Below are 115,343 nucleotides of genomic sequence, written 5' to 3' on the forward strand. Positions count from 1 at the left end.
AACAGTGTTTTGAGCTGACTTCGTCAGTTCTATCTGCAACCTCAAAACAGTGTTTTGAGCAACCTGCGGCTAGTTTCCTAGTTTGCTCTTTGATTTTCATTGAGTATAAGGTCATTACATTGTTTATAAGTTTAAAAATAAAAAAAGGAGTTTTTGTCATGAAAAACTGGAAAAAATATGCTTTTGCATCTGCTAGTGTAGTCGCTTTGGCTGCTGGTCTCGCTGCTTGTGGAAACCTTTCAGGTAACAAAAAAGCTGCTGACTCAGCTTCAGGTGATAAGACTGTTATCAAAATGTACCAAATCGGTGACAAACCAGATAACTTGGATGAATTGTTAGAAAATGCTAACAAAATCATCGGTGAAAAAGTTGGTGCTAAATTGGATATCCAATATCTTGGATGGGGTGACTATGATAAGAAAATGTCAGTTATCACATCATCTGGTGAAAACTACGATATCGCATTTGCATCTAACTATGTTGTAAATGCTCAAAAAGGTGCTTATGCTGACTTGACAGAATTGTACAAAAAAGAAGGTAAAGACCTTTACAAAGCACTTGACCCAGCTTACATCAAAGGTAACAGCATTAACGGTAAAATTTACGCAGTTCCAGTTGCAGCCAACGTTGCATCATCTCAAAACTTCGCCTTCAACGGAACTCTTCTTGCTAAATATGGTATCGATATTTCAGGTGTCACTTCATACGAAACACTTGAACCAGTCTTGAAACAAATCAAAGAAAAAGCTCCAGATGTAGTGCCATTTGCGGTTACTAAGAACTTCATTCCATCTGATAACTTTGACTACCCAGTTCCAAATGGACTTCCATTTGTTATCGACCTTGAAGGGGACACTACTAAGATCGTAAACCGTTACGAAGTACCTCGTTTCAAAGAACACTTGAAGACTCTTCACAAATTCTATGAAGCTGGATACATTCCAAAAGACGTAGCAACAAGCGATACTTCATTTGACCTTCAACAAGATACTTGGTTCGTTCGTGAAGAAACAGTAGGACCAGCTGACTACGGTAACAGCTTGCTTTCACGTGTTGCGAACAAAGATATCCAAATCAAACCAATTACTAACTTCATCAAGAAAAACCAAACAACACAAGTTGCTAACTTTGTCATCTCAAACAACTCTAAGAACAAAGAAAAATCAATGGAAGTGTTGAACCTCTTGAACACTAACCCAGAACTCTTGAACGGTCTTGTTTACGGTCCAGAAGGCAAGAACTGGGAAAAAATTGAAGGTAAAGAAAACCGTGTTAAAGTCCTTGATGGCTACAAAGGAAATACTCACATGGGTGGATGGAACACTGGTAACAACTGGATTCTTTACATCAATGAAAACGTCACAGACCAACAAATCGAAGATTCTAAAAAACAATTGGCTGAAGCTAAAGAATCTCCAGCGCTTGGATTCATCTTTAACACTGACAATGTGAAATCTGAAATCTCAGCTATCTCTAACACAATGCAACAATTCGATACAGCTATCAACACTGGTACTGTAGACCCAGACAAAGCTATTCCAGAATTGATGGAAAAATTGAAATCTGAAGGTGCCTACGATAAAGTATTGAATGAAATGCAAAAACAATACGATGAATTCTTGAAAAACAAAAAATCATAAGATCAATTGATTTCGTGTATTCATTCCTAATTCCTAAAAATTAAATCACTGTTTTCCTCAGGCTTATCTGGGGAAGGCAGTGATTTTTAATTTTCAAAGAACAGTATTTGTGTAGTTAATGGACTGATTTAGGTTGCTATGGCTAATCTGATTGATTACGTAAAAGTGGTTTTTTAAAGATATAGTATATTGAATCTAGAATAGTATGCCGCGATTGCTAAAACATTTCTAGGCATTAATTTGACTTTCCTAATCGATTTGTTCATATCTTATTTCAATTTGTTATAAATGCCATCTAAATATGAGTGAATTTCTTGTCGTATAGATTGTAAAGAATAATTTCTAGTTGTATCAACGACACCGAATATTCTGTAATGACTACGGAAAAGTTTATCATAATCAATATCACTCCCTATGATGATAATGTGGGCAAATTCAGAATGGAGTCGTATATCTTCGATATAAGAATACATTGTATCTGAAGATAAAAACATTGATTTTATGATAAAATAGGTAGTAGTGTTATAGAAATAGATGATACGCCTAGAGGCTATAATTCTAGTTTTTGTTGATATGTTTTCTTTAATATAAGAATTGATATCATTTGTGATGATGTATCCTAATAATGAAAAATGTAGAATTTGAATTGTATCCATATTTCTCCTCTTGCTATATCATATCAAAAACATCCGATAGAAGATATCGAAATCTTAGATTGTATAAATTTTAGCATGAAATGTTGAAAAATAACCATTTATGATAACTCAGATACCTTTTAAGATTTTTTCAATCATAGGATACTAGTTTTGATATGATATAGGAGAGTAAGGAGGAAAAATATGCAAGAATATATTTTAAGCCAAGGTAGAGCAGTTGTTAAAGTGCCTCATTCTAAGGTTTACTATGTGACAACACATCCTACGAAGGCACATGCTGTTATTTTTATTACAGCTGATGGAGTATTTGAGAAGTATATGAGCCTAGCTAAAGTTGAGGAAATGAGTCTGGGTAAATTGTTTAGGTGTCATAGAAAGTTTCTTGTGAACTTATCCAAAGTAATAGGATTGAAGTATGAAACGAAGACCATTTTATTTATGGATGAAAGAGTATCAGATATTATCTGCTCTAGAAGGTATTTTAAAACTGTAAAAGAAAGATGGTTAAATACAAAAGGAGACGAGAAATGAATATCTTTATATTAGAGGATGATTTTGTACAGCAAACTAGGATGGAAAATCTGGTGCATGATATTTTAGAGAAGAATAATTGGGAAATAAAGCACTGTGGTGTTTATGGTAAACCGAATCAATTGTTAGAAGATATGATTGAACGTGGAGGTCATCAACTTTTCTTTTTAGATATTGAAATTAAAAACGATGTTAGAAAAGGGTTAGATATTGCTTTGGAAATCAGAGATAGGGATCCAAATGCAGTCATTGTCTTTGTAACAACTCATTCAGAATTTATGCCTGTTAGTTTTCAATATCAAGTATCAGCTTTAGATTTTATTGATAAGGAATTACCTGAAAGTGCTTTTAGGGAACGTGTGGAAAAGGCAATCGCTTATGTTCACAAGAATAAACATCAACTAATGGCTGAAGATTCTTTTGTGTTTACAAATTCTAAAGCACTCGTTCAGGTTCCGTTTTCGGATTTGCTTTATATAGAAACGTCAATGATTCCTCATAAGCTAGTTCTTTATACTATGAGAGAAAGAATAGAGTTTTACGGTAAAATTTCTGATATATTGAGGCAAGAACCAAGATTGGTTCAGTGTCATCGTTCTTTTATTGTGAATCCTTATAATATCTCCTCAATAGATAAGGAAGAAAAACTAGTCTATTTGAAGAACGGGTCAAGTTGCCTAGTATCTAGGTTAAAAATGAGGGCATTGCTGAATATAGTTAAAGATTTACATGATAGTAAGGAGTAGTAAATGTCTTTTGTGTTAGTATCTTTGAATTTTTACATACTTTTATTTCTTCATGCAAAAATTTATGGCTATCAATTGACTATAAAGAGATCTTTAGAGTTATTGCTTTTCTATTTTTTATTAGAGTTTTTACTTTTCATCTTGATTAAGGTGTTCTATATCTCTGTTGTTATTACAGTACTAGATTATCCCATCTTTTTTATTATCTACACATTGTTGTTGGATAAAAAGAAATATAGTCTGATATCGACACTTTTTTATGCTCTGTTTCCTATCACATTTTGGTCGATTATCTATGATTTTTTTGTTGATTTTATTATTCCTAATTTTGCTAGTTTAACAGAAATATATGTTTATTACGATGCTACAATTTTCTCAATTTTAGCAAGTCTCCTATCTTTGCTTATAATAAAAGTTTTTCAGTATGATTTTAGCTATTTAAGAAGTAAAGTGTTGGATAAACATCTAGATCAAATAATGAGGCTTACTAATGCTGCAATGTTGGGGTATTTTCTCCTTATTCCTTTTATTGGTTACATTAAAAATAGTCTGAATTTATCTGTAAATCATTATCAAGGAGCTATAACTGCAATCTATTTCTTTTTATTTATCTATTTTGTCAATATACTGGACAGAAATGTACGTGAGGAATTGCAAAAAGATTTAGTACTTCAAAAAGAGATTCAACTTCAAAATCTTAATAGCTATAGTAAACAAGTAGAAGGGCTTTATCAAGAGGTTAGAAGCTTTAGGCATGATTATGCAAATATTTTAACAAGTTTAAAGATAGGGATAGATCGCAAAGATATTGATTTAGTTGCTCAAATTTATGACAGTGTCCTGAAAGATTCGGGGAAAAATTTAAAAGATACAAAATTTGATGTAGTGAGATTGAGAAACATAGAGGATTTATCCTTGAAGAGTTTATTAATCTCAAAATTATCCGAGGCTCAGAGTTTACTAGTGCCAGTTTCTTTGGAAATAGAAAAACCAATTGCTATCAAAAAGATTGAGGGAATTGATTTTTTAACAGTTGTTTCTATATTGTTAGATAACGCGATAGAGGCCGCTACAAGCGCCGCTATCGAGGAACCTCTAAGTGTTTGTTTTTTTGAAGATATGAGAAATAATAAGCAAGTTTTGATTATCCAAAATCCTACTCTAGATAGAGAGATTGATGTTACAAAAATATTTGAGAGAGGAATGTCATCTAAAGGGCAGAATAGAGGAGTTGGTTTGTCTAATGTTAATAGTATTTTAACGAAATACCCAAATATCATTCTAAAAACTACAAGTTCTAATTTTAGATTTAAACAAGTCTTAGAGATAGAAGTATAGGTTGGGATGGGTGACTTGTATCTTCTATAATCTTTTCATGCTAAAACGCATAGTATCAGTTCATTCTGAAATCTGATATTATGCGTTTTTATAATTCTATAGATTTTTATGGTTTGAAAGTAGTCCGTAATTTTAATGGTGTTATTATAGTTTCATATAGTTCTTCCCACAATCCTCCACCTGTAATTTGGTTGAGTTCGGTAGTTGTTAGTTCTTGAAATGAAGTTAGGTTTTGTTTCTTATCCATGTTACAATTCTCCTTTTTGATAAGATAATAAATAGTTATAGAGTGTTATCTGAAAATTAATCAGAATGGGTTAAAATTTTATCTTTGAAATAATCAAAATATGTTTTCTTTGCAGTTACACTAGTGACGCGACCTTGTAAGCCGTATTGGATGAGTTTACTATCCTCATTAGATAGTTTTGCAAGAGCGGTTAATTTAAAGAGATTACCTTGCTCTGTTCTGGTAGGAGTTTGATCAATTGTTTGAAGTTGACCGATGATGGTAATGCCGTGATTTCCAATCTTCTCCAGTTTTAATCTTACAGTTTGTCCTTTATCTAGTAGAGGTAGATAGTCAGAAGATACGTAGTAAGTGATTAGTACTTCTCTTGTATCTGTGATGACAGGGAATATTTGAGCAATTTCTGTACCAGTTGGAATTCTATTTTTACCTTCAAATTCGCTGTTCAGATGAACGATACCTTTACTTGGAGCGGTTAAAGTATTGTTTTCTAAGCGCTGTGTCGCTTGATCTAGTTGTACTTTTAATTCTGTTAATTGATTCTCCACGGTTAGTTGTTGCTGAGAAGCTGTCTGTAAAAACTGAGTGCGGAGTACTTCAATTTTAGTTTCTAAACTATTGTCATAAGTTGCTACACTTCCGATACCAGCTTGCTGAATTTTGAGGCTTGCGATAGATGATTCAAGACCTGCAATACTTTGATTAATTTGAGATAAAAATGGCTCCTCTGCAGTTCCTTGTGTTTGTCCTTGTGAGGCTACAAGATAACGATTCAAAATTGACTGGTGTGGATTGCTAGTTGGTAAGCGAGCCCTTTTATTTATGATAGCATCTCTCAACTCTTGATATTCTCCAATTTGTTGTTGAACTTTTGTAATTTCTTGTTCAATAGCTGATGAACTGCTATTGGCAAGATTGGCTTGATTTGAAACCTCAGTGTTAGTCTTTGTGATACCCAGTTCAATATCATGGGATTGTTTAGTAAAATTCCTAAAGGTATTATGGTAGCCAAATTCATCCTCGCCAGAAAAAAGATCAGTCGCTTTTTCTAAGCTTTGTTTCAAAATTCCAAGTCCTTCTTTTTGCTTCTCAAGTCTTTGTAATTGAGTTTCTAAGGCAGTTTTCTGACTTTCTTCCATTGTTTCAGAGTATTTGATGAGTAAGTCCCCTTTTTCAACTACTTGATTTGCCACTAAATGATTAGCAAGGATAGGATTATCACTTGTTGACTGAATAGATGCAATGACACTTGTAGGGGCGATTTCTCCTTGGGAAGTGACAGTAATTTCTTTTGTGGCAACAAGGGAGAAAATCAAGATGAAAGTAAGTAGTAATGAAAGAGGTATAATTAACACTGTCGCATAGTTATGGTAACGTCTCTGATAAAACTCGACGCTTCTAAAAAGATTAGGATTCATGACATTCTCCTTATTTATTGAACAGATGATGGTAGAAACCTTGCGCCTGCATTAACTCTTGGTGGCTACCAACTTCAATGATTTTCCCCTGGTCAAGAACAATGACACGGTTGGTTCGTTCGGCTATACTGAGACGATGGGCTACAAAGAGAATGGTTTTATCAGTTAGGGACATAAGATTATCTATAACTTTTTTCTCAGTCAAGACATCAAGACCGCTAGTAGCTTCATCTAGTATTAGAACAGGAGCTTTAGTTAAAAGAGCACGAGCGAGAGCGATTCGTTGCTTTTGTCCTCCTGATAGACCGGCTCCATCAGAGAGCTGAGTTTGATAGCCCATAGGCATTCTTTCAATGTCTTGACGGATTTCAGCTAATTCACAAGCTCTTAGAATATCTTCTTGGCTAATCATATGATTACCACCCAAGGTTAAGTTTTCCAAAATAGAGCCATTAAAGATATAGGCTTGTTGGGGTAGGTAATTAATATGACGGCGCAAGACTTTTTTATCAATGTTTTTAATATCCTGATGATTGATGGAAATATGTCCTTTGTAGGGTTCAAAGAAATTGACAATCATTTTGGCTAAAGTTGTTTTACCAGAACCACTAACTCCAACTAGGCTAACCTTATCTCCTTGTTTAATCGTGAGATTAATATCTGTTAAGGTATCTCGTCCAAAACCATACTTATAAGAAAGATCATCAAATTCAATATCGCCCATCAAAAAATGTGAATGAACAGGGTTTTCTTGAACTTGAAATTCAGATTCGACTAGATAGACTTCGTTCAAACGGTTATTAGCGACCTTCGCAGATTGGAGTTTGGTTTGGAGGTTGATAATATTTTCCATAGGAGTTGTAAAGTAAGAAAGAAGTGTGTTAAAGGTAATCAGCTGACCGATAGAAATTTTACTTGACATGACTAATTGAGCGCCAAACCATAGGATAAGGATATTCAGAACTAATTTTGTTCCCTGCTTTAAACTCGTTTGTAAAATAGAATATTTACTGAGCTTAAAGGATTTTTCCAAATAATCTACAAATTCGCTGTCTATATTTTGATAGCGATTTTCTTCACTCGTGAGCGACTTTATAGTTTCAATCCCGTTGATATCTTCAATGATGGCAGAGCTAACCATAGAATTACTTTGCATGACATCATGGTTCATTTTTTCGAAAGGCTTCATAAAAGAAAAGATGATGAACATGTATATAGGAATAGAAATAAGAGAAAGAAGGAAGAGATTAGAGTTTTGTGCCAGTAAGACGCCTCCTACAAGAATCAGAATAGAAACATCCAGAAAAAGAGAAAGAATGGTAGAAGCCAAGGCATCTATAATAGAGTTAGCATCTGTGAACCGTGAAATGATTTCTCCTGTACGACGTGTCGCAAAGAAAGACATAGGAAGTTCAAAAATATGGCGGATATAGGATAAAATCACATCAATGCTTAATCTCTGACTCAGAATAGTTAGGAGATAATCTCGGGAGAAACTCATGACTTGCTGGAGGATATAGGTTATAACCAGACCAACTGAGATGATTCCTAAAGTTGATTTCATCTGATTTGGAATGTATTCATCCAAGATTCCTTGGAGATAATAAGAACCACCGATATTGATAATAGTGACCAATAAGCTTGAGAGAACAATGTAAGCAATGAGAGATTTTTGTTTGAAAATCAGAGGAAGGAAGCTTAGTAGACCATTCTTTTTATCTTTATGGGGTTGATAGCTGGGTTTGGGAGCTATAAAAATAGCTACTCCAGTCCATTCAGAGAAAAAGCGTTCTTTTGACATTTTGGTGATTTTTACAGAAGGGTCAGGATCACCAATAACCAGATAGTCTTTCTTTGTTTGATAGACAACATAGTAATGTTGGAGTTTTCCTTCTTTGTTAACGTGAACGATAAATGGATAGGGGACATCACTCATGTCAAAGAGCGTTTTATCTGCTTGAACAGGTCTTGTTTCAAAGCCCATTTCATCAGCGGCTTTTACAATGCCAAGAGCAGTTGTCCCTTCCTTATTGGTCTTTGCAAGTTCTCTCAAGTGAGCTAGAGAAAAATCTGAACCATAGAATTTAGCAATCGAGGCTAAGGCAGCGACACCGCAGTCTCTAGCATCTATTTGAGGAACAAATGTACGTTTATAAGAAGTCATTGGCAATTCCTTTCATATAGTGGATAGGTCTATTATGCCAAACTTTACTAAAAAACTTCTTGCTAAATCGTAAATGGTATTTATATTGTCATGAACAGTAATTTTTATTAAGTAAGATTAAGCATTGCTTTTTATAGTTGATGATAGTATATATTAGTTTTAGGCTTTGATAAAATTTATTAAAAACATTTCGTGATGAAAAAAAGACATTTTATGATTTTAAAAAATGATATTAGTTAATTATGATATATTGATGTTGTCAAGGTTGCAACAAGACAAAAATAAAAAAAGGAGGTATTCATCATGAATACTCTAGTATTTGATACTTCAACATTTATGACACTTAGTCAAGAAGAGTTAATGGAAATTGAAGCAGGAGCCAATTGGGATCGTGTTTTTGGAGGCACCTCAGTTTATTTAGGGGCTACAATGGCTGTATTAATGACAAGTACTCCAATTGGTTGGGGGGCAGCAGCAGCTTATCTTGCTACATGTGCAGCATCAGGAGCTTATGTAGGCTACGGATTGGCAACATGATACTACCATAAAATATAGAATTCGAGGTGAAAACAGTGCGAAATAAGAGTTATTTTATCATTTGCTCTGCAATCGTGATACTCACTAATGTTCTAATGTTTTCTTTATTTAATAACGGCGAAGAGATTGGTTCAAATTTGTTTGTCATAGCAGTTACATTGATTTTATTACCATCGTTCTTATATTCAGTTGAAAAGCAAGGAACTTATTTTATCAGATTGGAATCATCAGGACTACTCTTAATGACTGCTTTATCTTTAATTCGTTTTGTTAATCGAATTGATAGAACACCTACTATCTTAAATTCTTTAATAGTTGTTCTAGCTTTGGGCTGTGGTATTGTCTTGATTAGTGCTTATATTGCAAGAATATATTTAAGCAAGAAGAAGTAAGAATAATTTCAGTTGTCTGTTACATTTATTATCTTTTTGTTTCTAGATTTCATTTTGTCAAGTTCCCTTAGGGCAAGTATGTTTTTCATGCTTGCTTTTTAAATTTTCTAACAATTCAAGATGTTTTGATGCCAATTAAATATTTTGATGAAAGAATAAAAAAATAGTGCTATACCAACAGTGAAAAGGTTGCAACAGGACAAAAATTAAAAATAAAAAGGATACAAAAATGATGGAGCAATTTGAAATTATGGATACTGAAATGCTTGATCATATAGAGGGTGGAGATGTATCTGATATTTATAGAGGGTATGCTTATCAGGGAAGTCCATTTGGTTCTTACCCTTCTATATTAAAAAATTCAGGTCCTTTTCCAGTAAGTGGATACTGTCCGCGTGGTTATCGTGACCTTGGTTATTAGGAGCAGGTTTTCATTTATGTGGAATATAGGCTGAAATATAAGAAATGAGGAAGAATTTCTATGAAAAAGTATCAACTTCTACTCAAAATAAGTGCAGTCTTCTCTTACTTATTTTTCGTATTTGGTCTTTCTCAGTTGACGCTTATTGTCCAAAATTATTGGCAATTTCGTCTGGATTCAAAATCTCTTGAGTTTGCTATTTAGCGGAGTCATGATTTGGATTCTGGTTAAGACAGGGTACGGCTATCTTTTTCGCATTCCAAGAAAAAAATGGCTTTGGTATTCGATTTTGACAATATTAGTGGTAGTGTTCCAGATTTCTTTTAACGTTCAGACAGCTAAACATGTTCAGTCAACTGCTGAAGGTTGGGCTGTATTGATCGGTTATAGTGGGACCAACTTTGCCGAGCTAGGTATCTATATAACTTTGTTCTTTCTGACTCCGCTTATGGAAGAGCTGATTTATAGAGGATTACTGCAACACGCCTTTTTTAAGCATTCGAGATTTGGCCTTGATTTGCTCCTTCCTTCCATTTTATTTGCTCTTCCTCATTTTTCAAGCCTGCCTAGTTTGTTAGATATCTTCGTCTTTGCAACATCTGGCATCATCTTTGCTAGTTTGACCCGCTATACCAAGAGCATTTATCCTTCCTATGCGGTGCATGTGATTAATAATATTGTAGCGACCTTGCCATTTTTGCTGACTTTTTTACACAGGATATTTGGGTAAAATGTTGGTACGAGAGTTAGGAATGATAGTTTATCAAATTTATAAGTGAGTTTCAGGAGGAAAATGAGAATGACACCATTAAAATGGTTTGCTGGAGGCAGAGAAAGGCGTTGTGAAGCCATGACTATCATAGATCACCTACTGGAAGGTATAAACAATACGCCTCAACTTGCTCCTTTGGAAAATCAGTTAGTGATTTATAAAAGACGATTAAAGGACGATGGAACCTCTGTTCCATTTATTCTAAGTCAAATGAATGTCGACATCTCACGTGTGTTGATTGACAATAAGCTGACTTTGTCAAAAAGTCAAGCTGAGCAGATTAAAAAATTGAGAGAATTATCAGCTATTCGCTATGGTTACTGATGAAGTGTAGGGACAGGACACCTTCTACAATTTCCAGTCAAATAAATTGCATTCGCTTTCTCAAGCAGGTATACTAGTATAGTTAGATGAAAAATTCTGAAAATTTAAGAATAGAAAAGAGAACAAATCTTATGGCAAAAGATATTCGTGTCTTACTTTACTACCTTTACACTCCAATTGAAAATGCAGAGCAATTTGCTGCAGACCACTTGGCTTTCTGTAAATCAATCGGCCTTAAAGGTCGTATCCTAGTCGCTGACGAAGGAATTAACGGAACAGTTTCAGGTAACTACGAAACAACTCAAAAATACATGGACTACGTTCACAGCCTCCCAGGCATGGAAGACCTCTGGTTCAAGATTGACGAAGAGAATGAACAAGCCTTCAAGAAGATGTTTGTTCGCTACAAGAAAGAAATTGTCCACCTTGGTTTGGAAGACAACGACTTTGACAACGACATCAACCCACTTGAAACAACAGGTGCTTACTTGTCTCCAAAAGAGTTCAAAGAAGCTCTTCTTGACGAAGATACAGTTGTCCTTGACACTCGTAACGATTACGAGTACGACCTAGGACATTTCCGTGGGGCTATCCGCCCAGATATCCGCAACTTCCGTGAGTTGCCACAATGGGTCCGTGACAACAAGGAAAAATTCATGGACAAGCGCGTCGTAGTTTACTGTACAGGTGGAGTTCGCTGTGAGAAATTCTCAGGCTGGATGGTTCGTGAAGGCTACAAAGATGTCGGCCAATTGCACGGAGGAATTGCAACTTACGGTAAAGACCCAGAAGTCCAAGGCGAGCTTTGGGATGGGAAAATGTACGTCTTTGACGAGCGTATTGCCGTAGATGTCAACCATGTCAACCCAACTATCGTAGGAAAAGACTGGTTTGACGGAACACCATGTGAACGTTATGTCAACTGTGGAAATCCATTCTGTAACCGTCGTATCTTGACATCAGAAGAAAATGAAGACAAGTACCTTCGTGGATGCTCACACGAGTGCCGTGTTCACCCACGTAACCGCTATGTTTCAGAAAATGAATTGACACAAGCTGAAGTTGTCGAGCGCCTAGCCACTATCGGTGAAAGCTTGGATCAAGCAGCTACTGTATAAGATTAAACAGTCCTTAGGGGCTGTTTTTCTATGCTTTTTACTCAAAAATCTAAAGTTTGTTTCTGTATCTTTCAGGAAAATAGGGTATACTATATGTAAACGATTTCAAAGGAGTTCAGTTATGACGAAAACATTTTTTATTCCAAATAAACAGAGCATTTTAGGAGAACAGGAAATTTTGACTGCCAAGTCTATCTTGGCCTTGGTGGATGGTTTGGAGTCACATAGCTATGATGCGGTTTATCTCCGTCAGCCTCTTAGCCGTCTTGAGTATATTGAGTGTGCGATAGTGGGACAATCACAATTTCTTTTTAAAGTCAGTTATGCTGATGATCAAAAGGCTTACCGTATTGATCTTCCTGACCTACTAACGAAGATAGACTGGCAGATCATCAAGTCATTTTTAGAAGCCCTACTTGCTTATACAGGAACTGAGATTGAAGGACTAGATGGTTTTGATTTTGAAGCTTATTTCCAAGCAAGTATTCAAGTTCATCTGGCAGACACTACAGCCCGTTTTACTATTTGCCAAGGAATTTTTAATCCTGTTTTCTTTAGTCCTGAGGACTTGAAAAGCTTTTTAGAGGAAGAGGGCTTGGCACAGTTTGAAGCGCGTGTGCGTGCGCTTCAAGAGACGGATGCTTACTTTGCAAGAGTTTCCTTCTATCAGGATGGAGAAGGTCAAGTGCACGGTGTTTACCATCTGGCTCAAGGGGTCAAGACCGTTTTACCGAGAGAACCATTTGTTCCTGCAGCCTATATGGAGCAATTGGTGGATAAGGAAGTGCAGTGGGAGATTGACTTGGTTCAAATCACAGGAGACGGCTCTAAACCAGAAGACTATGAAGCTATCGCTCGCTTGGACTATGAAAGATTCTTAGAGTCACTACCATCAGAATCTTACCACCAACTAGATGCCAATCAACTAGAAGTACAACCCATCTTAGACAAAGATTTTAAAACATTAGCACAAGAAAAGTAAAGCAGAAGCAGGTCAATCGACTTGCTTTTTTGACATAGAAAAAATCCTGCCATGAAAGACAGGATTGCTACTCAATGAAAATCAAAGAGCAAACTAGGAAGCTAGCCGCAGGCTGCTCAAAACACTGTTTTGAGGTTGTAGATAAGACTGACAAAGTCAGGAATATATATCTACGGTAAGGCGAAGCTGACGTGGTTTGAAGAGATTTTCGAAGAGTATGAAGTTTAAAGAAAGGCCAAGATACGAAGATAATCCCCAATCAGTGCCACTTCAGCTACAAAGAAGAGGAGGATAATAACTCCGTTTACAAGGACAGACAAGAATAACTGATAGAAGGAGTCGGTTTCACTTGCTTGACTTGGCCTTGTAATGATATGGAGACTAGCGAGCAGAATGATTCCAATGCTAATCACACACAAGAGGGCTGTAAATCGTAGGCTATCAAAGAAGGCAAAGAAACTAGCAATAGCAGTGAGGAAGATTGGAATTGCCAAGAGTTGACTATATTGTTGGAGAACCTTTTCTAGCGTCCAGTCCTTTTCTTGGTAGATAAATCGTCTCACGACGAAACTACCCAAGAGGAATGAAAAGAAGAAGAGTGTTGTTGCTACTAGGATAGAGATAATCGAAAAGAGATTTAATGAAGCAAATTGTTCAGGGAAGTGGCTGTTTATAGTTGCTATATGTCCATAGTAAGCATGTTTGATGTGGTAGATACTAAAGAAAAAGGAAGATGCAGAACACAGAATGAGCAAGAGAAAGGCTGTGTAGCTGTGTGTGCTACTTGTTTCAAGCTTGCTTGTAGGAGATTTGAGAGCCTCCACTAGCCAAGACCAAAAATCAAGCGCTTGCTCTTTCCATCTATCCGTAGATTTTGGAGCTTGGTCGGGGATATAGGGACTTTCTAAGGATTGACTGATAAGAAGGGGCTCTTTCGTGGTTGGTTTTTGCTGAGGAAGTGCTTCTTGACTCTCTTCAGCTATAGTGACTTTTTCTGTTGCTTTAGAAAGGTCTTGCTCTTCCTCAGTAGAGTCTAATGCTTTCTTTTCTTCTATTTCTGTTCTCGCTTCACTGTCTTCAGGAGCTTCGATTTTCTCTTCTTGCTGGCTTTCCAGTTCGACTTTAGCTTGAGAGACTTCCTCCTCTGACTGAGTATTTTTTTCAATTGCTGTATCGAGATCGGCTATCGTTTCTTCAGCCTTGTCTACAACATCTTGGGCTTGTTCATCAGGCTTGTTCTTGCTTGTTGTTTTTACAAAATCATTACTTTCAAACCATTCTTGTTTCATGGTAGAACCTCCTTTTTAGTGGGTTATGTGTCATAGTGGTCGATATAAATAGGTTTATTAAGGTCTGTTAGCTGTAGTTTCAAGACTAATATAATCATCAGCCTTAGCGATGAGTTGACCTTTTGCATCAGTTTTTTCAGTTTTGTAAGGGTTGCTTAATTCGTTGGGGTGGCGTTGACTCTCATCTCTCGATAACTGATAAATAGGACCATGGTGACTCGAGAGGTCTAAGTTAATTTCTTGGCTTTCTTTTTGAGTTAGCATGATACTGAGCGCATTTTTAGAAGATAGTTCTACTTTACCATATACTTTAATATTTTCAGCGTGGAAGTGCTTATCTGTTGACTCTAGCTGACTATCTGTAAGGTCTGTATCAAAGATATTAATGATATTAGGGGTTGTGAGTTTACTATTTTTGATACGACTTCCTTCAATTCGGAGGAGATAGCCATTATTGGTATTGAGGGTCGCATTTTCAAGACTAGCATTGATGATGGTAGTTTGACCGCGATTGGCTGAGATGTTGATTCCTTTTAGACTTCTCCCTTTTGGCAATTGGAGAATAACTTCTTCAAAACGACGAGAGTAGCTACTTGCGATATGGAGAATCCCGCCAATTCCAGAAGAGAGAAACGGACTTTCAGACAGTTTCTTATCAGTGAGGCTCAGCGTTTTATCGTTTTGATTTGTGACAAGATCATGGTGAGCAGAAAGAGATGGATGGTAAGAAATGTGGATTTGATCATCGAAAGAGTCTGTGATGGTCAGTGCGTGTTGATGGAGAGTAATCTCTAGGTTTTCGACTTCCTTGCCAAAGGTCAGCTCTTCCATCCGACTATCATAGACAGGCTCCTTGGACATGGCAAGTAGGCTCTTAATCCCGTCAGATTGGATGCCTACAAAAAGCAAGATAAAGCCGATAACGGTAGTCACCACACCAAAAATGAGAAATCCTTTTGTCAATTTACGCATGCTGGTCACCTCTCTTTCCTTTTTTAAGAACAAATTGCACCAGGCGAACAATGAGTAAGCCGAAGAAGCGAGCTACATAGGAAATACCTAGTAAAACCAGCGAAGAAGCACCGATAGCCAGTAAACCAGAACCAAAAATCAAGATAAAGGCTGATTTAGCTTGGGCTAAGACAGTGAAACTTTCAACTAAAAATAGGAATCCGCCGATGATACCTAGTATGGAAACCGCAAAGAAAGCCAGAATAACAGTCAAAGCAGCCACAAGGATTCCGAACAGAGCCACGAGGATGGCGATTCCCAGAGGAATGCCGATGGGTGCTGCAAGGAGAGCTAACAAGGCGATATGCAAAATTTGTCGGTTATTCTTTTGAGCGGGTGCTTCATTGATTTTTTTATCGAGAAGATTGGAGAGAACTTCGTGGGCCGCTTCTTTGGGAGTTCCCAAGCTAGCGATGAGTTCTTCTTCTCCTTCGACTCCAGCATCGTCAAAGAGTTCCCTGAAATAGTCCATGGCTTCAATTTGGTCAGCCTGAGGCAGTTTTTTGAGATAAAGTTCTAGCTGAGTCAGGTATTCAGTTCTTGTCATGGCGGATACTCCCTTCTATGATGCCATTGATGGTGTCTGTATAAAGTGCCCATTCATCTTTTAGGGTCACGAGCTGTTCTATACCACCATTTGTCAAGGAGTAGTATTTGCGCATGCGACCTTGGAACTCTCTAGAATAGGTTGTCAGAAAGCTATTGCCCTCCAATTTTTTGAGAATGGGATAGAGTGTAGATTCTTTGATATTAGCGATCAGCTTAATGGTTTGGCTAATCTCATAACCATAAGAATCATCCTGCTCCAGTACGGCCAAGATGAGAAATTCAATCAAGGCAGAGGATGTTGGAAAGTACATGGGGAACCTCCTTTTCTAATGTGTAAGATTTTTATATATAATTTTTCTACACATACATTGTACATCTAAATGAAAGCCCTGTCAAGAAAAATGTGTAAAATTTTTATATATAAAAAACTTCTAGGCAAAACTAGAAGTTTAGAGGATTTTATCAGCTCTGTCCACTGTAAAGAGGGCCACAGTCATCAGGATATCGACGAGTAAGAGGGCAGCTACAGCTGGTACCCAAGAGTGAAAAAGATTAAAACTGTAACCAAAGAGAGTCGGCCCAAAGGCTGCTAGGATATAGCCTCCTGTTTGAGATAGGCCGGACAATTGGGCTGTCTTTTCAGGAGCGCTTGTCTTGAGTGAAAAGTTGACCATGAGATAAGGGAAAAGGGCGCTGGTTGCGGTTCCGATGAGGAGATGGATGGCAAGCCAGTAAAAGAAATGACCGATTGGGAAAAAGAGCATGGAAATGCCGACAACACCAGCTAGTGAAACCAGAGTGAGCATGAGCTGACGGTTGCGAGTTGACAAGCTGGTTGTCAGGCTTGGGATGGTCATTGAAAAAGGGATGCTAATCAGAGAGAAGATAGAGGTCAGCAAGCCAGCTTCGTGACTGGATAGGCCTGCATGGATAGCCATGGTAGGTAGCCAGGTCATAGCTGTGTAAAAGAGCAAGGATTGAAAACCGGCAAAGACAATCACTGCCCAGACCTGTTTATTATGCATGACCTTTGTTTTGCTTTTTTGTTTGGTTTGCGGAGCCAGTTTGTGATTGTAGCGGTGATTTGGGAGCCATACTAAAAAAGTTGCTAGACAGAGCAGGGTGAGGAGGATGATAAGTCCTTTCCAAGAACTGGCTTGTGTAATAGGCACAGCCAGATAGGAAGCCAGAGCCGTCGCAATCCCCATAGAGGTTACATATAAGGTGGTCAGAAAACCAATTTTCTTTGGTTGATTGGCTTGGATAAGACTAGGAAGCAGAACATTGATGACTGCGATACTTGCCCCAACCATCAAGGTTCCTAGATAGAGCAGGGGCAGATTGATTAGTCGAATCAGAGAACCGATGGTCAAGAAGAAAAGGCTGTAGGTGAAGAGATGCTCCAAGCCGATTTTCTGAGCCAGTCGGGTAGAAAAGAGCGAGAAGAGGGTAAACATGAGGAGAGGAAGGCTGGTCAAGACACCAAGCGAACTAACTTCTACTCCCAGCCCTTGCGAAATATCTCCCAAAATAATGGGTAAAACAGTAAAAGGAGTCCGCAAGGAAACACCAATCAGGATAATACCTGGAACAAAAAAGAGTGATTGCTTTTTCATATAATACCTCTTCTAGCTGATTTTAATAACAGCTTATTTTAAGGCTTTTTCCCTATAATGTCAAGTAAGGTTTTGGGCTTTCAAGATAAAAATGGGAAAGTCTTGAAAATTATGATAAAATAGTGGAAGGAAATCTATACATTGGAGAAAAACTGTGTCTGAAAAGCAAAAAATCAGCGTATTGATGTCGGTCTATATCAAGGAAAATCCGACATTTTTAAAGGATGCTATTGAGAGTGTTCAAAATCAGACCCTGAAACCGAGCGAATTGGTTCTGGTTGAGGATGGGCCTTTGACACCTGAGCTCTATCAAGTATTAGACCAGCTTGAAGCTGAGTCTGATATTCCAGTGAAACGCTATCCTCTTGAGCAGAATCAAGGTTTGGGTCTGGCTCTTCGACAGGGTGTTTTGCAGTGTCAGTACGATATCATCGCTCGTATGGATACAGATGATATAGCTGTTCCAGACCGTTTTGAGAAACAGGTTCAGCTAATGGAGAAGGACAAGCTCGACCTATTAGGTGGACATATTGCAGAGTTTATTGACAATCCTGATGAGATTGTTTCTTACCGTCGTGTTCCAACCCAGCATGCAGATATTGTAGCTTATCAAAGAATGAGAAGTGCCTTTAACCATATGACAGTCATGTTCAAGAAGGACATAGTTCTCAAGGCAGGCAACTATGAGGATGGCCTTTATATGGAGGATGACCTCCTCTGGCTCAATATGATTGCTGCAGGAGCCAAGACTGGAAATCTGGATCAAATCTTGTGTCAGGTTCGTGTCGGAGCAGGAATGTTTGAGCGTCGTGGGGGACTGCGTTACCTCAAACTCTATCGTCAAGCTCGTCAGCGCATGCTGAAGAGAGGGCAAATTTCTTACAGAGAGTACGCCAAGAGTGTTGCGATTCAGATGGTTGTTGCCCTTTGTCCAGGATTTGTCAGGCAGTTTATTTTTATGAAGCTGTTACGAAAAAGCAATTAAAAGATTGTAGCAAATCGTAAACTTTAGAAAAAGTGTTATAATAACAATATAATGCTCTTCGAAAATCAAATTCAAACCGCGTCAACGTCGCCTTGCCGTATGTGTAGGATACTGACTACGTCAGTTCCATCTACAACCTCAAAACAGTGTTTTGAGCAACCTGCGGCTAGTTTCCTAGTTTGCTCTTTGATTTTCATTGAGTATGAAACTAAATCTCAAACACTTAGTCCTTTTATTATACTGCAAGAAGATATAGTTTTCAATTATACTTTTTCTCTAACTAGCTATAGTCTATTTTTATATCCTAATGTAGAGAAAACAGCCCTAGGGACTGTTTTTGATTAATAATGCATAAGAACCTTGTAATCGTAGTCACCGATTTTTTCACGGCCGTTCAATTCATCCAATTCAACAAGGAAGGCACAACCTGCTACAACACCACCAAGTTTTTCAATCATTTCGATAGTTGCCTTAACAGTTCCACCTGTTGCCAAGAGGTCATCTACGATAAGAACACGTTGACCTGGCTTGATGGCATCAGCATGCATAGTCAAGGTATCAACACCGTACTCTTTTTCATAGTCAGCAGAAATGACTTCACGTGGCAATTTACCTGGTTTACGAACAGGTGCAAAACCAATTCCCAACTCAAAGGCAACTGGACAGCCCACGATAAAACCACGAGCCTCAGGACCTACAATCATGTCGATTTTCTTGTCAGTAGCATACTGAACAATTTCACGAACAGCGTAGCTATAAGCATTCCCATCAGCCATCAAAGGACTAATATCACGGAAGGTAATCCCTTCCTTTGGATAATTTTCAATTGTTGCAATGTAATCTTTTAAATTCATCTTTTTCTTTCTTTCAAAGTTTTTACTCTCTATTATAGCATATTTTTTAAGAAAGAAAAAAGGAAAAGTTAACTTCAATGATTATCTAACGATTTGACGATTTATGACTAGCCATAGCAATAAAACCCAATTTCTGTTTATTCTTATTAAACATTTTATACATAGTTAAAAACTGCTTTCTATTCTCCTTTTTACAAGCATTTACACAAATTTTCAAGGTTCCTAGCCAACCCTCGTCATAAATCATACCCGATAATTTCATTAATGTCATTTCACCAGTCAATACTTTCACATCACGATAACCTGATTCTATCATCACCTGTTCCCAACCATCTTGAGTTAAAGGACCTACATTTACATGAATTGCTTGTGACAATTCCTGTCTGACAGACTCTTTAGCTTCCTTAAGAAGCACATCATGTGTCAATAAAAGACCTCCAGGTTTTAAAACCCTTAGATATTCCATTACACATTTTTTCTTAGCTTGATCGGCTTGCATAGTCAGCATAGCTTCGTTTATAACAATATCAAAACTAGCATCTTCATAAGGAAGTTTCATTGCATTTGCTCTTTCAAAACTGATCAAATGACCTACACCTGCCGTTTCAGCAGATTTTTTAGCCACTTCTAAGGCTTGAGCATCCATATCAACAGCAGTTATCTTACAACCAAAACGCTGTGCCAACTCAATTGCTGTAGTTCCCCTATTACACGCAACCTCTAGTATTCTCTTTTCTTTTGAAAATCCTCCTTCTGCAATTAACCAATCTGTAGCACGTTTTCCACCTGGACGTAAGCGTTTTTTCCCCAGTTTTGCTAAAAACTTATGACCTGCTTCTGACATTTGAACACCTCTGTTTTTTCTTCATTATAACATAAAATGATATTATCTGACAATTCTAATCTATTATTTGATAGACTAGAATCAAAAGCATACAAACCACCATGACTATAGCATAAATTTATTATTACCTCTCTAGTTCGAATTCAACTCCTCCCATCATTTACACATTCAGGTTACGATTATTTTTGTACTTTGGAATTACTCTCATCTTCATCCGCTCTACGAACCTCCACCTTTCTGTTCGTAGAGCTATGATTTCGCTATCCCTTCCTCTGCCGATTCTTATTTCCAGCGTCAGACTTGAGAATCGCTAACAGGTTCACTAATAGATGGCCCCAAAAGAGGAGTTGTACCTCAGATGAACGGAATGGACGTCGTACCTAAAAAAACGAGCACTTTCGTACTCGTTTTCTCTGTATAAACTACTGATTAAAGTGAGTTTACGTCAACTTTGATACCAACACCTTGAGTAGTTGTGATAGTCAAGTTTGTTACGTAAGTTCCTTTAGCTGTAGCTGGTTTTGCTTTTTGGATTGTTTCGTTGAAAGCTTTGAAGTTTTCAACCAATTTTTCAGCTTCAAATGATACTTTACCGATGATTGCTTGAACGTTACCTGCACGGTCAGCACGGTAAGTGATTTTACCACCTTTAGACTCTTCAACTGCTTTAGCAACATCCATAGTTACAGTACCAGTTTTAGGGTTTGGCATCAAGTTACGTGGTCCAAGGACACGTCCAAGACGTCCAACAAGAGCCATCATGTCAGGTGTTGCGATAACTACGTCGAAGTCCAACCAACCGTCGTTGATTTTAGCAACAAGGTCATCTTCACCAACAAAGTCTGCACCAGCAGCTTTTGCTTCTTCAGCTTTTGCACCACGTGCGAAAACAAGAACGCGTGAAGTTTTACCAGTACCGTTTGGCAATACCATTGCTCCACGGATTTGTTGGTCAGCTTTTTTAACGTCGATGTTCAAGTTGTAAGCAACTTCTACAGTTGCGTCAAATTTTGCAAAGTTTGTTTCTTTTGCAAGTGCTACAGCTTCTTCTACGCTGTATGCTTTTGTGCTGTCGATTTTCTCAAGAGCAGCACGAAGTTGTTTGCTTTTTTTAGCCATTTTCTATTCTCCTTGTAAGTGGTTCAATCGATTTTCATCTCCCACGTCACTCCTCGAAATGATGAAGTCTTGCGGGTTATATTGGGGGTGTTATTGATTAGTCAACAACAGTGAATCCCATAGAACGAGCAGTACCTTCGATCATACGCATTGCAGACTCTACGTTTGCTGCGTTCAAATCTGGCATCTTAGTTTCTGCAATTTCTTGTACTTGTGCACGAGTAACTGTAGCAACTTTAGTTTTGTTAGGTGTACCTGATCCTTTTTCAACACCTGCAGCTTTTTTCAAAAGAACAGCAGCTGGTGGTGTTTTAGTGATGAAAGTAAATGATTTATCTTCGTAAACTGAGATAACAACTGGAATGATCATACCAGCTTGGTCAGCTGTACGAGCGTTGAACTCTTTTGTGAATCCCATGATGTTGATACCAGCTTGACCAAGAGCAGGTCCAACCGGTGGAGCTGGTGTAGCTTTACCAGCAGGGATTTGCAATTTTACAAGTTTTTCGACTTTTTTAGCCATTTTTAAATCCTCCTTTGTGGTTTTGGCGGTAATTAGAGATTTTTACCTCCCACAAGTATGCTTTTCACATACCCATCTATTATACACTATTTATCTAGAATTGCAAGAGAAAAGTTTATTTTTTATACTCAATGAAAATCAAAGAGTAAACTAGGAAGCTAGCCGCAGGCTACTCAAAGTACAGCTTTGAGGTTGCAGATAAAACTGACGAAGTCAGTAACATACGCACGATAAGGCGACGCTGATATGGTTTGAAGAGATTTTCGAAGAGTATTAATCGACGTAATCTCCACCTTCAAATCCATAGTATTCTTCCAAACTGAGACCACTCTCAGCAATTTCTTTTGCTTCTTTTCCGACATAACGAAGGTGCCATTCCTCAGCCATATAGCCTGTTTCCTTTTCCTTGCCTTTGAGATAACGGACAACAAAACCATAATCAGCCGCATGATCCAAGAGCCATTGGGCCGCTTTTTCTTCTGTCACCAAACCACCATTTGTCCCAATCACATCAAAAGCCAAGCCTGTCTGGTGCTCGCTATAGCCAGGTCGAGCAGAATAACGGTCGGCAGCTTCTTTCCCATCTTGATTGACATAATCTTGATAGAGCTTGGTCTGAGTTTCATAACTTCTAAAACCACTGTAATGGTCGCTAATGGGGAAACCTGCCTCTTGCATAGCTTTGATGAGCTTGACCAACTCAGCCTTGGCTGTTGGATTTTCCCCTGGATTGTAGTCTTTCGACAATGGATAGTGTTTATTGGCTACGATGATTTCATCGTATTTCCCTTGAATGCTGTAATAGTCTCCTTTGTTAACCACTTCTGCTTTTTTCTGGGTAGCTCCTTGAGATTTACTGCCGACTGTTCCATCAGCTTTGGCTGTTTGTTCTGTCTTAGCTGCTCCATCTTCATTTTTTGATTTTTCTTGTGAACAAGCTGCTAGACTCAAGGCTAGCAAGGCTGTCAAGACAAGGTATCTTTTTTTCATTTCTACTCCTTTATTTCTAATAGTTTATCTACTTCTGACGATAAACATTTGACTAATCTCTTGATCTCATCCGGTTTTGCTTGGCAGGTTTCTGAGGTCATTTCTTCAAAGGGAATCCACCAGACTGGACCACATCCATTGAGACCGTGACCATTCATATCACCTGTTCGTCTAGGAAACAGATGCCAATGAAGATGGGCATCGCCATTTCCTAGCAGTTCGATATTCATTTTCTCAGCAGCAAAGGCCTTAGCAACTGCCTCTTGGACCACACTCAGTTCTTCTAGAAAACGGAGTCTTGTCTCCTTTTTCAAATGGTGCAATTCGCTGACATGTTCCTTGGCTAGAAAGAGACTATAGCCTGCAAAATACTGGTGGTCTCCAACCACAAGATAGCCTGTTTCCAACTCTTTGACAAAATAGGGATTTTCTCTAGCTTTGATGAGGTCAATTCGTTGGCAGATGAGGCACATATTAGTCTACCAATGCACTCTTAAGATAAGCATCGACCATACGCTCTGTTGCGACAACCGAGTCAATATGAGTACGCTCATAAGAATGGCTAGACTCGATACCCGCGCCCAGGAGGGCGTGTTTGACCTCTGCCCCAGCAGACATGGCTGCTGAAGCGTCCGATCCATAAAATGGATAGATATCCAGCTTAAATGGAATATCTTGTTCTTTCGCCAAGGCAACTAAGTGTTGACGGAAGTCATAGTGATAAGGGCCTGAAGCATCCTTGACACAGATAGATACTGTGTACTCATCTGTCTGCTGGTCATCGCCCATGGCTCCCATGTCCACAGCCAGATATTCAACTACTTGAGCAGGAATGCTAGAGTTTGCACCGTGTCCCACTTCTTCAAAGACTGAAAAAGCAAAATGAGTTGTTACGGGCAATTCAATCTTCTCTTCCTTATAAATACGAAGCAGGTTAAGCAAAATCGCTGCGCTGACCTTGTCATCCAAATGACGAGACTTGATAAAACCTGTCTCTGTCACGACAGTTCGTGGGTCAAAGCTGATAAAATCACCAACCTCAATCCCCAAGGCACGAGTTTCTTTTTCATTAGTTACTTTGGCGTCCAAACGCACTTCCATATTGTCTTGCGTGCGTTCTGCAGTTCCTGCATCCTTGTAAACATGGCAAGAAGTTTGGTGGATGAGGATGGTTCCTGATACTTTTTCACCTGTGCTAGCTACGTGAACGGTACAGTTTTCTCCTTCAATCATGTTCCAAGGAAAACCACCGATACGATCCAGTTTGAGACGACCGTCTGGTTTGACAGCACGGACAATGGCCCCCAGCGTATCCACATGGGCAGTCACATAGCGATGCTCTTCATCATTTTGACCTTTGATGGTCACATTGACACCACCCTTAGCTGTGCGAACCGGCTGGTAACCAAAACCTTCTAGAGTCTTGACTAAATAGTCCGAAATCTCACGAGTGAAGCCTGTTGGCGATGCGATAGCTGTCAGTTCTTTGATATATTCTACTGTTTGATTCATTTCTTCACCTCTTTTGCTACCTATTATAACACATTTATCATCGGATAAAAGAGAAAATCACTCCTGTAGACTTGGCTACAAAAGTGATTTTAATGATTATTCCATTTCAAAAACATCGCTTTCTTGCTTGTTTGGTAGAACCAAAGAGAGCAAGATTCCGACAACAGCTGGTACTAACCATGGGAGAGATGCCTTGGCAAAAGGAAGAGTGTTGACAAGGTTTGCAAGAAACTCTACTGTTTGATTCATTTCTTCACCTCTTTTGCTACCTATTATAACACATTTATCATCGGATAAAAAAAGAAAATCACTCCTGTAGACTTGGCTACAAAAGTGATTTTAATGATTATTCCATTTCAAAAACATCGCTTTCTTGCTTGTTTGGTAGAACCAAAGAGAGCAAGATTCCGACAACGGCTGGTACTAACCATGGGAGTGATGCCTTGGCAAAAGGAAGAGCGTTGACAAGATTCGCAAGAAACTCAACCTTAAACGAGCTTCCTAGTACGCTTGCAATAGCAATAGCTGTAACAACAGCAATTGTCAACTGCATACCTGGTTTTGAAAGGGCAACAAATTTGTTGACAATGACAATCATAACGATAGCAATCGTGATTGGGTACAAGATAACCAGTACAGGGATTGAGTACTTGATGATCGCATCAAGACCCAAATTAGCAATGGCAAATCCAATCAAGGTAAAGGCTGTCGCATAAACCTTATAACTGATTTGTGGGAAACGCTCATTAAAGAACTCAGCTGTTGACACAATCAAACCAACTGTTGTTGTGAAGCAGGTTACGGTAACCATAGCTGCAAGGAAGAGTTGGGCTGTTGAGCCAAAGATTTCTTGAGTGGCTTGTGACAAGATGTAAACACCTGGTGTTCCACCCTTCATCGCTTCAGCTGGTACTGGGAAATGATTTCCAAGGAAACCTAAACCGATGTAAAGAGCACTGAAGGCAAGGGCAACAACGATACCAACCACCCAAATAGTTGAAATGTATTCTTTCTTACTTGAGAAGCCAAGTTGTTTCAAGGTTTGAACTGCGATTACACTGAAGGCAACTGAGGCAAGAGCATCCAAGGTATTATATCCTTCTAGGAAACCTGTACCAAAGGCAGAAGCTTGATAAGCAGCTGAAGCAGCTTGAGGACTTGTTCCACCGTATTTGAAAGCTCCCAGAACAACCAAGATAACAATCAAAATCGCAAAGACTGGCGTTAAAATACGGCCGATACGGTCTAAGATTTTTGATGGATTGAGCGAAATTAGATACGCTGCTGCAAAGTAAAGAACCGTAAAGACAATCAAGCCAAGTCCTTTATTTGCATCCGACAAAAGAGGGCTAATCCCTACTTCGTAAGCTGTTGTAGCTGTACGTGGGATAGCAAAGAATGGACCGATTGACAAGTAAAGAACTGAGAGGTAAAGAGTCGCAAACCAAGGCGCTATCTTTGTTGAAATCTCGTAAATATATCCTTTAGGATTTAGCGTTCCAATAATAAGGGTCAAGACGGCGATACCGACGCCTGAAAATACAAAACCTGCGATGGCAGGAAGAAAATGTTCTCCAGATAGAGCACCTAGAGAAGGCGGAAAAATCAAGTTCCCCGCACCAAAAAATATTCCAAACAGGAGCAAACCTGTTAAGGCACCTTTTTTAGCCATGAAAATCTCCTTCATATTTATAAAATACTGACCTAGTATATCATGAATAGGAGTATGAAAAAAGCTTCACGAAGTAAATATTGAATGTTTTCAAGATTCTTAAAAATGAGAATTGTCTAAAAATAAAATCCCCTACCCAGTCCATGCCAAGTAGGAGAAAATTCTAATGTTTATACTCTTCGAAAATCAAATTCAAACCACGTCAGCTTCACCTTGCCGTACTCAAGTACAGCCTGCGGCTAGTTTCCTAGTTTGCTCTTTGATTTTCATTGAGTATTAAAGTTCTTCAAAGGCCATCATGCCACCTTGTACATTGATAACCTCATAACCTTGTTCTGATAAGAATTGGCAAGCGCGCGCCGATCTCATCCCAGATTTACAAATAATATAATGCAAGCGATCTTTGTCCAACTGATCATAGGTATCAGCCAATTGACTAAGTGGCAGGTTGTGAGCGCCTTCTAAATGAAGAGCTTCATACTCATCTACTTCTCTCACGTCCACTAGAGAAAGTTGGTCGTTTTGGTAAAGCTGGTAAAATGCGTCAAAGGCTATTTCTTTCATTCTTTTTCTCCTAATACTCTTCGAAAATCTCTTCAAACCACGTCAGCGTCGCCTTACCGTGCGTATGGTTACTGACTTCGTCAGTTCTATCCACAACCTCAAAACTGTGTTTTGAGCTGACTTCGTCAGTTCTATCCACAACCTCAAAACAGTGTTTTGAGCAGCCTGCGGCTAGCTTCCTAGTTTGCTCTTTGATTTTCATTGACTATAAAATGGTTTTAATTCTTTTTTTCAAATCTGGCACCACTTCTGACTCAAACCAAGAATTTTTGGCCATCCAGATTTGATTTCGCGGTGAGGGGTGAACTAATGGAAAATAGGTTGGCAAGTAGTTCTGGTAATGTTTTACCCGTTCTGTCACCTTGCCACTGACTTTCTCCTGCAAATAATAGGCTTGGGCATATTGGCCAATCAAGAGGGTCAATTGAATATCTGGTAATTCTTGCAAGAGCTGTGGATGCCATTTTTCTGCAAAGCCAGTTCTCGGTGGCAGATCACCTGATTTTCCATGCCCTGGAAAGTAGAAATCCATAGGCAGAACAGCAAAATAACCTGAATTGTAAAAGGTATCTTCATCCACACCTAGCCAGTCCCGCAAGCGGTCACCACTCTTATCCTTCCAGTAAAGGCCTGCCTCCTGCGTTTTAAGTCCAGGTGCCTGACCGATGATATTGATGCGAGCAGTTTTTGGCGCTGCAAAGAGAGGCTCAATGCCACGCTCTGTATAGCTGACATTCTGCGGATCCGCCATGATAGCCTGTTTGATTCTTTCGATTTGAGACATCTACTTTCCCTCCAAAAAGAAGTCCAAGCATAAGATCTCAGACTTCTATCGTTTTATTTGATCAATTCGTAAATAGCTTCGGCATAGATTGCTGCTGCTCGGAAGAGATCGTCCAAGGCGATAAATTCATTGGCTTGGTGCATGGTGTCAATAGAGTCTGGGAACATGGCACCGTAGGCAACACCTCGTTCTAGCAAGCGACCAAAGGTTCCACCACCAATGACTTGCTCATGACCTTTAAGACCAGTTTGTTTTTCATAAACATTCAACAAGGTTTGCACAAGTGGATCTTCCATTGGCACATAGTGAGGGGTATGACCGTGCTCAGAAAGGCTAACAGAAGCAACTGGCAAGTTTTCAAGGATTGACTTGATTTGTTCTGGACTTGTTCCTTTTGGATAGCGGATATTAAGGGCAATGGTATTATCAGCACTTGTTTCATCAAATCGGAAGACACCAGCATTCATAGAAAGGGCACCCATCTTTTCATCCACATGAGCAATCTTGAGACTTTCACCTTCATGGTCGTTCAAGAGAATCTTACCAGCGATGTCAAGGTAATCTCTTGCAGGTCCTGCAAAGTCAAACTGGCTAAGGAAGAGGGCTAGGTAAGTCGCACCATTGACACCTGAAGCAGGCATAGCACCGTGGGCTGATTTACCAATGATCGTCACCTTGTATTGGCCAGCTTCTTCTTGTAGTTCTCCTCTAAGTTTGTGTTCTGCAACAAAGGCATCTAGTTTCCCTTGCAAGTCAGTCAAATCACCTGAAACAACCGCTGTTGCTGATTCAGGCACCATGTTTTCACGTAAACCACCTGTGAAGCTGTGAAGACGGGCAGCACCTACATTTTCACCTGCAAAGTGAAGGTATTCCGTGATATTTCCTTTTTCACCATTGATGATAGGGAATTCAGCATCTGGAGAGAAACCGAAGTCTGGTTTCGCAAGTCCTACGTGCTCGAAATAGTAGTCCATGTCTGCCCAACCTGATTCTTCATCTGTTCCAACGATGAAACGAACTTTCTTAGAAGTTGGAAGGCCCAATTCTTTGATGATTTTCAAGCCATAGTAACAAGCTGTTGTAGGTCCCTTATCATCAGAAGCTCCACGCGCATAAAGGCGACCGTCTTTGATAGTCGGTGTGTAAGGATCTGTGTCCCAACCGCTACCAGCAGGCACCACGTCCATGTGGGCAAAGATTCCGAGAACTTCTTCTCCATCACCAAACTCAAAATGTCCTGCATAGTTATCGACATTCTTAGTTGGATAGCCATCACGATCTGCGATTTCAAGGAATTTTTCCAAGGCTTTTACCGGCCCAGGTCCAAATGGATGTTCAGCATCAACCTTGCTGTCATCACGTTCTGAGTTGATTTCCAAAAGGCTAAACAAGTCAGCCAAGAGGTCTTCTTTGCGTTTTTCTACTTCTGCTGTAAAATCAATTGCTGTCATTTTTTTCTTCTTTCTATCTTTTCTCGATGATTTCATCTACTGGCAAGCGATAGCTTGGTTCCAATTTCTCGTCTGTGTAACCTACTGTAATCAAGAGTTCTGGGCGGAAACGGTCTTCGATTTCTAAAACCTCATTGACTTTTGATTTGTCAAATCCAAGGATCAGATTTGATCCGATTCCTTGGTCTGTAAGAGCCAGAACCAAGTTCATAGCAACCAAACCTGCATTGAGTGCTAAGTAGTCACTTACTTGTTGTTCATTGTAACGGGCAAATTCCGCAGGTTAATTCTTCATGAAATATTGAAGTTGTTCTTCTGAGAAATTGTTAGCACCGCCAACTCGGGCAATCTTACGAGCACGTTTAGCCAGGTCTGTATCTGTAAACAAGGCAATGGTTACAGGCGCTGATGATACCTGTTCAAAGTTGGAACCGTAAGCCAATTTTGCCAGTTCGGCATTTTTCTCACGTACCACCACAAATTTCCAAGGCTGGCTGTTGTGGGCACTTGGTGCCAAGGTTGCGATTTCGATAGCCGTACGAACATCTTTAGGATCAACAGGTTTATCAGTGAACTGCTTGGTCGCATGACGTTTTTTATTTAATTCAAGAAATTTCATAATCGATTTCCTTTTCTAATTCTACTGCTTCCATTTTACCATATTTTGAAAGAGCTTGCAGGGATTTTTCATGATTAAGATTTTTTATTACAGCCATAAAAAATATATATTGGTTCATCAGGAACGTTTCTGATAAACTAGCAGATAACTTTACATTTGAATGGAGACATTATGAAAAAATTTAGCCTATTACTAGCTATCCTACCATTTTTGGTTGCCTGTGGAAATCAAGCTACACCTAAAGAGACCAGCTCTCAAAAGACAATCATCGTTGCTACAGCTGGTGATGTGCCACCATTTGACTATGAAGACAAGGGCAATCTGACAGGCTTCGATATCGAAGTTCTAAAAGCAGTGGATGAAAAACTCAGCGACTACAAGATTCAATTCCAAAGAACTGCCTGGGAGAGTATCTTCCCAGGACTTGATTCTGGTCACTATCAAGCAGCAGCTAATAACTTGAGTTACACAAAAGAGCGTGCTGAAAAATACCTTTACTCACTTCCAATTTCGAATAATCCTCTCGTCCTCGTCAGCAACAAGAAAAATCCTCTGACTTCACTTGACCAAATAGCTGGCAAAACAACACAAGAGGATACTGGAACTTCTAACGCTCAATTTATCAATAACTGGAATCAAAAACACACCGACAATCCCGCTACAATTGATTTTTCTGGAGAAGATATCGGTAAACGAATCCTAGACCTCTCTAACGGAGAGTTTGATTTCCTAGTTTTTGACAAGGTATCCGTTCAAAAGATTATCAAGGACCGTGGCTTAGACCTCTCAGTCGTTGATTTACCTTCTGCCGATAGCCCCAACAACTATATCGTTTTCTCAAGCGACCAAAAAGAGTTTAAAGAGAAATTTGATAAAGCTATCAAAGAACTCTACCAAGATGGAACCCTTGAAAAACTCAGCAATACTTATCTAGGTGGTTCTTATCTCCCAGATAAATCTCAGTTACAATAAGATAGACTAAAAACGATTGGACCAGCCAATCGCTTTTTTAGTTTGCATTGGTTATTTTAGAAAATTCTTACAAAAAATCAAAAAAATTCTTCACATCCTCTACATACCCATGCTTTTCTATTAAGCTTGCTAATAGTTCTAGATTGTGCCCCTGATAGTTATCTTCTCTTCGTAGCTCTTCATACATTTCGATAAAGGGAAGTCCCTTGGATTTTGCCAATTCTAACTCCGCTTCATAGTCATAAGCGACTTTACGAAATAGGATATTTACCAATTCCCCATCTTCAACCTCTATCACGACATACTGGGCACGGTGATTTTTTAACGCCTCCCAGTTAAAATAGGGCATGCCAATCGACCCTGGATTGATGATTTGTTGCCCTTGACTGCCATAACGAAGCAACTGCTTGTGAACATGACCATAGACTGCCACGTCAACTTCATCATCTAGGAGTTGGTCAAATTTCTCTGTATCATTCTCAACTAGCAAGTCACCACCATAGTTCTTATTTGGCAAATTATGAGAGATAGAAAAGCGCAATCCGTCAATTTCTTTCTTTTCCAGCAAAGGCAAGCTTCGTAGCCAGACAATCGTTGCAGGATCCATTCGCTCCATCAAAAACTGGGTCATTCGCATTGACTGGATTTCTTGTGGATGTTCCAAACCATATTCACCATCCAAGGCCTCAAGGACACAATCATCCCAATTGCCTCGAACACTGGTTGTGATAGGAAGGTCCTTTAGCAGGGCGACTAAGTCATTTGCGCCTGGACCAGGAAGAAAAATATCTCCCAGAAGCCAGTATTCACTGACTCCTTGATTTTTAGCATCTGCAATCACTGCTTCTAAGGCTGTCGCATTGCCATGAATATCTGATAAAATTGCGATTTTATGGTTCATGATGGTCTCCTTCTGTTTGATAATCTGCTCTTTCTTCCGCAACTTGAGCCAACTCAACTTCTCCCTGCGGGTTCAACTTCCTCTGCACAGCCTCTGCAACGGCTCTAGGTACTCCAACTTCGACAATCTCATCCACACTGGCTTCCTTGATTTTTGTCAGAGACTTGAAATGCTTCATGAGATTTTGCTTGCGTTTAGGCCCCAGCCCTTCAATTCCATCCAGTTGTGATGAAAAGGAATTTTTGGAGCGCAGTTGACGGTGGAAAGTAATGGCAAAGCGGTGCACCTCATCTTGGATGCGTTGGAGGAGGAAAAATTCCTGAGAATTGCGAGACAACTCCACCACCTCAAGTGGATCTCCAAAGAGCAATTCATGGGTTTGGTGCTTGTCATTCTTTTGCAGACCTGCAATGGGGATATCCAAGCCCAGTTCTTCTTGGATGACTTGCTTGGCAATATTGACTTGACCTTGTCCCCCATCAATGACAATCAAATCTGGAGGAGTCAAACCGTCACTCTGTACTCGACCATAGCGTCTGCGAATGACCTCTCGCATACTAGCATAGTCGTCTGGCCCGACTACGGTCTTGATTTTATACTTACGGTAATCTTTTTTACTTGGTTTGCCGTTAACAAAGACCACCATAGCCGAAACAGGGCTAGTTCCCATGATGTTGGAGTTATCGAAGGACTCGATGCGAACTGGAGTCGGAATTTGGAGCAAGCGTCCTAGATTTTCAATAGCTCCTTGGGTCTTTTCGACAGATTTTTCTAGCAGATTGAACTTCTGCTCTAGGCTGACTCGAGCATTCTTTATAGCCAAATTGACCAGTTGTTTTTTCTCACCACGCTGGGGTTTGACAATCTTGGCATCCACCAAGGCCCTGACCGTTTCTTCATCAATATCCTGCGGAATCAGCACCTCATTAGGAACTAGGTGAGATTTTTCTTGATAGAATTGTCCTACATAGGTTAGAAAGTCCTCATCCGGATCGTTGTAGTAGGGAAAAAGATTGACATCCCGCTCAATAAGCTTGCCCTGACGAACAAAGAAAACCTGAACACACATCCATCCCTTGTCCACATAGTAGCCAAAGACATCCCGATTTTGGAGATCCTTAGCCATGACCCGTTGCTTGGTTCGAAGTGTTCCAATAGCCTGAATCAGGTCACGGTATTCCGCCGCACGTTCAAACTCCATATTTTGTGCTGCAGCTGACATTTTACTCTTTAGGTCATCGATGATTTTGTCATCCTGCCCTTTTAGGAAATCAGAAACCTCCTGAGCCATAGACCTGAAATAAGCCTCATCCTTCTTACAGATGGTGTGGGCCATACATTGGCCAATATGGTAGTAAAAACAAACCTTAGACGGTGGATTAGTACACTTACGAAAAGGGAAAATCCGATCCAAAAGTCGCTTGATTTCATTGGCTGCGCCCACATCTGGATAGGGACCAAAATAGAGACCTCCGTCCTTTTTGACCTGACGGGTAATAATCAAACGAGGATAGCGCTCATTAGTGATTTTAATGAAGGGATAGGACTTGTCATCCTTGAGCATGATATTGTATTTAGGCTTATTTTCCTTGATCAGGTTGATTTCTAGGAGAAGTGCCTCAATATTGGACTCAGTAACGATAAATTCAAAATCTACAATTTCAGAAACCAAAGCCTCTGTTTTGGTATCATGACTTCCACGGAAATAAGACCTCACGCGGTTACGCAGATTTTTAGCCTTTCCTACATAGATAATGGTGCCGTTTTTATCCTTGTGAATGTAACAACCAGGGCTGGTCGGCAAGAGCTCTAGTTTTGATTTAATCAAGTTGTTCATAGTTCCATTATAGCAAAAAAGTAGGGAAAGATAGTCCCCTACTCATTGGTCTCATATATTTTTCGAAGGTTTGCAACATCCTCTTCCTGAATACCATAAAAGGAACCTGCCGGTTGCATCACAGACTTCTCATCTGTATGATCCAAACCAATCGCATGACCCAACTCATGTTCTGCCGTATGGACAATACGCTCAAAGGAATAGCCATAGTTAGGATTGGACAAATAATAATGATTCAGGCGCACCGTTACAGACAAGAATTGCCCTGTTAAGAGATTGGTCTGACTTTCCGCCTCTCCTGCCACAGGAGTGTTTCCGTTGTTCATCTCAGTAGCCAAGATATCCGCCGTGCTGGACTCAGTCACAATTTCAAAGTTAAAAGCACCAGTTTGATTCCAGTTCTGAATCGCTTCTAAGTAAGCTTTTTGAAAGCGTGAATCCATTTGCGGATCCAGGTAAATACGAGCAGAAGCCTGTGGCCATCTTCCTTCAGAGTGTTGATGGCTATCTGTCTGGTTCAACTTAGGCAGTTGCCCTGTTTTTTCCCATTGGTCGATACTTTGTTGACCAATTTTTACTGACCGTTCTGCTTGCTTCAGCGCTCCTTGAAAATCCCCGTTCAGATACCAAAGAAATCCAAAAGCAAGAGTGCATAAAAGCACAACTATCCAAACCAGGCGCCAAAACAAACGCCACACAAAAGAAAAGAAAGCCCCTATCAAACGAAAAAGCCAGCGCATATTTCTCCACCTTTCTAGCAAATAAAAATTATTTTACTAAAACAAGCTGAAAGAAAGCTAAATACTGACTTTTTCATCTTAACGTCCTACTATTTTTTTGAATAACTGAATAGCTTTGTATTTTAAAGGTGATGGATGATAACGGAAAGTTCCTGCTTTGCGTACAATATAGCCATTAAAATTCTGTTTAAAACGCAAAACACCATCACTACCATCAAAAATCCCTTGAATGCCTAGGAAGTTGTATTTAGGTATTCCACGTTTTATGCTTTCCAACATAACATATTTTTGAAGCAGTGCAGGGGCATAGAACTTATTAAACTCAGTGTAAGAACCACTAAAGAGGTAAGTCGTTTCCTGAGGCATATAAACAAATAAACTCCCGGCTAAAACAATATCTTCTTCTCCATATTTTTCAATCAAGTCTCGCGCTTCTGCTTTTCGAACTTCAAAAGTTTCAAATTGACTAGAATATTCTCTCAGTTGATTTTGTTTTTTCTCAGAATGAGGATTTTTACTCAAATCAAGTCGCAACTTGTCCAAGATTTCTTCTAGTTTACTTTGTTCACCTTGCAATTTGCTCATATACTCCGAAAAATTTAAGCTTGCTATGAGAAACTCCGCTTGTTCTCCAAATGAATCATAAAAGTGCTCATAATATTCTAAACTTTTATCACTATATTCTCTACGTTCAGAGGTTTCTTTTGTTATGTTCTTAAAAATTGATAGCTCTTCACGTTTTAACTTTTTCAACCGAATGCCAAACGTTTCAGCCTTTTTCACCAAGGGTTTACCCTTTTTGCTAAAACTTTTAAGCAAATTCTTTTCAGTTAATTCAGTCAAATCTTTATAGTATAACCAATCTGGTTCTCCACCTGGATAACCTCTTGTCAATCCATCAAACTGATAGCCTAAATCAGTCAAATCTTGAATAATACTTTTTTTCTCAGTATCTATTGGATTACCTTGGCTATCAAAAGTTTGATAAGTTTCATAAGGTTTTACAAGCAACTCTAATACACCATTTTGCTTGGCATATTCTTTTAACTCCGCATAAAAAACTGGAAGAGCATCTTGTTGGGTATAAATCGGCCCCGAATTGATCTCCATATGCAGACCACCCAGCATGGGCAAGCTATAAACCAGAGCTGCAACTTGAATCTCTCCTTCTTGTTTCAAAGCAAGATAAACAATTCGAGCCCCTCTTTTTTCTAACAAGTCCCCCATCTGAACAGATTGCATAAAGGAACGAGAAGAAACCTGATCAGAATAAGCCTGAAACTCTTCTTTCGTGAGTGTAATTAGTGCCATATACTTACTTTCTATGTTTTTTTCTTAATGTTTTACGGAAATCAAGAGCAAGTCTTAACAGAGGATAGAGAGGATGGGTAGGCATTGTAAATTCACCCAAATATTCTTCAATCGTTGGATTAAATTTTTCCTTAAAATGATAAAGTCCACCATTGAGAGAGTTTTCAACACCACCTAAATTTTGCCACAATATACCTCGCTCAAAGGCATAGCGAGCCGTTTCATACCAAGTTAAAATTGGTGCATTGTAACGTTTAAAAGCATCATCCATACCAGCATATAGATTGACAGAAGTTTGTCCGAATTCTAAAGTCAAGGTAGCCGCTAAAGGAACTCTTGCTTGACCTGCATCCATATATTCCTGCAGGAAAGTCAATTCCTCTAACAAACGTTCTTTTTCCTTCTTCTGCGCTTCTACTTTTGAAGTTCGAGTCGACTCAGTAAAGGTCTCTTCCAAGGCTCTGTTTTTCGCTAACTGTTCTTCTAATTCTTGCGAACGTTTAGAGACATCCAAGGTTGCCAAGGTGATATAAGCCTCGTCCTTAAAATTATCTAACAATTTTTTATAATAGACTTCATTCCTCAAATGAATATCTTTTCGTTTCTCGGTTTTTTTCATCAACTCCGAAAACGAATCTAATAGTTCCAGTCCACCATATTGAACCTCAAGCCCTTTGTTTCGAGCTGTTCGGATAGCTTGCCTCGTTGATTTAGAAAGTTTATCTTCTTCAAAATTTTCCTTATATATTTTCGCCTGAATACGAGGTTGAATAGTATCATCCATCTCGGCTGTCTGCCCAGACCATTTCACTCCTAGTTGCCCTAAAGTCTCAACAAGAGCAAGATTTTCAGGATATTCTCTTTTATCTTGATTGACCAAATGTTGAGATAAACAAATACTTGGATCAAAAGTCACAAAAATAGCTCTCTTACTGCGAGCATAAGACTTAATAGATTGAATGACAAAACTCAAGAGTTCTGTATCCCCATAATCCAATATAGGTCCTCTTGGGATGTAAAACATTTTATACCCAAAAGGTAGAGACTTTATGAGAATACTAGCCACAGCCAGTAATTTTTCCCCTTCATAAACCCCAAGTCTCTCATGATTCCAATCAGATTTCACTTTTTCCCAAGCACTACTTTGTAATACATTGGCTAATTCATGCTCTTTGACAAACTGATCATATTCTAATGTGGGAATGCCAATTTGATAACGGTACATTTCCTACTCTCTCCTCCAGTATTTTTTTACTATTCTACTACTTTCGTTTGAAAAGTCTAGTGAAAACATATTTTATTTTAGTCCTACTACCCTACGCTAAAGTTCAAACTAAGTTAGTCTCTCTTCTAATTTGAAATCAATTGGTAGGGTTGCTAAAAAGATTTCCAATTGTTTTTCCCAATAATACCACTCATGCGTTCCAGCGCTATGGCTATAGGTCATATCAAAGCCTGATTTTTTAAGATTTTTCACTGCTAGATTATTAGCTTCGTACAAGAAATCCTGCTCGCCACACCAAGCCCACAGCTTGGTCTTTTTATCTGATTTTTTAGCCAAACTTTCAAGAGAATAGGGACTAGCTGTCCAATCTTTAATCTCTCCAAACACACCTCTCCAATAAGCTGGTGTTCCCAGATTTTGGCTTTCAGGAGAAAACTCTTGAAAACTAAGGGCGCCTGAAAAGCTAGCTGCACGAGAGAAACGATTTGTAGCAAGAGCCAGTTTAAAACAGCCGTAACCTCCCATAGAGAGGCCAGCGATAAAGGTCTTTTCACGCTTGCTAGTTATATTAGGGAAGAAGCGTTTCAGAATCTTTGGCAATTCCTCTGCTAGAGCCGTGTAGTAGTCAAAACCATATTGGGTATCGGTGTACCAACCGTTGCTGGTATTGGGCATGACAACGATAAGATTAGTGCCTCGAAGCAAGCGTTCTACATTGGTTCGCTTGAGCCAACTATTATGATTGCCAGACATCCCGTGCAAGAGGTACAAGACTGGAATGTCTTTACAATCTGGTTCTTCTACTCGATTGGCATCAGGGTAAAGAACATTCACTCCCCACTCCATATCCAAAACTTGTGAGTAATACTCGATTTTCATTACTGCCATAATTTTTTCCTCTATTTTTCTATAAGAAAAAGCCGAAACTCGACTTTCTCTCTGTTTATTTCAACGATTATTTTGCTTCCATGACTACTGGTAAAATAGCTGGACGACGTTTGGTTTGGTCAAAGAGATACTTGGTAAGATTATCACGAACCTTCCCTTTGAGATCTGCCCAGTCAAAGTCATCTCCTTGAAGATACTCTTCCACCGTTTGGTTAATCAATTCTGAACTTTCACGGAGAATATCGCGACTCTTCTTGAGATAAACAAATCCACGCGTGTGAACACGAGCCTTGGCCACAATTTTCTTCTCACGACGGTTAACGGTAATTGCGACGATGAAAATACCGTCCTCTGACAAGACCTTACGGTCACGAAGAACCACATTACCAACATCACCAATGGCATTCCCGTCAATCAAGACATCTCCTGCTGAAACCGCGCCAGCTGGAACAAAGTCCCCATTCTCATAAGCCATGCTGGTTCCCTTTTTAGGGATGAAAATGCGTTCTGGCAGCATCCCGACCGCCATAGCAGCCTTAGCATGGGCATCCAACTCACGGTATTCCCCTTGAATTGGGAAGAGATACTTGGGTTGCAAGAGATTAATCATCAATTGCAAATCACGCGCATTTCCATGTCCTGACACACGCAAGCTTTGGGTGATCAATTTGACAACCCCGCCAGCTTGGTAAATCATGTTTTCCACACGCGCCATAACTGCTTCTTTAGCGATAGACGGAGTGGTTACGATATAGACCAAATCACCGTCCTTGATTTCCACATAACGGTGGCGACCAATCGACATCTTGCGAAGACCGTTGATAGGCTCACCCATACGGCCTGTCTCAAGGATAATCAACTCATGGTCTTCAAAGCGAGACATATCTTTTGGCTTAATCAAAAGACTCTCGTTAGCTAGAGACAATTTCTTAAGGCGAATAGCAGTGCGGACGATATTTTCAATATCAAATCCTGTCAAGACCACACGGCGACCTGTTGCATCCGCAGCGTCAAACACCTGCTGGATACGAGATAGGTTGCTGGCTACTGCTGCGACGATAATACGTCCATCCCAATCAGAAATGGTTTGAGTGATTTCATCCCCAACTTCACTTTCGCTAGCCACTTGGATATTACTGTCCGCATTGGCTGAATCGCTAAGAAGAGCCAGAACTCCATCACGACCGATTTCTGCCAAACGAGCGAAGTCTGTCGCATAGGATTCACTAGCTGTCTGGTCAAATTTGAAGTCACCTGTATAAACGATGCTACCTTCAGCTGTCTTCAAGACAACACCCAGACTTTCTGGGATAGAGTGGGTCGTACGGAAGAAGGAAACCACAGTCCCTCCAAAATCAATCTCCGTATTCTCATCAATGACATGGAAATCATTGAATTTCTTAACTGTGTCATTTCCTTTGACAAAGAGTTTGGCCAACTCAATGGTCAACTCGGAGCCAAATACAGGTACCTTGGCTTCAGCCAAGAGATAAGGAAGAGCACCAATGGCATCCGCATGTCCGTGGGTCAAGAAAACCCCTGCGATACGGTCGCTATTTTCAAAAAGGTAGTCCATATTTGGAATAACGACGTCCACCCCTAGTTGTTCATTTTCAGGATATTTCAGACCTGCATCCAAAACGAAAATAGACCCATCGATTTCAGCGATATACATATTTTTCCCATTTTCACGTACACCACCAAGTGTTGTTAAACTGATATTACTCATTTTTCCTCCGAAAGCTTTGTTTATCTTGATTATAGGGTTGCTTGCCCTTTTATTCTAAAAGCACTACTTTTAGCCGAATCTTTTCCTACTATTATACCATTTTTTTGATGATTTTCAAAATGAAGATTTGTTTTCAAAAAAGAGCTGGTTTCCCAACTCTTTCCTATCTGCTATTCTTTTCCATTAAAAAGTCATAAATTTCTTGCACGGTACCCAGCGCCATCATTTCTTGGTCTTTGACGGTTTGTTTGAGATTTTGGTAAATCTGACTTTCTCCGATTTCCCGCTTTGGTGCCTCTTTATTGACTGTCATGACCCCATCTTTGATGGTCACAAAGCTTAGTTCTTCAAACACTTGAATCATCTTGACCAGCAAGATTTGCTGGATATTGAGATAAGTAGCCAAATCCTTGAGCTTATAGCGAATATCAAACTCTGGAAACTGGTAGATGGTTTTATACAATTTGGCAAACTGCTCTCTAGTCCCATAACCTGTCAGATAGTAGGCCTTGTCAATGTCATTTTTGAAATAGACAGCGGAAAAATTCTGTTTCTGAAAAATGGTCTTCAACTGAGTAATATCCTCAGGAATGGTTTTTACGACAACAGCTTCACTAGTCGCTAAATCTGGCAGTTCTCCAGCAAAATCCAAGACTGGAACCCCTTCTGGCAAGACTGCATTCTTCCCACGGATGTTAAAAAGTTGAACACCCTCCACACGCGCATCCACCATCATCAACTGCAGGGCAGTTTGGCCATTCCATTGGTTGACAGACAATTTGACTGCCATCTCTAGATTCTTGGTTTGAGAAAACTCTGTTGCCCATCTACCTTGTCCAAAGGCTACCACTTCAAAACTCGCCTCACCCTTGGAAATTTTCAGCTTGAGATGGACGTTGCCTGCTCCCATAGTACGAGCACTTTCGACCTGAAAATCCTTGATATAAAAGACAGGTTTCTGATTGTCCATGCCAAAAGGTGCCAAACGTTCAAAACTTTTGACCGTTTCCAAGCTAAGTGTCTCCAAATCCAGTTCTTCATCTAGATTTAACTTGTTCTTGCCAGCAGCATCTGCGCCTTTTTCACGGACATAATCTTCCAAGACCTGAGATAAATCTGAGAGTTTCTCAACTTCCAGCGTCATGCCAGCCGCACCAGCATGACCGCCAAAGGCGATGAAGAGGTCTCGATGAGGATCCAGAGCCTCAAAAATATCGACCGCTTCCACACTACGAGCACTGCCCTTGGCACGACCGTCCTCTATATTAAGAACGATGACTGTCTGTCCTAGTTCTTCCAACAAACGACCAGCCACGATCCCTAGAACCCCAGGATTCCAGCTTTCCTTGGCCAAGACTTGAACCTTCTTCTCAGGATCCACCATGGTCTTAGCTTCTTCGTAGATTGACTGAACGATTTCCTTGCGCTCTTCGTTTTTCTGATGAATCATAAGGGCAATCTCGTGAGCTTCCTCGTCGTCAAATCCAGTCAACAAATCAATGGCAGGATTGGGATCATCCAAGCGTCCCAAGGCATTTAAACGAGGGGCAATCTGGAAACCAACTGTCTCTTCTGTCACTTCGTTGGCAGCAATCCCAGCCATGTCCAACATTTCTTGTAGACCAATACGCTGAGTGTGGCCCAACATCTCCAGACCATACTGAACCAAGATACGGTTCTCATCTGTCAAACTAACCATATCAGCAATGGTACCAATAGCGACCAAATCAAGCAATTCCGCTTGTACTTCTTCTAACAGGGCACAAGCCAACTTGAAGGCCACTCCGCAACCAGCCAAATATTTGAAAGGATAGTTCGCATCCGGATGTTCAGGATGGACAATAGCATAGGCATCTGGCAGGGTTTCAGGCATGGAATGGTGATCAGTCACAATGACATCTACCCCCATAGACTGGGCCAATTCAATAGCCTCATGACCTGCAACTCCATTATCCACTGTCACAATCAAGGAAATTCCTTCTTGCTCGATAAAGTATTTGTAGACACTGGCATTAGGTCCATAGCCATCAGTAAAACGATTGGGCAAGTAAACACGGCACTCCGCACCAAGCTGTTCCAAACTTTCCTTAACAATAGAAGCCGAAGTCATGCCATCCGCATCGTAGTCTCCGTATATGAGGATATTTTCCCCTTCTTCAATGGCCTGCCGAATCCGTTCCACTGCCTTGTCCATATCATGGAGCAGATAAGGGTCATGCAAGTCCTCCAAGGAAGGTTCTAAAAACCTCTTCAGACTTTCTTGGTCCTGAATCCCTCTTTCAAATAATAACCGAGCGACCTCAGGACCCAGTCCAGCCTTCTTGGCTATCTTTGTAAAATCCGCATCTTCTACCTGCGGGGCAAACTGCCATTCATAAGTAGGTGTTATCAAAAAGACATCCACTCTTTCTAAGAATTCTATTGCTTCATTATAACATGATTTAGGCTTTTTCTCTATCCAGATTGCTTTTTTATAAAATTTTAGTGAATTTTTTCAGATATGATTTGACAAGGTAATTCTTTTGGTGTAAAATCATGTTATAAAATCTAACACAAAGGAGATTCCTTATGGCTTTAGTAGAATTTGAACACGTCGAAAAATATTACGGAGACTACCATGCACTCCGCGACATCAATCTCCGTTTTGAAAAAGGACAAGTCGTTGTCCTACTCGGACCATCTGGTTCCGGGAAATCCACTCTGATTCGTACCATCAATGGTTTGGAGGCTGTTGACAAAGGAAGTCTTCTAGTCAATGGCCACCAAGTTGCTGGTGCCAGCCAGAAAGATTTAGTTCCTCTTCGCAAGGAAGTCGGCATGGTTTTCCAGCATTTTAACCTCTACCCTCACAAAACAGTGTTAGAAAACGTAACACTTGCGCCTATAAAAGTTCTAGGAATTGATAAAAAAGAAGCTGAAAAAACAGCTCAAAAATATCTAGAATTTGTAAATATGTGGGACAAGAAAGATTCTTATCCAGCCATGCTTTCTGGTGGACAAAAGCAACGGATTGCCATTGCACGTGGACTCGCTATGCATCCGGAACTCCTCCTCTTCGATGAACCAACATCTGCCCTTGATCCTGAAACCATCGGTGATGTTCTGGCAGTCATGCAAAAATTGGCCCACGATGGTATGAATATGATTGTCGTGACCCATGAAATGGGCTTTGCCCGTGAAGTTGCGGACCGCATCATCTTTATGGCTGACGGAGAAGTTTTGGTGGATACGACAGATGTTGATGACTTTTTCGACAATCCAAGCGAACCTCGTGCCCAACAATTCCTCAGCAAAATCATCAACCACGAAAGTGACAAAGTCAAATAAGGAGGCGCCTATGAAAAAGAAATTCTTTTTATCAGCAATATTGATTAGCCTTTTCGGCCTTGCTGCTGCAAAACCGGTTCAGGCTGATACCAGTGTCGCAGACATTCAAAAGAGAGGCGAGCTGGTTGTCGGTGTGAAACAAGACGTTCCCAATTTCGGCTACAAGGATCCCAAGACAGGGACCTATTCTGGTATCGAAACTGACTTGGCCAGGATGGTAGCTGATGAGCTCAAGGTCAAGGTTCGTTATGTGCCGGTTACCGCACAAACCCGTGGACCGCTCCTAGACAATGAACAGGTCGATATGGATATCGCGACCTTTACCATCACAGATGAACGCAAAAAACTCTATAACTTCACCAGTCCCTACTACACGGACGCTTCTGGCTTTTTGGTCAATAAGTCTGCCAAAATCAAAAGTATTGAGGACCTAAACGGCAAAACCATCGGAGTCGCCCAAGGTTCCATCACCCAACGCCTGATTACTGAACTGGGTAAAAAGAAAGGTCTGAAGTTTAAATTCGTCGAACTTGGTTCCTACCCAGAATTGATTACTTCTCTCCATGCTCACCGTATTGATGCTTTTTCCGTTGACCGCTCGATTCTATCTGGCTACATCAGCAAACGCACAGTACTACTAGATGATAGTTTCAAGCCATCTGACTACGGTATCGTTACCAAGAAATCAAATACCGAGCTCAACGACTATCTCGATAACTTGGTTACTAAATGGAGCAAGGATGGTAGTTTGCAGAAACTTTATGACCGTTACAAGCTCAAACCATCTAGCCATACCGCAGATTAAGGAGGACACCCCATGACAGATTTATCATCTTGGACAGCCTATTTTCAGGATTTTGGACAATTTTTCAATGGCTTCCTCTTTACCCTTGCCCTAGCGATCGGATCCTTTATCCTAGCCATGGTCTTGGGTATATTCTTCGGAGCTATGTCAACCAGCAAACGTCCAATTTTGCGCATTTTAGCTCGTATCTTTGTCGAGTTTTATCAAAATACTCCCCTATTGGTACAGTTTGTTATCGTTTTTTATGGTTTGCCCCTTATTAGTAACCATATCATCATGATTCCGATTTATTGGACAGCTGTTCTCTGCGTAGGGCTCTATCACGGTGCCTATATCGCCGAGGTGATTCGCTCAGGAATTCAGTCTATTCCTAGCGGTCAGATGGAGGCCGCCTTATCGCAAGGTTTTACCTATATCAGTGCCATGCGCTTGATTATCTTGCCTCAGGCCTTCCGTATCATTCTCCCTCCTTTGACCAACCAAATCGTCAACCTCATCAAGAATACCTCTACAGTCGCTATCATTTCTGGTGTAGACTTGATGTTTGTGACTAAGTCTTGGTCGGCTCTTAACGGAAACTACATTCCAGCCTTTCTAGGCGCTGCCCTTCTCTACTTTTCTCTATGCTTTCCTGTTGCCCAGTTTGGTCGCAAGATGGAGCAAGCAAACAAAAAAGCCTATTCGCTTTAGGAGGTTACTATGGAATCCATTTTAGAAGTTTTGACCCCAGATAACCTAGTCTTTATCTTTAAAGGATTTGGCTTGACCCTCTATATTTCTCTAATTGCCATCGTCCTCTCTACCCTCATCGGTACGGTGCTAGCCGTCATGAGAAATGGCAAAAATCCTATCTTGCGCATCATCTCCAGCATTTACATCGAGTTTGTGCGTAACGTTCCCAACCTTCTCTGGATTTTCACTATCTTTTTAGTTTTCAAGATGAAATCCACACCAGCAGGAATCACTGCCTTCACCCTCTTTACCTCAGCAGCCTTGGCTGAGATTATTCGAGGCGGTCTCAATGCCGTAGACAAGGGACAATACGAAGCAGGAATGTCACAAGGCTTCACCTCAGTCCAAATCCTCTACCACATCATTCTTCCACAAGCTATTCGCAAAATGCTGCCAGCCATCATTTCTCAGTTTGTAACCGTGATTAAGGATACCAGTCTTCTCTACTCTGTCATCGCCCTACAAGAACTCTTTGGAGCTAGCCAAATTCTCATGGGTCGTTATTTCGAACCAGAGCAGGTCTTCAGTCTTTATATCCTGATTGCCCTCATCTACTTCAGCTTTAACCTAGCCATTTCTAGCCTATCTCATATGCTAGCAAAACGTTGGCAACAAGCAGCAGAATAAACAGCTACTCTCCAGTTAAATTGGAGAGTTTTTTGATGATAGTAGCTATTTATAGACCTCAATTTGACACCATACTTTTTCTATGATAAAATGTAACAAATTTATTTACAACTAATCAAATCTAAATGAAATGGTATTTTCTATGAAATCAATCAAAGGACTACTCTTTATCATAGCTAGTTTTATCTTGACTATTTTGACTTGGATGAACACTTCTCCCCAATTCATGATTCCAGGACTAGCTTTAACAAGCCTATCTCTGACTTTTATCCTAGCAACTCGTCTCCCACTACTAGAAAGCTGGTTTCACGGTTTGGAGAAGGTCTACACCGTCCACAAATTCACAGCCTTTCTCTCCATCATCCTACTCATCTTTCATAACTTTAGTATGGGCGGTTTGTGGGGCTCTCGTTTAGCTGCTCAGTTTGGCAATCTTGCCATCTATATCTTTATCAGTATCATCCTTGTCGCCTATTTAGGCAAATACATCCAATACGAAGCTTGGCGATGGATTCACCGTCTGGTTTACCTAGCCTATATTTTCGGACTCTTTCATGTCTACATGATGATGGGCAATCGTTTCCCTACATTTAATCTTCTAAGTTTTCTTGTTGGTAGCTATGCCCTTTTAGGCTTACTAGCTGGTTTTTATATCATTTTTCTATATCAAAAGATCGGCTTCCCCTATCTAGGGAAAATTACCAATCTCAAACGCTTAAATCACGATACTAGAGAAATTCAAATCCATCTTAGCAGACCTTTCAACTATCAATCAGGACAATTTGCCTTTCTAAAGATTTTCCAAGAAGGCTTTGAAAGTGCTCCACATCCCTTTTCTATCTCAGGAGGTCATGGTCAAACTCTTTACTTTACTGTTAAAAATTCAGGTGACCATACCAAGAATATCTATGACAATCTTCAAGTCGGCAGCAAAGTAACACTAGACAGAGCTTATGGGCACATGATTATAGAAGAAGGACGAGAAAATCAGGTTTGGATTGCTGGAGGCATTGGGATTACCCCCTTCATCTCTTACATCCGTGAACATCCTATTTTAGATAAACAGGTTCACTTCTACTATAGCTTCCGTGGAGAGGAAAATGCAGTCTACCTAGATTTACTCCGTAACTATGCTCAGAAAAATCCTAATTTTGAACTCCATCTAGTCGACAGTAGGAGAGACGGCTATCTTAATTTTGAACAAGAAGAAGTGCCTGAACATACAAGCGTCTATATGTGTGGTCCTATTTCCATGATGAAGTCACTTGCCAAACAGATTAAGAAACAAAATCCAAAAACAGAGCTTATTTACGAAGGATTCAAGTTCAAATAATCAATCACATTCTCCTGGAATTTCCCAGGAGTTTTTTCTACACAAATACTTAAAAACACTGCCAGATTTCTAGCAGTGCTTTGAATTTCATTTATCTTAGTAAATTGTTCTTTCAGTTTCTACATCGAAGAAATGTGCTTTGTTCAAGTCAAATCCAAGTTCAACCGTTGCACCTGTTTGCAAGTAGTCACGAGCATCAACTTTAGCAACAAATTCATCTTTACCAACTTGGCAGTAAAGGTGAGATTCTGAACCAAGCAATTCTGATACAGAGATAGTTGCTTTGACAACTGATTCTGGGAATGTTTCAAGGAAAGCAGGTTCTGCATTCACGTCTTCTGGACGGATACCGAAGATTAATTCTTTACCTTCGTAACCTTTTTCACGAAGAACTTTCAAAGCTCCTTCTGGTACTTTCAAGCGGAAACCGTCAGAAACAATTTCGCTACCAACCAATTTCACGTTGATAAAGTTCATAGCTGGGCTTCCGATGAATCCTGCTACGAATTTGTTAACTGGGTTTTTGTAAACTTCTTGAGGAGTACCGATTTGTTCTACACGTCCGATAGTACCTGTACCAGCAGGGTTCTTAGTTGCTGACATGATAACGATACGGTCTGCAAGTGTCATCGCTTCTGTTTGGTCGTGAGTTACGTAGATAGTTGTAGCTCCGATACGACGGTGGATTTTAGCGATTTCAGCACGCATTGATACACGAAGTTTGGCATCCAAGTTTGACAAAGGCTCGTCCATCAAGAATACTTTTGCATCACGGACAATCGCACGACCCATGGCAACACGTTGACGTTGACCACCTGAAAGGTCAGCTGGTTTACGTTCCAAGAATTCTTTCAATCCAAGGATTTCAGCTGCTTCTTGCACACGTTTGTCGATGTCTTCCTTGCTGTATTTACGCAATTTCAAACCGAAAGCCATGTTATCATAAACAGTCATGTGTGGGTAAAGAGCGTAGTTTTGGAATACCATGGCGATGTCACGGTCTTTTGGAGCTACGTCGTTGACAACCACGCCATCGATAGATGCAGTACCTTCTGTGATGTCTTCAAGACCAGCAATCATACGAAGAGTTGTTGATTTACCACATCCTGAAGGACCTACGAAAACGATAAACTCTTTGTCTTTGATGTCCAAGTTGAAGTCTTCAACTGAGTAGTGTTCGCTGTTTGGATATTTTTTGTAAATATTTTTAAGATTTAATTCTACCATGAGGTGAACTCCTTTTGTCTTTTGATAGTTTTATTATAGATGAAAACGCTTTACATTTCTATGGCAAGGTGACCAAAAAAATAAAAAAGTTCTGTGCAACTTGCACAAAACTTTAGAGAATATCTGGTAAAATCAATTGATAACACAGGGTCAGGTCGGTCAATTCTTTCAACTGAAGACCGGTCAATTCTTCCCATTTATCAATCTTGTATTGGAGAGAATTGCGGTGCAGATAGAGTTGCTGGGCTGTTTTAGTGAGAACAGCACTATTTTCCCAAAGAGAGAGAATGATTTCCTGAATCTGATCTTGATCCAAAATCATCTGGTGCAGGCATTCTTTAATGACTCTCAGGTCCACGAGTCTTTCTCCCATACTCCAAAGATAGAGCTGAGAAAAAGTATGAACACTTTGGTGACCCTGACGCCACCAAGTCTTAAACAAATCCCGCTCTGCTTTGATCAAGTCTGATAGGGCTTGATGTCCCGTCTGAGACCAAACCTGACCCAACATGATTGACAGACGAAGTCCAAAGTCATACTCAACCGCTTCAATCGTATCGCTTAAAATAGCTCGTACAGAGGTGTATTTATCTTGTTGAAGTACGAAAACATAATCCTGAGCTCCGACCTGTAACACTGTCTGACAGTTAGGAAAAAGAGTCCGCATCATATCCAGCCAAGAAGCTAGATTTTCCTGCTGAAAATAGGAAAGATGGCAATAAACCAACTGAATCTTTTTAAAAGTTTGTGGTGCCTGTCCCTTCCCCTCAATCAGATAAGAATACCAAGGATTGAGCGAACGAGCCTGCTCCTGTTGAGTCAAAAGGGCAACCAACTGCTTTTCACGCTCGCTGAGCCCAGCTTCCTCCAGCAAAATCCACTGCTGAGAAGCTAAAGGGAGAGTGAGATAGCCCTCTTTCTCTACTGGTTGGTCTGAAATCTGAGCTTCAGGAAACCAGTCTTGTAGTTCTTTTGCAATCATCTCTAGCCCTCCACTTTTTGGATGCACCACGAAATCAAGCTCTCAAGACGTTCCAGATTTTCAGTCATATGGAGATAGCCCATCACTGCTTCAAAACCTGTGGACATACGGTAAGTCACTACATCAGCATTTTTGGCCTTGGTGTGACTATTGGTATTGCGACCACGTTTATAGATTTCTTCTTCTTTTTCTGTTAAGACCTGCTCCTCTAACATAAGGGAAATCAAGTGTGCCTGAGCTTTGGCTGATACATACTTGGTCGCTTCTTGATGGAGTTTATTGGGTTTGGTCATACCTTTGAGTATGAGGTGACGACGTATATACATAGAATACACCGCATCCCCCTCAAAAGCTAACGCAATCCCGTTAATGAGATTGACATCAATCACGAGTCCACCTCACTCCATCCTTGGTGTCAAGGAGCTTAATTCCTTGAGCAGCCAATTGGTCACGGATTTGGTCTGCTGTCGCAAAGTCACGATTGGCACGCGCTTCTTGGCGTTTTTTGATCAGGTCTTCAATCTCTGCATCCAAAACTTCCTCAATAAAGACAATTCCAAAGACTTCCAACATAGCCGCAAGAGCTTCCTTAACACTTGCATCATAGTTACCTGAGTTAATCCATTTGGCCATTTCAAAGACTACTGTAATACCGTTGGCAGAGTTGAAATCCTCGTCCATAGCTGCTACAAACTTATCTTTAAAGGCCTGTAATTCTTGAGCATCAACACTTTCAGTAAAAGGTTGCTCGTAAGTATTCTTCAGATACTTGAGATTAGTCTCTGCATCGCGCACCGCTTTTTCCGTAAAGTTGATAGGCTTGCGATAATGTTGAGTCGCAAAGAAGAAACGAAGCACTTGCCCATCAAGAGTTTTAAGGGCATCGTGTACGGTGATAAAGTTCCCCAAAGACTTGGACATCTTGACATTGTCAATATTGACAAAGCCATTGTGCATCCAGTAGTTAGCAAAAGTCTTGCCTGTTTTAGCTTCAGACTGGGCAATTTCATTGGTATGATGAGGAAACTCTAGGTCGGCTCCACCACCGTGAATATCAATGGTATCACCTAAAATCTCTGTCGACATGACTGAACACTCGATGTGCCAGCCCGGACGACCAGGTCCCCAAGGACTGTCCCAAGAAATCTCGCCTGATTTGGCAGCTTTCCAAAGGGCAAAGTCTATAGGATTTTCCTTACGAGCCGTTTCTTCATCGGTACGACCTGAAGCACCTAACTCCAAATCTTCCAAGGTTTTATTGGCCAACTTGGCATAGTTATGGGATTTTTCCACACGGAAGTAAACATCCCCTTGACTCTCGTAGGCAAAGCCTTTTCCAATCAAGTCTTCCACAAAGCGGATAATGTCAGCCATAAACTCCACCACACGCGGATGGCGGGTCGCAGGTTTGACGCCCAAGGCCGTCACATCCTCACGAAAGGCAGCGATATACTTGTCCGCAACTTCCTGAGGCGTGATACCTTCTTCCTTGGCACGATTGATAATCTTATCATCTACATCCGTAAAATTGGAAATATAGGCAACCTCATAACCATGATACTCAAAATAACGACGAATGGTATCAAAAGCCACCGTTGAACGAGCATTCCCTACATGAATATAGTTGTACACGGTTGGCCCACAAACATACATCTTAACCTTACCGTCCTCAATCGGGACAAATTCTCGCAAATCACGAGACATGGTGTCATAGATTTTAATCATAAATCATAATCAGGAAAGCTAAAATCCAAGAACAGTTAGTCTCATCACTGAGAGTTCAATTGAATTTCAGTCCGAATGTCTCTAAACTTCGGAATCCCTTGCTCCTTTCTCATTCAGATAAACCACCTGAGTCTGTTTGACAAAGCCGATTTTTTCATACAAGCGCTTGGCACCTACATTACTATCCTCTACAGCAATCTGAAATTCCTTATCATTTTGCTCAATCAATTGGTTGACTAGAGATTTTGCTAAGTAACTTCCATAGCCTTTCCCACGTTCAGGTTCCGATATTGCTAAACCGTAGAAGTAATTCGTATTAGTCGATAAATCTATCGTGCAAGTTCCAATAACCTGACCGTCTTTTAACAAAATATATAAGCGACTTTCTGGATCCTTCAGAGCTTCAGCGACATATCTATCCACAATCTCTCTAGACTCATGTTCCTCTGAAAATGCCTGAAATTTTAACTGACTGATTTGCTCCTGATACGAACTATCTGCTAACAAAACTTCAAGATTAGAAACCTTTGCTAACGGATAAGGTCTTCTATCCTTACCTAACCAGGTTTCTGTCGCTTCATCCTCAACCAATCCCCAGTTGCTGACAAAATCAGGATGGTGGTCTAGAAAAACACGCTCTGTCTGAAAAGTAACTGAACGAATAGAGAAAGAAGCTGTTTCTCTCTCAAAACTAGTAAACAGTGCACGCGCAATCCCCTGACGGCGATGATTTGGATGAACCAGTATCGTCACTTCCACATCTTGATCATCTGCATAGACAGTTAATAAACCAACAAGTTCGCCTTTTTCATAATAAAGGAAAAAGGCGGGCATGTTTGGGTCAAAATTAAGCATGTTAGAAAGATAGGGATCACGATAGGTACCGTCATAGTTTTGGCAACAGTTAATTAGTTTTTTAGCCTCAGATTGCTCCTCTTGGCTTAACTTGTTTCTTGCTTGAATCATATAGGTATCCTCTACAACCCAGACGATCTGTGACTGGCTTCTTTAGACTGCTCGAGTTTATTGACGTAGTACTCTCGTTTTTCTTCGACTTCGTGAATCGTCGGTTCATCCTTCTGTCCATGAACACGGACAATCTTAGCAGGAATACCGACAACCGTCACATCACTAGGTACGTCTGCCACAACAACTGCTGCTGCACCAACCTTGGCATTTTTACCGATTTCCACCGGTCCGATAACTTGGGCATGAGCTGATATGAGGGCTCCCTTTCGAACCGTCGGATGACGTTTACCTACATCCTTACCAGTCCCTCCAAGAGTCACTCCGTGATAGAGAAGAACGCCTTTTTCAACAATCGCCGTCTCCCCAATCACCAGACCAGAACCGTGGTCAATAAAGACACCTGAATCGATCTGGGCTCCTGGATGAATCTCAATCTGAGTCCAAAAGCGCCAGAACTGACTGTGCATACGAGCTAAGAGCTTAAAGCCATGCTTCCAAAGAAAATGCGAGAGACGGTGGGCCGCCAAGGCCTTGACACCTGGATAGGTCAGCAAAACCTCCAAAGTGGTGCGGGCCGCTGGATCATTTTCTTTTACGATATCAATGGTTTCGCGCCACCATCCCATACATTTCTCCTTTTCTTATTCTGAATCTTTTGGTGTTTCTGTAAATTCTTTCTTAGGTTTGTGGTCCTTGTGATGACGTGGGCGATGAGGACGCTCTGATTTTTCACCTTTTTCATCACGTTCAGGTTTTGGCGGACGAGGTAGAAGAGCCTTCATAGAAGCATCCACACGTCCTTTTTCATCAATCTTGATAACCTTAACATCAACTTCATCCCCGATTGCTACCAAGTCTTCGACATTATTGGTACGCGTCCAAGCCATTTCAGAAATGTGCACAAGTGCATCTGTCTTGTCAAAGAGGTTGACAAAGGCACCAAATTTCTCGATACGAACGACTTTAGCACGGTAAACTTCACCCACCTTAGCCTCACGGACCAAACCAGCAATAATTTCTTTAGCACGGTTAATAGCATCTTGGTCGCTAGAGTAGATAGACACATTTCCTTCTTCGTCGATATCAATCTTAACGCCTGTTTCAGCGATAATCTTGTCGATGGTTTCTCCACCCTTACCGATGACAATCTTGATTTTATCCACATCAATCTTGATGGTATCAATTTTCGGAGCAGTTGGAGCCAATTCTGGACGAACTTCTGGAATGGTTGCTTCAATGACATCAAGGATTTCAAAACGCGCTTTCTTGGCTTGAGCAAGAGCCTCAGTCAAGATTTCTGCAGTGATTCCTTGAATCTTGATATCCATTTGAAGGGCTGTAATCCCGTCACGAGTACCTGCAACCTTGAAGTCCATGTCTCCAAAGTGGTCTTCCAAACCTTGGATATCTGTCAATACTGTGTAGTTATTTCCATCTGAGATGAGACCCATGGCAATACCAGCTACTGGCGCCTTGATTGGCACACCACCAGCCATAAGGGCAAGAGTTCCTGCACAGATAGAAGCCTGAGATGAAGAACCGTTTGATTCCAAGACCTCAGCTACCAAGCGGATAGCATATGGGAATTCTTCCAAACTTGGCAAGACTTGAGCAAGAGCACGCTCACCAAGAGCACCGTGACCGATTTCACGACGACCTGGCGCACCATAACGACCTGTTTCCCCTACAGAGTATTGTGGGAAGTTATAGTGGTGCATAAAGCGTTTCTTGTACTCTGGGTCCAAACCATCAATGATTTGAGTTTCCCCCATCGGAGCCAAGGTCAAGACTGAAAGAGCTTGAGTTTGCCCACGAGTGAAGAGACCTGAACCGTGCACACGAGGAAGGAAGTCAACAACCGCATCCAAAGGACGGATTTCATCGACCTTACGACCGTCAGGACGTACCTTATCTTCTGTGATCAAACGGCGCACTTCAGCGTGTTCCATTTGTTCCAAAATTTCAGCCACATCACGAATGATACGGTCAAATTCTTCGTGGTCCGCATATTTTTCTTCGTAAACAGCAGTCACTTGGTCTTTAACTGCTTGAGTTGCAGCTTCACGGGCCAATTTTTCTTCTACTTGAACCGCTTTTTGGAGGTCGCTGTTATAGGCTGCGATGATTTCAGCCTGCAATTCAGCATCCACATGAAGCAATTCTACTTCTGCTTTTTCCTTACCGACAGCAGCAACGATTTCTTCTTGGAAAGCAATCAATTCTTTGACCGCTTCGTGCCCTTTAAGGAGCGCTTCCAGCATGATTTCTTCTGACAATTCTTTAGCACCAGATTCTACCATGTTGATGGCGTGTTTGGTACCAGCTACTGTCAATTCAAGGAGAGATTGCTCTGCTTGTTCTTGCGTAGGGTTGATGATGATTTGACCATCCACATAACCCACTTGGACACCAGCGATTGGTCCGTCAAACGGAATATCTGAGATAGAAAGCGCCAAGGATGAACCAAACATAGCAGCCATTGGTGCAGAGGCATTTTCATCATAAGAAAGCACAGTGTTAATCACTTGTACTTCATTACGGAAACCTTCCGCAAACATTGGTCGGATTGGACGGTCAATCAAACGCGCTGTCAAAGTCGCATCCGTTGAAGGACGTCCTTCACGTTTCATAAAGCCACCAGGAAACTTCCCAGCCGCATACATTTTTTCTTCGTAGTTGACTTGGAGAGGGAAGAAATCCCCAGTTGCCATCTTCTTAGACATAACAGCTGCAGTCAAGACAGTTGACTCACCGTAACGCACGACAACTGCGCCATTTGCTTGCTTAGCAACCTGACCAGTCTCTACAATTAACTCACGACCCGCAAAAGTCGTTTGAAACACTTGTTTTGTCATTTTAATCCCCTTTGGATTGATGAAATTATACGCCTTGCCTACAAAGATCAAGATACTAAGGACGTCAAAAGCAAAGTAAAAATAGGAAACTGACGAAGTCTTCGATGAAGACAAGACAGTTTATCTTTTTTACACAGCTTTTCGGCCGGGTTCAATTACACAAGATATTTTGGACGGTTCGGCTTGCCGAATATTTCTGTAGAAAAATAGGACGGTGACGCCGCACTCGATGAGTGCTAGGAAGCTTATCTTTTTTCCTAAGAAATGAGGCCAAAATTCAATTAAGTATCTTTTTGATATTTCCCTAAAATAGTGCGAACGGGAGGTAAAATTATCCAGTGGATGATTTTAGAGATCCAATGGAATTTCAATGGTAATTTTTAATTACTTCGCCTTTTCATTTCTATGCTCAAGCTAAAATAGTTTCCCGAACTATTTTACTCTCAAAAATTCCGTCCTAGAAAATAACAGAGTTATTCTCTAGGATACCACGATAGCGTGAAATATCTTTTAAATACTCACTCCGTTCGTGTTTTTTGAGACACACATTATCAGATTTTGTTTAAAAAATAATCAACTTTAAACAAACTTCTACAACCTAAATACCCTCATCTTTGTATCAAGTACGTACAGAGTCTATTTTATCATATTTTTCTTAAAAAGTGCGGTCTTTACCATTAAAAAGGAACCATTCCCCTCACTTGAGAAGAATGGTTTGCTTTTTATTATCCTAGAGACTGATGATTAAACAAGGCATGAGTTGCTTGGTGGATGTATTTTGCTGTATCCGCATTGTTCATGGTGTAAAGATGCACACCTGCAACATCTTGAGTTACCAAGTCCACGATTTGGTCCACTGCATAGGCAAGTCCTGCTGCTCTGAGCGACTCAGGGTCATGCTCATACTTGTCTAAGATGGCTTTAAATTTGCGTGGAAGATGGATATTCTCACAAGTCTTCAAGAGACGGATAGCCTGATTTCGATTCAGAATTGGCATAATCCCTGCATGAATAGGAACATCAATCCCAGCCAAGATACACTTGTCTTGGAAATCATAGAAACGCTCATTGTCAAAGAAAAGCTGAGTCACAAGGCTCGAACAACCTGCATCTACTTTCTTCTTAAGATTTTGAATATCTGAAATCTGATTTGGTGAATCTGGATGCCCTTCTGGATAACAAGCACCAACAATATCAAAGTGAGGAGCTTGTTCCTTGATGAACTCAATTAAGTCAGTTGCATAGCGGAAATCCTTTTGCGGCTCCACATCTGGAATAATATCCCCACGAAGAGCCAAGATTTTCTGCACCCCAACCTTGTCCAAGTCTGCAATAGTTTCAGCAACCTTGTCCTTGTTCAAATAGATGGCTGGCAAGTGAGCAATAGTCGGAATCGCCAAGTCATTTTGGATAAAGTCAGCCAAACGAACCGTCGTTTCCTTGATATTAAATTTATTATTGCTGGCAGTTACACTGATAAAGTGGGGAGCCAACTCCTGCATATCTTGAAGAGCAGAAATAATTTTATCATTACCCACGGCTGGGTTTGGAGGGAACACTTCAAATGAGAGTGACGGTGTTTGGCGTGACATAGTCATTATCCTTTTCTAGTTGATTTTTTCGTTAGCTGGATTCCTAAAATCCAAGTGAAACAGGCAGATTGACCAAACAGCGCTTCTTGAGAAATCCTATCTTACAATTTCTCACGCGCAGCTTTAGCTGCTTCAACAAGGCGGATCAAGCTTTCTTTTGTTTCTGGAATACCACGTGTTTTCAAACCACAGTCAGGGTTGATCCAAACTTTCTTGCTTGGCACTTTGGCAAGAATGGCTTCGATTGTGTTGTCGATTTCGCCTTCATTTGGCACACGAGGTGAGTGGATATCGTAAACCCCAGGTCCCACTTCTGTTTGGAAGTTTTTCGCTTTGAGTTCGTCCAAGATTTCAAGGTTTGAACGGCTTGCTTCAAAGGAAATAACGTCCGCATCCAAGTTGTCGATAGCTGGAATGATATCTGTAAATTCTGAGTAACACATGTGAGTGTGGATTTGTGTATCTGGCGCTACTGTTGAGTGTACCAAGCGGAAGGCAGGAATTGCCCAGTCAAGGTAGTCTTCGTACCAGTCGCTACGACGGAGTGGCAATTTCTCACGAAGAGCAGCCTCATCGATTTGGATGATTTTCACACCAGCAGCTTCAAGGTCAAGTACTTCATCCTTGATAGCAAGGGCGATTTGAAGAGTAGAATCCTTGATAGAGATGTCTTCACGTGGGAATGACCAGTTGAGGATGGTAACAGGTCCAGTCAACATACCTTTAACAGGTTTGTTTGTACGGCTTTGTGCATAGCTAGACCATTTAACAGTGATAGGGTTAAGACGAGTTACATCACCCCAGATGATTGGTGGTTTAACTCCACGCATACCGTATGATTGTACCCAACCATTTTTAGAGAAGAGGTAACCTGACAAGTTTTGACCGAAGTACTCAACCATGTCGTTACGCTCAAATTCACCGTGAACAAGGACATCAAAGTCGATATCTTCTTGCCATTTGATCCATTCGTCAATTGTTTCAGCAAGGAAAGCATCGTACTCTTCTTGAGACAATTCACCTTTACGGTAAGCCAAACGTTTAGCACGAACTTCCTTAGTTTGAGGGAATGAACCGATAGTTGTTGTTGGAAGAGCTGGAAGTTTGAAAGCTTCTTCTTGGATAGCTTCACGTTCTGCAAAGGCTGGCAAACGAGTGTAGTCTGCGTCTGTCAAGCCAGCGATACGCGCACGAAGTTCCGCATTTTCACCAACACGCTCAGTCGCAAAGAGTTCTTTGTTAGCTGCAAGTGCTGCTTCACCTTGACCATTGCGGATAGCATCCAAATCACGAATCTCATCCAATTTTTCAACTGCAAAGGCAAAGTGGTTCAAGATTGCTGGTTCAAATTCTTCATTAGCAGTTGTAAATGGCACATGAAGAAGTGAGCATGAGCTTGTCAATACGATGTTTTCAGCTGGGATTTGCTCAAGAACAGCCAAGCTCTTTTCGTAGTTGTTGCGCCAGATGTTTTTACCATTGACAATACCTGCATAGAGAGTCTTGTCAGCTGGGAAACCACCTTTAACCAATTCAAGAGTTTTCTTACCTTCAACAAAATCAAGACCGATAGCATCTACTGGCAAGTTTACAAGGTCAGCGTAAACGTCACGAACGTCTCCGAAGTAAGTTTGAAGCAAGACTTCAAGACCTTTTTTGTCAGCCAAGAGTTTGTTGTAGAGGTTCAAGAAGAGAGCTTTTTCTTCAGCTGTCAAATCTTTGACAAGAGCAGCTTCATCCAATTGGATACGAGTCGCACCAAGTTCTGCCAATTTAGCAAAAACTTCTTGGTAAGCAGCCACTAAGCTATCTACGAAGTCTTCTGCTTTCACGCCTTCTGCAAAGTCTGACAATTGAAGGAAAGTGAATGGACCTACAAGGACAGGACGAGTGTTCAATCCAAGTTCTTTTGCTTCTTGGAACTCATCAAAGATCTTGTGACCTGCCAATTTTACTTGAGTGTCTTTTTCAAATTTAGGCACAATGTAGTGGTAGTTGGTGTTAAACCATTTCTTCATTGGAAGGGCGCGAACATCCCCTTTTTCTCCTTGGTAACCACGACCCAAAGCGAAGTAGCGCTCAAGGTCAGACAAGTCCAAGTTTTGAACGGATGCAGGTACCACGTTGAAAAGGAAGGCTGCATCTAGGAAGTTGTCATAGTGAGAAAAGTCATTTGATGGAATTTCAGTGATGCCTTTTTCTTTGACAATGTTCCAGTGTTTAGCACGCAAGTCTTTTGCTGCTGCCAAGAGTTCTTCTTCTGAGATTTCTTTTCTAAAGTATTTTTCAGTTGTAAATTTTAATTCGCGGAATTCGCCCAAACGAGGGAAACCGATGATTGTAGTTGACATGATGTGTCCTCCAAAATTTGTTGTTGAAACTATCTTAACAGAAAAGAAATCATCTGTATAATTGTAAAAAATTAGGCTTTGATATAGTTTGAAACTATATCTCTGTTTTAAACAAAAGAAAAAGACCTGAGAAAATGCCTCAAATCCTTTGTGTAGCTTGTTTTATATCTTTATTTCAGTTAGGCGGTTCAAACACGTTATTAGTAATTCTTATAAGTGACTATGAATTGTTATTAGAAAAGACTATAGCTTAATCCCCTTCTCTCTGAGATTAGCCAGACACTCCCCATAGTAGGTCGCGTCATGTTCGCTGTATATAGGACTACTCAACTTCTCCTCTGCTAAATCTTGATAAGGAGGGCAGGTCTTGCCACGGTAGTTTTTATCCAACCACTCTGGACTGACCTTAAAGCCTCGTTTAACCATCTCCTCCATGATCAAGTCATGATAGGCATAGAGACGATAGGGCGAGTGGGTAAAGACATAGTCAACCGTCGCATGCTTTCTGTCCCAGCCATTGCCACGGAGGGCACAGCACTCTCGATGCTGTCCCAAGAGTTGAGGACGGGGAAGTTGTGAAATCAAAGCCTCATGCCAAAGTCTCATGGGAGTCTCCTTTCAGTAAAGTCGAATGTTGCAAGTAGGTATTTGGATAGCGATCAAGCAAGTCTCGAGTCTTAACAATAACATCTTCCTTGGAAACTTGACCAAAGCAGTAGCGATCCAACAAGAGCATAAAGTCCTTGCGCTCGGCATCTGTCGCTTTCTTTTTAAAATAGCCCCAAATATGCTGAAAAGCATTGCAAACCTGACCCCTGTGTTCTGGAATCTGGCAGGCACGGTCAATCATCTCTTGAACCTGACTTACCTCCACCTCTTCATTCTTCAAATATTGGCGAATTTCATTGTAAATATTGCTGGAATGGCTCAACACGAGGTATTTGTTTCTCGCCCAGAGTTTCTGGCAAAGGGCACGTTGGTTGTTATTTTCCATATTTCTCCTTACTTTCTACTAGTTCCCCGGAAATATGGAAACAAAGTTATATCTTAAAAATGAGCGGAATATGAGCTAATAAAGAGTATCTTTTGTAGAGCCGGATTTTTTTAATAAGTCTTAATCGACAATTCTTAAATACCTGAATAAGTCTCTACTAACAACTGAATCTTACGTAAAACTTCTTGCTTTTTCCGTTCACGTACTCCCTGTCTACGAGAAGTTGGTGGAATAATCGAATCCAAATCAGTCCCACTATTTTCAGTATAACCTCGTTGAATTGATTTATCGATGAATAATTGGTAATCAGCCACAAGTTTCTCAGACTCAGCTAGATCATGGATTGCGATTTTCTTGCGCTCCTTGCCATATTCGTAGAAAGCATTGATAATCCCATCATAGTCTTTCAATTTTTGCAAATCAGTATCATTGATAAATCCGATAACCAACTCTTCTTTGACACAAATATCGATACTAGAACGAATCACACGACTAACTTCTTCTTTCATTACTTCTTTAGACTCAGAATTCTTCGATTTTTCAACAATCAATGCCAGAATATAGTCCAGATTGATCTCATCTGTTTTTAAGAATTCAAAAATTCATCTCGATTTTCCACATAAAGTAAATGAGGTAATTGTTTTCCCACGCTTTATGAATGCCACTTCCCCCAACTCTTTCCACTCAACAGGACAGTTTCGGATTTCTTCTAGAATGTTCATATCATACTCCCTCATTTCTTTAGTACTTCTTCCCACTCCTCCACAAATCCAATATGATGCAGATGAATCACTGCTTGATAGCGTTTAATGAGTGCTGACAATTCACATAAAAATCCTTCATTCCATTTTTCCTTATCAGGATAGAGGCTTTTAACTGCATAAAGTTGTGCCATTAGTCTATTTTTCAATTTACTATTTTCGTTCATGAAAGTAGGGAGTTGACCAGGTATCTTTGTGAAGCTTGTAAAATATAATCGATTATAGTGGGCACAGTAATTTCTTAGAACCACTGCAACTTCTAGATAGGTTCTAACTTGAGTGGACTTGATACCAACATTTTTAGCAATATCTTGCTGGATATCTATCGGAGAATCTGCAAAAAATTTCGAAGTCATTCCAAAAGTAAAAAATTCTACTAAAACCCAAATAGGAAATTCTCCATCATATTTTCGCTGATGATGCTTATAAATCGGGCTTTTCTTCCTATGCTCCAATTCCTTTTCAACATTTCCTAAAAATTCATTATGTTTATGAAATTTATTAAAAGCAGTCGCTTCTTTATAAGCTAAAGCTCCGTATTTATTTCCATGATGATAGGCAACCTGAGTCCTAAAATACAACTCAATGTCCTCTAAATATTTGAAAATAATCAAACGTAACTCTGCATCAAAACAAGCAATTCCATAAATTTTCTCCAAGGAAACCTTGCTGGAATCATACTTCTGCGTCTCTTTATCACGAAAAGGTAAAAAATAAGCAGTTAGCCGATAATAATTAACCTTTTGTAAAATATCAATCGCATACTCATTTGATTTGATATCTTTACATCCGTGCTCAATTAATTTGGCCACCTGCTCATCCCAAGTTTTAAATTCTTTAATTTTCATAGTAACTTCCGTATAAAAAAATGTCCGCCTTGTCACATCAAAGAGAGGTGGGCGGTCCTATTAACTCTATTATACCGTTTTTAACAGATAATTCAAGGATTTTTTACTTTTTCAATTATTTTTAAAATTTGGGTAAATTATCTCCATCACCCTTCAAACTCTTTCAAAAACTCTTTAAGCTCGGCATCGGCTTCTGGTGTGGTTCCGTGTAGTTGACCGAGCATTTCGAGTAGGGAAGCGGTTTGCTTTTCAATCTCATCATTGGTCTTGTTAATTTTGCAAACAATATCTGTCAGTGGCTCGACTTCTTCTTCCTAAAAGGTATCTACATAGCGAGGGATATTGAGGTTATAGTCATTTTCGACGATTTCTTCATAACTTGCTAGATGGGCAAATTTGTCAATCTCCTCACGTGACTTGTAGGCTTCCAGAATCTTCTCGATATGAGCATCCGTCATGATATTCTGATTTTTCCCCTTATCAAACTCCTTAGAGGCATCGATAAAGTAAACATCACGGCTGGTACGGTTCTTTTTGAGAATGATAACCGTGGTCGGAATGCTGGTATTAAAGAAGATATTGGCTGGAAGACCGATAACCGTGTCAATAGCTCCTTCTTCTAACAAGGCCTTGCGAATGGTTCCTTCCGCATTTCCACGGAAAAGAACACCGTGGGGAAGGACGATAGCCATGACTCCATTATCCTGCTTGAGATGGTAGTAACCATGCAAGAGAAAGGCAAAGTCAGCCTTGGACTGGGGTGCCAGTTTCCCAAATGGAGAGAAACGAGGATCCGCCATAAAGCCAGAGCTAGCAGACCACTTGGCAGAGTAGGGAGGGTTCATCAGAACACCATCAAAGTTAGTCGGTTCTTGAGTCGGCCAGTCTTCATCTAGTGTATCGGCATTGTGGAGAAATTGATTTTCAACAGGAACACCATGTAGAATCATGTTCATCCGAGCCAAGTTATAAGTCGAAGTATTGAGCTCCTGCCCAAAGTAGACCACTGTCTGCGGTTTATGAGAGTATTTCTTGGCATTGAGCAAGAGAGAGCCAGAACCCATAGTCGCATCATAGATGGTAAAACCTAGCTGATTCTCACGACCCAAAAAGGCAATCTGTGTCATAAGCTTGGCAACAGGCTGAGGTGTATAGAACTCACCAGCCTTCTTACCCGAGTCAGTCGCAAACTGACCAATCAGATACTCATAAGCATCCCCAAGCATATCACCAGCATGACCAGCAACATCTAGCACAGCCAACTCTTTCATGACTGCCGCCACCGTTTGATTTTGCTTTTGCGGAGTCGCCCCTAGCTTTTTGGAATAGAGGTCAATATCTTCAAAGAGGTTTTCATAGAGTTCATCACTCTGCTCGATATCACGAAAACCTTGAGCCAAGTCTTCCAACTGGAAAGTTCCCTCATTGACACGTGCTACAAGAGCCGTAAAAGTCAACTCAGGCTTGATACTATAGTTGAGTTCGTCCTTCATCACTGCAAGAAGATCCTCGTGGGTGTCCGCATCCTCATAGTAGTTACGATAGACTTCAAGGGCAGCCTCTAGACTCTCACTCCCCTCCTCCATAGTCTCCGCCACAAAAAAGAGCATCTTATCTGATAGATACTTATAAAAGACCATACCCAAAAGATAGGACTTGTAGTCATTAGCATCCATCTTAGAGCGGAGAACATCCGCTGAGTTCCATAGGGCTTGGTAAAGCGACTGGGACGTTTGTGTTGTTTCCATAATTTTCTTTCTTTTTATTAATTCAAAAATCTAACTATCTGTCCAGTAGTTTCTTTTCTAATTCTTCAAAATATTTATGACGTAGCTCTTTCTGTAAATCATTATCCAATGCAATACTACTTAAAGCTTTTTCTTTAAAGTTAGAAACTATTTCTTTAATTTCTTTGGAAGAAATTATTTCATTTTTCAAGTTACAAATCTTTAAAATTCTTGAAAAATCTGACGAAGCTATGCTATCTTCCACAATTTTAGTTATATTTTCTAATGTTACAGTTATATCAAATTTTTCTGATAAATTTTCTAAAAATGTCCGTGCTTCATCCTCGGTTGGTTCTCTTGTTTCTATCAAATGCCCTTCCATAAATTCATCAAGTTTCTTTTTCAAGGCAATTCGTATTATCTTATCTTTATTTGTTGTACACGAACTAATAACAGCGTCTTTTAGTTTATTACATTTTTGCGTTTTATCCTGTTCATCATCCCCTAGAACAAACTTCACTATTTCTTCATCTATCAAAAGCATCTCTATCTCATTAAAAGGAAGCACAAAAATATTTTTCTTTTTATAGTTTTCAATTCTTGCCTCATCCATCCAGTCATAATCAATAATGCCGTAAGCTATATTACCATATAATTCCTTTAATTTATTATAAGCTTTTGTGTATTGAATAACTTGTTTATGTCCCTGGACTGGTTTTACAAAACAAAAATCGCTAAATAATTTGGAATAAATCTGATAGTCTATACTAGTTTTAGTTCCTTCACAAAATAAAATCGGCTTCTTTGTACCAGATACTTCGGTTAATAATGAGAAAGGCATTTCCTGTGATTCTTCCAATATCTGATAATCTAAATTATAAGGTATTTCAAATTTCTTGCACCACATGTAACTTGCATTTGTTCTTGATTGAACAAAGTCCATATTATGTGAAGCAAAAATAAATTGACAATCAGGTCGTTCTGATATCAGTAAATCCCATAATTCATTATAGATAGCAGCATTTAAAAATGTTTCTGGTTCATCAACAATGATGTAACTATCTTCCGGAGCAAGAAGTACATTACCTATATAAAATAATATACAACGTTCCCCATCACTAAGCCCATTTATACTATATTTAGAGCCGTTTTTTTCAACTTCAACAACTCGATTATCAGGTTCAAGATGAAATGATATTTCAGGAAAAATTTTATTCCATATTTGTTCTACTCTATCCCATAAAGCTATAGATAACCCGTCCACCCCTCTCGATTTATCAGTCGCTATCTTAGCATAATTCTTTATCAAAAATGTTATTAGTTTAGTAAAAGTATTTGAAAAATCCTTTTCAATTTGTAAGGTTTGTAAATCAATTGTATCATATTTAATATCTACTTCTTTTAAATCTTGAATATATTTTTCTTTAGTAATTTCATTACGATTATGAATAGTGGAAACAAAATATAATAATTTTTGAGCAGGCAAAATAAATATCTCATTTATATTATTTTTCCTCAATTCATTAATAAGACTTGATTTCCCTGAACCATTAGCTCCAATAATTATAGTCGTTGATTTTACTCTCGAAATAAAAGAGAAAAGTTTAATTATTTTAAAATTCTCTATAATTTGCGGTAACTGTGATTCATAATAATAATTGTCACTACCAAAACAATAGTATATGCTTTCTAACCAATTATCACGAAGTCTTTTATACTTTTCTGTTACATCATCAGATAAAAAAACATCATTTAATTCTCTTTTAATCAAATCAATGAGTAATAAAAAGTAAATATCTACAGTATTATATGAAGTCTTTTTCCCTTCTTTTTCATAATCAGGCAATCTGTAAAAATCATCTTTAAGTCTGACCCTTTCAGATTCTATCCTTTTAATTAATTCATTAATAGGGCTATTCATGATTCCTCCTTAAATAAACATATCCTGCAATAGTTTCTTTTTGAGTGTTTCCAATTGAGAAATTTTTTCTTGGTAATAGTTGATGAGGTTATCGAGGTCTGAGAAATAGAGGCCAATAGCGCATTGTTCCTCATAAGATGGAAATTTTGAAACCACTTTTTCAATAGTTTTTTTAGACAAACTTGGAACACCTGTAGATTCGTCAAATTTCTTCCAACGAATTTTTTGAAAAATTAAGAAAAGATAATTCAAGTCATATCCTACTTTACATATAACATAAAATAAAGTATCTACTGTCCAAAAAGGTGCTGATAATAAATATGGTTTATCTATAGTTCCTTTTCTTCCAATACCTATAGCGTCCTCATCAGATAATTTTTCATTTACAGAAAGCATGTAACCACCAGTTCCATATACAGGAATGTCCCCATTCTTTAAATGTTTATAGTCTCTACCAGAATTAATAGTACAAACCTCTGATAAACTCTTCCTTTCCCAGTCCTCTTCAAATCCATTCAAACGAATCTCAGGAACTGTCTGTCCAGCTTTGGGAAACATCTTGGAAAGCATGGTCGCCTTGAGAGCTTGGTAGTTGGTGAGATTATCCTTGTAGCTAGACAGAAGGTCGTCGAGGGTACGGAAAAGGGAACCAATGGCGGATTGTTCGTCAAATGTAGGGAAATAGTCTTTAATATCTGATAAAGTAGGAAATTGTACTCTCTGTCGCTCAATTAAAGAACCAGTTGAATAAATTTTGTATAGTCTAATCGCTTTAGGACAACTCAACCATGCCGAGAAAAATTTATTAGAAAACTTCGATTTCATTTTCATCGTCACATAATATCCAGAGACAGCAACCTTTTTACCAGCATTATTGAATCCTACAGCTCCAATAGTAATATTCATCGGATTATAAACAATTTCCTCTGGATATAACTTTTTAAATTTATCACTCTTTTTTACTAAAAATTCTCTGTTGTATCTCTCCTCTTTTGGTGTTAGTCCACTTTCAACAGTCACGCTCCATAATTCTAAATTTTGTTCATAAGGATCGACATATTCAACAGTTTGTTCAAATACTTCTCCTAACTTATGTTGTTTCCATTCATCACGGTAGGTGTGAAATCTTATTATAGGAAATTGTTCTTTATGATTTTTCATTCATTCTCCCATCTAATGCTATAAATGAATTAATCTTAACTGGTTTCATTTGCCTTCAAATTTCACTTGTGGAGTAACTGTAATATCTTTTTCATCCTCTCCATCAACAGCTACTTCAACAGGGATAGGATATAACTCACCTACTATAAATGCTGTTCCAGTCGGTAAATAAGAAAACCTTGTTAACTGATTTTTATTTATATAAGGAATAGTTTTTAAAAGATATTCTAAGTCAACATTATTTTTAATTCGATGAATTAAATAATTATTACATTGAGAAAGAACAGTTGACGATAACTCACTAGGACGCTGGCTAGATAACATCAAGAAACAACCAAATTTCCTACCCTCACGAGCTATCTTTTTAAAGACTTCAACTTCACCAAATAGACTATTTTCGTTTAATTTTGATATATATCTGTGTGCTTCTTCAAAAATAAATAAATTGACATTCCTATCGTTTATCTTTTTTTCAGAACTCTTTTTGAACTCTTTTTTTAACATATAAGTGGTAAAAAACAACAATAAATCATCATCTAAGCCAGAAACATTATATACCGTGATTTTTGATTGTTTCTCCTCTTCATCGCTCTCATCTATTTTTGCTTTAAATAAGCTACCATATCTTAATTGAATATGTTTAATTCTAGTTTCAAGGGTTCCTGAATACCCTCTTGCTTGAGTATTTCCCTGACACTCTTCTAAGAGAAATACAAAATTTAAAGCTTCAAACAAGTCTGCAAAACTATTTATTGTATATCTAGCATTCTCAATTTCTTTAGTTATTTTCGAATGACTTCCATACATTTTACTCTGTAAATTAGATTTGAATGTTGTTTCACCAGTACTGCCATTAAAGTTACCAAATCGAGCATCATACATTGTAGTATCAATACTTGTATTCTGTAGGATTCCAATAATTTTAGTTCGTTTAGCTACAGCATCAGATTGTTGATTATGATATAAGTTATAGGCTATAAAACAACTTAATTTTTCTCTATCTAATTTATTTTCTGTTAGACAATTAGCCAATTTCAATGCTGTTTGAACTACAGGCAACTGCACAAGTTCTGATGGTTTTATCAAATTCAACCAATCTTGTAGTTCTAATGATTCTATTTTTATCGAAAAATCTTCCAATACATCAATATTATTTACACCGTCTATCTGCGAGTACTCATTGTGAATATCAAAAATATTTAAATATAAATTACTAGTTTCTTTAGTTGATATTTCTTTAATGATTTTTCTGACTGTGGTAGATTTTCCTGAACCAGTATTACCTAAAATAGCAGAATGATGAGTAATTAATTTATTTAGATTTATTTGTGCATCATATTTATCTTGGATAGTTCCTAATAAAATTGATGTTTCTCTTTTCTCAATAGAAAACACCTTCTGCAAATCCTCATCACTTGATAAATAGACTCTATCTTGTAAAAAGGGATATTTCTTTAGATTAAAGTTAATTTTGTCGTTTTCTAATATTCCTACAGGAACACATTCAAATCTTCCTACATAGTCAAACTTTGATTTTTCATCATTAACAATTTTAATTTCCTTGTCTTCCACTTTAACAACTTGGTAAACAAATTTATCTCCAAATTGACTTTTTATTGTGACATAATCTATAACTCCTTGCGCGATATAAATTTCCCCTTTAAAATTATAAATTAATTTTTCAAAGTCACTTACTTCAAAAACCAATCTGTCATATGAAACTAACACTACTCGCCCAATACTATTCATGAGAATCTTCTCCCTTTTGTCCTGATTCATCCTTTGGAACATAATTTATGATTTCATCAACAATATAGTTAAAGTAGTGGGCTTTTACTCCATCACAAGACGTATCCCCTCCAATTAAATGAAATCCATCTTGAGTCTTAAATTCATCAAAAAATTTCTTCATATTATCTTCTGATGTATCACCAAAAACAATCAAAGTAAAATCTTGATGTTTTAGATTTTGAGAAATGATGTTATTAATATGCTCGTCAGGAAAACCATATCCCATAACAATAAGGACTGTATTTGGAACTTGAAGTACATTTGCAAACTCTCTAAATAGTTCTGAATATGGAGCTTGTGCAGTTTGTCTATGCTTTAACATTGTTGGATAAATAATAATTTCTTCATCGCTCTGTTTAAAAAGATCCTTTTGGATTAATTTCCCACTTTCATCAGAAGTCCAATTGATTGAACCATGTATTTTTAATAAATTAGCTTCTTTAGAAGTGGGCTGCCATACATCCTTATATCTATTTGTATCGTCTACTAACCTTTGCTTAAATGAATTCACATTAAAATTTCTGTATAAACTATTTTCAAAACCTGTTGAATAAACAATGCGGTTGCTTTCTAATGAATATTCATTAAACAAATCGTAGTTCGTTGTCACTATGTTGATTTTATTACTCAACTCAGTTCTATATTTAAAAACAGATTGATAAAATTTATGATAAGTATTTATTGTTTCACTATCTTTATATTTATCATCATCCAGAGCTGGTATAGTTTTTAAAAACTCACTTTTCAAGATACTAATTACTGATTTTAAATCATCATTACTTGGTTGAAAACTTAAACCACTCTGTAACCAGTTGAGTAAACTTTCAATATCGGAGAAACTTTTATAAAAGTGTTTATCTATCGAATTCAGTTGTTCCTCGGACAGAGCACTTACAAACGAACCTATATTATTATAATTCCCTTCTGCTTTTTCCAATATATCATTAATTATTTTAATTTCAATTTCATTGTCTTTTTTATTTTTCTCTAGCCACTTTTTACATAATTCCAAATTTCTAATAAGATAACTCAAATCTTTAATATTTAAAAACTCTTTAACTTTTTCATAAACATTTTTATTATTCTCTAAAATATCACTCATCGTTTTTGACATAAGTGGAATTGCACCCGATGAACATCCTGAACCTATGAATATGACAAGATTTTTAGATACAAAATATTTATTGACAAATTCTTTTAGTTTAATAATTTGTTGATTTTCATCTAACCCTTTAAAAATGTTCTTATTATTTTCATAATGATAGATTCTCCCATTTACACTATTGTTACTCATTATTTAGCTCCATATTCTTTATTTTCAACACTTTTTCACAATAAGCATCAAAATGATTATTAATAATATCAACTAAATCATTTTTTAAATCACTTGATCTCTTATCAATATCAGATTTCTTAAAATTATTTCTTCTAAAAACTTCATTAATGTAAAACTTTGACTCATCTTCTTCATGTAAGACTTTCTTTTTTTCTTCAAAATTTTCGTTTGAAATTTTTACATTTAAATCTCCATGTAATAAAGTTAAATTCCCTAAATTATTCTTGTTAGAATCTCCTGGTTCAAATTTACTTTGAGGTATAATATGTTCTAATTGCCAAATCAATTTACCTTTATGATCTAACTCTGTAAAATCGATTGTTCTATCATTATTTTTAAATTTCTCAATGCTAACAAGCAGAAAACGAGTGAAATGAACATGGTTCCCACTATAATAGTTAGTTCGAAAGAACTGTTCATCCTCAATAAATTTCTGAATTACTTTTTGATAGTCATCCAATTGTAAATATTTATGTTTCTTGTCTTGTTCCATAAAATATTCCAGCAATCTATTACCAAACACATTTTGCAAACTATCTAACAATTTATCCATAATTTATCCCCTTATCTCCCAACCCTCAATGGCTCAATGACTTCCTCCACCAGTTGGGTATAGGCTTCCTTGATTTGTTTTTTATAGAGGAGAGGATTGAGGGCATCCGCCACCTCTAGCTTATAGTCCTGATAGCGCTGGCTCTTGGTCAGCTGGCTTTCTCCTAGTTGTTTTTTAGCTCCCTTACGGTAGTGCTCGACATAGTATCGGAGTTCATCCTCGCCGACATACCAGCGCTTGCTAAAGACTTGGATATGTTGTTGGATGACCGCCTCGATCATCTGATCCAAGATATTTGCGATAGACTGACCACGATAGCTTTCTGGATGTTCTTGTACCTCTCTCCACAGTTCAGTGATGATCTGGGCAAGATTGGGATTGGTCTTCTCAAGACTCTGAATATAGTTATCCACGGCTTCCCTATCTTGAGTGCTTAGGTTCTTTTCTTGACTCTGGCCTTGCTCGATCAGACTTTGGATCAAGGTCAAGATATAGGCATAGTTGATTTCGTCTACTTGGATAGACTCCAGTTCATAGTGAATATCAAGTGGCTCTCCATCGTCATCATCCTCTACTCGGCTTTTTAATTCTGCAAGGACATTTCGATAAAGACCCAGATACCTTTCCAACTTTTCTCCATCAAGTCCTGTCTGACTGTAAACTTCTTCCTCATCATACTCTTTATACACTCGGATAGAGGCTAGGTATTTATCAAAGGCTTGATAGGTTTTAGCTAGTTTCCTCAACTCAGGCGTAGAGACTTGCTCGAAATCTAGACCATTCACATAGTCATCAGTAGCAAGATTTTTGAAATCACTGCAACTCCGTAAAAAGTTCCTCTTTTCCTCTTCCCAGCTTGGGGCTAGGACCTCGTTTTCACCACCATTTGAGTAGAGCTTGAGGGCATTATCTACTGCTTCCTTAAAAGCTAGAGGCTTTTGGAAGGTGATGATATGACCGTAAGTCTTACTAGAGTCAAAGATACGGTTGGTTCGGCTAAAAGCCTGAATCAAGTCCTGTGGTTGCATGGGTTTGCGATCAATAAAGAGAGTTGATAGACAAGGGGCATCAAAGCCTGTTAAGAGACGATTGACCACGATGACTAAGTCCAACTGCTCCTTGCGATAGAGGTATTTATCCTGCTTTCGAGCTAGACGGTTATTGACATCCGTATTAAAGCCACGCAGATCCGCCATGGTAAAGTGGGTATCAAACTCTTGGTTGTAGTCCTCTAAGACTTGCTTCATGTGGTCTTGATTGGCTCTTGAGTCTTCTTCGTTTTCTGTGACCGAGTAGGTGATAGTCGCCTTTGGAAAGTCAGGAAGGACCTGCTTGACCCTCTCCAATACCTTGACTCTCGTCTCCCCAGCCTTGACCCGTTTGAGGAGGTCATAGTAGGCTTGGGCTTGAGGGATTGACTTGACGGTCAGGATAGCATTATAGGTCTTACCAACTCCCTTTTGGAAGCCTAGCTGTTGACGGGATTTATTGATAATGGCATCCAAGACTTCCAGCATATGCTCTTCATCTTCGTAGACAGTATCTGGTATGTCATTTTCGGATTTATCCGTGATGAGGGTATTGCGATAATCCACCTTAAAGCCTAAAACTGCTCCGTCATGGATAGCTTCCTTGACTGTATACTCATGGAGACGGTCACCGTACTGTTGCTGGGTGGTTTGAGCTAGATCGCCGACTTGCTGGCGTTTATTTTCCTTAAAAATAGGTGTGCCTGTAAAACCATACCAGAGAGACTGTGGGAAAAAGGCCTTAATGTCTTTTTGTGTTTGAGGTGTTACGGCACGGTGGCATTCATCCACGACAAAGGCCACTCGAAGACCCTTGATTTTGTCCGCATCTCGTTGGTAAAGACCTTGTTCAAACTTACGTATCATGGTGATGATTTTCTGGATGGTCGTTACCACCACACGCTTATCGTTACTTCCTAGTCGCTTGATCAAATCATGTGTATTATCCGTCTCATCAATATCAATGACATCATTGGTCGCATAAGAGAGAAAGGACGAAGTAGTCTGTTGGTCCAAGTCCCTTCGGTCAACGACAAAAATCGTCTTTTGGATGGAAGGAATCTGGAGGAGATTCCGAGCTACCTTATAAGAAGTCAGGGTCTTACCTGAACCTGTCGTGTGCCAGACATATCCTGATGCTTGCTGGCGAGAAGCTTCCTGAACAGCCTCAATAGCATGAATCTGGTAGGGACGCAAGAGAATGAGAGCTTTCTTGCTATCATCAAGGACAGAATACTGCATGACCATCTGATGGGCACGAGGGATAGAAAGGACTTCGTGAGCAAAGCTGGTCAAGCTCGTTACGGGTTGATTATCCTTATCCACCCACTTGGTTAGAAATTGCTTGTTGAGTTTATTCTCTCTGGCTGCAGCGATATAGCGCGTGTCTACCTTATTGGTCACAACAAACATCTGTAAGCTAGAGTAAATACCACGGAACTTGCCTTCCCTATCATACTTCTTGATTTGATGAAAGGCATCTAAAAAAGCAACCCGGGGACTTTTAAGCTCGATCTGAATCATTGGAAGGCCATTGATCAAGAGGGTCACATCTAGCCTGCGGTCTTGATCCTGAGGATTTATCTTATCTCTCTCGACTTGGTTGACAACCTCATAACTAGACTTACCAGCTGCGATATTGTCTCGCCAAATGACAGATAAACGGATAGTCCCCAAACTAGCATCTTCTCTCTGAACCTCAACCTTGGCAATGCCATTTTCGCCGACCAACCACTTGGCCGCATCATAGTAGCTAACAAAGTTCAGTTGATTCTTTATCTGGCGTTTTTCCTGTTCTGTCAGGGGATGATCTGCCAATAGAGCCACATTGTTCTGGGCTAGCTTTTCAAAGAAGTTTTCCCATAATTGCTCTTCTGTTTTAAGGTCATCTCTGTAAGTCCATTGACTTTCCCCAGTTACCAGTTGGTTGATCAGTTGTTTTTCTATCTCCAGTTCTGGTTTTACCTGTATCATACTCTCTCCTTTGCTACTTGCCTGCTCCCTTTATTATAGCATGTTTAGCCTCAAAATCCATCACTCTTCCCATTGCAAAAGCAATCTTCCCCTTTCTCCTCCAAAATATGGTATAGTAGAGTTATACTATCTATGAGGAGTTTACATGTCACAGGATACACAAATGAAAGCTGTTTCTCCCCTTCTGCAGCAAGTTATCAATATCTCATCGATTGTCGGTGGGGTTGGGAGTTTGATTTTCTGTATTTGGGCTTATCAGGCTGGGATTTTACAGTCTAAGGAAACCCTCTCTGCCTTTATCCAGCAGGCAGGCATCTGGGGGCCACCTCTCTTTATCTTTTTACAGATTTTACAGACTGTCGTCCCTATCATTCCAGGAGCCTTGACCTCGGTGGCTGGCGTCTTTATCTACGGGCACATCATCGGGACTATCTACAACTATATCGGCATCGTGATTGGCTGTGCTATTATCTTTTATCTAGTGCGCCTCTATGGGGCTGCCTTTGTTCAGTCTGTCGTCAGCAAGCGCACCTATGACAAGTATATCGGTTGGTTGGATAAGGGCAATCGTTTTGACCGTTTCTTTATCTTTATGATGATTTGGCCCATTAGTCCAGCTGACTTTCTCTGTATGCTGGCTGCCCTGACCAAGATGAGTTTCAAGCGCTATATGACCATCATCATTCTGACCAAGCCCTTTACCCTCGTGGTTTATACCTACGGTCTGACCTATATTATCGACTTCTTCTGGCAAATGTTTTGACATGTAAAAAATCCGTTTGGTTTCCCAAGCGGATTTTTAGAACGTAGATTGACTATAGCTTGATACTAAATATACTTTGGTATGAAAATCATACCTATTTTTCGATAGTGAGGCGAGGACTTACCTAGCCTTTCCGCCGTGATAGAAACACCTGAAATCTAATGGTTTCAGGTGTTCGGAAACTTTGAGACATTAGGCTCAAAGTTTAGGTATGGAATTTCGAAGAAAGTCGCTACCGTCCGTAATCACTTAAGGAAAAGCTCAAAAATATTGTTTTCAACTACAAAATCCGTTTGGTTTCCCAAGCGGATTTTGTGCTTTATTTTGAAACTTCTTTTGCAAGGACAAAGTTTCCAAGAGTAGCAGAACCATTTCCTGCGACTGCTGGTGTCACGATGTATTCACGCACATCAGGTACTGGTAGGTAACCATTGAGAAGAGATGTAAATTTCTCACGGACACGTTCCAGCATGTGTTGTTGAGCCATGACTCCTCCACCAAAGACAATCACGTCTGGGCGGAAAGTCACTGTCGCATTAACCGCAGCTTGAGCTATATAGTAGGCTTGAACATCCCAAACAGGATTGTTAAGTTCAATGTTTTCCCCACGAACACCTGTACGAGCTTCCAAACTTGGACCAGCTGCATAGCCTTCCAAACATCCCTTATGGAAAGGACAAACACCCTTAAACTCTTTTTCAATATCCATTGGGTGTCTAGCCACATAGTAGTGACCCATTTCAGGATGACCCACACCGCCGATAAACTCACCACGTTGGATAACACCTGCACCGATACCTGTACCGATTGTGTAGTAAACCAAGTTTTCGATACGACCACCAGCATTATTACGGGCAACCACTTCACCATAGGCAGAGCTGTTTACGTCTGTAGTGAAGTACATTGGCACGTTGAGGGCACGACGAAGGGCACCAAGCAAGTCCACATTTGCCCAGTTTGGTTTTGGAGTCGTCGTGATAAAGCCATAAGTTTTTGAGTTTTTATCAATATCAATCGGACCAAATGAACCAACTGCAAGACCAGCAAGATTATCGAATTTTGAGAAGAACTCAATGGTTTTATCGATTGTTTCGATTGGAGTTGTTGTTGGAAATTGTGTTTTTTCTACAACGTTAAAGTTTTCATCACCGACAGCACAGACAAACTTTGTACCGCCCGCTTCCAAGCTTCCATATAATTTTGTCATGATAAACCTCTTGTTTTTATTTTCTTTATTATAGCATATTTCGAAAATCTAAATTTATCTATTTTTTAGATTTTCCTCTGTAAATCTTACCATTCAAGCAAAAACGAACAAACATGTCATTTGTTCGTTTTCACATTAGAGAGGATTGATTAGATTTTCACTTCGATCACAGCATCTCCCTTAGCAACTGAACCTGTTGCGACTGGAGCTACTGAAGCGTAGTCAGCTGTGTTTGTAACGATAACCATTGTTGTATCATCAAGACCAGCTGCGGCGATTTTGTTTGAGTCAAATGTTCCAAGAACATCGCCAGCTTTAACCTTATCACCTTGGGCAACTTTTGCTTCAAAACCTTCACCATTCATAGATACAGTGTCAATACCAACGTGGATCAAAACTTCAGCACCATCAGTTGTTTTCAAACCAAAAGCGTGTCCTGTTGGAAATGCAATTGAAACTTCAGCATCAGCAGGTGCATAGACCACACCTTGACTTGGTTTCACAGCGATACCTTGTCCCATAGCACCACTTGAAAAAACAGGGTCATTAACATCAGCAAGAGCTACAACATCACCAACGATAGGAGTTACAAGTGTTTCATTTTGAAGAGCTGCTGGAATGTTACCAGTTGTTTCTTCTTGGACCAAACGTTCTGTCTCTACTTCAGTAGCAACTTCTTTTTCATCCTCATAACCAAACATGTAAGTAAGAGCAAAACCAAGTGCAAATGATACAGCTACCATAAGAAGGTATAGTGGAAGTTGTCCATTACCTGCATAAAGCATTGTACCAGGGATGATAGTGATACCACTACCAGTACCAGCAAGTCCAAGGATTGAAGCCAATCCACCACCGATTGCACCAGCAATCAATGAAAGGAAGAATGGTTTACGGAAACGCAAGTTCACCCCGAAGATAGCAGGCTCTGTAATACCGAGGAAGGCAGAAAGAGCAGCTGGGAAAGCAAGTGTTTTCAGTTTTGGATTTTTAGTTTTAACACCAACCGCAACAGTCGCAGCACCTTGGGCTGTCATAGCAGCTGTGATGATAGCGTTGAATGGGTTAGCATGGTCAGCAGCAAGCAATTGAACTTCAAGCAAGTTAAAGATGTGGTGCACACCTGACACAACGATCAATTGGTGAACCCCACCAATCAAGAAACCACCAAGACCAAATGGCAAGCCAAGAATTGCTTTTGTACCAATAAGGATGTAGTTTTCAACAACGTGGAAGACTGGTCCGATAACAAAGAGCCCAAGGATAGACATGACCAAAAGTGTCACGAATGGTGTTACCAAAAGGTCAATGACATCTGGAACAACCTTGCGGACAGCTTTTTCAAATTTAGCTCCGACAACCCCGATGATGAAGGCTGGAAGAACGGAACCTTGCAAACCAACAACAGGGATGAAACCAAAGAAGTTCATAGCTGTTACTTCACCACCTGAAGCGACTGCCCAAGCGTTTGGAAGTGAGCCAGAAACAAGCATCATACCAAGAACGATACCAACGGCAGGATTTCCACCAAATACACGGAAGGTTGACCACACAACCAAACCTGGCAAGATGATAAAGGCTGTATCTGTCAAGATTTGAGTGTAAGTTGCAAAGTCACCTGGAAGTGGCATTTCAAGAGCGTTGAAAAGACCACGCACACCCATAAAGAGACCTGTCGCTACGATAACTGGGATGATTGGAACAAAAACGTCACCGAAAGTACGGATAGCACGTTGGAACCAGTTCCCTTGTTTCGCAGCTTCTGCTTTCATGTCATCTTTAGATGATGTTGGCAAACCAAGCGCAACAACTTCATCGTACATTTTGTTTACTGTACCAGTACCAAAGATGATTTGGTATTGACCTGAGTTAAAGAAAGCACCTTGAACTTTTTCCAAGTTCTCAATCACTTCTTTATTGATTTTTCCTTCATCTTTGACCATGACACGAAGACGAGTCGCACAGTGAGCTACACTGTTGACATTTTCATGTCCGCCCAAGGCATCGATGACTTTTTTTGCAATTTCCTGATTGTTCATTTGCAAAAATCTCCTTATATAAAATTTTGTTATTGTTTGAAAGCGATTTTATTCGCCCTACGACTATTATTTTATCATGTTTTAGAAATATGTCAAGCGTTTTGCAGAAAAAATATTCTATCCACTTAGTTGGCTCGTTTTAGATTGATTGATTTTGACTGTTTTATCAGGTATTCCTTAAAAAAATAAGTTTAAAATCTTGAGTAAAAGGCTTTTGTTTCATTATCTTTCATATTTACGTGAAAATGTGATTGATTTCCTGCATTTATTTTATGATAAACGTTTGACAGTTTTTTCTCTTTTTTAACATAAAAGGCTTGCTTTTTTTTCCGAAAACGGTTACTATTAAAAGTGATAAGATTTTTGGAGGAATGAAAGAATGGAATGGACAACTGAGCGTCGTTACAGACTTTATCAAGATTGGACGCAAGAAGAAATTCAAAATATTAAGGAAAATATGGCACAATCTCCATGGCATACTCATTACCATGTTGAGCCAAAAACAGGACTCCTAAACGACCCAAATGGCTTTTCTTACTTTGACGGAAAGTGGATTGTTTTTTATCAGAACTTTCCTTTTGGTGCAGCCCACGGTTTGAAATCTTGGGTGCAATTGGAAAGTGAGGATTTGGTTCACTTTACAGAAACTGGAGTTAAAGTTTTGCCTGATACTCCATTAGATAGCCACGGTGCCTACTCTGGTTCTGCCATGCAGTTTGGCGATAACTTGTTCCTATTCTATACAGGAAATGTCCGCGATGAAAACTGGATTCGTCACCCATACCAAATCGGGGCTTTGATGGACAAGGATGGCAAGATTACGAAGATTGACAAGATCTTGATTGACCAGCCAGCAGATTCTACAGACCACTTCCGCGATCCGCAAATTTTTAATTTTAAAGGTCAATATTATGCCATAGTCGGTGGACAGGACTTGGAGAAAAAAGGCTTCGTCCGTCTCTACAAGGCTGTTGACAACGACTACACAAACTGGCAAGCAGTTGGCGACCTTGACTTTGCTAACGACCGCACTGCCTACATGATGGAATGTCCAAATCTGGTCTTTGTAGGGGAACAACCTGTCCTTCTCTACTGCCCACAAGGATTGGATAAGAAAGTTCTAGACTACGATAATATCTATCCAAATATGTATAAGATTGGGGCTTCCTTTGACCCTGAAAATGCCAAAATGGTAGATGTGTCTCAACTTCAAAACATGGATTATGGTTTCGAAGCCTATGCAACTCAAGCCTTCAACGCTCCTGATGGACGTGCTCTAGCTGTTAGCTGGCTTGGATTGCCTGATGTTTCATATCCATCTGACCGTTTTGACCACCAAGGAACCTTCTCTTTGGTCAAGGAACTCACTATCAAAGACGGCAAACTCTACCAATACCCCGTCGCAGCTATCAAGGATCTCCGTACTTCTGAAGAAGCCTTCTCAAACCGTGCCCAAACTAAGAACACTTACGAACTTGAACTTAACTTGGAATCCAATAGCCAGAGCGAGATTGTCTTACTTGCTGATAAAGAAGGCAAGGGACTTTCCATCAACTTTGACCTTGTAAATGGTCAAGTGACAGTGGATCGTAGCCAGGCTGGTGAACAGTACGCTCAAGAATTTGGGACAACTCGTTCTTGCCCTATCGATAATCAGGCTACTACTGCTACAATTTTCATTGATAACTCTGTCTTTGAAATTTTCATCAATAAAGGAGAAAAAGTATTTTCTGGTCGTGTCTTCCCACATGCGGACCAAAATGGTATCCTCATCAAATCTGGAAACCCAACTGGAACTTACTATGAATTAGATTATGGTCGCAAAACTAACTGATGTCGCCAAACTTGCAGGCGTCAGCCCTACTACCGTTTCTCGGGTTATCAATAAAAAAGGGTATTTATCTGAGAAAACCATTCAAAAAGTTAATGAAGCCATGCGGGAATTGGGCTATAAACCCAACAACCTAGCTCGTAGTCTGCAAGGAAAATCAGCTAAGTTAATCGGCTTGATTTTTCCCAATATTTCCAATGTTTTCTATGCAGAATTGATTGATAAACTGGAACACCAACTTTTTAAGAATGGTTACAAGACCATCATCTGCAACAGTGAGCACGATTCTGAGAAGGAACGCGAATACATCGAAATGTTGGAAGCCAATCAGGTGGACGGCATCATTTCTGGTAGTCACAACTTGGGAATCGAAGACTACAATCGTGTGACCGCGCCAATTATTTCCTTTGACCGCAATCTGTCACCAGACATTCCTGTCGTATCCTCTGACAACCACGCTGGTGGGGTTCTCGCAGCCCAGACCTTAGTCAAGACAGGTGCCCAGTCTATCATCATGATTACAGGGAATGACAATTCCAATTCGCCAACTGGACTACGCCACGCTGGTTTTGCATCCGTACTCCCCAAAGCACCTATTATCAATGTTTCCAGTGACTTTTCTCCCGTCAGAAAAGAAATGGAAATCAAGAATATCTTGACTCGACAAAAGCCAGATGCCATCTTTGCTTCGGATGACTTAACAGCTATTCTGGTTATTAAAATTGCTCAGGAACTGGGAATTTCTGTACCAGAAGAGCTCAAGGTCATCGGTTACGATGGTACCTACTTTATCGAGAATTACTACCCTCAACTAGCTACTATTAAGCAACCCTTGGAAGAGATTGCCTGCCTTACTGTTGACCTCCTCTTGCAAAAGATTGAAGGCAAGGAAGTTGCGACAACTGGTTACTTTTTACCAGTTACATTATTACCAGGAAAAAGTATTTAATACTCTTCGAAAATCAAATTCAAACCACGTCAGCGTCGCCTTACCGTACTCAAGTACAGCTTGCGGCTAGCTTCCTAGTTTGCTCTTTGATTTTCATTGAGTATAAGCACAAGAAAACTCAGACCAATTCGTCTGAGTTTTTTTATGATCTTAAGTTTTCTAGATAACGCTGGGCAGTCTCTAGGTTAAAGGTTTTATCTGCGATGAGGCGTTCGACTAGGGGAGCTACCTCGGATTCACTAGCACCTGCTAGAAGAGCTAAGGATTTGGCCTGCAATTTCATGTGGCCTTGCTGAATGCCTGTGCTGACCAAGGCTTTGAGGGCCGCAAAATTTTGGGCAAGTCCGATAGACACGATAATCTGGGCTAATTCTTTGGCAGAAGGATTTCCCAGTAGTTCATGACTGAGAGCTACACGAGGGTTGAGTCCGATAGAACCACCCTTGGTCGCCACAGGCATGGGCAGAGTCATCTCACCTACCAATTCTTCTCTTTCAAGGTCCAGTGTCCAGCAACTAAAACCTTGGTAGCGTCCATCTCGACTGGCAAAGGCATGAGCTCCCGCCTCAATGGCACGCCAGTCATTACCAGTGGCAATCAAAATGGCATCAATACCGTTAAAAATTCCTTTATTGTGGGTAGCTGCTCGATAAGGATCAGCCTGCGCAAACTGACTAGCCAAAGCTATTTTCTCCGCAATTTCTCGTCCTTGATCCTTTTGGCGGCTCAAGTAGCGAAAGGCGATGCGACAGCTTGCTGTTACCAGAGAATCGGTCGCGTAATTAGACAGGATTCCCATGAGACTTTGTCCCTGACTGAGTTCTTCTAAGACTGGTTTCAAGGCCTCCAGCATAGTGTTGAGCATATTGGCTCCCATAGCTTCTTGGGTATCGACATGGAGATAAACAACGAGAAAGTCTGTTTCACCTTTTATCTGCTTTACATGCAAATCACGCGCCCCGCCCCCGCGTTTAACGATAGAAGGATAAGCTTGATTGGCAAGCTCCAAGAGTTCAGCCTTCTTGCTGGCAATCTTCTCTTGCGCTAGATCTGGATCATCAACTTGATAAAGGGCTACCTGACCAATCATCTGACGCTGATGGACTTGTGCGGTAAAACCGCCTGCACGCTTGATGATTTTACTGGCATAGCTGGCTGCAGCAACCACGGACGGTTCTTCTGTCACATAGGGAACTGTGTATTCCTGACCGTTAACGAGAACCTCTGGGACCAGCGAATAAGGCAGAGAAAAAGTTCCCACTACATTCTCACTCAGCTGGTCTGCGACAGTCACGCTAATTTGTTCATCCTGCTCCAGACTCTCTTGTCTCTCAGGACTAAGGAGCGCCTGAGCTTTTAACAGCTCGAGGCGCTCTTGGTATGATTTTTTAGAAAATCCATTCCAACTTATCTTCATTATTTTTCAACCTTGCTATAACGGCGTTGGTGGTCCACAATTTCAACCAAGGCAAAATCTTGATTTTCATAGCCAGCAAACTGGGCAGAGTTTGTTTCATCTAAGTCTACTTCCTCAAAGAAGACTTTTTCATAGTCTGCAACGGATAGGGCAGTTCGTTGGTTGAGTTTGTTCAAGCGGTCTTTATCTAGATATGCTTCATATCCTTCAACCAATTCACCACTGAAGAACTCAGCCACAGCACCACTTCCGTAACTATAAAGGGCAATTTTATCCCCAGCCTTCAAGCTATCTGTATTTTCCAAGAGAGACAAAAGTCCAAGGAAAAGTGAACCTGTGTAGATATTCCCCACCTTTTGACTGTAGAGAATAGACTGGTCAAAATGCTTTTGCAAGAGGTCTTTTTTCTCTTGAGGCAGGCTCTTATCCATAATTTTTTTCAAGCCTTTTAGCGCTAATTTAGGGTAAGGCAAGTGGAAGCAAACAGCCGCAAAATCATCCAAAGTAAGCTGGTAGCGTTTTTGGTATTCAAGCCAAGTCGTTTTCAAACTATCCAAGTATTGCTGGGTAGAATAGACACCATTTACATAAGGAGTTGTTGAGTAATTTGGACGCCAGAAATCCATGATGTCACGGGTTTGAGCTACATTGTCATTATTGAAGGCCATAATGCGTGGATTTTGTGTAATTAACATGGCCACACTGCCAGCACCCTGAGTTGGTTCTCCTGGAGTTTCAATACCGTATTTAGCAATATCACTGGCAATGACCAAAACCTTGGACTCTGGAGAATTTTCCACATGCAATTTGGCATAATGAAGGGCAGCTGTCGCTCCATAGCAGGCTTCTTTAATCTCGAAACTACGAGCAAAAGGCTGGATTCCCAGCAAACCATGCACAAAGACGGCCGCAGCTTTACTTTGGTCAATTCCTGACTCAGTAGCCACAATGACCATATCAATTTCTGCTCTTTCTTGCTCAGTTAAAATAGAGTCACTAGCACTGGCTGCCAAGGTCACGATATCCTCAGTTAGAGGCGCAATACTCAATTCCTTGAGTAAGAGTCCTTTGCTTAATTTTTCAGGGTCAATTCCCCTCGCTTCTGCTAAGTCTTGTAATTTCAAGACATATTGACTGGTCGCAAAACCAATCTTATCAATACCGATTGTCATATTTACCTCTGTTTTATCATTCATGTAAAAAATCGTTCTATACTATTTTATCACAAATAGCAGTAAAAGAGAGAAAAAAGACTTGATTCACCAAATCAAGTCCCTTATGAATCTAACTATTTTGCGACTTTCGTAAGTAGGAATAAAGTCTGAGAATCACTGTTCCACTAGCCATTCCAATAGAGATTACCAGAGCCAACATGACAACCAAGGTAGCACTGGCAATGGCATGACTGTAATCTCCTGTCACAAAAAAGGCAGTTGTCCGATAGGAGAGATAACCCGGAACCAGAGGTGCCAAGATGGCCAAGATAAAGACCACAGCAGGTGTCTTATAAAGAATACTTAAAATCTGGCTGACACAAGAACCGATAATGGCTGCAATAAAAGTAGCCACAATAACATTGGTCGGTTCCTTGAGCAAAAGATAGATTAGCCAGACAGCCATGCCCAAAATCCCTCCAGGCAAGAGCATAGACCGTTGAACATTGAGTACGATTAAAAAAGTGATAATAGCAAGAAGACTTGCCACTGCTTGTAATAAAAAGGTTGTTAGTGTCATATTAATTCATCAATACCAAGGCGACAGAAGTTCCTGCCCCTAAAGCAAGGGTAATGAGCAGGGATTCAAACATCTTACTCATACCAGAGTTTATGTGGTTGGTCATAATATCCCGAACCGCATTGGTCAAGGCAATTCCTGGTACAAACGGCATGACCGCACCAGCTATAATCAAATCTGCCGTTGAAGGAAAACCTGTGTAGCGAGCCCAAAACTGGGCAATCATCCCAAACACAAAAGCTCCAGCAAAGGCCGTCACAAAGGGAATTCGGATAAACTTCTCCACATAAAGGGAAAAGGCAAAACCAAATAAGGTAGCCACTCCTGCCCCAAGTGCGTCGTAGATATTTCCACTAAACATAACTGAAAAGAAAGGGGCACTAAAGGTCGCAGCCAGAGTCACCTGCACCTTGGTATAGGGAAGCGGTTGAGCTTGCAAGACCGTCAATTGCTTGAAGGCTGTCTCTAAATCAATCCGCCCCCCAACCAGCTGACGAGAAATCTGGTTCACATCGCAGACTTTTTCGATGTTATAAGAAGATGAGGTCACGCGTTTCATTCGCGAAATATTGGTATTTTCAATGGAAAAAAAGATGGCAGCAGGCATAGCAAGAACATTGCAATCCACAATCCCCTGCGAATGCGCGATCCGAATCATGGTATCTTCTACACGATGAATCTCTGAGCCACTTTTGAGAAGAATGGTTCCAGCTAACATAATCACATCAATAACTGCATTTAATTCTTTTGACTCTTCCATGCTTTCCTCCTTTTATCAACTTCCTCTATTCTATCACAAATCCGGACTCAAAAAAAATCTTTGCCATGAAATCATGACAAAGATTCGTTTAATCACGAGAATTTTCGTGGTTGCCTTCACTACTTGATTGAGTAGTAGCAGGTGCATTCCCTCGTTGATTTCCTTGTTGGTTCCCCTGACTTGGTGTTGTAGTAGAACCTTGGTTTCCACGTTGGGATGGTGCTGATGATGACGTTGACGGTGGTGTTTTTGGTTTGTAGATTGAAATCTTGACACGCGTCTTAGTCAAATCAACCTTTTCACCCGCTTTTGGACTCTGTTCAACGACTGTACCCTCAGCAGTTCCATCAGGAGCTGTCGACACTTCTACAACTTCAATATTGGCTTCTTTAATACCGACAATTTGAACGAGATTGTTTTTAGTAAATTCGAGACTAGATCCTTTATAACTTGGCATAGAAACGCTGGTTACTTTCTTAGCAACGGTTAAGGTAATCGTTGAGGCCTTGCTCAAATCATAGGTTGTTCCAGCAGCTGGACTCTGTCTGAGAACAGTTCCTGCTTCGCTCTCACTTGATTCTTCTTCCTCAATTTTGATGAGATTTTCAGGAACCTTCTTCTGCTTGAGTTCTGCAATAACATCTGTGGATTTACGGCCGATATAGTTACTCAATTGGAAGGATTGCTTGCCTGATGAGACAACCAAATTGATTTTCGAACCTTCTTTTCGACCAGTTCCAGCGTCAGGATCTGTACGGATAATCCGCCCTTCTTCCACCTTTTCACTAGCCTCTGATTTCTCCTCGCCAATCTCAAAATTGGCTTTCTTGAGCGTTTCCTTGGCTTCCGCAACTGTCTGACCTGCCACATCTGGAATGGCAATGGTTGCAGGAGTTCTGGATAATATCCAAATCAGAGAGGCTGCCACCAATACAATGCTGGCCAACAAAATCATATAACGAACTCTAAATTTCCGTTTCTTAACAGGCTTGGTTGCGTAATTGTCTTCTGAAGCCTGCTGACTCGACTTGGCAGCCTGTGGCTTCGGACTTTGTGTTTGAACCTTAGGAATCGAAGTCAAGGTACTCTGGGATACTTTTGGTAGAGTCTTGGTGTCCGCCTTAGTAGTATCATTAAATACCAGTTTAGGCTCATTACGACGATTGTAAGACAAGCTACTAGACAAGTCCACATACATCTCTGCAACTGACTGATAACGATCTGTCAATTTCTTGGCAGTTGCCTTGATAACAACATTCTCCAAAGCCTGAGGCACAGATGGATTTTCAGCTATAACTGACGGCAGTGGTTTCTGGAAATGCTGAAGGGCGATGGTCACCGCGCTATCCCCGTCATAAGGAATATGGCCTGTCAGCATCTCATAGAAAATAATCCCCATGGCATAGATATCACTCTGTACAGTCGCCTTAGAACCACGAGCCTGCTCTGGTGACAAGTAATGAACTGAGCCCAGCATAGAGTTAGTCTGAGTCAGACTTGTCTCTGCAAAGGCTACCGCAATCCCAAAGTCTGTGACCTTGGCAGTCCCATCTGGTGTCAAAAGGATATTTTGAGGTTTCAAGTCCCTATGGACAATTCCTCTAGTATGGGCCAAGCGCATGGCTAGGAGGATTTGTCCCATAATACGGACTGCTTCTTCATTAGAAAGAGGATAGTGTTCCTTGATATAGCGTTTAAGGTCTAGTCCAGCAACATACTCCATTGCAAGATACTGTTGACCGTCTTCCTCACCAATATCTGTTATCCGAACGATATGAGGATGGTCTAGATCTGCCATAGCTCTCGCTTCACGCTGAAAACGAGCTACAGCTATCGGGTCTGTCTGGTAGTTGGTTCTCAGAACCTTCACTGCCACTTCTTCCCCATCTAAGATTAAGTCTTTGGCTAGGTAGACATCCGCCATGCCTCCTCGACCAATCTGTTTGACAATCCGATAGCGTCCGGCAAAAATCTTGCCGATTTGGATCATTCTGCATCCTCCTCGTTCATAGAAACAAGGGCAACCGTAATGTTGTCTAAACCTCCTGCATTGTTAGCAAAACGCACGAGCGTCGCTGTTTTATCTGCCAAAGGAATATCACTGGTTACAATATCACAAATCTCACTGCCTGAAATCATGTTAGTCAAACCATCACTATTGAGCAAGAGATAGTCACCTGACTCAAGAATAACTGTTCCAAAATCAGGCTGAATTTCATCTTTTTGCCCGATAGACTGGGTAATAATATTTTTCTGTGGATGGCTAGCTGCTTCTTCTGGTGTCAATTGACCTGCCTTGAGCAATTCATTGACCAAGGAATGATCGCTCGTTAATTGGTGGTATTCTTCCCCACGAATCAAACCGATACGAGAATCCCCAATGTGGGCATAGATAGCCTGATTGCCAATAATAGCAACAGCCTCGAGAGTTGTTCCCATTCCTTTATAGGCATCATCTTGTCCAAGTTGATGAATCTTTTGATTTTCAATTTCTAGGTAATTAGCGAACCATTCACGCACTTCATTGACTGTATCGATTTGGGTATCAACCCAAGCTATACCTAGGTCTGTTACCGCCATTTCACTAGCGATATTCCCTGCGCGATGACCTCCCATCCCATCAGCTAAAATAATCATAGTACGTCCAGCTCTATTGACATAGTGGTTGACATAGTCTTGGTTATTTGTTCGTTTCTGACCAACATCTGTTAATAATGAAATTTCCATGTGTCAGTTCCTTCCTAATCCGATATCTTGCGAAATTGACTGATGAAGAATCCATCACTTCCATACAATTCAGGTGTAATGAGGATACAGCCGTCTTTCATGATATCCTTACATTCATGTTCTAGTTTTACCTGCTCGAACTCGGGATGACTTTCTAAAAAGGCCTCAACGACTTGAAAATTCTCCTCTGAAACAATGGTACAGGTACTATAAGTTATTATACCACCTTTGCCTAGTGTTTGACAAACACTACCTAATATTTCTAGCTGAATTTCCTGCAAGGACGCGAAATCTGCCGTTTCTTTATTGTATTTGATGTCTGGTTTTCGGCGCAAAAGACCGATTCCTGAACAGGGAGCATCTACTAAAATCTTATCAAATGAATTCTGACCAAAAAACTCATGTACCTTTCTGGCATCCAATTTTTGCGTTTGAACCCGATCTTCAACCCCTAGACGTTGAGCATTTTCTTGGATTAAGTCCAACTTGTGGTCGTAAAGGTCCAAAGCCGTAACCTGACCTGTCGTGAGATAAGAGGCTATATGGGCTGTTTTCCCACCCGGAGCCGCACAGGCATCTAGAACCTGCTCATCACCTTGTAAATCAAGCGTCGGAGCAACCAGTTGACTAGACTCGTCTTGGATGGTAATGGCTCCATCCGCAAACAAATCATGGCCTGCAAAATGCCCCTGCTCCTTAACAAGACCAGAAGGAGACAAGGATGAATCACTGGCCTCCAACAAGGCTTTGACTTCCTCTTTTCGTCCTAGATCTGTTACACGAATGCTGGCCTTGTTTCGCACCAAGAGACTTTCAAAAATAGCTTGCGCTCGCTCCTCTCCGTATTCTTCCTTAAGTTTAGACACAAGCCAAACCGGGAGAGAATAGGCGATGGAGTCACGCTTGTTTTTTCGTTTGATGCTAGCAATATCTGGCCAGCCTTCACGCAAGATACGGCGAAGGACAGCGTTGACCAATTTTTCACTGCCTTTTTTACGGACTTTGGCCAATTCTACTGCTTCATTGACCACAGCATGGTCTGGAATCTTATCCAGATAGCGGAGCTGGTAGGCACTCATGAGGAGAAGGACGTAGAGCCAGCTGTCTAACTGATCTCTGTCTTCGATAAAGTGCGATAGGTACCATTCCAGAGTCAGTTTACGGGTTACCGTTCCATAGACCAGCTCTGTCACCAACCCCTTGTCTGCTACCGAAAGTTGACTTCCCTTGAGATGCTTATTTAAGGCGATATTTGAGTATGCTTGATTGATAAAAACATCCTCTAATACTGCTAGGGCTAAACTTCTAGCCGTTTCTACTTTAGTCACCAAATCGTTCTCCTACAGTCAATGTACGTCCAACTCCGTTGAGGAAGGAAGCAATGTCCATCTTAGGTTTACCAGCTGGCTGCACTTGTTTGAGGGATAGAGCCCCTTCTGCCGTTGCGACAATAAATTCTTTCTTGCCAATAGAGATAATCTCTCCTGGATTTCCCTGACCTTCTACTGCTAGGGCTTCATAAATCTTAAAGCGGTCGCCCTTAAGGAAAGTATGGGCAACCGGCCAGGGGTTCATCCCACGGATTTGGTTAAAGAGTTGACGATTGCTTTTATTCCAGTCTAATTTTTCTTCCTCTGGCTTGATATTTGGCGAGAAAGTGACCTGACTTGGATCCTGCGGTTCAGGTTGGATTTCTCCAGCAATATAGGCAGGCAAAGTATCCAAAAGCAAATCACGACCAACTAGCGCCAATTTCTCAAACAAGGTGCCGACGTTGTCCTCATCCGTGATCGGAATGCTACGACGAGAAATCATATCTCCTGCATCCATTTCCTTCACCATTTCCATAATGGTCACACCAGCCTCCTCATCACCTTGAATCAAGGCGTAATGGATAGGCGCACCACCACGGTGTTTAGGAAGGAGGGAGGCGTGAACGTTGACCGCAAAATCCATGCTATCAAGGAGTTTGCTTGGGAGAAACTGACCAAAAGCAGCTGTCACAATTCCATCTGCTCCTAACTGCATAATAGCTTCCATCTCTAGGCTTCCAGATAGTTTTTCAGGTTGGTAGATAGGAAGTCCTGCCTCTTTGGCAGCTTGTTTAACTGGGGTTTCCTGGATAACTTTTTTACGTCCGACAGCACGGTCTGGCTGGGTCACAACGGCTAGAATTTCGTAACGGTCATCTGTCAAAAGTCCTTTTAAGACTGTTGCTGAAAAGTCGGGTGTCCCCATAAAGATTAATTTTGTCATATCTTCTCCTTCTTATAAAAATTGCTGTGGCTCATGGTCAATGCTGAGACGGAGCTCACTATTTTCCCGTTCTTGAGTCAAAGCCAGAACCTGATTTAGGGTCGGCCCCAGCTCATCTTCTAAACGGTATTTAATTAAAATCTGGTAATGATAGAGGTTGTGGGTACGGGCAATGGGTTTGGGCGTTGGCCCGAGAATCTTACTGGTTTCAGACAAACCTGACCGCAAAATATTCATGACTTCATAGGCACGTTTGACCACCTCTTCTTCCTTCTTGTGAGAAAGGGTAATGCCAATGGTGAAATAATAAGGTGGATAGCCAAGTTGTCGTCTGATACCCATTTCATAGGCATAAAAGCCTTCGTAGTCCTGATCCTTGGCAAATCGAATAGCATAGTGCTGAGGATTGTAAGACTGAATCAGGACCTGACCAGCTTTTTCAGCACGACCTGCTCGGCCTGCCACCTGAGTCAAGAGCTGGAAGGTTCTCTCAGAAGAACGGAAATCAGGCAGATTCAAGGCCGTATCCGCATTGAGAACTCCGACTAGGGTCACATTGGGAAAATCCAATCCCTTAGCAATCATCTGAGTACCTAGTAAAATATCTGCTTCCCCTCGACCAAACTGGTCAAGTAGAGCTTGATGACTGCCTTTCTTGCGGGTTGTATCCACATCCATCCGCAAAATACGGGCCTGGGGAAAGAGTTCTGCCAGCTCGTCATAAGCCTTCTGTGTCCCTGTCCCATAGTAACGAATACTACGACTCTTACAGTTGGGACAGCTCTGAGGAATATCCTTCGAAAAGCCACAATAATGGCAGTTCATGGTCTTGGTATCCATGTGCAAGGTCAAGGATATATCACAGTTGGGACAAGTATCCACAGTTCCACACTCCCGACACATGACAAAGCTAGAATAACCACGACGATTGAGCATGAGAACCACCTGCTCTTTTTTAGCCAGACGGTCTTGGATGGATTCTAGCAAAGGAGGTGTAAAGTTTGACGTCTCATTGTGCCCGATATAGTCCCGAAAGTCAATCACTTGAACCTCAGGGATCCTAGCCAAAGGATTGGCCCGTTGGGTCAGACGTAAGTGTTGATAGACGCCTTTGCCAGCCCGAGCACGGCTTTCCAGACTAGGAGTTGCTGAACCAAGTACCAGAGCTGCTTGATTATACTGAGACCGTAAAATGGCTACTTCTCTGGCATGGTAACGGGGATTGCTGTCCTGCTTATAAGTCGCTTCATGCTCCTCATCAATAATCATTACACCCAGATTTTTCAGCGGAGCAAAGATGGCAGATCTAGCACCAACCACAACTTGAGCGTCTCCACGCTCGACCTTACGCCATTCGTCATACTTTTCACCATTGGATAGGCCTGAATGAAGAATGGCCACCTTGTCCCCAAAACGAGCGATAAAACGCTCCGTCATCTGAGGAGTCAAGGAAATCTCAGGCACCAGTAAAATGGCTGTTTTATCCTTGCCCAAGGCCCCTTGGATAATCTGCAAGTAAACCTCGGTCTTTCCACTTCCTGTAATCCCTTGAAGGAGGAAGGGAGGCTGATGACTGCCAATAGCACTCACAACCGCATCACGCGCCTGTCTTTGTTCTGGATTTAAATCCAAAGGTCTACTTGCCTCAATCCCTTCAAAATAAGCAGCCGAACGTTGCACTTCCTTTTGGACTATGGAAACAGCACCTTGTTCGACAAAGAAGTTAACTTGCTCCCGCGAATAGAACTCTAGCAAACTAGCCAAGGAAGCACTCTCGGGATGAGACAGCAGATAGTCTCTCAGTTCCAACTTTTTCTTAGCACGAGCAGAAATCTCAACACCTTCTAATTGAGCAAGGTCAACCTCATACCAAGACTGGGTCTTGATCTTCTTTTGATCGACCGCCTGATATTCCAGACCAAGCAGACCTTTTCTAGTTAAACGCATCATTTCGGCTTGTTTGGCAAGGTCTAGTGAAGAAAAGGCTAGCGAATCTTCTGAACCAAACAAGCGCTCTCGGTCTTCCTGACTTAGGCCTGCCAGAGGATAGAGAATCTTGTCATAGCTGGAGTTTAGAAATCCCGGTAACATAGCCTTGAGGATAGAGATTTTGTAGGAGAAGACTGACTTACGGAGCTCTTCAGCCAGCCAGAGTTGTTCTTGCGTGAGAACAGGAGAAAAATCCAGCACCTCAGCAATATCTTTTAAATCTTGCTCCATCTCTTCCTTATCTGATTGGGACTCCAAACCAAGAACAATCCCTTGAATCAGGCGATTGCCCTTACCAAAAGGCACATGAACCCGCATCCCAACTTCCAGCATTCCCTCAAATTCCTCAGGAATCCTATAACTATAGGGCTGGTCCGTCTGCATCAAAGGCACATCCACGATAATCTTAGCTATAGCCATCTTCTCACCTCCTCCTTGTCAGTACATTCTTGCAATAGAAAAAATAAGATTGAGTCCCCCCAACCTTAAATTTTTTCACCATCTTCTTTTTCTTTAGCGATTTGCTCTTTGATTTTCTTTTCTTCTTCTTCTTTGCGGCGTTTTTCTTCTTCGATACGGCGACGCACTGCTTCACGTTTACCTTCTGGATCTGGGTGAATTGTAACGTTTCCTGATTCGATTTCTTCTAAAGCGCGAAGAGTTGATTTTTCAGATTTGAAACCTTGAGTTGCTGGCGCACCTGCTTCCAATTCGTGGGCACGTTTTGCTTCCAGAATTACGAGTGAATATTTTGATGGAACCTTGTCGAGCAAGGTATCAATAGAGGGTTTTAACATCATTTGCTTGTACCTATTTTCTAAATTTTATCGGGTAGTTGGAGATTTTGGTAACATCTCCTGATAGTGACCAATGACACGATCCACACGGAAGTGCTCTGCTTCGATAACACGTTTGACACGCTCAGCAGCTAGGGGCACCTGATCGTTAACAATCGCATAATCATACTCACGCATAAGGGCAATTTCTTCCTTGGCTTTTTCGATTCGTTGGGCAATCACTTCAGCACTGTCTGTTCCACGACCTATCAAACGATCTTGCAATTCATCCAAATCTGGTGGTGTCAGGAAGATAAAGACAGCATCTGGAACCTTTTTCTTGACCTGAAGAGCGCCCTGAACTTCAATTTCAAGGAAAACATCGATTCCCTTGTCCAAGGTTTCATTGACATAGGTCAGAGGAGTTCCATAGTAGTTGCCGACATATTCTGCATATTCCAACATCTGTCCTTGACGAATCAGCTCTTCAAACTCTTCACGAGTACGGAAGAAATAGTCAACACCGTCCACTTCTCCAGGACGTTGTGCACGTGTCGTCATCGATACAGAGTATTGAAATTGGTTTTCAGAACTCTCAAAAATCTCTCTTCTAACCGTTCCTTTTCCAACCCCTGAAGGACCAGAAAAAACGATTAGTAAGCCTCGGTCTGCCATTGTGTCTCCTTTTAGTCAGTCTGTGAAATAACATTTCTCTAGAATAATGGCAAAAAGCCAGATTATCCTTTACAGTCTTTCTATCTAGTGTAACAAAAAAGCAGTAATTTTTCAACTGCTCTTTCTTATTTATTTAGCATAATCTACTGCACGAAGCTCGCGAATCACGGTTACCTTGATATTTCCTGGGTAATCGAGATTGTTTTCAATTTTTTCACGAACTTTGTGAGCCAAGATTGTGACTTTGTCGTCCTTGATTTGTCCTGGATTGACCATGATACGAATTTCACGTCCTGCTTGAAGGGCAAAGCTAGTTTGCACTCCTTCAAAGCCGTTAGCAATTTCTTCCAAATCATGAAGACGTTTGATGTAGCTTTCAAGAGACTCACTACGAGCACCTGGACGAGCTGCGCTCAAGGCATCTGCCGCAGCGACGATCACTGCAATCACGCTTTCAGCTTCAACATCTCCGTGGTGACTAGCAATCGTATTCACCACAACTGGGTGTTCCTTGTACTTACGTGCCAGTTCCATACCGATTTCAACGTGGCTCCCCTCAACCTCGCGGTCAATAGCTTTCCCGATATCGTGAAGGAATCCAGCACGACGGGCAAGAGCCGCATTTTCACCAAGTTCGCTCGCCATGATACCAGCCAACTTAGCAACCTCAATCGAATGACGCAAGACATTTTGTCCATAAGAAGTACGGAACTGCAAACGTCCCATAATCTTCATCAAGTCAGGGTGAAGGTTTGGCGCACCAATCTCATAGGCTGCGGCCTCACCGTATTCACGGATCTTATTGTCAATCTCTTGACGGTTTTTCTCAACCAACTCTTCGATACGAGCTGGGTGGATACGACCATCCTTGAGCAACATTTCCATAGTCATACGAGCAATCTCACGACGAATCGGGTCAAAACCTGACAAGGTCACCACTTCTGGTGTATCGTCGATAATCACATCGACCCCTGTCAAACTTTCAAAGGTACGAATGTTACGACCTTCACGACCAATAATGCGTCCCTTCATAGTATCGTCTGGTAGATGAACCGTTGAGTTTGTTGACTCCGCCACATACTCACCAGCAATACGTTGCATAGCTTGAACCAAGATGTCCTTGGCCATTTTGTCAGAACGTTCCTTGACCTCTTGCTCAGCTTCGCGAATGCGGCTGGCAATCTCCTTGGTCAAGTTTTCCTCTGTCTGAGCCAAGATAATATCTCGTGCTTCTGCCTGAGACAGAGCACCAATACGCTCTAACTCTGCTTCTTTTTGTCTTTCGACTTCCTCTAATTGCTCTTCACGCGCATCAAGGTTTTTCGCTCTATCAGAAATACTTTGTTCTTTTTGTTCAAGTGTTTGTTCTTTACTCGTCAAATTGTCGTCCTTACGGTCGAGGCTAGTAGCTCTCTCTGTCAAACGACTTTCGATTTGTTTGAGTTCTTGACGTTCTGATTTGAATTCAGCGTCCACTTCTTCACGGTATTTTCTGGCTTCTTCTTTGGCCTCCAATAGTGCTTCTTTTTTAAGAGACTTGCTTTCACGCTTGGCTTCATTAACAAGTAAATCCGCTTCACGTTCAGCTTGTCCACGTAAATTAGTTGCTTCTTGTTCAGCATTTAAAAGCATCAACTCCGCAGCTTCCTGAGATGATTTCATCTTAGCTGAGATGCTGACATATCCAATGACTAAACCAATGATGACGGCAAAAACAGCAATCGCAAGCGACATGATTTCCATGTTTTTACCTCATTTTATTGTTATTCCGAATGACATACATTCTTTTACATTCTACCATAAAAAAGTGATTTTCACAAACCTAAAATAGAATATGTTTTGGGGAAATTGGAACACATTTGCAAAAATAAAATTGTTGTTTAGAAATAGTAGTTTAGTAGAGACTTGAGAAAAAGCCTACTTCGCAGTAGACTTAGTTTGTTTCTATTCTAATCGGCACTCTTCCAAAATTCTGCTCTGCTATACTTGGATTTCCCAGTTGGTAAATCTGGTCTGCCTTTTGGGTCATAGTATCCCAAGGCTCTTTGCCAATTCGGCTGACTAGATTGACCTGACCTTTCAAAGACTTGAGATGTTGCCTGCCTTTTTGGGTAAAACCAAGAACATGAATGGCTTCTGGCAAATCACTTTCTCTAGCCTGCACCAAGATATAGGTTAAGAGACGTCTGACACGCGCCTTGGTGTAACGCTTGGTGGCAACCGCATCGACCAAGTCTTCCACAGACTGGGCTGTTTTAATAGCCTCTTTAATGCGCACTGCCATTTCTCGATTGACCTGATAAATGGTGGTTAGGTCTGGATTTGATAAGATTTGATAGCGGAGCAAGGGAAAATAGTCATCCCAGCTCACCTTACTAGCCTGCTCAAAAAGGGCAACAGAAGGCATAAAGCGTTCTAAGAAATCTGTATCTCTCTGGTGCTGACGAAGAGCTGTCGCCGAAGCAAAGTCCACATCCTTGTCCACAGAATGGTAGTCCGCCCCCTGACGTTGAATTGGATGAAGTTTAATATTTCGCCCTGCTACCGCCTTGGCATAGGCAAGAGCAAGAACATGATTGGGCGTATTGCCTGAAAAATCAAGACCTGCAAATTCCTTCCACATGGCTTGGGTTTTCTGGGGATAGGAAAGAGAATCAGGCAGATTTTCCACAAATTTCTCCATCTCAACACCCTGCTCTGTGTATAAGTCAGCGATTTTTTGATAATCCAGAACTTCCTCCGTCCCAAATGCTAGAGTATCAATGCCCAACCGAGCCAAGATATCCACAGCTCCTTGACCGAAGAAATCCGCCGCCTGAACACTGACTAAAAAGGGCAATTCCACTACCAAGTCTGCGCCATTTTCCAGCGCCATCTGGGCCCGTGCCCACTTGTCTACGATAGCAGGCTCGCCTCTCTGCATGAAATTTCCAGACATGGCAACGATTTTCAGCCCCTCAGCCTGATTTAGCAGGTATTTATGCCCATTATGAAAGGGATTAAACTCCGCGATAATACCTGTGATGGTCATGATAATCTCCTACTTCTGCGCGACAAAAAACCAACGGGTGCTAGTTTCTGTAGGCTCTTTGTCCTCAAAGTCCGCATAGAGTTTGAAGGACTTGAAACCGGCCTGTTCCAGCAAAATATCATAGGTCAGAACCTCATAAGTCCTCTCCTCATGTACTTCATCGTGACGACTAAAAGAACCGTCCTCTTCCTTGACAAAGAAGGTCAACTCATGCACGATGGAGTGAGGGGCCACATCCTCGTAGGTATCCCAGAGCATTGCAAAATCTTCCGCATTTTCATGGTAAGAATAGCCTGGAAAGACCTCATCTGTCTGGTAGGTCGAATGTACATCAAAGATGAAAACGCCATCTCCGTTAAGGGCATTATAGACTTCCTTAAAAACATCCCCTACTTCCACCTCATCCTGCATGTAGCAGATTGAGTCCGAATAACAAGTAACAAAGTCATATTTACCTGACTTGGACAAATCCAGCATATTGCCTTCAATAAAGTCAATCTTTTGTTTGGCTGAAGCCGCTCTCTTCTCGGCAATCTTCAACATATCCACGCTCAAGTCCAGCCCAGTCACATCAAAACCAGCCTGAGAGAAGCGCACAGATTGAATTCCTGTCCCACAAGCCAATTCCAAGAGTTTCTTTCTCTCCTTGGTCTTAGGCAAATGACGCAGAGAAAAATCCGTCCATTTATCATATAAACTATCGTCCATGACCGCATCATAGACCGCCGCAAAGGTTTCATAAGTTGCCATAATCATGATACCAAGAGCCTCCATGGCAAACACCACTCGCCCTTTACCTTTCTATCAATTTTTCTAAAATAAGCAAAGAAACCCAGTTAACTACAACTGAGTTCATCTTCTAAGCAAGAGCTTCTGAAATATCTACTGAATTCGCCTCATGCCATAGTTTTTCCAGATTATAGTGGGCACGCATTTCTTCTGAGAAGATATGCACAACGACAGCACCGAGGTCCAGCAAAACCCAACCTCCAGCTGCGTCGCCTTCGACATGACTACCTTTAAATCCTGCTTCCGCTACTTTTTCACGGATATTATCAGCGATAGCGTCCAACTGACGGCTATTCATAGAGCTAGTGATGACAAAGTAGTCCGTCACACTAGTCAAATCTTGTACGTCAAGTGCGAGGATATCCTCCGCACGTTTCTCATCAGCCGCTTTCACGACTAGTTCTAGTAATTTTTTTTCGTTCATTTAGTCCTCTTTTAAAAAATATTTTTATAATCTAGGACATCTGCAAAGCGATTCTCCCAAATGTCCTCATAAAATTCATTTATCGTTTCTGCTGGAATGTCATCCCCATCAAAGGTTGTGACAGCACCTTCTGGAATAATCAGCTTATAGCCATATTCAAAAGCAACCTTGACAGAGGTATCCACACAATATTCTGTCTGCATGCCACATAAAACTAATTTTTCAATCCCCTGTTTATCCAAGTATTCTTTTAAGCCAGTTTCTTTGAAAATACTATTATACTTCTTCTGAAAAACCTTTTCATCAGGTTTTCGATTTAAAAGCGCAGATAACTGCCAATCTTCTGATGTTTGGGCTTCAGGATTCTCAATATGTTGAACATAGATAATTTCGATATTCTTACTTCTAGCATGGTTTTGTAAATAAGAAATTTTTTCCAATAGACTATTTGTCTGAAAACCGGTTTCCACTAAAATATTCTGAACATCAATGATTATAAAAGCCGTCTTCATTTAGTCCTCTTTCAAATAGTGCACAAAGGCGTTATAGGTTTCAAGGGTTTGGGGATAGATAGGGAATCCCTGATGAGCTAGATGCTCCACGGTACGAGCTGTTTCGTAGGCCACAGCCTTATTGAGTGATAAACTTGCAATCTCACGCGCCACATCCACACCTGGAAAGGCACGATTGTGCTCGATATAGTCTGCGACGTAGATGACCTTGTCTAAGTCTGTCATCTGACCAGCCCCGACTGTATGGATTTCAATGGCTCGCAGGATTTCTGGATCATGCAAATCCAAGTCTTCTTGAATCTTGTAGATACCCACCATTCCATGCCAGACATTATTGCCCCAGTTTTTGAGGTCAGGGTCTAACTGATAACGGTCAATCAAATTCAGAAATTCCTGATCTGACAGCTTTTTAGCATAGTCATGAAGAAGGCTTGCTAGGCCTGCCTTCTCGGCATCAACTCCAAATCGCTGGGCAAGTTCTATGGCCGCACGCTCCACACCCAAGCAATGGGTTAAGCGTTTTTCAGGTAGAAGCTCTGCCATTTTTTCCAACAAAGTCTCACGGGAACAGTTGATATAGTCTTGATAAGCCATCAGTAGAGTCCCTCCTTCTCTATGTAGTCTAGTACAGGCTGAGGCAGGAGAAAGTTGGGTTTTCGACCTTGGGCAAGGAAATCACGCACCATGCTGGACGAAATATCCATGAGAGGCACATCCACCCAGATAACTGGATAGGAAGTCCCTGCCTTGTAGCGTGGGCGCTGAACCCCCACAAACTGAACCATGTCGACCAGCTCATCAATTCGGTACCACTTAGGCAGATAGTCCACCATATCGGCACCGATAATAAAGTAATAATCTGTGTCAGGACGTTGTTCTGTCAAGATTTTCATGGTGTCGTAGGTATAGGAAATGCCCTTGCGCTCTAGCTCAATGGTTTCAATGTCCAGACCTTCAATCCCCTCTATCGCCAATTCAAGCATCTTGAGACGATGGTGCTCGGGGATGGTTTCCTTTTTATCTACATGAGGTGGTTGGTATTCAGGCATAAGCAGGACCTGGTCCAGTCCTAACTGTTGCCGTACTTGGTCCGCAACGATCAGATGGGCATTGTGAACAGGGTTAAAATTCCCCCCTAAAATCCCAACTTGCTTGCGTTTTTTCTCCTTGATTTCTGGCTCCAACTCTACCTTGGTAAAGGGAGTCAATAGTTCGATTGCCATAGGCTAGTCTCCTTCAATTCTCTGTAAAACAGTTGTTTGGAGTATGGGGGTTAAATTTCTTTAACTTTTTTAGAAATCTTGCGGTTCTCTTTCTTGCTAGATTGTTTAAACAAAATCAAGATGCGTCCGATTTTTTGGACTGTGTCCACACCGATTTCTTCTTCCAAAATTTCAGCTACTTCGTGGATATTTTCATCTGTGTTTTGTAAGAGAGTCACCTTGATCAATTCACGGGCGTCAAGAGCTTGACGAACGCTGGTTTTGATTTGATCGTTAAGGCCATTTTTCCCGATTTGGATGATGGGTTTGAGGGTGTGTGCCTGACTGTTGAGGAAGGCACGTTGTTTTGATGTTAATGACATAATTTTCTTCCTTGTTTTTTGATAGTTATTTTAGGTGGTGGGGGACGGTCGGAACTAATTTCCCAAAGATCTCATCTTTGAAAAATGGATTTCCTGACCTCACAATTGAGCCTAGGTCTCAATTGTGCCCCTTACCAATCTAACGATTGGCAATCACACCACGGCAATAACTATCTTTTTATGAGCTCACTTTGTTCGCTCAGTGATTTCATTTTAAATAATTGCTTTTCGTGTGACGACTGCGACGCCTTCTGGTGCCCAGACGGCGACTTTGGCGGTGCCTGTTACGCGGATCCAGCCTAGGCCCGAGATGACTAGGTCTGTCTTGTCCTTGATGTTAAAGACATGTTGGACTAGCCTTGGAAAATCTTCTTTTTCCTTGCTATTTGGTGGTGTCAGAAGGGTTCCAAGGTGCTTGTCGTAAAAGGCACTAGCTCCTTCAAGCTTAGTACGATGCAATTTGAGTTCATTGTCAAAGAAGGCTGTGAAACCTTGCTTTTCTCCTGCAATAAAATCAAATCGTCCAAGACCACCTAGAAACAGGGTTTGTTCAGGATTGAGCTGATAGGTTTTAGGCTTGATTTCCTTTTTAGGGCTGACATACTTGAGATTTTTAGCAGTCAAGTAATGAGCCATTTGGTGGCGGTGGATGATTCCTGGCGTATCGTAGATATAAGATCCGTCATCAAGTGGAATCTCAATCTTGTCCAAGGTTGTCCCTGGAAAGCGTGAAGTCGTAATTACATTCTGGTCACCAGTGATTTCTTGGATAATAGCATTGATAAGAGTTGACTTTCCAACGTTGGTTACCCCAACCACATAGACATCACGGCCCTCACGGTAGTGTTCAATCTTGTCAATGACTTCCCTAATGGCATGCTTATTTTGTGCTGAAGTTAGGACAACATCGACTGGACGAAGCCCTTCTTCGTGGGCACGCTCCATCAGCCACTGGCTAATCTTACCAGGCTTAACTGACTTAGGGAGGATATCTTTTTTATTCCCTACCAAGAGGACATCATTGCCTGATACAAAACGTGGCAAGCCTGGGATAACAGAGCCATTAAAATCAAAGATATCAATGACATTGACCACCAAGGCATCACTGTCTCCTACCTCGTGCAAGAGCTTGAGGAAATCATCATCCGTCAACTGGACATCCGTGATCTCATTATAGTGGCGGAGACGGAAACAGCGTTGGCAATAGACTTCGCCAGTCTCCAAACCTTTTTCAAGTGCTGACTGAGGAGTAAATCCAAGACCAGCCTTGTCTGTCGTCTGAATGGTTGCTCCACAACCAATACAGAGAATTTCTTCCATAGTTAAATTCCTTTTTTATATGTAATCGGTCCGTACTTTTCAGTGATTTTTCGCATGACACGGCGCTCACGAGCTCGGTTAATCTGCGTTTTGATAGAATCGTGCTGAACCAAGGGCTTGACCAAGATTGAGCGAATGCCTGCACGGTGGGCTGCTCGTATATCTGTCATAAGCTGGTCACCGACCATGACCACTTCACTTTTCTCATAGTGGAATTCCTTCATGGCACGGTCAATCCCAAATGTGAAGGGCTTCAAGGCCCAATAAACGTAATCAATCCCAAATTTCTCAACTGCTCGTTGGACTCGTTTTTTGGTATTATTTGAGACTACGATGATGCGAATGCCCGCGTCACGGAGGTCATGTAACCATCGCTTCATCTCTGGCGTCCCATCAGGGTTATTCCAAGCAATGAGGGTATTGTCCAAATCGACCAAAACAGCCTTGATTCCCTGCGCCTGCAGGCTTGGAACTGTCAGATCATATACTGCTTCCACAGCAAAATCTGGCATGTAATTTTCAATCGCCATTCTGGCTCCTTTTCTTAACTTTTTTTCGCAATTTTCCTTAATAACAATGACAAAACAATCCACAAACCTGCACTAGCCAAACTGATGTAGAGCCAAGCATGGGGTTCATCTGTTAAAGGTAGCGGAACATTCATTCCGAAAAAGCCTGTAACTACTGCCAAAACCGCTAGCAAGACTGAAATGATGGTCAAGGTTGTCAAATTATCATTCAGATTATTATTTAGAATATTGTTGTAAGATGCTGATAGTTGTTGGAGGACTTGAGAAATCAAGTCTGTCATGGATACCAGCTGATGAGCCTCAATCATGGCATCATCAAACTGTTCTCTCTCAATCTCATTAAAACTGCGATAGAGAGCATGCCCTTGGATATGTTCCAGCAACATGCGATTTTGCTTGGCAGCCGCAGTAAGATAAACCATACCGGTCTCCAAGTCAGACAAGGCAAAGAGATTTTTCTTGGTCGTCCGCTGGCGCAAGAGGCCATTGACTTCATCCTTACTCTTGTCCATCTGCTCGATGACAGGATAGTAGGCATTGCTGATGATTTCCAGACTAGCAAAGAGAAACTTGTAAATCGAAAGCGTGTCATGACTCTCCAGATAACGGGTCATCTGTTCAATGACATAGGCGTTCTTGGTATTACTAATGGTAATCAGGCGATGATGTTCCACGATAAAGGTCATGGGAAAGGCTTCGTAGTAGGCCTTATCCTTTTTCAAGTTCAAAACATTATAGATAAAGGTCACAGTCCCATTTTCACGGTGATAATCCATGTGGGCACGCTCATTTCTATCCAGTGCGTATTCAATGGTTTCCTTGTCCAAACCGTAGATTTCAGAAAGGTCTTCTAGTTTTTTCAACTTGTCCAAATCTAGGTCAATCCAGGTACAACCATTGCCCAGCTGTTTTTCTAAAAACATCTTCTCTCCCTTACCAAACTCTTTCTATTGTACCATAAATCTGCTAACATTTCAGGCCTGGTCTGTCCGAGAGAAATTGCTGACGACGGTAATATTCCGATTGGGAACGAAGTGCAGAACCTGATCTTCTCCTCTGAGTTGAGTTGTTCGAATGCCGACACTGACAACCTTGCCCGAGACAGTAATAGGACCATTTGTCAGAACAACCTCATCTCCCACATCCAGTTGACGTTCAAAGAGGATGAAAAAACCATTAATGACATCAGACAGAAAACCTTGGGCTCCCATCCCAATAGCCACCCCAGCAATCCCAGCTCCAGCAAGCAAACTAGAAACTGGCAAACCTAAAATCGACAAAATGCAGTAGAGTAAAAAGAAATAAAGGGTATAATTAAACACATTTTCTAGTAGGCGTGAGATGGTTTTCTGACGCCCGACATCATGACGAGACATTTTTAGAGAAGGTTTAACAATTCTCTGCACCATGGTATGAAGCAGTTTTTTAGCCATATAAAAGAGCAAAAATAGAAATAACAGAGAAAGTAGCTTGGTTAAGATATTCTCGATAATCGCTGTAATATCAAGCTTATTGAGATAGGTTTGAATAAATTCTTGCATAGAAAACTCCTTTTATTTATTATACCATACTTTTACAGAGTGTCATTCTCCATAAATATTCAAAAATAATTTCAAAAATAGACAGAAAATTCTTGATTTTAGTTCATATTTATACTATAATCATAAACATTACACAACTAAGGAGGTTATTATGAAAAAACTCATTCATGCTTGGAATAAGGCAAGCCTAATCAAACGAATTTTGATTGGTATGCTTATTGGAGGAACCCTAGGACTGACACTTCCTAACGTTTCAGGAATTGGCCTGCTAGGAGATCTCTTTGTTGGTGGCCTTAAAGCCATCGCACCGATTCTGGTCTTTGCCCTCGTTGCCAATGCCCTTTCCCAACATCAAAAGGGACAAGATAGCAATATGAAAACCGTTATCTTCCTTTACTTGGTGGGAACCTTTGCCGCTGCCCTTATCGCTGTACTAGCAAGTTTCATCGTCCCTGTTGAAATTACCCTAAATAGTGCTAATACCGATATTGCTCCACCAGATGGGATTGGACAGGTCCTCAGCAACCTCTTGCTCAAACTAGTTGACAATCCCGTTAATGCCCTCATTACTGCCAACTACATCGGTATCCTCTCATGGGCAGTTATTTTCGGGATCGCCATGAGAGAGGCAAGTAAAAACAGTAAAGAATTGCTGAAAACCATGGCTGATGTGACTTCTAAGATTGTCGAATGGATCATTAACCTGGCGCCATTTGGAATCCTTGGCCTTGTCTTCAAAACTATTTCTGATAAGGGAATCGGAAGTCTAGCCAACTACGGAATCTTGCTTGCCCTCTTGGTGACAACTATGTTCTTTGTGGCTCTAGTAGTCAATCCATTGATTGCCTTCCTCTTTATGAAGAGAAACCCTTATCCCCTCGTTTGGAAATGTTTGCGTGTCAGCGGTGTGACAGCCTTCTTTACTCGTAGTTCTGCGGCCAATATCCCTGTCAACATGAAACTTTGTCACGACCTTGGACTAGATCCAGATACCTATTCTGTTTCTATCCCACTTGGTTCTACTATCAACATGGCCGGAGCAGCGATTACCATTAACATTTTGACCCTTGCTGCAGTTAACACTCTTGGAATTCCTGTTGACTTTGCGACAGCCTTTGTCCTCAGTGTAGTAGCAGCTATCTCAGCCTGTGGTGCTTCTGGTATTGCTGGAGGTTCCCTCCTTCTTATCCCAGTTGCTTGTAGTCTTTTCGGTATTTCTAACGATATTGCCATGCAAGTTGTCGGAGTTGGATTTGTTATTGGTGTCATTCAAGACTCATGTGAAACAGCCCTTAACTCTTCTACAGACGTCCTCTTTACTGCCGTTGCCGAATACGCAGCAGCCCGTAAAAAATAGCGCATAAAGACAAGCCTGCTCAGGTCTTGTCTTTTACGCTTTTATTCTAACTTACCAGGAAATTCTTATGTCTATTAGCCAACGTACGACCAAGCTCATCTTAGCTACCTGTCTTGCCTGCCTTCTTGCTTATTTTCTCAATCTCTCCTCAGCTGTCTCGGCTGGAATCATCGCCCTCTTGAGCCTATCCGATACCCGTAGAAGTACCTTAAAACTGGCCCGCAATCGGCTCTTTTCCATGCTTCTGGCTCTGGTTATCGGGGTTTTGACTTTTCACTTGAGCGGATTTCATATCTGGAGTCTTGGCCTCTATCTGGCTCTTTATGTTCCCCTAGCCTACAAGATGGGCTGGGAAATTGGCATCACACCAAGCACTGTTTTGGTTAGCCATCTCTTGGTGCAAAAATCAACCTCTCCAGACCTTCTAGTCAATGAATTCCTTCTCTTTGCAATCGGTACTGGATTTGCTTTGCTGGTCAATCTCTACATGCCTTCACGAGAAGAGGAAATCCAGCACTACCACACATTGGTAGAAGAAAAATTAAAAGATATCCTCCAGCGCTTCAAATATTATTTATCCAGAGGGGATGGACGCAACCGAGCACAGTTGGTTGAAGAATTGGACACCCTTTTGGAAGAAGCCCTCAGACTGGTCTATTTGGATCACTCAGACCACCTCTTTCACCAGACTGATTACCATATTCACTACTTTGAGATGAGACAGCGACAAAGTCGTATCCTGCGAAACATGGCCCAGCAAATCAACACCTGTCACCTAGCTGCCAGTGAAAGCCTGATTTTGGCTCAGCTCTTTTCAAGAATTGCCGGTCAACTGAGCCAGATCAATCCTGCTTCTGATTTACTAGATGAAATAGAACGCTATCTGGAAATCTTCCGTAACCGCAGTCTCCCCAAGACAAGAGAAGAATTTGAAACTCGCGCCACCCTTCTTCAACTCCTACGTGAAGCCAAAACCTTCATCCAAGTAAAAGTTGATTTTTACCAAAAATATGGACAGTAATACTCTTCAAAAATCTCTTCAAACCACGTCAGCTTCGCCTTGCCGTAGGTATGGTTACTGACTTCGTCAGTCTTATCTACAACCTCAAAACAGTGTTTTGAGCTGACTTCGTCAGTCTTATCTACAACCTCAAAACAGTGTTTTGAGCAGCCTGCGGCTAGCTTCCTAGTTTGCTCTTTGATTTTCATTGAGTATAAAAAAGAAAACTTCAGACCAATCACAAAAGGTGAATATCTGAAGTTTTCTTTTATTTATAAGTTATTACCATAAAGGTTAATAGTAAAACGAATAAGGCCAAACTCACTAATAAGGTGAGCACCTTTACCAAGGTGTTGCTCTGCCAGTAACTTGGTTTACCAATATTACTAGTGGCATCCATGGAAAATAGTTGATTTTGACGGGGTTGTATGGTTACCAATACAATCAAAGCGAGAGATAGGACAATAGCTAAAACAATCAGTATGTCAATCATAGGCCTACCTCAAAATTCCCAGCAAAGTAAAGAGCAAACCAATCAGAATCATTAATCCCAGTAAAAGTGAAAAAGTCTTGCTAATCTTTTCCCCTCGGGTTTCTTTTTCTTTCTTGATAGGTTTTTGTTTCAACTCTTCCATGCGACCTTCAACGTCTTTGTAAAATAAATCTTCGTCTGACATGTTAGCCTCCTAAAACAATTTGCATGGTTTCCTGATATCGCACCAAGTCAACATAATTTGCATGTTGGCCTTGTTTGCCAAGTGCCTGACGCATTTGTTCAACATCTGAAAGGGCCAGTTTAATGGTCTCAACCAAAGCAGAAACTTCACTACTTTCAAATAGATGATCAGGAGCGATGTAGAGTCTATTGTGCACCGTTTGGTTAAATCCAAGAATCAAGAGATTGTGCTCAAAGGCCTGACGCACTGCCTGTAGCAACTCATTGCTATGGTTGATATCCAAGTAAATATCCGACAATTGATAGAGCTCCTGAATCTTCTGTGGACTAGCGTTCTGATAAAGGACCACATTAGGATAGCGAAGCATGTCTAAAAGCTTAGAAGACATCTCTGTCACCGCTGCGATACGGAAGGTAACATCAGGCAAGGCTTCTACGATTGCTTCTACTTGCTCAATCTGATCGGAATTGGTCAAGATTAAGGCATCTCGTCTTAGGAAATTATCGCGTTTGAACTGATAATGGTAACCCAAGTGCACAAACTGATCATGGTATTTCTCGTCAGTCAACTCTAAAGCGCGCTCATAAGTCGCCTTATTGGGAATGATGATTTTCTTAGTACGCACATTATCACTTTCCAAAATCAACTGCATATTGCCTGGAATGGCATCATAGAGAGGTTCCTGCCAAACCAGGATATCATGACCTGATTTATCCGGAAAATGGAAAGATGTCAAAAACGAGGTAGATAAGCTATTAAAGATAATGTGGTCAAGATTCACATTCAAACCTTGTAGGAAATCTATGATAAAAGCTACTCGATTAGAAAAATGACGCAAGCCTTGTCCTTCTAAGGTAAAAAGAATATCACCTGTGATATGGTTTTCCAAAATAACTTCCTTTTGATCTACGTCCCGATAGGAAGTCATAATAGCTTGACCAGAAACATCATAGGTGGTTTTAGCAAAGCAAATCCCGAAACGATTATAGTGATCTACTTGAAAAATTCGACCTGTTGGTGTTTTCCATTCGACTTTTTTTACCAAACGCGCCTGTAAACCATCTGCAAAATGAATGACGGCTCTCTCCTGTGTCATATCTTCAATACGAGCAGACTGATTATTTCCTGAAATTTCCCAAAAAGCTGGAACAGGAACTTGGTTAAAGTATAAAGGTTTACCACTGTCATAACCCAAATAATAGGTAAAGGGGGAGACAACTCCATCCGGTAAGAATCCGTCTGGTTCAATAACCACAGCCAAATCAGACAGTCCAGCTTCAGTCAGACTATAGTTCAAATCTTGGCTTTCTTGATTATATATATCAAATAACTGAATCATCCACTACCTCCTTGATTGTTTCTTCCCATGTGTTTAGAATCTCTTGAGTCAAGAATGACTCTGCTATCTGGTATGACTTCTCTCTCATACCTTCCAAACGATTCTCCAAATAAAGTTGGCAAATCTTTTCTGCATAAGCTTTCTTGATTTCATCCTCCACATGGTCAGATGAGCTTGGAATCAAGTAGCCATTTTTACCGTCTTCAATGAAAGTTTGATTTCCATATGGAACATCAAAGCCAATCAATGGCAAACCTGAACTAATAGCTTCCATCAAGGTCAGACCAAATCCTTCGCTAGTAGAAGCTGTCAAATATACCTCATACCGACTATAAATCTGCGAAAGTTCCGCATGCCCCTTGAGCTGAATATAATCCTCAGCCTGATGATTTGCAATAATTTCACGAAGAAGAGAATCTTCTCCACCGCTCCCATAAATATCAAAAGTTAGTTCCGGTAACTCTTTATGAGCTTCAATCACAGCTTTCACAAGCCAATCAATGTGTTTTTCCTTGGCGAGACGAGAAGCTGTAATGAGAGAAAATGGTTTACGACTCTCTTGTGGTTTTGTTAATTCATCAACACTTCCAACTGGAATGGTTACAATCTTAGGAACATGCGTAGTATAGTGAGCAAACTGTTGCTCTAAGACTTCCTTTTGGCGATCCGTTGAAACGATAAAAAGATCAACCTTATCTGCATTGGTAAACTGATAGTCATAGTAGTTGTTCCAAAGGATATAGTCCTCGTTTGTAGCATTTTCACTATAATGCTCCGCATGAACAACTACCGCTAGATGCGCCGCTTGCGCTTCCTCAAAAACAACCTGCCCAATGCCTGTTTCACGATCTAAAATCACTAGATCTGATTTACTTAAACGAAGAGTCTTCATGAAATAACGTATCAAGGCAGGCTTCCCATATAAAATTCGATCCTTGAAACGATAGACTTCTTCAGTCCCTTGATTCATGAACATATCATAAGCAGAAGTACCATCTTCATTATAGAAGGTTCTTTGATAGAGTGTCGCCACATTGTCCTTAGGAGCAAAATATTCTGTGCAATAGCGTGTGTAAGAGAAGTAATCCTTGCGTACAAGATTACCTGCAAATACATACTCTACATGTTGAACAAGATCCTTTTTCTCATCTACTAAATAACAAGTGATAAACTTGTCTTCGTCAGAAAAGAAAATACGTAAAACCTTGCCATTTTTTTCCCTTCGTTCCTCTATACCTTCAAAATAAGCCAAAACATCATCCACTGTCACGCTAGTCGGTGCAATCTTGATATCTGTGAAATGATTATAAAGCCAGATAACTTGATCATCATCAAAACCAATATTGGCTGTTAAGTGCTGAATATTATCGGCTAAAATCATATCTGTAAAGATAAACTTAGAGGACAGATTTAATTTCCGAAAAACACCTGCACGATAGGCTTGGGCGTATTCAACACCGCTACTAGCCCAGCCAATTCCTAAATTTATATTGTAAATTGTCATATTTTCCTCTTTTTATGGGAAATGAGTCATAATCTCACCCTTGGGAGTGACTTCAACCAAGCCCATCAGGAGATTACGCACCATATCCGCACGGATTTGTTCTTTCATGGCTTCAAAGCCTGCATAGGCTTCTTGATAATACTCTACGATTGGATTTTTCTGACTAGCAGATTGACCACCGATAGCCATAGATAACTGTTGTAGATAGTCTACCTGCTCTACCCAGTTGTCATCAATAGCCTTGAGCATAGAAAGTCGTAAAAACTGTTCATACAAGCCATGTTCCTCAAGCAATTCTTTCTTTTCAGAAAGTTCTCTATCAATCACTTGTTTCATAAAATTACGAACTGCAGTTTTGTCAGTCACATTTACATAGTCTGGAACCTCTTTAATATGAAAACTAATATTAGTCACGATAAAGTGGAAGAGTAACTCTCGGCTTTCATAACTTGAAGAGGTCACTTGCTCTATGTAGCTAGCAATGATTTTCTCAACAACATCCTCTAAGTCACGAGAACCATCTATTAGACGATTTCTTTCTTTATAGACCATATCCCGTTGAATATTCATACTCTCAGCATATTCTAGAGTCTGACGACGCGCCGAACGGCCAGCACTATCACTTGCCTGCTGAGCCCTTTCAACTAGCTTTCGATATTTGCGCCCTTTCAATACTTCCGGTTGAGTCATATCTTTAACCTGATAATCTTTATATTTTTTATGCACCCAAGATGGACCAAATTTCTTAATAACATCATCCTCTAAGGATACAAAAAACTTACTCATACCAGGATCTCCCTGACGGCCAGAACGTCCACGAATTTGCAGGTCGATTCGTTGACTTTCCATCCGCTCTGTCCCAATAACAATCAAGCCCCCAAGTTCTGCAACTCCCTTACCAAGCTTGATATCCGTTCCACGTCCTGCCATAGAAGTAGCCACTGTCACAGCCCCCATCTGACCTGACTCGGAGATAATCTGAGCCTCACGCGCCGCATTATTAGCATTTAGGACATTATGGGCAATTCCCTCTCGGAGCAAGAGTGACGAATAAAGCTGAGACATTTCAACCGAGCCGACAAAAACGAGTAAGGGATTCCCCTTTTTATGATACTTTTTAATATATTCTAAAGATGCATACACCTTTTCAGGTAAAGTGACATAGAGATTATCTGGATAGTCAATCCGTTGTCTAGGACGATTGGTTGGAATGCGTACTACAGACATATTGTAGGTTTCAATAAATTCTTTTTCTGCAACCTTACCTGTCCCTGTCATACCAGATATCTTATTAAACATCTTAAAAAGGCTCTGATAGGTGATAGAAGCCATAGCTCTCGTTTCTGGAGATAATTTGACGTGCTCCTTCGCTTCAATAGCCTGATGGAGGCCGCCTTGTAGCTTGGTCATCTCCATTAGACGCCCTGTCCCCTTATCAACCAGTACCATCTCATTACCACGAATGACATAGTCTTTGTCTTTAGTAAAGAGTTTATGGGCTCGAATCGCATAAACTAAATGGCGAGCAAAAACCGCATGTTCTTCCTTATACAAATGATCTATTCCTAAAAAGCTTTCAGCAGCTTTAGCCCCCTTAGTAGTCAGCCAAATCTCATCTTTCTCCTCTTTAAAAATGTAATCCTCGCCTTCAACCAAAGTCGTTACAAGCGTGTCAATAATGCCATAGTGATTAGACTGAACGCGAGGAGAACCCGAGATAATAAGAGGAGTCTGAGCGCTATCTAGTAATATATCATCAACCTCATCAATAATAACATAATTGAAAGGTTGTAAAAACTTACCTTCTTGATTAGAAGCTAAATTATCATTCAAAAAATCAAACCCTAAATTACTATTAGTAGTATAAATAATATCTGACGCGTAAATTCTTTTTTTATCTTCTGATGTCAGTTTCACTCTAGGATTATCTGTAAAAGGTACTCCAATTGTCAATCCTAAGAAGCGGTAAACTTCTCCCATCTCCTCAGCATCCCGTTTGGCTAGGTAGTCATTAGTTGTAATCAGCATCGTTCCTTTGCCTGTCAGGGCATTAAGATAGACAGGCATAGTAGCGGTCAAGGTTTTCCCCTCACCTGTATTCATCTCAGCGACATTTCCCTGATGGATAACAATTCCTCCCATAACTTGAACATCATAGGGAAACATTCCCAAGATGCGTCTGTCTGCTTCACGCACAACCGCAAAAGCTTCTACCAATAGGTCATCTAGAGTGGCCCCCTCAGCAAGACGTTGACGGAACTCCACTGTCTTTGCCGCTAATTCCTGGTCTGATAAAGATTCCATCTTTTCTTTAAGAGAATTAATCTTTTTTAATATCCTTTTGATTTTTCTAAGTTGAAAATCTTGATAAAAACCTTTAAACACGATTCATCTCCTTAATAGAAAAAGAATAGAAGTCTAAGGACTCAAATCCAGCACTTAGAAGAGAGACTTGGTATATATAGGTATCCTCAGGATAGGTAAAATCAAAGACTTTCTTTTTTTCGATTTTCTCTTCAATAACATCCCCATATCTATCCAAAAAAGAAATCTTTATATATATACTATTTCTAGGATTGCAATCAAAATTCATGCATAATTGATAATTACATTTTCTTTTAAGCAAAGGTAGACTTGGTTGAGTTCTAGAGGCTTGATAGTTCATACTGGAAAACCATGTTTTTAAGATTTCTCCTGATGGTACTAAAGAGTTGGATAAACTCAAATGGTAGTTTGAATGATACTTAATCATAGTTCCATACATAAATGTCATTCCTAGTTCACCCCAATTAATTTCCTGTCTTTGTTTAATGATCATTGAACACCTCTTCTAAAATCCGATTCCAAAATAATATGATAGAAATGTAAAAACCAAGCCACATTCGTATCTGTATCATCATTATGTCGGCCTGCTGTTCCCTTGGATAAAATTTTAGCACCTGTATAACAAAGATGTTCCACTAACTGATCGTAGGCGTTACTATCCATATCTTCATCTTTCATGTAGGAAAGTCCAAAAGTCGTCTGTTTGAAATCAGCCTTTTTAAACATATCCCAAAAACGTCGGTCTAGATCATCCATATGCTGATAACCAACTCCTCCAGTCTGATGCCTCAAAATATCAAAACTAGTATTAAATACTCCTGGTGCATCTAAACGACCTCGTTTTGCAATGGTTCCAATATTAGCTAATGGCTTCCCAACAATAACTGCAGACGGTTCAAAGGCTGCCCCATAGTAGAGCGATGGAAAAGTTCCCATTGATAAACCTGATAAAATTAAATCTTTAGAAGTCAAACCAAGATAGTCTAAATAGTATTGAATTGTTTCCTTAATCTTATTTTCTAATTCTTCACTACCAAGGTAAAAAGCTCCCCCCTCCAAACGAGGATCTGAAAAAAGAAGAAAAGGACATCCTAAATTTTTCATCATGAAATATCCTTCAAAGCCCTCTGCAGGACGAAAACCTGCAAAATACACAGCTAAAGGTGGCTTAAAATCACCTGGGTGGAAGAAATAGTTTATTTCATCACGACTTTCGTCATGTAAGATATTACCACCAAGAACAAATTTCCCAAACTGCTTGCGACTCCAACGTTGGTGCAAATTCCCTAGTTGAATTTTCCCTTTACCACGTGCTTCAATAGATACCGTTATATAAAAATTTGCTTCCTTGCTATCCACAACAATAGCTTGTTGAAGGTCAGCCTCGTTATAAATTTCCTCTTCAAAAAAGTCATCAACTGATCCAGCCCATAGTTTCCGGATCACTAATCTAAACTCACAATCCCCCTTTTTTTCATACTCTAACCACAATTCAATAGGAGCATTTTCACTAACCATAGTATTATATCTCCAATAGGCAACTTGAGAAAAAGTATCACTAAAATTTCCCTCTAAAGTCACATGTTCAAATCCTTGATAGGAAATAGAACCATCAAAAGAGGGATGAATTTGTATCGTTGATGGAAATAATTTATCCCCATATCCCCCACCAAAGAGAGAAGTGGATAAATCATTTAATAATTGCTGAGGATCTGAGAAATCTACAGCCTGAGCACACCGCTTTTTTAAGCAATCAAGAATACCCAAATCTGTCGTTTGAAAATCTTGACTATAAAGTAAAGTATAGGGTTCGATATGGTGTACAAAAGGCATTAAATCTCTTATATGCTGACCATCCTCTACCAAAATTGCATGAAAATTTGTGATGTTATCCATTTCCATCATTTTACGGAGGGCTAGCGGTGAGTTGGGGCAAAAATAATACCAATCCATATTTTCAGGAATTTCATAATGATGAGCCCAATTATCAATCCCTATTTGTAGGATTTTATAGTCCTTTGACATCTGTAACCTCCTCAAGCCAACGATGCAATTTATCTAAGAATCGTTGTCCAGTATGTTCTTTGATTTTATCAATAGAGTATACTAGGGCTTGATTCCACTCTTTTAGTTTATCTGTATAGTAATGTGCAGCCTTGGAAAATTCTGTCACATCTGAAATCAAATAACCATTTTTCAAATGCTCCACATAGACTGTTTCAACTTGATTAATCTGAGGAATTCCCGCACTAATACCTGCGATTTGAGTATAGAGATGGGGTTGTTTATTAAGATCCACAATCAAACGAACAAACTCGAGCGTCTTAATAAGATCCAACTCATCATTCATATTGACAAATTGAAAACGTAGCTCCTGCTCTTGATTTTCTTCTAAATGATTTTCTGCGTCTCCATAGTCTAAACCTTTTTCTAAGCTATCAATATGAATTTGGGCCTGAATAATTTCATTGACAAGAGATTCCACCTCTTCCATTTGTTCCTGACTAGCAGAGAAAGCTCCGAAAATAATTTCTGTATTTTTAGTTTCTGAAATAAATAACATAACTTGAGTCAATGCTTCCCTATCAATTTCTTCATTGAAATCAAGTTGATAGTAAATAATAGATTCTTTTCGAGTCTGACTTCGACCTAGTCGTAAACGCGTATCAAAAGGAGAAAGATGATGAAATTTATCCGATAGTTCAGGATACAGGTCCTGCAAGAGTTGTAAACTATCCTCTCTATCCACTAAGACTAAGCTAACTCGATCAATTGATACTGATAACTCTCTAAAGGTGTTCTGTGAATTCCGATTGATAAAGAGACTCAAAATTTTAACGGTATCACTTGGTAGACAACTTAAAAGAAATTGATCATGATTAGAATGAGAAGGAATAATGAAAATATCCTGTTTTTCCTGTTTCTTTTGCAGGTATTTATCAAAATATTCTGCGATTAGTTGACTCATATCAGTGTAGTAAAGCTGTTTAAAACGGTAACCAAATATTGGATTTACCTCTACTCGGCCTCCCTCATTTAAATACTCCCTAAATCGCCAAATACCTTTAGGATCTAAATAGTCTTGATAGGTAGGCTGCCCATTATCAAAATAAATGACACTAGACACAAAGCCACGATCGTCCATTATATAATGTGTACTTATTTGCCCATCGAAATCAAAATATTGGATATCGCTTATAAAGCCTTCTACTCCATGTTCTACTTTTGCATACTTTTTACCATTTTTTTGTACTATGATTGCAAATGGACTATAAAGAAATTGACAATCACTATCCCATTCTATATCTCTAATATTAAGAACTTGGGTATGTAAATCATGAAAGTCTTGCAAATCATCAAATATAGAATAGACTTCTGTCTCTAGTACACCATGTCTATGTAAAAAATAACGTAGGTGTGGCTGATAGGCTAATACTAATAACCTGGATTGTATCCCTTGCCTTTGAAAAAGCCTGATTTGATTGAAAGTATCATCAAATTCAAATCTAAAATGTGAATAATACCATGGAATCAAATCAGCATGCCATTGACGTGTTGAACCATACCAAGCTGGAATAAAATAATACATGATATCCTCCTAAATCAATGGTTTATAAGTTTCATTTAATCTCAGAGCTTTCACTTCATCTCTGACTGTAAAAATCATACCACCAAACATCATAAATAAACCTGGAATCATGGCCAATCTTAATAACTTTTCATCATATAAAACAAAAAGCATGGGACCACCTGCCATAATCACATTAAAGAAAGCGCCTATAAGAGAAAATCTAAAAACTAATCGATTAATAAAACGACTTGTTTCCTCTCCTGGATAAACTCCATATATATACTCTCCAGACTTCTTCATGCGGTCCGATATTTGATCACCACTCATGTTGACAAAAGCAAAAGCAATACTAAATAAAAAAATCATGGCAATATACGAGTAAATCCATAATGGTTTTCCAACTCCATATTGAGCTGATAGTTCAGAGAAGACTGAACTTCGAGGAAAAAGTGTCTGTAATAATAAAAAGATATAGGTAGGCAAACCTAAAAAGCTCATCACATACATAAACGGCATTCCACCAGCAGGATTTAACATTATTTCAAAATAAGAATAGCGCTTGAAACGACTGCGTAAGCCAATTTTATGAACCGCTATACGATAACGCGCTCTATACATGAGAACCATCATATAAGTTAATAAAATACTAATCAATACAATAAATAGTATCATTCCCATAGAAATTCGAACAAGCTGAAATGTACTTAAAATGTCTTGTGGAATATTTAAAATAATACTAGCTAGTAAAATAACTATAGAACCACCTACTCCAAGTTGAGCGTTTAAATCTGATAACCACACCAAGAAAAGAGCTCCTGCTATCAGAAGACAAGTGTTGAGAATAATAACTAAGACAGTCGGAAAGCTTGATTGAACTGGTAAATTTAATGAAATAGCTAAAGATTGAATCAATGCAATAAACAAGGTTAAATACATCTGTCTTCTATTTTGAATTTCTATAGTTCCAGATGCCAAACCTAATTTTTTAGAAAATGAGAGCATCTGCCATAAAATCATAGAAGACATCCACGGAGATAAACCCACTGAAAATAAAGATAAACTTCTAAGATTCCCACCTGTTACTGCTGTAGAAAAAGCTAAATAAGCAGTAGCTCCACCCAAAAAATCTTTACTATTCATATCTATAAAAGGAAGTATCAATCTGCTCCCTAAAACGTAAACGAATAAAAATCCTATCGTCAACATACCCCGTTTTACAACTACCGAGTTCAATTTGTTCTTCAAGTTACTCTCCTAACTTTGTTAAAAATGAAGTCATTTTGATTATAATAAATCTATAAATCAATTTTCTTAACTGAAATAGTCTTTCTGAACCGTATCCTACCTACATATCTAAAACATCCACAATTGCATCAATTAATAGTTTTTTTGTAAAGTAACCTTGTTTCAAGGCATAACTAACTTTATATACATTTTCAACCATGTGTTGATAAGCTTCTGCTGTCGTTTCTTCTACTAGACGATTGGCCTCTTCCAAACTATCTACTACATAACCCAAGCCTTTTTCTTTTATGAAATTAGCATTTGAGAGATAGGATGGCACTACTACTGGAATCCCTGCAGAAAGATAGGTACTGACTTTATGAGAGATATTCAAGCGATAATAGTCTTCCTCATCAGCAGGATTTTCACTGGTCCCCCATACCAAGCCAAAGCCACCCTCTGATAAAGCAAAAAGCAATTCTGGATCTGTTTTCCAGCCTTTAAAGGAAACTGCAGTGTTCTGATTCTCTTGATTCGATTCTGAAAAAATATCGAGAGGAGTTGAGTAAGACCAGTTAGACAGATGTTCAAAACGCTCCACACTACCCGCAAAAGATAGTTTTTTCTGAAAAGCAGGTTGTCTCAAAGGATAGTCATGAACATGGTCCCACATCCCTTGAATAAGAATTTTTTCAACTGTCAAGCCTTCCTGAATCAGGCGTTCCTTCATTTTCTCTGAGGGAACAACTACTAGATCTGATTGGTTATACATCTCAATGTACTCAGGCATCAAGTAATAATTGGATGGAAACATAAGGGGTGGGACATCATGGATAAAGGTAATGATTTTCGTATTTAAAATCTTGCATTTTCTAATAAAAGCCTGATCATACTCTCTACCATTCCATGTAGGAGATTGGTAAACAACAATATCTCCATATCCCAACTTAGCCAAAACACCATCTAAGCGACTGTTCAACTCTCCTTCACTATCGCTATAAATATTGTAAAAGTAGAAGCTCAGTTCATGAAAGTCTAATTTTTTTGCAATTTTAACGGTTTCATTCTGGGCGATTAAGGCTGTACTTTGACCAGACATACCGTAAATATTTGTAATATTTATCTTCATAATCCTATTTAAATCCTTACGACTACTTGCTTATTATAAATTTCATCCTCAATTAGCTGAATTTCTTGATCAAAATTATGCTCTGCGGTATGCTTATGTGAGAATTTTACTTTTGAAGTTGCTCCCATCTTAAACCACTCATATTCGGAATCAATATGACCTAAATCAATCGCTTGTATGCCTTTTTTGCTTAAATGGTAAGCCAAAACCTTGGCTGTAGGACCAAGCATCAAGAATACTAATTTACCAGTCGCATGCTTTTCAATCGCTTCTTGAATATCCTTAACCTTACTGTAGGCATTTCTAGAAGGGCAGATGATACGCTCAACAGACTGAGCATTATCAAAAAGATCGTTCCCCACCCCTGAACGTGAGTTTTCACCTTCGACAATCAAGATGTTTCGTTTATCCCAAAGTTTCTTTAATTTATCAAAGTGAGCTACTGAAGCTGACTTGTCTTTGAGGTCCATAT

At 40.3% G+C, this 115,343-nt stretch carries 108 protein-coding genes and 4 pseudogenes (1 of these 112 running past the window's edge); 23 read left to right on the top strand and 89 right to left on the bottom strand.

Going from position 1 to position 115,343, the window contains the following annotated elements; translation table 11 throughout:
* Nucleotides 1–158: 158 nt before the first annotated feature.
* Nucleotides 159–1,640 (top strand): ABC transporter substrate-binding protein, encoded by a 1,482-nt coding sequence (locus B7695_RS07105; RefSeq protein WP_084890706.1) that lies wholly within the window; start codon nucleotides 159–161, stop codon nucleotides 1,638–1,640.
* Nucleotides 1,641–1,909: 269 nt separating this feature from the next.
* On the opposite strand, the gene B7695_RS11485 is transcribed toward B7695_RS07105, so the two are convergent.
* The gene (locus B7695_RS11485; protein ID WP_239822271.1) at nucleotides 1,910–2,296 is read right to left on the bottom strand and encodes a hypothetical protein; all 387 of its coding nucleotides are present in this window, start codon (nucleotides 2,294–2,296) and stop codon (nucleotides 1,910–1,912) included.
* 183 nt (nucleotides 2,297–2,479) lie between these two features.
* On the opposite strand from B7695_RS11485, the gene B7695_RS07115 reads away from it, so the two are divergent.
* The 3 genes from B7695_RS07115 to B7695_RS07125 are packed head-to-tail and all read left to right on the top strand — an operon-like array spanning nucleotide 2,480 to nucleotide 4,911.
* Nucleotides 2,480–2,827: a LytTR family DNA-binding domain-containing protein gene (locus tag B7695_RS07115; RefSeq protein WP_084890708.1), complete on the top strand. Its 348-nt coding sequence runs from the start codon at nucleotides 2,480–2,482 to the stop codon at nucleotides 2,825–2,827.
* Entirely contained in the window at nucleotides 2,824–3,573 is a 750-nt protein-coding gene (locus B7695_RS07120; protein ID WP_084890709.1) for a response regulator transcription factor, read from the top strand. The genes B7695_RS07115 and B7695_RS07120 overlap by 4 nt, the downstream gene beginning before the upstream one ends.
* A 3-nt stretch (nucleotides 3,574–3,576) precedes the next feature.
* Nucleotides 3,577–4,911, top strand: coding sequence for a sensor histidine kinase (locus B7695_RS07125; RefSeq protein ID WP_084890711.1), 1,335 nt, complete (start codon nucleotides 3,577–3,579; stop codon nucleotides 4,909–4,911).
* Nucleotides 4,912–5,017: 106 nt separating this feature from the next.
* Here the strand turns inward: B7695_RS07125 and blpC are convergent, their stop codons facing one another.
* The 3 genes from blpC to blpA are packed head-to-tail and all read right to left on the bottom strand — an operon-like array spanning nucleotide 5,018 to nucleotide 8,740.
* Nucleotides 5,018–5,158, bottom strand: a complete 141-nt coding sequence (gene blpC / locus B7695_RS07130) for a quorum-sensing system pheromone BlpC (RefSeq protein ID WP_084890713.1) — start codon at nucleotides 5,156–5,158, stop codon at nucleotides 5,018–5,020.
* A gap of 56 nt (nucleotides 5,159–5,214) precedes the next feature.
* Nucleotides 5,215–6,576 (bottom strand): peptide export ABC transport accessory protein BlpB, encoded by a 1,362-nt coding sequence (blpB, locus tag B7695_RS07135; RefSeq protein WP_084890715.1) that lies wholly within the window; start codon nucleotides 6,574–6,576, stop codon nucleotides 5,215–5,217.
* 10 nt (nucleotides 6,577–6,586) lie between these two features.
* Nucleotides 6,587–8,740, bottom strand: coding sequence for a peptide cleavage/export ABC transporter BlpA (gene blpA, locus B7695_RS07140; protein ID WP_084890717.1), 2,154 nt, complete (start codon nucleotides 8,738–8,740; stop codon nucleotides 6,587–6,589).
* Nucleotides 8,741–9,043: 303 nt separating this feature from the next.
* On the opposite strand from blpA, the gene B7695_RS07145 reads away from it, so the two are divergent.
* The 7 genes and pseudogenes from B7695_RS07145 to B7695_RS07180 all read left to right on the top strand — a co-directional run bounded on the left by B7695_RS07145 (nucleotide 9,044) and on the right by B7695_RS07180 (nucleotide 13,286).
* Nucleotides 9,044–9,277, top strand: a complete 234-nt coding sequence (locus B7695_RS07145; protein ID WP_084890719.1) for a bacteriocin-type signal sequence — start codon at nucleotides 9,044–9,046, stop codon at nucleotides 9,275–9,277.
* A gap of 35 nt (nucleotides 9,278–9,312) precedes the next feature.
* A complete protein-coding gene (locus tag B7695_RS07150) occupies nucleotides 9,313–9,669 on the top strand; it encodes a hypothetical protein (protein WP_084890721.1) in 357 nt (118 codons plus the stop codon).
* Between the two features lie 229 nt (nucleotides 9,670–9,898).
* Nucleotides 9,899–10,090 carry a bacteriocin class II family protein gene (locus B7695_RS11740; protein ID WP_345788998.1) on the top strand — a complete coding sequence of 64 codons (192 nt, stop codon included), beginning with the start codon at nucleotides 9,899–9,901 and terminating at the stop codon, nucleotides 10,088–10,090.
* A 60-nt stretch (nucleotides 10,091–10,150) separates the two neighbouring features.
* A pseudogene (locus B7695_RS07165) lies at nucleotides 10,151–10,820 on the top strand (lysostaphin resistance A-like protein).
* A gap of 69 nt (nucleotides 10,821–10,889) precedes the next feature.
* Entirely contained in the window at nucleotides 10,890–11,186 is a 297-nt protein-coding gene (locus B7695_RS07170; RefSeq protein WP_192855753.1) for a bacteriocin immunity protein, read from the top strand.
* Nucleotides 11,187–11,317: 131 nt separating this feature from the next.
* The gene (gene trhO / locus B7695_RS07175) at nucleotides 11,318–12,304 is read left to right on the top strand and encodes an oxygen-dependent tRNA uridine(34) hydroxylase TrhO (protein WP_084890727.1); all 987 of its coding nucleotides are present in this window, start codon (nucleotides 11,318–11,320) and stop codon (nucleotides 12,302–12,304) included.
* 121 nt (nucleotides 12,305–12,425) lie between these two features.
* Complete coding sequence (locus B7695_RS07180) at nucleotides 12,426–13,286, top strand: DUF4299 family protein (RefSeq protein ID WP_084890729.1); 861 nt, start codon at nucleotides 12,426–12,428, stop codon at nucleotides 13,284–13,286.
* A 224-nt stretch (nucleotides 13,287–13,510) separates the two neighbouring features.
* Here the strand turns inward: B7695_RS07180 and B7695_RS07190 are convergent, their stop codons facing one another.
* The 5 genes from B7695_RS07190 to B7695_RS07210 all read right to left on the bottom strand — a co-directional run bounded on the left by B7695_RS07190 (nucleotide 13,511) and on the right by B7695_RS07210 (nucleotide 17,751).
* Nucleotides 13,511–14,575 (bottom strand): DUF6574 domain-containing protein, encoded by a 1,065-nt coding sequence (locus B7695_RS07190; protein ID WP_084890731.1) that lies wholly within the window; start codon nucleotides 14,573–14,575, stop codon nucleotides 13,511–13,513.
* A gap of 57 nt (nucleotides 14,576–14,632) precedes the next feature.
* Nucleotides 14,633–15,547: a DUF4097 family beta strand repeat-containing protein gene (locus B7695_RS07195; protein ID WP_084890733.1), complete on the bottom strand. Its 915-nt coding sequence runs from the start codon at nucleotides 15,545–15,547 to the stop codon at nucleotides 14,633–14,635.
* Nucleotides 15,540–16,133, bottom strand: coding sequence for a DUF1700 domain-containing protein (locus tag B7695_RS07200; RefSeq protein WP_020902112.1), 594 nt, complete (start codon nucleotides 16,131–16,133; stop codon nucleotides 15,540–15,542). The genes B7695_RS07195 and B7695_RS07200 overlap by 8 nt, the downstream gene beginning before the upstream one ends.
* Complete coding sequence (locus B7695_RS07205; RefSeq protein ID WP_000273858.1) at nucleotides 16,120–16,446, bottom strand: PadR family transcriptional regulator; 327 nt, start codon at nucleotides 16,444–16,446, stop codon at nucleotides 16,120–16,122. The genes B7695_RS07200 and B7695_RS07205 overlap by 14 nt, the downstream gene beginning before the upstream one ends.
* A gap of 138 nt (nucleotides 16,447–16,584) precedes the next feature.
* Entirely contained in the window at nucleotides 16,585–17,751 is a 1,167-nt protein-coding gene (locus B7695_RS07210) for a CynX/NimT family MFS transporter (protein WP_084890736.1), read from the bottom strand.
* 154 nt (nucleotides 17,752–17,905) lie between these two features.
* Here B7695_RS07210 and B7695_RS07215 point away from each other — a divergent pair, with 154 nt between their 5' ends.
* Nucleotides 17,906–18,736, top strand: a complete 831-nt coding sequence (locus tag B7695_RS07215; RefSeq protein ID WP_084890738.1) for a glycosyltransferase — start codon at nucleotides 17,906–17,908, stop codon at nucleotides 18,734–18,736.
* Nucleotides 18,737–18,807: 71 nt separating this feature from the next.
* On the opposite strand, the gene B7695_RS11660 is transcribed toward B7695_RS07215, so the two are convergent.
* The 15 genes and pseudogenes from B7695_RS11660 to B7695_RS07295 all read right to left on the bottom strand — a co-directional run bounded on the left by B7695_RS11660 (nucleotide 18,808) and on the right by B7695_RS07295 (nucleotide 29,671).
* Entirely contained in the window at nucleotides 18,808–18,933 is a 126-nt protein-coding gene (locus B7695_RS11660; protein ID WP_261061026.1) for a hypothetical protein, read from the bottom strand.
* 144 nt (nucleotides 18,934–19,077) lie between these two features.
* Nucleotides 19,078–19,590 carry an adenine phosphoribosyltransferase gene (locus B7695_RS07225; RefSeq protein ID WP_001049318.1) on the bottom strand — a complete coding sequence of 171 codons (513 nt, stop codon included), beginning with the start codon at nucleotides 19,588–19,590 and terminating at the stop codon, nucleotides 19,078–19,080.
* Nucleotides 19,591–19,675: 85 nt separating this feature from the next.
* On the bottom strand, nucleotides 19,676–20,434 hold the full coding sequence (locus tag B7695_RS07230; protein WP_084890740.1) for a class I SAM-dependent methyltransferase: 759 nt from the start codon (nucleotides 20,432–20,434) through the stop codon (nucleotides 19,676–19,678).
* A 429-nt stretch (nucleotides 20,435–20,863) separates the two neighbouring features.
* Nucleotides 20,864–21,553, bottom strand: coding sequence for a 50S ribosomal protein L1 (rplA, locus tag B7695_RS07235; protein ID WP_001085675.1), 690 nt, complete (start codon nucleotides 21,551–21,553; stop codon nucleotides 20,864–20,866).
* Between the two features lie 97 nt (nucleotides 21,554–21,650).
* Nucleotides 21,651–22,076 carry a 50S ribosomal protein L11 gene (gene rplK / locus B7695_RS07240; protein ID WP_001085807.1) on the bottom strand — a complete coding sequence of 142 codons (426 nt, stop codon included), beginning with the start codon at nucleotides 22,074–22,076 and terminating at the stop codon, nucleotides 21,651–21,653.
* 273 nt (nucleotides 22,077–22,349) lie between these two features.
* Nucleotides 22,350–23,066 (bottom strand): LD-carboxypeptidase LdcB/DacB, encoded by a 717-nt coding sequence (gene ldcB / locus B7695_RS07250; protein ID WP_084890742.1) that lies wholly within the window; start codon nucleotides 23,064–23,066, stop codon nucleotides 22,350–22,352.
* A 2-nt stretch (nucleotides 23,067–23,068) separates the two neighbouring features.
* Nucleotides 23,069–23,539 (bottom strand): HIT family protein, encoded by a 471-nt coding sequence (locus tag B7695_RS07255; RefSeq protein WP_084890744.1) that lies wholly within the window; start codon nucleotides 23,537–23,539, stop codon nucleotides 23,069–23,071.
* Nucleotide 23,540: 1 nt separating this feature from the next.
* On the bottom strand, nucleotides 23,541–24,578 hold the full coding sequence (locus B7695_RS07260; protein ID WP_084890746.1) for a M42 family metallopeptidase: 1,038 nt from the start codon (nucleotides 24,576–24,578) through the stop codon (nucleotides 23,541–23,543).
* A 96-nt stretch (nucleotides 24,579–24,674) separates the two neighbouring features.
* Nucleotides 24,675–24,815: pseudogene (locus B7695_RS10880) on the bottom strand (branched-chain amino acid transport system II carrier protein); the annotation flags it as partial.
* Between the two features lie 109 nt (nucleotides 24,816–24,924).
* Entirely contained in the window at nucleotides 24,925–26,250 is a 1,326-nt protein-coding gene (brnQ, locus tag B7695_RS07265; protein WP_033685412.1) for a branched-chain amino acid transport system II carrier protein, read from the bottom strand.
* Nucleotides 26,251–26,526: 276 nt separating this feature from the next.
* A complete protein-coding gene (locus tag B7695_RS07275; protein ID WP_084890748.1) occupies nucleotides 26,527–26,814 on the bottom strand; it encodes a rhodanese-like domain-containing protein in 288 nt (95 codons plus the stop codon).
* Nucleotides 26,815–26,824: 10 nt separating this feature from the next.
* A complete protein-coding gene (locus B7695_RS11495) occupies nucleotides 26,825–27,016 on the bottom strand; it encodes a hypothetical protein (RefSeq protein WP_084890750.1) in 192 nt (63 codons plus the stop codon).
* 3 nt (nucleotides 27,017–27,019) lie between these two features.
* Nucleotides 27,020–27,598: a uracil-DNA glycosylase family protein gene (locus B7695_RS07285; RefSeq protein WP_084890752.1), complete on the bottom strand. Its 579-nt coding sequence runs from the start codon at nucleotides 27,596–27,598 to the stop codon at nucleotides 27,020–27,022.
* Between the two features lie 53 nt (nucleotides 27,599–27,651).
* Nucleotides 27,652–29,052 (bottom strand): dipeptidase PepV, encoded by a 1,401-nt coding sequence (gene pepV / locus B7695_RS07290; protein WP_084890753.1) that lies wholly within the window; start codon nucleotides 29,050–29,052, stop codon nucleotides 27,652–27,654.
* 13 nt (nucleotides 29,053–29,065) lie between these two features.
* Nucleotides 29,066–29,671, bottom strand: a pseudogene (locus tag B7695_RS07295) (nitroreductase family protein).
* A gap of 171 nt (nucleotides 29,672–29,842) precedes the next feature.
* Between B7695_RS07295 and B7695_RS07300 the strand changes: the two are divergent.
* Nucleotides 29,843–30,643, top strand: a complete 801-nt coding sequence (locus tag B7695_RS07300) for an amino acid ABC transporter substrate-binding protein (protein WP_084890755.1) — start codon at nucleotides 29,843–29,845, stop codon at nucleotides 30,641–30,643.
* 67 nt (nucleotides 30,644–30,710) lie between these two features.
* Here B7695_RS07300 and B7695_RS07305 read toward each other — a convergent pair whose 3' ends face one another.
* The 8 genes from B7695_RS07305 to recJ form a co-directional block, all read right to left on the bottom strand.
* The gene (locus B7695_RS07305) at nucleotides 30,711–31,544 is read right to left on the bottom strand and encodes a metallophosphoesterase family protein (RefSeq protein WP_084890757.1); all 834 of its coding nucleotides are present in this window, start codon (nucleotides 31,542–31,544) and stop codon (nucleotides 30,711–30,713) included.
* A complete protein-coding gene (gene uvrC / locus B7695_RS07310; protein ID WP_084890759.1) occupies nucleotides 31,534–33,381 on the bottom strand; it encodes an excinuclease ABC subunit UvrC in 1,848 nt (615 codons plus the stop codon). The genes B7695_RS07305 and uvrC overlap by 11 nt, the downstream gene beginning before the upstream one ends.
* A gap of 38 nt (nucleotides 33,382–33,419) precedes the next feature.
* Entirely contained in the window at nucleotides 33,420–34,121 is a 702-nt protein-coding gene (locus tag B7695_RS07315) for a M57 family metalloprotease (protein ID WP_084890761.1), read from the bottom strand.
* Between the two features lie 78 nt (nucleotides 34,122–34,199).
* Nucleotides 34,200–35,432, bottom strand: a complete 1,233-nt coding sequence (murN, locus tag B7695_RS07320; protein WP_084890763.1) for a peptidoglycan bridge formation alanyltransferase MurN — start codon at nucleotides 35,430–35,432, stop codon at nucleotides 34,200–34,202.
* 4 nt (nucleotides 35,433–35,436) lie between these two features.
* On the bottom strand, nucleotides 35,437–36,657 hold the full coding sequence (locus B7695_RS07325) for a peptidoglycan bridge formation alanyltransferase MurM (protein WP_084890765.1): 1,221 nt from the start codon (nucleotides 36,655–36,657) through the stop codon (nucleotides 35,437–35,439).
* 108 nt (nucleotides 36,658–36,765) lie between these two features.
* A complete protein-coding gene (locus B7695_RS07330; RefSeq protein ID WP_084890767.1) occupies nucleotides 36,766–37,545 on the bottom strand; it encodes an alpha/beta hydrolase in 780 nt (259 codons plus the stop codon).
* 67 nt (nucleotides 37,546–37,612) lie between these two features.
* Nucleotides 37,613–39,274 (bottom strand): ribonuclease J, encoded by a 1,662-nt coding sequence (locus tag B7695_RS07335; RefSeq protein ID WP_084890769.1) that lies wholly within the window; start codon nucleotides 39,272–39,274, stop codon nucleotides 37,613–37,615.
* A 163-nt stretch (nucleotides 39,275–39,437) separates the two neighbouring features.
* A complete protein-coding gene (gene recJ, locus B7695_RS07340; protein WP_192855754.1) occupies nucleotides 39,438–41,666 on the bottom strand; it encodes a single-stranded-DNA-specific exonuclease RecJ in 2,229 nt (742 codons plus the stop codon).
* A gap of 176 nt (nucleotides 41,667–41,842) precedes the next feature.
* Between recJ and B7695_RS07345 the strand changes: the two genes are divergently transcribed.
* The 5 genes from B7695_RS07345 to B7695_RS07365 all read left to right on the top strand — a co-directional run bounded on the left by B7695_RS07345 (nucleotide 41,843) and on the right by B7695_RS07365 (nucleotide 46,098).
* Nucleotides 41,843–42,601 (top strand): amino acid ABC transporter ATP-binding protein, encoded by a 759-nt coding sequence (locus tag B7695_RS07345; protein WP_001229569.1) that lies wholly within the window; start codon nucleotides 41,843–41,845, stop codon nucleotides 42,599–42,601.
* A 10-nt stretch (nucleotides 42,602–42,611) separates the two neighbouring features.
* The gene (locus B7695_RS07350; RefSeq protein ID WP_084890773.1) at nucleotides 42,612–43,406 is read left to right on the top strand and encodes a transporter substrate-binding domain-containing protein; all 795 of its coding nucleotides are present in this window, start codon (nucleotides 42,612–42,614) and stop codon (nucleotides 43,404–43,406) included.
* 12 nt (nucleotides 43,407–43,418) lie between these two features.
* Nucleotides 43,419–44,096 (top strand): amino acid ABC transporter permease, encoded by a 678-nt coding sequence (locus tag B7695_RS07355; RefSeq protein WP_084890775.1) that lies wholly within the window; start codon nucleotides 43,419–43,421, stop codon nucleotides 44,094–44,096.
* A 9-nt stretch (nucleotides 44,097–44,105) separates the two neighbouring features.
* The gene (locus tag B7695_RS07360; RefSeq protein WP_084890777.1) at nucleotides 44,106–44,765 is read left to right on the top strand and encodes an amino acid ABC transporter permease; all 660 of its coding nucleotides are present in this window, start codon (nucleotides 44,106–44,108) and stop codon (nucleotides 44,763–44,765) included.
* Between the two features lie 142 nt (nucleotides 44,766–44,907).
* Nucleotides 44,908–46,098, top strand: coding sequence for a ferredoxin reductase family protein (locus B7695_RS07365; protein ID WP_192855755.1), 1,191 nt, complete (start codon nucleotides 44,908–44,910; stop codon nucleotides 46,096–46,098).
* A 96-nt stretch (nucleotides 46,099–46,194) separates the two neighbouring features.
* Here B7695_RS07365 and B7695_RS07370 read toward each other — a convergent pair whose 3' ends face one another.
* The 20 genes and pseudogenes from B7695_RS07370 to B7695_RS07470 form a co-directional block, all read right to left on the bottom strand.
* Nucleotides 46,195–47,325 (bottom strand): ABC transporter ATP-binding protein, encoded by a 1,131-nt coding sequence (locus B7695_RS07370; RefSeq protein WP_049540904.1) that lies wholly within the window; start codon nucleotides 47,323–47,325, stop codon nucleotides 46,195–46,197.
* Nucleotides 47,326–47,437: 112 nt separating this feature from the next.
* Nucleotides 47,438–48,307: a helix-turn-helix domain-containing protein gene (locus tag B7695_RS07375; RefSeq protein ID WP_084890781.1), complete on the bottom strand. Its 870-nt coding sequence runs from the start codon at nucleotides 48,305–48,307 to the stop codon at nucleotides 47,438–47,440.
* A 2-nt stretch (nucleotides 48,308–48,309) separates the two neighbouring features.
* Entirely contained in the window at nucleotides 48,310–48,696 is a 387-nt protein-coding gene (locus tag B7695_RS07380; RefSeq protein WP_070528982.1) for a Mini-ribonuclease 3, read from the bottom strand.
* On the bottom strand, nucleotides 48,689–50,032 hold the full coding sequence (gene cysS, locus B7695_RS07385) for a cysteine--tRNA ligase (RefSeq protein WP_084890885.1): 1,344 nt from the start codon (nucleotides 50,030–50,032) through the stop codon (nucleotides 48,689–48,691). Before cysS ends, B7695_RS07380 begins: the two co-directional genes overlap by 8 nt.
* Before the next feature lie 81 nt (nucleotides 50,033–50,113).
* A complete protein-coding gene (locus B7695_RS07395) occupies nucleotides 50,114–50,998 on the bottom strand; it encodes a GNAT family N-acetyltransferase (RefSeq protein ID WP_084890783.1) in 885 nt (294 codons plus the stop codon).
* 11 nt (nucleotides 50,999–51,009) lie between these two features.
* Complete coding sequence (cysE, locus tag B7695_RS07400; RefSeq protein ID WP_084890785.1) at nucleotides 51,010–51,627, bottom strand: serine O-acetyltransferase; 618 nt, start codon at nucleotides 51,625–51,627, stop codon at nucleotides 51,010–51,012.
* Between the two features lie 15 nt (nucleotides 51,628–51,642).
* Nucleotides 51,643–53,856: a polyribonucleotide nucleotidyltransferase gene (pnp, locus tag B7695_RS07405; RefSeq protein ID WP_084890787.1), complete on the bottom strand. Its 2,214-nt coding sequence runs from the start codon at nucleotides 53,854–53,856 to the stop codon at nucleotides 51,643–51,645.
* Nucleotides 53,857–54,581: 725 nt separating this feature from the next.
* Nucleotides 54,582–55,448 carry a methylenetetrahydrofolate reductase [NAD(P)H] gene (metF, locus tag B7695_RS07410; RefSeq protein WP_084890887.1) on the bottom strand — a complete coding sequence of 289 codons (867 nt, stop codon included), beginning with the start codon at nucleotides 55,446–55,448 and terminating at the stop codon, nucleotides 54,582–54,584.
* Between the two features lie 101 nt (nucleotides 55,449–55,549).
* Nucleotides 55,550–57,799: a 5-methyltetrahydropteroyltriglutamate--homocysteine S-methyltransferase gene (metE, locus tag B7695_RS07415; protein ID WP_084890789.1), complete on the bottom strand. Its 2,250-nt coding sequence runs from the start codon at nucleotides 57,797–57,799 to the stop codon at nucleotides 55,550–55,552.
* 243 nt (nucleotides 57,800–58,042) lie between these two features.
* On the bottom strand, nucleotides 58,043–58,405 hold the full coding sequence (locus B7695_RS07420) for a TIGR02328 family protein (protein ID WP_084890791.1): 363 nt from the start codon (nucleotides 58,403–58,405) through the stop codon (nucleotides 58,043–58,045).
* Nucleotides 58,389–58,793, bottom strand: a complete 405-nt coding sequence (locus B7695_RS07425) for a YbgA family protein (RefSeq protein WP_084890793.1) — start codon at nucleotides 58,791–58,793, stop codon at nucleotides 58,389–58,391. The genes B7695_RS07420 and B7695_RS07425 overlap by 17 nt, the downstream gene beginning before the upstream one ends.
* A 134-nt stretch (nucleotides 58,794–58,927) precedes the next feature.
* Nucleotides 58,928–59,395: a type I restriction endonuclease subunit R, EcoR124 family gene (locus B7695_RS07430; RefSeq protein WP_275655693.1), complete on the bottom strand. Its 468-nt coding sequence runs from the start codon at nucleotides 59,393–59,395 to the stop codon at nucleotides 58,928–58,930.
* Nucleotides 59,396–59,526: 131 nt separating this feature from the next.
* A complete protein-coding gene (locus B7695_RS07435; RefSeq protein ID WP_084890795.1) occupies nucleotides 59,527–60,402 on the bottom strand; it encodes an Abi family protein in 876 nt (291 codons plus the stop codon).
* A gap of 146 nt (nucleotides 60,403–60,548) precedes the next feature.
* Nucleotides 60,549–62,150, bottom strand: a pseudogene (locus B7695_RS07440) (type I restriction-modification system subunit M).
* Between the two features lie 34 nt (nucleotides 62,151–62,184).
* A complete protein-coding gene (locus B7695_RS07445) occupies nucleotides 62,185–64,050 on the bottom strand; it encodes an AAA family ATPase (protein ID WP_084890797.1) in 1,866 nt (621 codons plus the stop codon).
* A 9-nt stretch (nucleotides 64,051–64,059) separates the two neighbouring features.
* A complete protein-coding gene (locus tag B7695_RS11500) occupies nucleotides 64,060–65,211 on the bottom strand; it encodes a restriction endonuclease subunit S (RefSeq protein ID WP_000788523.1) in 1,152 nt (383 codons plus the stop codon).
* 45 nt (nucleotides 65,212–65,256) lie between these two features.
* Nucleotides 65,257–66,960 carry an ATP-binding protein gene (locus B7695_RS07455; protein WP_084890799.1) on the bottom strand — a complete coding sequence of 568 codons (1,704 nt, stop codon included), beginning with the start codon at nucleotides 66,958–66,960 and terminating at the stop codon, nucleotides 65,257–65,259.
* Nucleotides 66,953–68,296 (bottom strand): SIR2 family protein, encoded by a 1,344-nt coding sequence (locus tag B7695_RS07460; protein ID WP_084890801.1) that lies wholly within the window; start codon nucleotides 68,294–68,296, stop codon nucleotides 66,953–66,955. Before B7695_RS07460 ends, B7695_RS07455 begins: the two co-directional genes overlap by 8 nt.
* Complete coding sequence (locus tag B7695_RS07465; RefSeq protein ID WP_084890803.1) at nucleotides 68,289–68,891, bottom strand: HNH endonuclease family protein; 603 nt, start codon at nucleotides 68,889–68,891, stop codon at nucleotides 68,289–68,291. The genes B7695_RS07460 and B7695_RS07465 overlap by 8 nt, the downstream gene beginning before the upstream one ends.
* An 11-nt stretch (nucleotides 68,892–68,902) precedes the next feature.
* Nucleotides 68,903–71,893 carry a type I restriction endonuclease subunit R gene (locus B7695_RS07470; RefSeq protein ID WP_084890805.1) on the bottom strand — a complete coding sequence of 997 codons (2,991 nt, stop codon included), beginning with the start codon at nucleotides 71,891–71,893 and terminating at the stop codon, nucleotides 68,903–68,905.
* 145 nt (nucleotides 71,894–72,038) lie between these two features.
* On the opposite strand from B7695_RS07470, the gene B7695_RS07475 reads away from it, so the two are divergent.
* Complete coding sequence (locus B7695_RS07475; RefSeq protein WP_084890807.1) at nucleotides 72,039–72,656, top strand: TVP38/TMEM64 family protein; 618 nt, start codon at nucleotides 72,039–72,041, stop codon at nucleotides 72,654–72,656.
* A 319-nt stretch (nucleotides 72,657–72,975) separates the two neighbouring features.
* Here the strand turns inward: B7695_RS07475 and scrK are convergent, their stop codons facing one another.
* Nucleotides 72,976–73,863 (bottom strand): fructokinase ScrK, encoded by an 888-nt coding sequence (gene scrK / locus B7695_RS07480; RefSeq protein WP_084890809.1) that lies wholly within the window; start codon nucleotides 73,861–73,863, stop codon nucleotides 72,976–72,978.
* Between the two features lie 149 nt (nucleotides 73,864–74,012).
* Nucleotides 74,013–75,899 carry a sucrose-specific PTS transporter subunit IIBC gene (locus B7695_RS07485; RefSeq protein WP_084890811.1) on the bottom strand — a complete coding sequence of 629 codons (1,887 nt, stop codon included), beginning with the start codon at nucleotides 75,897–75,899 and terminating at the stop codon, nucleotides 74,013–74,015.
* A gap of 379 nt (nucleotides 75,900–76,278) precedes the next feature.
* Here B7695_RS07485 and B7695_RS07495 point away from each other — a divergent pair, with 379 nt between their 5' ends.
* Both B7695_RS07495 and B7695_RS07500 read left to right on the top strand, forming a co-directional pair.
* Complete coding sequence (locus tag B7695_RS07495) at nucleotides 76,279–77,733, top strand: sucrose-6-phosphate hydrolase (protein WP_084890813.1); 1,455 nt, start codon at nucleotides 76,279–76,281, stop codon at nucleotides 77,731–77,733.
* Nucleotides 77,714–78,679, top strand: a complete 966-nt coding sequence (locus B7695_RS07500; RefSeq protein ID WP_084890815.1) for a LacI family DNA-binding transcriptional regulator — start codon at nucleotides 77,714–77,716, stop codon at nucleotides 78,677–78,679. Before B7695_RS07495 ends, B7695_RS07500 begins: the two co-directional genes overlap by 20 nt.
* A gap of 142 nt (nucleotides 78,680–78,821) precedes the next feature.
* Here the strand turns inward: B7695_RS07500 and B7695_RS07505 are convergent, their stop codons facing one another.
* From B7695_RS07505 to B7695_RS07615, 23 genes are all read right to left on the bottom strand, one after another.
* Nucleotides 78,822–80,096 carry a hydroxymethylglutaryl-CoA reductase, degradative gene (locus B7695_RS07505; protein ID WP_084890817.1) on the bottom strand — a complete coding sequence of 425 codons (1,275 nt, stop codon included), beginning with the start codon at nucleotides 80,094–80,096 and terminating at the stop codon, nucleotides 78,822–78,824.
* Entirely contained in the window at nucleotides 80,096–81,268 is a 1,173-nt protein-coding gene (locus B7695_RS07510; RefSeq protein ID WP_192855756.1) for a hydroxymethylglutaryl-CoA synthase, read from the bottom strand. Before B7695_RS07510 ends, B7695_RS07505 begins: the two co-directional genes overlap by 1 nt.
* A 112-nt stretch (nucleotides 81,269–81,380) precedes the next feature.
* Nucleotides 81,381–81,830, bottom strand: coding sequence for a threonine/serine exporter family protein (locus tag B7695_RS07515; protein ID WP_084890821.1), 450 nt, complete (start codon nucleotides 81,828–81,830; stop codon nucleotides 81,381–81,383).
* 1 nt (nucleotide 81,831) lies between these two features.
* Nucleotides 81,832–82,590: a threonine/serine exporter family protein gene (locus B7695_RS07520; protein ID WP_084890823.1), complete on the bottom strand. Its 759-nt coding sequence runs from the start codon at nucleotides 82,588–82,590 to the stop codon at nucleotides 81,832–81,834.
* Between the two features lie 88 nt (nucleotides 82,591–82,678).
* On the bottom strand, nucleotides 82,679–84,580 hold the full coding sequence (gene pknB / locus B7695_RS07525; RefSeq protein ID WP_084890825.1) for a Stk1 family PASTA domain-containing Ser/Thr kinase: 1,902 nt from the start codon (nucleotides 84,578–84,580) through the stop codon (nucleotides 82,679–82,681).
* Entirely contained in the window at nucleotides 84,577–85,317 is a 741-nt protein-coding gene (locus B7695_RS07530) for a Stp1/IreP family PP2C-type Ser/Thr phosphatase (RefSeq protein WP_084890827.1), read from the bottom strand. Before B7695_RS07530 ends, pknB begins: the two co-directional genes overlap by 4 nt.
* Before the next feature lie 14 nt (nucleotides 85,318–85,331).
* The gene (rsmB, locus tag B7695_RS07535; RefSeq protein ID WP_192855757.1) at nucleotides 85,332–86,645 is read right to left on the bottom strand and encodes a 16S rRNA (cytosine(967)-C(5))-methyltransferase RsmB; all 1,314 of its coding nucleotides are present in this window, start codon (nucleotides 86,643–86,645) and stop codon (nucleotides 85,332–85,334) included.
* Nucleotides 86,638–87,573 (bottom strand): methionyl-tRNA formyltransferase, encoded by a 936-nt coding sequence (gene fmt / locus B7695_RS07540; protein WP_084890831.1) that lies wholly within the window; start codon nucleotides 87,571–87,573, stop codon nucleotides 86,638–86,640. Before fmt ends, rsmB begins: the two co-directional genes overlap by 8 nt.
* Nucleotides 87,574–87,585: 12 nt before the next feature.
* Nucleotides 87,586–89,982: a primosomal protein N' gene (locus B7695_RS07545; protein WP_084890834.1), complete on the bottom strand. Its 2,397-nt coding sequence runs from the start codon at nucleotides 89,980–89,982 to the stop codon at nucleotides 87,586–87,588.
* A 65-nt stretch (nucleotides 89,983–90,047) separates the two neighbouring features.
* Nucleotides 90,048–90,362 carry a DNA-directed RNA polymerase subunit omega gene (rpoZ, locus tag B7695_RS07550; protein ID WP_000979235.1) on the bottom strand — a complete coding sequence of 105 codons (315 nt, stop codon included), beginning with the start codon at nucleotides 90,360–90,362 and terminating at the stop codon, nucleotides 90,048–90,050.
* A 24-nt stretch (nucleotides 90,363–90,386) separates the two neighbouring features.
* Complete coding sequence (gmk, locus tag B7695_RS07555) at nucleotides 90,387–91,013, bottom strand: guanylate kinase (protein ID WP_084890836.1); 627 nt, start codon at nucleotides 91,011–91,013, stop codon at nucleotides 90,387–90,389.
* Between the two features lie 129 nt (nucleotides 91,014–91,142).
* Nucleotides 91,143–92,756: a ribonuclease Y gene (locus B7695_RS07560; protein WP_000404936.1), complete on the bottom strand. Its 1,614-nt coding sequence runs from the start codon at nucleotides 92,754–92,756 to the stop codon at nucleotides 91,143–91,145.
* A 190-nt stretch (nucleotides 92,757–92,946) separates the two neighbouring features.
* Nucleotides 92,947–94,044, bottom strand: a complete 1,098-nt coding sequence (locus B7695_RS07565; protein ID WP_084890838.1) for a nucleotidyltransferase — start codon at nucleotides 94,042–94,044, stop codon at nucleotides 92,947–92,949.
* 9 nt (nucleotides 94,045–94,053) lie between these two features.
* Nucleotides 94,054–94,794: a class I SAM-dependent DNA methyltransferase gene (locus B7695_RS07570; RefSeq protein WP_345789002.1), complete on the bottom strand. Its 741-nt coding sequence runs from the start codon at nucleotides 94,792–94,794 to the stop codon at nucleotides 94,054–94,056.
* A gap of 109 nt (nucleotides 94,795–94,903) precedes the next feature.
* Nucleotides 94,904–95,257 carry a ribosome silencing factor gene (gene rsfS, locus B7695_RS07575; RefSeq protein ID WP_084890840.1) on the bottom strand — a complete coding sequence of 118 codons (354 nt, stop codon included), beginning with the start codon at nucleotides 95,255–95,257 and terminating at the stop codon, nucleotides 94,904–94,906.
* Nucleotides 95,258–95,268: 11 nt separating this feature from the next.
* Entirely contained in the window at nucleotides 95,269–95,769 is a 501-nt protein-coding gene (locus tag B7695_RS07580; RefSeq protein WP_078237884.1) for a cysteine hydrolase family protein, read from the bottom strand.
* Nucleotides 95,770–96,363 carry a bis(5'-nucleosyl)-tetraphosphatase (symmetrical) YqeK gene (gene yqeK / locus B7695_RS07585; protein WP_084890842.1) on the bottom strand — a complete coding sequence of 198 codons (594 nt, stop codon included), beginning with the start codon at nucleotides 96,361–96,363 and terminating at the stop codon, nucleotides 95,770–95,772. It abuts the gene before it with no gap.
* Entirely contained in the window at nucleotides 96,363–96,992 is a 630-nt protein-coding gene (locus B7695_RS07590) for a nicotinate-nucleotide adenylyltransferase (protein WP_084890844.1), read from the bottom strand. The genes yqeK and B7695_RS07590 overlap by 1 nt, the downstream gene beginning before the upstream one ends.
* Before the next feature lie 50 nt (nucleotides 96,993–97,042).
* Nucleotides 97,043–97,354 carry a ribosome assembly RNA-binding protein YhbY gene (gene yhbY / locus B7695_RS07595; protein WP_000060169.1) on the bottom strand — a complete coding sequence of 104 codons (312 nt, stop codon included), beginning with the start codon at nucleotides 97,352–97,354 and terminating at the stop codon, nucleotides 97,043–97,045.
* A 213-nt stretch (nucleotides 97,355–97,567) separates the two neighbouring features.
* Nucleotides 97,568–98,674, bottom strand: coding sequence for a ribosome biogenesis GTPase YqeH (gene yqeH, locus B7695_RS07600; RefSeq protein ID WP_084890846.1), 1,107 nt, complete (start codon nucleotides 98,672–98,674; stop codon nucleotides 97,568–97,570).
* 2 nt (nucleotides 98,675–98,676) lie between these two features.
* Entirely contained in the window at nucleotides 98,677–99,204 is a 528-nt protein-coding gene (locus B7695_RS07605; RefSeq protein ID WP_084890848.1) for a YqeG family HAD IIIA-type phosphatase, read from the bottom strand.
* 14 nt (nucleotides 99,205–99,218) lie between these two features.
* On the bottom strand, nucleotides 99,219–100,127 hold the full coding sequence (locus tag B7695_RS07610; RefSeq protein WP_084890850.1) for a magnesium transporter CorA family protein: 909 nt from the start codon (nucleotides 100,125–100,127) through the stop codon (nucleotides 99,219–99,221).
* Nucleotides 100,128–100,178: 51 nt separating this feature from the next.
* Nucleotides 100,179–100,745, bottom strand: a complete 567-nt coding sequence (locus B7695_RS07615) for a mechanosensitive ion channel family protein (RefSeq protein ID WP_084890852.1) — start codon at nucleotides 100,743–100,745, stop codon at nucleotides 100,179–100,181.
* Nucleotides 100,746–100,896: 151 nt separating this feature from the next.
* Between B7695_RS07615 and sstT the strand changes: the two genes are divergently transcribed.
* Together sstT and B7695_RS07625 are read left to right on the top strand one after the other, a co-directional pair.
* The gene (gene sstT, locus B7695_RS07620) at nucleotides 100,897–102,102 is read left to right on the top strand and encodes a serine/threonine transporter SstT (protein ID WP_084890854.1); all 1,206 of its coding nucleotides are present in this window, start codon (nucleotides 100,897–100,899) and stop codon (nucleotides 102,100–102,102) included.
* A 67-nt stretch (nucleotides 102,103–102,169) separates the two neighbouring features.
* Nucleotides 102,170–103,123, top strand: coding sequence for an aromatic acid exporter family protein (locus tag B7695_RS07625; protein WP_084890856.1), 954 nt, complete (start codon nucleotides 102,170–102,172; stop codon nucleotides 103,121–103,123).
* Here the strand turns inward: B7695_RS07625 and B7695_RS11505 are convergent.
* The 12 genes from B7695_RS11505 to B7695_RS07685 all read right to left on the bottom strand — a co-directional run.
* Complete coding sequence (locus B7695_RS11505) at nucleotides 103,102–103,311, bottom strand: hypothetical protein (protein ID WP_084890858.1); 210 nt, start codon at nucleotides 103,309–103,311, stop codon at nucleotides 103,102–103,104. The two genes, B7695_RS07625 and B7695_RS11505, sit on opposite strands and share 22 nt — an antisense overlap.
* Nucleotides 103,312–103,370: 59 nt before the next feature.
* Nucleotides 103,371–103,595: an accessory Sec system protein Asp5 gene (asp5, locus tag B7695_RS07635; protein WP_000565445.1), complete on the bottom strand. Its 225-nt coding sequence runs from the start codon at nucleotides 103,593–103,595 to the stop codon at nucleotides 103,371–103,373.
* Between the two features lie 4 nt (nucleotides 103,596–103,599).
* Nucleotides 103,600–103,779, bottom strand: coding sequence for an accessory Sec system protein Asp4 (gene asp4 / locus B7695_RS07640; RefSeq protein WP_001278708.1), 180 nt, complete (start codon nucleotides 103,777–103,779; stop codon nucleotides 103,600–103,602).
* 1 nt (nucleotide 103,780) lies between these two features.
* Nucleotides 103,781–105,118, bottom strand: coding sequence for an accessory Sec system glycosylation chaperone GtfB (gene gtfB, locus B7695_RS07645; protein ID WP_084890860.1), 1,338 nt, complete (start codon nucleotides 105,116–105,118; stop codon nucleotides 103,781–103,783).
* Nucleotides 105,102–106,622, bottom strand: coding sequence for an accessory Sec system glycosyltransferase GtfA (gtfA, locus tag B7695_RS07650; protein ID WP_084890862.1), 1,521 nt, complete (start codon nucleotides 106,620–106,622; stop codon nucleotides 105,102–105,104). Before gtfA ends, gtfB begins: the two co-directional genes overlap by 17 nt.
* A 12-nt stretch (nucleotides 106,623–106,634) precedes the next feature.
* The gene (gene secA2, locus B7695_RS07655; protein WP_084890865.1) at nucleotides 106,635–109,007 is read right to left on the bottom strand and encodes an accessory Sec system translocase SecA2; all 2,373 of its coding nucleotides are present in this window, start codon (nucleotides 109,005–109,007) and stop codon (nucleotides 106,635–106,637) included.
* Entirely contained in the window at nucleotides 109,000–109,440 is a 441-nt protein-coding gene (asp3, locus tag B7695_RS07660; RefSeq protein ID WP_084890867.1) for an accessory Sec system protein Asp3, read from the bottom strand. The genes secA2 and asp3 overlap by 8 nt, the downstream gene beginning before the upstream one ends.
* Nucleotides 109,437–110,972, bottom strand: coding sequence for an accessory Sec system protein Asp2 (gene asp2, locus B7695_RS07665; RefSeq protein WP_084890869.1), 1,536 nt, complete (start codon nucleotides 110,970–110,972; stop codon nucleotides 109,437–109,439). The genes asp3 and asp2 overlap by 4 nt, the downstream gene beginning before the upstream one ends.
* On the bottom strand, nucleotides 110,956–112,536 hold the full coding sequence (asp1, locus tag B7695_RS07670; RefSeq protein ID WP_084890871.1) for an accessory Sec system protein Asp1: 1,581 nt from the start codon (nucleotides 112,534–112,536) through the stop codon (nucleotides 110,956–110,958). Before asp1 ends, asp2 begins: the two co-directional genes overlap by 17 nt.
* A 9-nt stretch (nucleotides 112,537–112,545) precedes the next feature.
* On the bottom strand, nucleotides 112,546–113,763 hold the full coding sequence (secY2, locus tag B7695_RS07675; RefSeq protein ID WP_084890873.1) for an accessory Sec system protein translocase subunit SecY2: 1,218 nt from the start codon (nucleotides 113,761–113,763) through the stop codon (nucleotides 112,546–112,548).
* A 100-nt stretch (nucleotides 113,764–113,863) separates the two neighbouring features.
* On the bottom strand, nucleotides 113,864–114,871 hold the full coding sequence (locus B7695_RS07680; protein ID WP_084890875.1) for a sugar transferase: 1,008 nt from the start codon (nucleotides 114,869–114,871) through the stop codon (nucleotides 113,864–113,866).
* Between the two features lie 8 nt (nucleotides 114,872–114,879).
* Nucleotides 114,880–115,343: the final stretch of an SP_1767 family glycosyltransferase gene (locus tag B7695_RS07685; protein WP_084890877.1), read on the bottom strand. It continues 2,755 nt past the right edge of the window; only the last 464 of its 3,219 coding nucleotides appear in the window; its start codon lies off the right edge, out of view; its stop codon occupies nucleotides 114,880–114,882.

Source organism: Streptococcus mitis (genome assembly GCF_002096845.1).
GTDB classification, from domain to species: domain Bacteria; phylum Bacillota; class Bacilli; order Lactobacillales; family Streptococcaceae; genus Streptococcus; species Streptococcus mitis_A.

What these genes read in the sequence shown, in the direction of transcription:
- B7695_RS07505 (WP_084890817.1), bottom strand. Translation starts at nt 80,096, where the DNA reads ATGAAGATAAGTTGGAATGGATTTTCTAAAAAATCATACCAAGAGCGC.
- B7695_RS07285 (WP_084890752.1), bottom strand. Translation starts at nt 27,598, where the DNA reads ATGTCTCAAATCGAAAGAATCAAACAGGCTATCATGGCGGATCCGCAG.
- metE (WP_084890789.1), bottom strand. Translation starts at nt 57,799, where the DNA reads ATGTCAACTACAATCATCGGTTTCCCTCGTTTGGGCGAATTCCGCGAA.
- B7695_RS07520 (WP_084890823.1), bottom strand. Translation starts at nt 82,590, where the DNA reads ATGGAAGAGTCAAAAGAATTAAATGCAGTTATTGATGTGATTATGTTA.
- B7695_RS07510 (WP_192855756.1), bottom strand. Translation starts at nt 81,268, where the DNA reads ATGACAATCGGTATTGATAAGATTGGTTTTGCGACCAGTCAATATGTC.
- B7695_RS07495 (WP_084890813.1), top strand. Translation starts at nt 76,279, where the DNA reads ATGGAATGGACAACTGAGCGTCGTTACAGACTTTATCAAGATTGGACG.
- B7695_RS07425 (WP_084890793.1), bottom strand. Translation starts at nt 58,793, where the DNA reads ATGGAAAATAACAACCAACGTGCCCTTTGCCAGAAACTCTGGGCGAGA.
- B7695_RS07395 (WP_084890783.1), bottom strand. Translation starts at nt 50,998, where the DNA reads ATGATTCAAGCAAGAAACAAGTTAAGCCAAGAGGAGCAATCTGAGGCT.
- B7695_RS07545 (WP_084890834.1), bottom strand. Translation starts at nt 89,982, where the DNA reads ATGGCTATAGCTAAGATTATCGTGGATGTGCCTTTGATGCAGACGGAC.
- B7695_RS07210 (WP_084890736.1), bottom strand. Translation starts at nt 17,751, where the DNA reads ATGAAAAAGCAATCACTCTTTTTTGTTCCAGGTATTATCCTGATTGGT.
- yhbY (WP_000060169.1), bottom strand. Translation starts at nt 97,354, where the DNA reads ATGTCATTAACATCAAAACAACGTGCCTTCCTCAACAGTCAGGCACAC.
- B7695_RS07180 (WP_084890729.1), top strand. Translation starts at nt 12,426, where the DNA reads ATGACGAAAACATTTTTTATTCCAAATAAACAGAGCATTTTAGGAGAA.
- rplK (WP_001085807.1), bottom strand. Translation starts at nt 22,076, where the DNA reads ATGGCTAAAAAAGTCGAAAAACTTGTAAAATTGCAAATCCCTGCTGGT.
- B7695_RS07125 (WP_084890711.1), top strand. Translation starts at nt 3,577, where the DNA reads ATGTCTTTTGTGTTAGTATCTTTGAATTTTTACATACTTTTATTTCTT.
- fmt (WP_084890831.1), bottom strand. Translation starts at nt 87,573, where the DNA reads ATGACAAAATTAATCTTTATGGGGACACCCGACTTTTCAGCAACAGTC.
- blpC (WP_084890713.1), bottom strand. Translation starts at nt 5,158, where the DNA reads ATGGATAAGAAACAAAACCTAACTTCATTTCAAGAACTAACAACTACC.
- B7695_RS07455 (WP_084890799.1), bottom strand. Translation starts at nt 66,960, where the DNA reads ATGAATAGTATTGGGCGAGTAGTGTTAGTTTCATATGACAGATTGGTT.
- B7695_RS07170 (WP_192855753.1), top strand. Translation starts at nt 10,890, where the DNA reads ATGACACCATTAAAATGGTTTGCTGGAGGCAGAGAAAGGCGTTGTGAA.
- B7695_RS07625 (WP_084890856.1), top strand. Translation starts at nt 102,170, where the DNA reads ATGTCTATTAGCCAACGTACGACCAAGCTCATCTTAGCTACCTGTCTT.
- rsfS (WP_084890840.1), bottom strand. Translation starts at nt 95,257, where the DNA reads ATGAACGAAAAAAAATTACTAGAACTAGTCGTGAAAGCGGCTGATGAG.
- B7695_RS07435 (WP_084890795.1), bottom strand. Translation starts at nt 60,402, where the DNA reads ATGAAAATTAAAGAATTTAAAACTTGGGATGAGCAGGTGGCCAAATTA.
- B7695_RS07375 (WP_084890781.1), bottom strand. Translation starts at nt 48,307, where the DNA reads ATGATTGCAAAAGAACTACAAGACTGGTTTCCTGAAGCTCAGATTTCA.
- gtfA (WP_084890862.1), bottom strand. Translation starts at nt 106,622, where the DNA reads ATGACAATTTACAATATAAATTTAGGAATTGGCTGGGCTAGTAGCGGT.
- scrK (WP_084890809.1), bottom strand. Translation starts at nt 73,863, where the DNA reads ATGACAAAATTATATGGAAGCTTGGAAGCGGGCGGTACAAAGTTTGTC.
- B7695_RS07515 (WP_084890821.1), bottom strand. Translation starts at nt 81,830, where the DNA reads ATGACACTAACAACCTTTTTATTACAAGCAGTGGCAAGTCTTCTTGCT.
- B7695_RS07590 (WP_084890844.1), bottom strand. Translation starts at nt 96,992, where the DNA reads ATGGCAATCGAACTATTGACTCCCTTTACCAAGGTAGAGTTGGAGCCA.
- B7695_RS07305 (WP_084890757.1), bottom strand. Translation starts at nt 31,544, where the DNA reads ATGAACCATAAAATCGCAATTTTATCAGATATTCATGGCAATGCGACA.
- asp4 (WP_001278708.1), bottom strand. Translation starts at nt 103,779, where the DNA reads ATGTCAGACGAAGATTTATTTTACAAAGACGTTGAAGGTCGCATGGAA.
- B7695_RS07120 (WP_084890709.1), top strand. Translation starts at nt 2,824, where the DNA reads ATGAATATCTTTATATTAGAGGATGATTTTGTACAGCAAACTAGGATG.
- B7695_RS07615 (WP_084890852.1), bottom strand. Translation starts at nt 100,745, where the DNA reads ATGCAAGAATTTATTCAAACCTATCTCAATAAGCTTGATATTACAGCG.
- asp2 (WP_084890869.1), bottom strand. Translation starts at nt 110,972, where the DNA reads ATGTCAAAGGACTATAAAATCCTACAAATAGGGATTGATAATTGGGCT.
- B7695_RS07465 (WP_084890803.1), bottom strand. Translation starts at nt 68,891, where the DNA reads ATGGATAAATTGTTAGATAGTTTGCAAAATGTGTTTGGTAATAGATTG.
- B7695_RS07470 (WP_084890805.1), bottom strand. Translation starts at nt 71,893, where the DNA reads ATGATACAGGTAAAACCAGAACTGGAGATAGAAAAACAACTGATCAAC.
- B7695_RS07420 (WP_084890791.1), bottom strand. Translation starts at nt 58,405, where the DNA reads ATGAGACTTTGGCATGAGGCTTTGATTTCACAACTTCCCCGTCCTCAA.
- rplA (WP_001085675.1), bottom strand. Translation starts at nt 21,553, where the DNA reads ATGGCTAAAAAAAGCAAACAACTTCGTGCTGCTCTTGAGAAAATCGAC.
- gmk (WP_084890836.1), bottom strand. Translation starts at nt 91,013, where the DNA reads ATGGCAGACCGAGGCTTACTAATCGTTTTTTCTGGTCCTTCAGGGGTT.
- cysE (WP_084890785.1), bottom strand. Translation starts at nt 51,627, where the DNA reads ATGGGATGGTGGCGCGAAACCATTGATATCGTAAAAGAAAATGATCCA.
- brnQ (WP_033685412.1), bottom strand. Translation starts at nt 26,250, where the DNA reads ATGGCTAAAAAAGGTGCCTTAACAGGTTTGCTCCTGTTTGGAATATTT.
- pknB (WP_084890825.1), bottom strand. Translation starts at nt 84,580, where the DNA reads ATGATCCAAATCGGCAAGATTTTTGCCGGACGCTATCGGATTGTCAAA.
- yqeK (WP_084890842.1), bottom strand. Translation starts at nt 96,363, where the DNA reads ATGGCTTATCAAGACTATATCAACTGTTCCCGTGAGACTTTGTTGGAA.
- B7695_RS07500 (WP_084890815.1), top strand. Translation starts at nt 77,714, where the DNA reads ATGGTCGCAAAACTAACTGATGTCGCCAAACTTGCAGGCGTCAGCCCT.
- B7695_RS07565 (WP_084890838.1), bottom strand. Translation starts at nt 94,044, where the DNA reads ATGACCATCACAGGTATTATCGCGGAGTTTAATCCCTTTCATAATGGG.
- blpA (WP_084890717.1), bottom strand. Translation starts at nt 8,740, where the DNA reads ATGACTTCTTATAAACGTACATTTGTTCCTCAAATAGATGCTAGAGAC.
- B7695_RS07205 (WP_000273858.1), bottom strand. Translation starts at nt 16,446, where the DNA reads ATGTACTTTCCAACATCCTCTGCCTTGATTGAATTTCTCATCTTGGCC.
- ldcB (WP_084890742.1), bottom strand. Translation starts at nt 23,066, where the DNA reads ATGAAAAAAAGATACCTTGTCTTGACAGCCTTGCTAGCCTTGAGTCTA.
- B7695_RS07350 (WP_084890773.1), top strand. Translation starts at nt 42,612, where the DNA reads ATGAAAAAGAAATTCTTTTTATCAGCAATATTGATTAGCCTTTTCGGC.
- B7695_RS07195 (WP_084890733.1), bottom strand. Translation starts at nt 15,547, where the DNA reads ATGCGTAAATTGACAAAAGGATTTCTCATTTTTGGTGTGGTGACTACC.
- B7695_RS07300 (WP_084890755.1), top strand. Translation starts at nt 29,843, where the DNA reads ATGAAAAAATTTAGCCTATTACTAGCTATCCTACCATTTTTGGTTGCC.
- B7695_RS07330 (WP_084890767.1), bottom strand. Translation starts at nt 37,545, where the DNA reads ATGGCAGTAATGAAAATCGAGTATTACTCACAAGTTTTGGATATGGAG.
- B7695_RS07530 (WP_084890827.1), bottom strand. Translation starts at nt 85,317, where the DNA reads ATGGAAATTTCATTATTAACAGATGTTGGTCAGAAACGAACAAATAAC.
- B7695_RS11485 (WP_239822271.1), bottom strand. Translation starts at nt 2,296, where the DNA reads ATGGATACAATTCAAATTCTACATTTTTCATTATTAGGATACATCATC.
- B7695_RS07605 (WP_084890848.1), bottom strand. Translation starts at nt 99,204, where the DNA reads ATGGCGATTGAAAATTACATGCCAGATTTTGCTGTGGAAGCAGTATAT.
- B7695_RS07115 (WP_084890708.1), top strand. Translation starts at nt 2,480, where the DNA reads ATGCAAGAATATATTTTAAGCCAAGGTAGAGCAGTTGTTAAAGTGCCT.
- B7695_RS07355 (WP_084890775.1), top strand. Translation starts at nt 43,419, where the DNA reads ATGACAGATTTATCATCTTGGACAGCCTATTTTCAGGATTTTGGACAA.
- B7695_RS11740 (WP_345788998.1), top strand. Translation starts at nt 9,899, where the DNA reads ATGATGGAGCAATTTGAAATTATGGATACTGAAATGCTTGATCATATA.
- B7695_RS07315 (WP_084890761.1), bottom strand. Translation starts at nt 34,121, where the DNA reads ATGCGCTGGCTTTTTCGTTTGATAGGGGCTTTCTTTTCTTTTGTGTGG.
- B7695_RS07225 (WP_001049318.1), bottom strand. Translation starts at nt 19,590, where the DNA reads ATGAATTTAAAAGATTACATTGCAACAATTGAAAATTATCCAAAGGAA.
- pnp (WP_084890787.1), bottom strand. Translation starts at nt 53,856, where the DNA reads ATGACAAAACAAGTGTTTCAAACGACTTTTGCGGGTCGTGAGTTAATT.
- B7695_RS07230 (WP_084890740.1), bottom strand. Translation starts at nt 20,434, where the DNA reads ATGTCAGAAGCAGGTCATAAGTTTTTAGCAAAACTGGGGAAAAAACGC.
- B7695_RS07560 (WP_000404936.1), bottom strand. Translation starts at nt 92,756, where the DNA reads ATGGAAATCATGTCGCTTGCGATTGCTGTTTTTGCCGTCATCATTGGT.
- blpB (WP_084890715.1), bottom strand. Translation starts at nt 6,576, where the DNA reads ATGAATCCTAATCTTTTTAGAAGCGTCGAGTTTTATCAGAGACGTTAC.
- uvrC (WP_084890759.1), bottom strand. Translation starts at nt 33,381, where the DNA reads ATGAACAACTTGATTAAATCAAAACTAGAGCTCTTGCCGACCAGCCCT.
- B7695_RS07610 (WP_084890850.1), bottom strand. Translation starts at nt 100,127, where the DNA reads ATGTTTTTAGAAAAACAGCTGGGCAATGGTTGTACCTGGATTGACCTA.
- B7695_RS07145 (WP_084890719.1), top strand. Translation starts at nt 9,044, where the DNA reads ATGAATACTCTAGTATTTGATACTTCAACATTTATGACACTTAGTCAA.
- yqeH (WP_084890846.1), bottom strand. Translation starts at nt 98,674, where the DNA reads ATGGAAGAAATTCTCTGTATTGGTTGTGGAGCAACCATTCAGACGACA.
- B7695_RS07345 (WP_001229569.1), top strand. Translation starts at nt 41,843, where the DNA reads ATGGCTTTAGTAGAATTTGAACACGTCGAAAAATATTACGGAGACTAC.
- B7695_RS07335 (WP_084890769.1), bottom strand. Translation starts at nt 39,274, where the DNA reads ATGAGTAATATCAGTTTAACAACACTTGGTGGTGTACGTGAAAATGGG.
- cysS (WP_084890885.1), bottom strand. Translation starts at nt 50,032, where the DNA reads ATGATTAAAATCTATGACACCATGTCTCGTGATTTGCGAGAATTTGTC.
- B7695_RS11500 (WP_000788523.1), bottom strand. Translation starts at nt 65,211, where the DNA reads ATGAAAAATCATAAAGAACAATTTCCTATAATAAGATTTCACACCTAC.
- trhO (WP_084890727.1), top strand. Translation starts at nt 11,318, where the DNA reads ATGGCAAAAGATATTCGTGTCTTACTTTACTACCTTTACACTCCAATT.
- B7695_RS07580 (WP_078237884.1), bottom strand. Translation starts at nt 95,769, where the DNA reads ATGAAGACGGCTTTTATAATCATTGATGTTCAGAATATTTTAGTGGAA.
- metF (WP_084890887.1), bottom strand. Translation starts at nt 55,448, where the DNA reads ATGTCACGCCAAACACCGTCACTCTCATTTGAAGTGTTCCCTCCAAAC.
- B7695_RS07370 (WP_049540904.1), bottom strand. Translation starts at nt 47,325, where the DNA reads ATGGTAGAATTAAATCTTAAAAATATTTACAAAAAATATCCAAACAGC.
- B7695_RS07105 (WP_084890706.1), top strand. Translation starts at nt 159, where the DNA reads ATGAAAAACTGGAAAAAATATGCTTTTGCATCTGCTAGTGTAGTCGCT.
- B7695_RS11660 (WP_261061026.1), bottom strand. Translation starts at nt 18,933, where the DNA reads ATGAAAATCAAAGAGCAAACTAGGAAACTAGCCGCAGGTTGCTCAAAA.
- B7695_RS07190 (WP_084890731.1), bottom strand. Translation starts at nt 14,575, where the DNA reads ATGAAACAAGAATGGTTTGAAAGTAATGATTTTGTAAAAACAACAAGC.
- B7695_RS07360 (WP_084890777.1), top strand. Translation starts at nt 44,106, where the DNA reads ATGGAATCCATTTTAGAAGTTTTGACCCCAGATAACCTAGTCTTTATC.
- murN (WP_084890763.1), bottom strand. Translation starts at nt 35,432, where the DNA reads ATGGCACTAATTACACTCACGAAAGAAGAGTTTCAGGCTTATTCTGAT.
- B7695_RS07475 (WP_084890807.1), top strand. Translation starts at nt 72,039, where the DNA reads ATGTCACAGGATACACAAATGAAAGCTGTTTCTCCCCTTCTGCAGCAA.
- asp3 (WP_084890867.1), bottom strand. Translation starts at nt 109,440, where the DNA reads ATGATCATTAAACAAAGACAGGAAATTAATTGGGGTGAACTAGGAATG.
- B7695_RS07680 (WP_084890875.1), bottom strand. Translation starts at nt 114,871, where the DNA reads ATGAAGATAAATATTACAAATATTTACGGTATGTCTGGTCAAAGTACA.
- B7695_RS07260 (WP_084890746.1), bottom strand. Translation starts at nt 24,578, where the DNA reads ATGAATCAAACAGTAGAATATATCAAAGAACTGACAGCTATCGCATCG.
- B7695_RS07460 (WP_084890801.1), bottom strand. Translation starts at nt 68,296, where the DNA reads ATGAGTAACAATAGTGTAAATGGGAGAATCTATCATTATGAAAATAAT.
- sstT (WP_084890854.1), top strand. Translation starts at nt 100,897, where the DNA reads ATGAAAAAACTCATTCATGCTTGGAATAAGGCAAGCCTAATCAAACGA.
- B7695_RS07200 (WP_020902112.1), bottom strand. Translation starts at nt 16,133, where the DNA reads ATGACAAGAACTGAATACCTGACTCAGCTAGAACTTTATCTCAAAAAA.
- B7695_RS07275 (WP_084890748.1), bottom strand. Translation starts at nt 26,814, where the DNA reads ATGAAAGAAATAGCCTTTGACGCATTTTACCAGCTTTACCAAAACGAC.
- pepV (WP_084890753.1), bottom strand. Translation starts at nt 29,052, where the DNA reads ATGACAGCAATTGATTTTACAGCAGAAGTAGAAAAACGCAAAGAAGAC.
- B7695_RS11505 (WP_084890858.1), bottom strand. Translation starts at nt 103,311, where the DNA reads ATGAAAATCAAAGAGCAAACTAGGAAGCTAGCCGCAGGCTGCTCAAAA.
- asp1 (WP_084890871.1), bottom strand. Translation starts at nt 112,536, where the DNA reads ATGTATTATTTTATTCCAGCTTGGTATGGTTCAACACGTCAATGGCAT.
- B7695_RS07445 (WP_084890797.1), bottom strand. Translation starts at nt 64,050, where the DNA reads ATGAATAGCCCTATTAATGAATTAATTAAAAGGATAGAATCTGAAAGG.
- B7695_RS07365 (WP_192855755.1), top strand. Translation starts at nt 44,908, where the DNA reads ATGAAATCAATCAAAGGACTACTCTTTATCATAGCTAGTTTTATCTTG.
- B7695_RS07570 (WP_345789002.1), bottom strand. Translation starts at nt 94,794, where the DNA reads ATGGCAACTTATGAAACCTTTGCGGCGGTCTATGATGCGGTCATGGAC.
- gtfB (WP_084890860.1), bottom strand. Translation starts at nt 105,118, where the DNA reads ATGATTCAGTTATTTGATATATATAATCAAGAAAGCCAAGATTTGAAC.
- B7695_RS07325 (WP_084890765.1), bottom strand. Translation starts at nt 36,657, where the DNA reads ATGTACCGTTATCAAATTGGCATTCCCACATTAGAATATGATCAGTTT.
- B7695_RS07255 (WP_084890744.1), bottom strand. Translation starts at nt 23,539, where the DNA reads ATGTGCCTCATCTGCCAACGAATTGACCTCATCAAAGCTAGAGAAAAT.
- B7695_RS11495 (WP_084890750.1), bottom strand. Translation starts at nt 27,016, where the DNA reads ATGAAAATCAAAGAGCAAACTAGGAAGCTAGCCGCAGGCTGCTCAAAA.
- asp5 (WP_000565445.1), bottom strand. Translation starts at nt 103,595, where the DNA reads ATGATTGACATACTGATTGTTTTAGCTATTGTCCTATCTCTCGCTTTG.
- B7695_RS07485 (WP_084890811.1), bottom strand. Translation starts at nt 75,899, where the DNA reads ATGAACAATCAGGAAATTGCAAAAAAAGTCATCGATGCCTTGGGCGGA.
- rpoZ (WP_000979235.1), bottom strand. Translation starts at nt 90,362, where the DNA reads ATGATGTTAAAACCCTCTATTGATACCTTGCTCGACAAGGTTCCATCA.